We start from the raw sequence: 112,062 nt of genomic DNA on the forward strand, positions 1-112,062 counted from the left end.
TTCTTCGGGCCGCGGCTGGACGACGCGGAGGTCTCCCGGCGGGCGGCCCGGACGCTGCTCGGGCGGATCGGGGAGACCGGCGAGGTGGCGGCGGCGGTCCACTTCCTGGCCTCGCCGGAGGCCGGGTTCATCACCGGCGAGATCCTGCACTGCAACGGCGGCGAGCTGCTCGGCCGCTGAGCCCGCCCGCCTGCCGGGGGGCAGGGAACGCCGCAGGGCCCGTACCGCACGCGCGGTACGGGCCCTGCCGTTCTTCCGGGGCGCCCGGGTCAGGCGGCGGACTCGAAGCGGCGCAGCCGGAGGCTGTTGGTGAGCACGAAGACCGAGGAGAAGGCCATCGTGGCACCGGCGATCATCGGGTTGAGCAGCCCGGCGGCGGCCAGCGGGATCGCCGCCACGTTGTAGCCGAAGGCCCAGAACAGGTTGCCCTTGATGGTGCCGAGGGTCCTGCGGGAGAGCCGGATGGCGTCGGCGGCCGAGCGCAGGTCGCCGCGGACGAGGGTGAGGTCGCTCGCCTCGATCGCGGCGTCGGTGCCGGTGCCCATGGCGAGGCCGAGGTCGGCCTGGGCGAGCGCGGCGGCGTCGTTGACGCCGTCGCCGACCATCGCGACGATCCTGCCCTCCGCCTGGAGGATCTCGACGGCGGCCACCTTGTCCTCGGGCAGCACCTCCGCGTACACGTCCTCGGCCGGGATGCCGACCTCGGCGGCGACGGCCTGGGCGACCAGTCGGTTGTCCCCGGTGAGCAGCACCGGGCGCAGGCCGAGGGCGCGCAGTTCGGCGATGGCCTCGGCGCTGGTGGGCTTGACCGCGTCGGCGACCTCCAGCACGGCCCGCGCCTCGCCGTCCCAGCCGACCGCGACGGTGGTCCGCCCGGCGGCCTCGGCGGCCCGCTTGGCCTCGGCGAGCGCGGCGGGCAGCGGCAGGCCGTGGTCGGCGAGCAGGGACTCCCGGCCGGCGACCACCGTGCGGCCCTCGACCACGCCCCGGACGCCCAGGCCGGGGACGTTCTCGAAGCCCGAGACGGCGGGCAGGGCGCCGAGTCTCTCGGCGGCCGCGGCGGCGACGGCGGCGGCGATCGGGTGCTCGGAGGCGTGTTCGACGGCGCCGGCCAGCCGCAGCGCCTCCTCCTCGCTGACGCCCTCGGCGGTGTGCAGCCCGTGCAGCGCCATCCGGCCGGTGGTGACGGTGCCGGTCTTGTCCAGGACCACGGTGTCGACGCGGCGGGTGTTCTCCAGTACCTCGGGGCCCTTGATGAGGATGCCGAGCTGGGCGCCGCGCCCGGTGCCGACCATCAGGGCGGTCGGGGTGGCCAGGCCCAGGGCGCACGGGCAGGCGATGATCAGTACGGCGACGGCGGCGGTGAACGCCTCGGTGGCGCTGTCGGCGGTCAGCAGCCAGGTGATCAGGGTGCCGAGCGCGATGAGGATCACCACGGGGACGAAGACGGCGGAGATCCGGTCGGCGAGCCGCTGGGCGGCGGCCTTGCCGCTCTGGGCGTCCTCGACGAGCTTGGCCATCCGGGCGAGCCGGGTGTCGGCGCCGACCCGGGTGGCCTCGACCACCAGGCGGCCGCCGGCGTTGACCGTGGCGCCGGTGACGGTGTCGCCGACGGCGACCTCGACGGGCACGGACTCGCCGGTGAGCATCGAGGCGTCGACGGCCGAGGCGCCCTCGACCACCACGCCGTCGGTGGCGATCTTCTCGCCGGGGCGGACCACGAACCGTGTCCCGACGGTGAGGTGTTCGACGGGCAGCCGGACCTCGCGGCCGCCCTGCAGCACGGCGACGTCCTTGGCGCCGAGGTCCAGCAGGGCGTGCAGGGCGGCGCCGGCGCGGCGCTTGGAGCGGGCCTCCAGGTAGCGGCCGAGCAGGATCAGCACGGTGACGGCGGAGGCCGTCTCCAGGTAGAGCATGGACGAGGCGTCGGTGTCGCCGACCGAGAACGAGAACGCGTGCCGCATGCCGGGCATGCCGGCGTCGCCCCAGAAGAGGGCCCAGAAGGACCAGCCGAAGGCGGCCAGGGTGCCGAGCGAGACCAGGGTGTCCATGGTCGCCGCGCCGTGCTTGAGGTTGGTCCAGGCGGCGCGGTGGAAGGGCAGGCCGCCGTAGACCACGACGGGGCCGGTGAGGGCGAAGGCCAGCCACTGCCAGTTGGTGAACTGGAGGGTGGGGACCATCGACCAGAGGACCACCGGGAGGCTGAGCACGGCGCTGATGAGCAGCCGGTCGAGCAGCGGGTCGGCCGCCTGCGGGCGGGCGTCGGCGGCGGGGGCCTCGGCGGGGCCGGCGGGCACCGGCGGCGGGGGGAGTTCGGCGGTGTAGCCGGTGTTCTCCACGGTGGCGATCAGGTCGGCCACGGTGACGTCCGGCGCGAACTCGACCCGGGCCTTCTCGGTGGCGTAGTTGACGGTGGCCTCGACGCCGGCCATCCGGTTCAGCTTCTTCTCGATCCGGGCGGCGCAGGCGGCGCAGGTCATGCCGCCGATCGACAGTTCGACGCGCTCGCGGACCGCGGCGGGGCCCTCCTGGCCGGTTGTGGCGGTCGCCGTGTCCGGGGAGGTGGAGCCCGAGGTGGAGGTGCTCATGTGCTGATCAGCTCCTAGGGGAGGGCACGGCGGGGGCGGGGTTCGCCGGGCCCCCGCCGCGCGGCGGGGGCTCTCAGGCGGCGCGGCCGACCAGCTCGTAGCCGGCCTCGTCGACGGCGGCGCGCACCTGCTCGTCGTCCAGCGGGGCCGCTGCGGAGACGGTCACCGTGCCGGCCTTGGCGTCGGCGGAGACTCCGGTGACTCCGGCGAGGGTGGAGAGCTCCTTGCTGACCGAACTCTCGCAGTGTCCGCAGCTCATGCCGGTGATGGAGTAGGTGATGGTGCTGGACATCGGAGGCCTCCGGAAGGTCGGTACGGCCGCGAGCGCCTGCGCCCGGGCCCGGCTTATAGTCCCACCATACCCCTAAGGGGTATTCCGTAGGGGTACGGATCGTGTGGTGTGGATCGCATTGCGGATCGCGCCCGGGTGTCTCCCGGGCGCCGCCGGTGCGGGTTCCGAGAGCAGAGCGTAGGCGTCCGGACACGCTGCGCCGGAATTCGCCTCGCCACCTGGACGGATTCGGGTGCTCGGCGGGCCCGGGCGGCCGCTGGGCCGGGGGTGCGCGGGTGGGCGTACTGATCGTCCGTTATGTTCGATATGTGTTCCCGATCCGCCGTGCCCAGTCGCCGTCCGTCCCGACCGGCGTCGGGCAGCCGCCGGCCCGGCGGCGCAACGCGCTGCTCGCCGTCGACCTGCTCGACATCCCGTTCTGGCGGCGGGCCGTCCCCGCGCTGATCGCGATCGTGCTGGTCGGGGCCGCCGACCTGTACTCCGGCCAGGACCGCTACCTCGCGCCGCTGATGACCGTCGTCCCGAGCATCGCCGCGCTCACCCTGCGCCCGCTCGAACTGCTCGGCGTCTGCTCGATCGGTCTGCTCACCGTCTTCGGCCTCAGCCACTACGACCAGGTGGACAACCTCAACGAGGTCCGCTTCCTGTGGGGCGCGATGGTCAGCTACCTGCTGCTCTCGGTGTTCTCCGCCTGGGTCGCCAGGATCCGGATGCGCCGGGCCGCCGCCTACGCCGCGGTCAGCTCCGTCGCGGAGGCCGCGCAGCGCGCGCTGCTGCGGCTGCCCGGCCCGGTCGTCGGACCGCTGCACCTCGCCGTGCGGTACGTCTCCGCCGCCGACGCGTCGAGGATCGGCGGGGACCTCTACTCCGTCCTGGAGACCCCGTACGGCACCCGGGTCGCGGTGGGCGACGTGCGCGGCAAGGGGCTCGGCGCGGTGCAGACCGCCGCCGTGGTGCTCGGTGCCTTCCGGGAGGCCGCGTACGACGAGGCCGGGCTGCGCGGGGTGGCCGCCCGGATCGAGGCCAGCGTCGAGCGGCACGTGCCGGACGGCGAGTTCACCACCGCGCTGTTCGCCGAGTTCCGCCGGCCCGGGGTGGTCCAGCTGCTCCAGTACGGGCACGTGCCGCCGATCCGGGTCGACCCGGAGGGCCGGGTGCACGTCCTGGACGCGCCCGACCCGTGGGTGCCGCTCGGCCTCGGCCGGCTGGCCCGCGGCGAGCCGAGCACCTGGGAGCAGCCGTTCGGCACCGACGACGTGCTGGTGCTCTGCACCGACGGCGTGATCGAGGCCAAGCACCGGCACAGCGGCGTGTTCTATCCGCTCGCCGAGCGGGTCGGCCCGCTGGTGCGGGGCGCGGCCCGCTCCGCGGCGGAGCTGGAGGCGGCGGTCGGGCGGGTCTACGCCGACCTGCTGGCGCACACCGGGGGCGAACTGCGGGACGACGCGCTGCTGCTGCTGATCACCCGCACGGACCTGGCCTGAGACCCGCCCCGAGCCGCCCTTCCCGCCGACTGCCGGCGCCGGGTCAGAGCGCCCCGGAGGCGGGCGGGCGGCCGACAGCCTCGGCGAGGGCGCGCAAGAGCAGGGCGGTGGAGGTGGCGCCCGGGTCCTGGTGGCCGATGCTGCGCGGGCCCAGATAGGAGGCGCGCCCCTTGCGGGCCTGCAGCGGCACGGTGTCCAGGGCGCCCCGCTCGGCGCCCTCCGCCGCGGCCGCGGCGGCCTCCGGCAGCCCGCCGCCGGCGGCCACCGCCGCCCGGTAGGCGTCCAGCGCGGGCGTCCACGCGTCGACGATGGTCTTGTCGCCCGGCTCGGCCTTGCCGAGCTCCCGCACCGCCCGCAGGCCGGCCGCCAGTGCCTCGCCGAGCCCGGCCGCGTCGGCGGGCGCCTCGCCGGGCTGCGGCAGCGCGCCGCCGATCGCCCGGAACGCCTTGCCGTAGAGCGGTCCGGAGGCGCCGCCGACCTTGGAGATCAGCGTGCTGCCGGCCTTGGTCAGCACCGCCCCGGGTCCGGCGGGGGCCGGGGCGTCCGGCGCGTCCAGGGCGGCCAGCACGGCGGTGAAGCCGCGCCGCAGGTTGCTGCCGTGGTCGCCGTCGCCGATCGCGGAGTCCAGCTCGGTGAGCCGCCCGTGCTCCTTCTCGACCGCGGCGGCCATCGCGCGGACCCAGGCCTCGGCGAGGCGGGTGTCGACGTCCATCTCGGGTGCTCCTGTTCCGCCGGTCAGGCGCGCTTGAGGGCGGGGGTGTCCACCGGGGCGTCCCACAGCTCCAGCAGCGGGCCGTCGGCCTTGGTGAGGGTGAGCGAGAAGCCGGCCATGTCCAGGCTGGTCACGTAGTTGCCGACCAGGCTGCGGGCCACCGTGATGCCGTGCCCGGCCAGCCGGGCGGCGACCTCGCCGAAGACGATGTACAGCTCCATCAGCGGCGTCCCGCCCAGGCCGTTGACCAGGGCGATCACCTCGTCGCCGGCGGTCAGGCGGTGGTCGGCGAGGATCGTCTCGACCACCTCGGCGGCCAGCTCGCGGGCCGGGCGCAACCGCTCCCGGCGCCGTCCCGGCTCGCCGTGGATGCCGACGCCCACCTCGATCTCGTCCGCGGCCAGCTCGAAGCCGGGCTTGCCCGCCGCCGGGACGGTCGCCGCGGTCAGCGCGATCGCGAACGAGCGGGAGGCCGCGTTCACCCGCTCGCCGAGGGCGGCCACCTCGTCCAGCGGCGCGCCGCGCTCGGCCAGCGCGCCCGCGATCTTCTCCACCAGCACCGTCGCGCCGGTGCCGCGCCGCCCGGCCGTCCAGGTCGAGTCCTCCACCGCGACGTCGTCGTTCACCAGCACCGTGCGGACCTCGAGGCCCTCCTCGGCGGCCAGCTCCGCGGCGAGCTCGAAGTTCATCACGTCGCCGGTGTAGTTCTTCACCACGAACACCACGCCGGCGCCGGAGTCCACGGCCTTGGCGGCCGCCAGCATCTGGTCCGGGACGGGGGAGGTGAACACCTCGCCGGGGCAGGCCGCGTCCAGCATGCCGGGCCCCACGAAGCCGCCGTGCAGCGGCTCGTGCCCGGACCCGCCGCCGGAGACCAGCGCCACCTTGGGCCCCGCCGGCCGCACGGCCCGGGTGATCACCCGGTTGGCGACGTCCACCGCCAGCTCCGGATGGGCGGCGGCCACCCCGGCCAGCGCGTCCTCCAGGACGGTCTCCGGGTCGTTGATGAGCTTCTTCACGGCGTACGCGCTCCCCTCGGCAGACGGTGCTGCCCCGACGCTACGCCAGACGGGGGTGCGGGGCGCGGAATCCGACACGCCGGAGAGGACTCACCCGGGTGGAGCACAGGTTCTAGGGTCGGGGCATGAGTGGACACGTGGGCATTGTTCTGGTCTCGCACAGCGCGGCGCTGGCCGGCGGGTTGAAGGAGCTGCTGGCGGAGCTCGCCTCGGACGAGGTGCGGGTGGTGGTGGCGGGCGGGACCGAGGAGGGCGGGCTCGGGACCAGCTACGAGCTGATCGCGCGGGCCGTGGCCGAGGCGGACACCGGGGCGGGCGTGGCGGTGCTGCCGGACCTCGGGAGTTCGGTGCTGACGGCGGTGACCGTGCTGGAGGACGAGCCGCGGCCCGGCGCGGTGCTGGTCGACGCGCCGTTCGTGGAGGGCGCGGTGGCCGCGGCGGTGACCGCCTCGACCGGGGCGGCGCTGGCCGAGGTGGTGGCCGCCGCCGAGGAGGCGCGCGGCTTCCGCAAGCTGTGAGGGCTCACTTGGCGTCGGCGTAGCACTCCACCACGGCGGTGCTGAGCGGGAACCGCACCGGGGTGTCGCCGAAGACCAGCCGGCGGGCCTCGTCCGCCGCCGCTTCGACCGCCGCCGCCACCGCGTCGGCGAGGTTGGCGGGGGTGTGCACCATCACCTCGTCGTGCTGGAAGAAGACCAGGTGCGGGCGGTCGGCCGCGGTGGCCACCGGGAGTTCGGCGAGCCGGCGGCGCAGCGCGGCCAGCAGGGCGAGGGCCCAGTCGGCCGCGCTGGCCTGGATGACGAAGTTGCGGGTGAACCGGCCGCGGGCGCGGGCCGAGCGGCCGCCGGCGTCGCCCGCCGTCTCGGGCGCCTCGGTGAGGTCGAGGAAGTCCGCCGAGGCCGGCGGGCACGGGCGGCCCAGCCGGGAGGCGACCACGCCGCCGTCCTCGCCGGTGCGGGCGGCCGCCTCGACGTAGCCCATCGCGGCCGGGTAGCGGGTGCGCAGGATGGCCAGCAGCGGGCCGATGTCGCCGCTGGTCTGGCCGTACATGGCGCCGAGCAGGCCCAGCTTGGCCTTGTCGCGGTCGCCCTGGAAGGCGGTGGCGGCCAGTGCCTCGTAGAGGTCGCCGCCGGCGGCGGTGCGGGCCAGCCCGGCGTCCTGCGAGAGCGCGGCGAGCACCCGCGGCTCCAGCTGGGCGGCGTCGGCGACCACCAGCAGCCAGCCCGGGTCGGCGACCACGGCGCGGCGCAGGATGCGCGGGATCTGCAGCGCCCCGCCGCCCCGGCTGGCCCAGCGGCCGGAGACCACGCCGCCGACCACGTACTCGGGGCGGAACCGGCCGCCGCGCGCCCAGGCGTCCTGCCAGGCCCAGCCGTGCGCGACGTGGATCCGGGACAGCTCCTTGTAGCGGACCAGCAGCCGGGCCGCCGGGTGGTCGATCGTCTTCAGCTCCCAGGAGCGGGTGGAGGCGAGCGGGATGCCGGCGTCGGCGAAGGCGCGCAGCACCTGGCTGTGCGAGTCCGGGTTGAACGGGCGCCCGCCGAGTGCCCGCTGGAGCTCGACGGCGAGTTCGGCGAGTAGCCGGGGCTGGGTGCCGGGGACGGTGGGGCGCGGGCCGAGCAGCTCGGTGAGCAGCCGGTCGTGGACGTCGACGCTCCAGGGCAGGCCGTCGTCGGCCATCTCGGCGGCGGCCAGCGCGCCCGCCGACTCGGCGGCGGTCAGCAGCCGGAACCGGGCGCGGGCGGCCGGGTCGGCGATCGCGGCGAGCCGGCGCTGCTGCTCGGCGTGCACGGCGACCACGGCGGCCAGCGGGTCAGTGCCCGGCGGCAGCTGCAGCCGGTCGGGGGCGAACAGGGTGTCCTGGCCGTCGTCGGCCTCGGCGGAGCCGGGCTCGGGCAGGTCGGCGGGGACGGGCAGGCCGTGCAGCCGGGCCCAGCCGGCGCCGAGCGAGCGCGGGGCGCCGAACCGTCCCTCGTGGGCGAGCAGCAGCGCCTCCACCAGCCGCAGGTCGTGGCAGCGGGCGAGCCGGTCCGGCAGCCGGGGGAGCAGCGGGGCGTAGCCGGAGTCGGCGGCGGCCCATACCCACCGGGGGTGTTCGGCGGCCTCCCGGGCGGCGACGGCGGCGGCGAGGTCGGGGACGGGTTCGGGCGGGCCGAGCGGGGTGCCCGCGTCGTCGAGCGGCCGGAGCCGGCCGCCGGGGCCGTGCGGATCGGGGGCGAGGGCGATCCGGGGTGCCATGGGGGGCTCCTCCTCCTGTGCGGACCGCGGTCCTGGCGTGGCCGTTCGTTGGGGGTACGGGGGCGTACGGGCGGCCGGTGTCGACGGTAGCGGGAGGGTACGACAAGCGGAGCCGCGGCGTCCGGCGGCGGGCCCGGACGGTGCCCGGGCGGTGTCCCGGCACGCGTCGGGACGGGTGCGCCGGGCTGCCGGGTGGGGGCCGTAGGCAGCGCCGATGACAGCGCGTAAGGTCGGCGAAATGACCGAGAACCCGTTCTTCAGGCCCAGCACCCTGGCCTACGAACTGCCGCCGTTCGCCGAGATCCGGCCGGAGCACTACCTGCCCGCCTTCGAGCGCGGGATGGCCGAGCAGCTCGCCGAGATCGCCGCGATCACCGCCGACCCGCAGCCGCCGACGGTCGAGAACACCCTGGTCGCGCTGGAGCGCTCGGGGAGGCTGCTGCACCGGGTCAAGGTGGTCTTCGAGAACCACTCCGCCGCCGACACCACCCCCGAGGTCGACCGGATCGACGCCGCGATCAGCCCCCGGCTGGCCGCGCACCGGGACGCGATCCACCTGGACGCCGCGCTGTTCGCCCGGATCGAGGAGCTGCATGCCCGTCGCGCCGACCTGGACCTGGACCCGCAGACGCTGCGGCTGCTGGAGCGCCGGCACACCGCTTTCGTCCGGGCCGGCGCCCGGCTGGGCACCGAGCAGCAGGACCGGCTGCGCGCGATCAACACCGAACTCGCCGCCGCCTCCTCGGAGTTCCGGCAGAACGTGTCGGCCGACTCGCAGGCCCGGGCGCTGGTGCTGGACTCCGCCGAGCAGCTGGCGGGCCTCTCGGCGGACGAGATCGCGGCCGCCGCCGAGAACGGCCGGGCGCTCGGGCGCCCGGACACGTTCGTGCTGAGCCTGAAGAACTTCTCCAACCAGACCGAACTGGCCTCGCTCACCGACCGCTCGGTGCGCGAGCGGCTGCTCGCCGCCTCGCTGGACCGCGCCGTCGACACCAACGGCCCGCTGGCGATCCGGATGGCCGCGCTGCGCGCCGAGCGGGCCCGGCTGCTCGGCCACGACACCCACGCCGCCTACGTGGTGGCCGACGAGACGGCCGGCACCGTCGAGGCGGTGGACGCGCTGCTCGCCCGGCTGGTGCCGCCGGCCGTGGCCAACGCCCGCCGGGAGGCCGCCGAGCTGGCCAAGCTCGCCGCCGCCGACGGCGTCGAGGAGATCGCCGCGTACGACTGGGCGTACTACTCGGAGCAGGTCCGGCGGGCCTCGTACCAGGTGGACGCGGCGGCGCTGCGCCCCTACTTCGAGCTGGAGCGGGTGCTGCGGGACGGCGTGTTCTTCGCCGCCAACCTGGCCTACGGGGTGACCTTCACCGAGCGGCCGGACCTCGTCGGCTACCACCCGGACACCCGGGTCTTCGAGGTGTTCGACGCGGACGGCTCGGCGCTGGGCCTGTTCCTCGGCGACTTCCACGCCCGGGCGTCCAAGCGCGGCGGCGCCTGGATGGACGAACTGGTCAGCCAGTCCGACCTGCTGGGGCAGCGGCCGGTGGTCTACAACAACCTGAACATCGCCAAGCCGGCGCCCGGGGAGCCGGTGCTGCTCTCCTGGGACGAGGTCCGCACGCTGTTCCACGAGTTCGGGCACGCGCTGCACGGGCTGTTCTCGGACGTCCGCCACCCGTACGTCGCGGGCACGGCGGTGCCGCGGGACTTCGTGGAGTTCCCCTCGCAGGTCAACGAGATGTGGATGGTGTGGCCGGAGGTGCTGGCCAACTACGCCCGGCACCACGAGACGGGCGAGCCGCTGCCGGCCGAGCTGGTCGAGCGGATGGCGGCGGCGGAGTCCTTCGGGCAGGGCTTCCGGACCGTCGAGTACCTGGCGGCGGCGCTGCTGGACTGGGCCTGGCACACCCTGCCGGAGGGCCGGGTGGTCGCGGACGCCCGGGAGTTCGAGGCGGCGGCGCTGGCCGAGGCCGGGCTGGCGGTGGCGGCGGTCCCGCCGCGCTACCGAACCACCTACTTCGGGCACATCTTCGCGGGCGGGTACAGCGCGGGCTACTACGCGTACATCTGGTCGGAGGTGCTGGACGCCGACACGGTGGAGTGGTTCAAGGGCAACGGCCGGAGCGTGCGGGAGAGCGGCGAGGTGTTCCGCCGCGAGCTGCTGGCGCGCGGCGACTCCCGGGACGCGCTGGACTCCTTCCGCGCGGTGGTCGGGCGCGCCCCGGAGACCGGGCCGCTGCTGGCCCGCCGCGGGCTAGTCACTCGCCCGCTCGCCTCCGGGGCGCTCTGACCCGGCGCCGACGGTCGGCGGCTTGGCCCTTCTCCCGTTCGGCACCGGCGCGCCCCTTCGGCTCGGGGCGGGGTTGCCCGGCGGCACCGGTCGTGCCGCCGGGCCCGGTGTCAGCGCGGTTCGAGGGTGACCGTGGCCGGGGTGCCCGGGCGGGCGCCCGGAGCCCGGCCGCGGTCAGTCGGCGGGCTCCGGCGCCGGGCCGGCCGGCAGGGCGGCGGTCGGCAGGTCGGCGGCGGCCGCCAGCCGGCCCCAGAGCAGGTCGGCGAGCGCCTGGACCATCCGGGTGCGCGAGCAGGGCCGGGAGTCCAGCCACCAGTCGCCGGCCGCCAGCACCATGCCGGTGATGGCCCGGCCCCAGGCCTCGGCGAGCAGCTCGCGGTCGGCGCCGAGGTCGATCTGGTCGGCGACGGCCCGGGTGATCTCCTCGGCGATCTGCTGGAGCGCCGGGGCGAGCGCGTTGCCCGCGCCGCTCGGGTCGCCCGGCTCGGGGTGGGTGAGCAGCCGGTAGACCTGCGGGCGGGCCTCGATCCCGGCGAGGTAGGTGTCCAACACGTGTTCGACCCGGTCGCGGCGCTCCAGCGGCTCGGCGAGCGCGGCCCGGACGGCGGCCAGCAGCCCTCCGGTGTGGCGCTCGGTCAGGGCCCTGACCAGGCCGTTCCGGTCGCCGAAGTGCCGGTAGAGGATCGGCTTGGTGATGCCGGCCTCGGCGGCGATGGCGTTCATGCTGGCGCCGGGGCCCTCGCGCTGGATGACCCGGTCGGCGGCGTTGAGCAGCTGTTCCCGGCGGGGCTCTGGATCCATGCGCGGTTCCTCGTTCCGTGTGGGTGCGGGCGTTGACACCGGTTACCAAGCAGTAGCAGACTCCGACGATGTTACCGGTGGTAACACCCCGGCCGGTCGCACCCTTCCTCGGAGGCCACCACCCATGAGCACCTTCTCGCTGGACCCGGGTCCGGACCAGCTCGCCGTCCGCGACTGGCTGCACGGCTTCGCCGCCGACGTGATGCGGCCCGCCGCCGCCGAGTGGGACGAGCGCGAGGAGACCCCCTGGCCGATCATCCAGGAGGCCGCCGGGCTCGGCATCTACTCGCTCGACTTCTACGCCCAGCAGTACTTCGACCCCTCCGGCGTGGGCATCCCGATCGCCATGGAGGAGCTGTTCTGGGGCGACGCCGGCATCGGCCTGTCCATCGTCGGCACCACCCTCGCCGCCGTCGCGGTGCTCGCCAACGGCACCGACGAGCAGATCGGCACCTGGGCGCCGCAGATGTTCGGCACCCCGGACGACGTCAAGGTGGCCGCCTTCTGCTCCTCCGAACCGGACGCCGGCTCCGACGTCTCCGCGCTGCGCACCCGGGCCGTGTACGACGAGGCCACCGGCGAGTGGGTGCTGAACGGCACCAAGACCTGGGCCACCAACGGCGGGATCGCCGCCGTCCACGTGGTCGTCGCGACCGTCGACCCGGCGCTCGGCGCGCGCGGGCAGGCGTCCTTCGTGGTGCCGCCGGGCACACCCGGGCTCACCCAGGGCCAGAAGTTCAAGAAGCACGGCATCCGCGCCTCGCACACCGCCGAGGTGGTGCTGGACGCCGTCCGGGTGCCCGGGCACTGCCTGCTCGGCGGCAAGGAGAAGCTGGACGAGCGCCTGGCCCGGGCCCGCGAGGGCGTCCGCAAGGGCGGGCGGAACGCCGCGATGGCCACCTTCGAGGCCTCCCGGCCGGCCGTCGGCGCGCAGGCGATCGGCATCGCCCGGGCTGCGTACGAGGTGGCGCTCGACTACGCGAGGACCCGGGTGCAGTTCGGCCGCCCGATCATCGACAACCAGGGCGTGGCCTTCCAGCTGGCCGACATGAGGACCCGGATCGACGCGGCCCGGCTGCTGGTCTGGCGGGCCTCCTGGATGGCCGCCACCCAGCAGCCGTTCACCTCCGCCGAGGGCTCGATGTCCAAGCTCTACGCGGGCGAGACGGCCAAGTGGGTCACCGCGCAGGCGATGCAGATCCTCGGCGGCAACGGCTTCACCCGGGAGTACCCGGTCGAGCGGATGCACCGGGACAGCGCGATCTACTCGATCTTCGAGGGGACCAGCGAGATCCAGCGGCTGGTCATCGCCCGCGCCGTCTCCGGGCTGCCGATCCGCTGACCGCCCGCCGCCCGGCCGGGGAGCGGCCCCGGACGGGGCTCAGAACCGGGCCGGTCGGCGCTCCAGGAAGGCGGCGAGGCCCTCGCGGACGTCGGGAGCCTCGCGGGAGCGGCGCTCCCAGGGGGCGAGGGCGGCCGCGGCCTGCTCCGGCGGGACGGCCAGGGCGGCCTTGACCGCGCCGATGGTCTGTGGCGAGCGGGTGGTCAGCAGCCGGGCGAACTCCAGGGCCCCCGCGTCCAGTTCGGCGGCCGGCAGGACCCGTTCGGCCAGGCCCAGGGCGGCCGCCCGCGGCCCGGGCAGCAGCTCGCCGGAGAACAGCAGGTACTTGGCGCGCGCCGGGCCGACCAGCCGGGCCAGCCGCAGGGTCGGCACCGCCGGGTAGACCACGCCCAGCTTGGCCGGGGTGATGCCGAGCCGGGAGTCCTCGGCGACGAACCGCAGGTCGCAGGCGAGCGCCAGCTGACAGCCGCCGCCGACGCAGGCGCCGTGCACCACGGCGATCGTCGGGTGCGGGAAGGCCGCCAGCGCCTCCTCGGCGGCGACGTTGACCGCGTGGTAGGCGTCGGCGCGGTCCGGGTCGCCGTAGACGTCGGCGAGTTCGTCGATGTCCGCGCCGGCGCTGAAGGTGCCGCCCGCGCCCGTCACCAGCAGGGCGCGCACGCCCGGCTCCCCGGCGATCCGCTCCAGCACGCCGGGCAGCGCCTGCCAGATCGCCAGCGTGACGGCGTTGCGCCGGTGCGGGCGGTCGAACTCCAGCACCGCGACGCCGTCCTCGCCGAGCCGGGCGTTCAGGCCGTCGGTCTCGGTGGGCAGCGGGGCGCGCTCGCGCGTCAGCAGCGGCCGGGTGGCCATGGGCACCTCCGGGAGGGTTCGGGTGCGGACACTCTCCCAGAGCGCGGCGGCGGCGGTCAGGGCCGGGTGGCGCCGTAGTCGCCGAGGCCCCGTTCGACCAGCGCGAAGGCCCGGTGGGCGGCGGCCAGGGCCTCGGGCAGGACGTCCGCGGCCCGCTCGCCGGCCAGCATCCGGCGCTGGTTCTCCTCCGTCAGCACCAGCCGGGTGCCCAGGAGCTGGGCGGCGGCCACCCGGGCGGTCAGCGGATCGCCCGCCGGGTCCTGGGCGAGCAGTTCGGCGGCGAGCTCCGCGCGGGCCCTGGTGTCGAACCCGACGGACGCCCGCAGCGCCAGCACCGGGGTGCGGTAGACCAGCCGGACCACGTCGAGCACCGGCTGCTGGTCGCTCAGCCCGGTGGCCGGGTCGAAAACGGCGAGCGCGGCGACGTACTGGGCGTGCAGCGCGGCCGCCGCCGGGACCTCGGGGGCCTTCTCGCGCACCACCCGGGCGGGCTCGTCGATGTGCTGCTCCATCGGGCCGAGGACGAGGTCCTCCTTCGTCGCGAAGTAGTTGAAGACGGTCATCTTGGAGACCTCGGCGGCGGCGGCGATCTCGGCGACCGAGACTTCGTCGAAGCCGCGCTCGGCGAACAGCGCGATGGCGGTCTGCCAGATCCGCAGCGCGGTCTGCCGCTTCTTCCGCTCCCGCAGGCCCAGTTCGGCCCCGTCGCCCCCGTTGCGCCCGTTGCCCGTCGTACTCCTCGCCATGGGAAGACTGTACCAGGGACAAAGATGTACCCGGCCGAAGAATTGACCGAGTCAAAAAATGCTGCCATCGTGGTGCCGCGCCGCCGCTCCGGCCCGGCGCCGGGCCGTTCTCGTGCCCGAACTCCACGATCCCCGGGGGGACTTCCGATGGACGCCGACGAGCCGGCCGCGGCTCCGATGACGGAGCCCCAGCGCAAGCTGGGCATGCTGCTCTGCCTGATCACGATCGTCCTGGCCGTGCTCGACATGAACATCGTGTCGGCGGCCACCGTGCCGATCGTCCGCGATCTCGACCCGGTCCACGGCGTCGACCGGATGCCGTGGCTGGTCAGCGCGTTCGCCCTGGCCACCACCTCGCTGCTGCCGCTCTACGGCAAGCTCTGCGACGTGTACGGGGCCAAGCGGGTGCTGATCGGCGCGGTCGGCGCCTTCCTGCTCGGCTCGGCGCTCTGCGGGGCCGCGCAGTCGATGGGGCAGTTGATCGCCTTCCGGGCCGTCCAGGGCGTCGGCGGCGGCGGACTGATGAGCGTGACCATGGTGGTGATGGCCCAGCTCAAGGACCCGGACGAGGAGAAGGGCGGCGGGGGCGGCGCCGCGGGCGGCATCGTCGCCGGCGGCGGCATGGCGCTCGGTCCGCTGATCGGCGCGCTGCTCGCGGACCACTTCAGCTGGCGCTGGATCTTCTACGTCAACCTGCCGATCGGCCTGCTCGTCCTGGTCGGCTCCGCGCTGGTGCTGCGACTGCCCGTCGCGGCCGGCCAGCGGGGGCTGGACTTCCCCGGCGCGGCGCTGGCCGCCGCCTTCGCCACCGGCCTGCTGCTGGTCACCGAGTGGGGCGGCAGGACGTACGGCTGGACGTCCCCGCAACTGCTCGGCCTGGCCGCGGCGACGCTGCTGGCGTTCGGCCTCTTCCTGTGGCGGCAGGCCACCGCCGCCGATCCGGTGCTGCCGCTCTCGCTGTTCCGGATCCCGGAGGTGCGGATCGGCTTCGCGGTGCAGGGCCTGGTCGGCATGGCCCTGGCCGGAGCGATCATGTACGTGATGCTCTACCTGCAGGTCGCCCGGGGGGTCGCCGCGACCTCGGCCAGCCTCTACCTGCTGCCGATGGCGGTCGGGATGACCGCGATCGGCCTGGTGGTCGGCCGGCTGACGGCGCGCGGCCGGTCGGTCCGTACGGTGCTGGCCGCCGGCTGCGGCTGCGCCGCGGTCGCGCTGCTGCTGCTCGGGCTGAACGGGCCGGGGACGTCCCTGTGGCTGGTCCGGGGCGAGCTGGCGCTGCTGGGGGTCGGGCTCGGCCAGCTGATCGGCCACCTCATCACCGTCGTCCAGGACGCCGCCCCGCCGCGGCAGCTGGGCGTGGCGACCGCCGGCATCCGGTTCTTCCAGACGCTGGGCGGTGCGCTGGGGGCGGCGCTGTTCGGCACCGTGCTGGCCCGGGTGTTCGCGCGGTACGAGCCGGGGCTGCCGCTGGGCGCGGTCGGCCGGCTGACCGGCGCGGCGCGGGAGCACGCGGTGGCCGGGTTCGTGGACGCGGTGGACGCCGTCTTCCTCTCGGCGGCCGGGGTGATGGCGCTGGCGCTGCTGATCGTGCTGCGGCTGCGGGGGCGGGCGGCGACGGGGGAGCCGGTGCGCGAGAAGCAGGCGCTGGTGGCCTGACCGGGGGCGGGGCGGGGCGGGGAGGGGAGCGGGGGAACGGGGGGAACGGGGGAGCGGGGCCGGTGGACGACTCCACCGGCCCCGCCGTCGTGCCGTCAGGAGGCGGGAGCGCCCTGCGGCTTCCACTCGTGGGTGAGCAGCGACCAGACCTCGCCGTCGTGGTGGACGCCGCCGTGCAGGTAGCTCTCCCGCATGACGCCCTCCAGCGTGAAGCCCAGACGCTGGGCGATCGCGCGGCTGCGGCTGTTCTCCGGCCGGTTGTGCCACTCGATCCGGTGCATGCCCCGGGTGGTGAAGGCGTAGTCGATCAGGTGCCGGACGGCGGTGGTGACCAGCCCGTGGCCCTGGCCGGCGGGCTCGGTCCAGACGCCGATCTCACAGGTGCCGCTCTTGGCGTCGAACTGCACGAACATCACGCCGCCGACCAGCGTGCCGTCCAGCCAGATGCCGTAGAGGCGGGCGGTGTCGGCGGCCTGCCGGTCGGCGTAGCGCTGCAGGACGGTGCGGGCGGAGTCGAGGTCGGTGGCGAGGCCGGCCCAGCCGATCCAGGCGTCGATGTGGGCGCGACCGCGCTCGATGTGCTCCAGGTACTCGGGCGCCTGCCAGGGCTCCAGCGGGCGGAGCTCGGCGTTCTCGGCGAGGGGGACGGCGAACATGGGCGGGCCTTTCGCGGCGAGGTCGACGGATCGTTCGTAACAAACGTTTGGTACGTAAGATAACCCCATGACACCGGCACGTGGAGATCATGAAGCCCGCCGAACCGAAGTCTCCGAGGCGGTCTGGCGGGTGCTGTCCACCCGGGGTTTCGAGGGGCTCACGCTGCGTGCGGTGGCCGCCGAGATGGGCGCCACCACCGGGCTGCTGACGCACTACTTCCCCAGCAAGAAGGCGCTGGTCGCGCATGCGCTGGACGTGCTGGACCGGCGCTCGCTGGCCCGGCCGAGGCGGCTCGCGCCGGCCGACGGGGGACCGCCGCCGCCCGAGGGGCTGGCGCGGCTGCGGGCGGCGCTGCTGGACGTGCTGCCGCTGGACGCGCCGGGCCGGGCGGGCAACCGGATCTGGGTGGGCTCCTGGGACGTCGCGCTGGCCGATCCGGAGCTGTCCGAGGCGCACGCGGCGCGGTACGCGCGGGCGCGCGGGCTGCTGACGGAGTGCGTCGAGACCGCGCGGCGGCTCGGCGAGCTGCCGGCCGGGCCGCCGGCGGCCGAGGTCGCGGCGGCGGCGCAGGCCTTCGTGCTGGGGCTGGTCGTGCAGGCGCTGTTCGCCCCGGCGGAGTTCCCGGCGCGGCGGCAGACGGAGCTGCTGGACGCCTACCTGGCGCAGCTGACGGCGGGCGCCGGCGCGGGTGGGCGTGCGGGCGGGGTGGCGGGCGAGGGCGCCGGCGCGGGCGCTTCTTCGGCCTAGGGCGCCGCGCCGGCGTTCGGGTGTTTCCGGCACCGGGAATTCCCCGGACGGGTCTTTTCGGAGAGTGCATGACACGGATGGTCACGGGTTATGCGCGCTCGGTGCCGGGCGCGAAATGCGCGAAGTGCGCGGCGCCGGCCGCGGCGCGGTGTTGCGTGGTGCCCCCAGCAGGATTCGAACCTGCGACCTACCGCTTAGAAGGCGGGTGCTCTATCCGCTGAGCTATGGGGGCGGGACGGGCGGCGCCCGGATGGGCGTGACCGTTGCCGGGATCGGGCGGTGGGCGCGCGGCGCCCGCTGTCCGCTCCCGTACCTGAGGGTTGGGTGTGGGGGCCGGCGGGTCCTTGCCCTGTCGGGGACAGGATAAGGGTGTCCCGTTCCTCGGCCGGCTGTTGCGACACCGCCGTTGGTGTGTCGGCCTCGGTGGAGCGGTCCGATAATCGCAGGTGAAGGCCGTGAGTGCAGCGGTCTGGAGGTGTTCCGCGCCGGACGTTGTGCACTCGTTACGGGGCTGTCTGCCCACCCGTTATGGATTCGGCACGGAGAAAGCGCCGCGGCCGAGGCCGGCATCGACGCGGGTGGGGGGCCGTATTCGGGTTCGTTCGGTCGGATGACGTGCGCGGACGGTCCCCGGGGCCACCCCTGGGGGTGTCCCGGGGCGGCGGGGCGGCCCGAGGATTCTTGTCATGGCCCCGCAGAGCATGGGTGTGATGGTCGCACAAAGGCTGAAATTCACCCCTGCGGGCGACATGGGTTTTCCACAGCCCCGAGTTGTCCACAGGATTTCCGATCTCCCGGGTGCGCATTTTCCGGGAAGCGCACTCTCAACGCGCACCGGTCGATTCCGTACGGTGCAACCGAGAGAGCGGAGCGTGCTGTGAACGAGACCCAGGTGACGGTGATCGGGAATGTCGCCACCGAGGTGACCTACACCCAGACCCCCGGCGGGGTGCCGGTCGCGAACTTCCGGCTGGCGTCGACCGAGCGGCGCTACGACCGGGCGCGGGACGGCTGGGTCGACGGTGAGACGCAATGGGTGACGGTGACGGCCTGGCGGGCGCTGGCGGGCCACCTGATCGATTCGCTGTCGAAAGGGGATCCGGTGGTGGTGAGCGGGAGGCTGCGGGTGCGGGAGTGGGCGGAGGGGGAGGTGAAGCGGAGCCGGGTGGAGATCGACGCCCGATCGGTCGGACACGATCTGAGCCGGGGCACGGCGAGGTTCAGCTGGGCGCCGGGGGCGCGGAACGGGTCTCCGGGCGGATTCCCGGGCGGCTCTCCGGGTGGGCCCCCGGGGCGGGCGGCCGACGGGGCGGCCGGGCCGGACGAGGCGGCCGGGGGTCCGGTCGGCGAGCCGGTGCCCGGGTGGATCGTGGACGCCCTGCGTGGCCGGCGGCCGGCCGGGGCGGGCGTCGGCGCGGTGGCCGAGGGGGAAACCGGGGGTGGCGCCTAGCGGGTGACGGGGTGTCCGGCGGGCGGTAGCACTGTCGACAAATATGCGAATCGAGAAGGGTGTTGCGACCCGCACGCGCAATCCCGTTCCGGTTAGCGGAATGATCCCAAAATTCTGGCTGTCCGTCAGCTTGTGGAGACACTGAGGTGGTTGATAACGATCCAGATACGGAATCGTCCTGATTTCGCATGGGGGTTTCTGGGCCTCTGGCGCTCCATAAGATGCGTCTGGTTCACATCGTGAAGCAGCGCCACAGGGGGCGCGGCAAGCAAGGCGGGCTGCCCATCGGCATGGCCCGGCCCGGAGGGATCCCAAGATGTTGCAGAGGCAGGGGCGGACGCTCCCCCGTTTCACTACTGTCATGCTCGCGACCAGCGTTGCGCTGGGCGGGAGTGTGTTCGCGGCCGGTGCGGCGGCTGCGGCCGGCGCCTCCGGTGGCGCCGTCACGGCGGTGATCCAGCCGACCCTGATGAGCGAGGAGATCGCCATCGAGGGCAGCCACTCCATCCAGGGCGGTCTCTTCACCCTCACGACGCCCGACGGCGAGATCAAGACGTACTGCATCGACATCGACCACCCGGTCGACATCACCAAGAAGATCGAGTACCAGGAGTCCGACTGGAAGTCGAGCTCGCTCGGCAGCCCGGCCAAGGCCGAGGACGCCTCCAAGATCCGCTGGATCCTGGAGAACTCCTACCCGCAGGTCACCGACCTCAAGAAGCTGGCCACCGACGCCGGCGTCAAGGGTGACCTGACCAAGGAGGACGCCGCCGCCGGCACCCAGGCCGCGATCTGGAAGTTCTCCGACGGCAAGAACGCCGTCCCGGTCGACGCCGAGGCCAAGCAGCTGCGCGACTACCTCGTCAGCGAGAAGAACAAGGGCATCGCCGCCGAGCCCAAGCCCTCGCTGAGCCTCACCCCGGACTCGGTGTCCGGCAAGCCTGGCGGCAAGCTCGGCCCGTTCACCATCAACTCCAGCGCCAACGAGGTGAAGCTCGCCGTCACCGGCGACTCCGCCGACAAGGTCAAGCTGGTCGACAAGGACGGCAAGCCGGTCACCGACCTGGCCGGCCCGGTCGCCAAGGACACCCAGCTGTTCCTGGACGTCCCCGCGGGCACCCCGGACGGCACCGCCGCCGTCGACGCCTCCGCCGAGACCGTCGTGCCCAGCGGCCGCGTCTTCCTCAGCAAGGGCTACACCCCGGCCGAGCACAGCCAGACCATGATCCTGGCCGGCTCGACCAAGCTCGGCGTCAAGGACTCCGCCAAGGCGACCTGGAAGGCCGGCAAGGGCCCGCTGGTCGACAGCTCCGCGGTCGTCGAGTGCGTCGCCAACGGCGTGAAGGTCTTCGTCTCCAACGGCGGCGACGAGGCGGCCACCGTCTCCGTGAAGCCGGGCAAGGACGTCACCGTCCAGCCGGGCAAGATCGAGACCGTGGTCGTCCAGGTCGCCGAGGACACCGGCTACGACATCACGGTGAGCGGCCCGAACGGCTTCACCAAGAACTTCAAGGGCATCCTGGACTGCAAGACCACCAGCGTGACCACGCCGAGCCCGTCGGCCACCCCGACCACCAAGCCGTCGACCCCGGCCCCGACCAGCGCGGCGCCGACCACCAGCAAGCCGGCCACCCCGAGCGCCACCCCGTCGGCCTCCGCCACCACCGCGCAGCCGGCGCCGACCGGCACGACCCCCGGCACCACCGGTGGCCTGGCCCAGACCGGTGGCAGTGACGCCACCCCGGTCATCGCCGCCGTCGCCGGCGGTCTGGTCGTGGCCGGCGGAGCCGCGGTCTTCCTGCTGCGCCGCCGCCGCGGTGGCAACGCCGCCTGAGGCACCACCCGGGACACGACCCGGTAGGGCGTGATCCGGCAGCACCCGGCCCGGCTCCCCGCACCACGCGTGCGGGGAGCCGGGCCGCGTCGTGCGCGGGATACCCCTGGGGGCACCCGGGGACGGGCACCCGGCGGTTCGGGGCTCCGGGTCGGGTGCGGCACAATGGAAGGCTGCAAGCCGAATTACTCCCGACGACGCCGGAGCGATCTCACGTGGCGGAATACATCTACACGATGCGCAAGGTGCGCAAGGCGCACGGAGACAAGGTCATCCTTGACGACGTGACGCTCAGCTTCCTCCCCGGAGCGAAGATCGGCGTCGTGGGCCCCAACGGTGCCGGTAAGTCCACCGTGCTGAAGATGATGGCCGGTCTGGAGCAGCCCTCCAACGGCGACGCCTTCCTCTCGCCCGGCTTCACCGTGGGCATGCTCCTCCAGGAGCCCCCGCTCGACGAGTCCAAGACGGTCCTGGAGAACGTCCAGGACGGCGTCAAGGAGATCAAGGGCAAGCTCGACCGCTTCAACGAGATCGCCGAGCTGATGGCGACCGACTACTCGGACGCGCTGCTCGACGAGATGGGCAAGCTCCAGGAGGAGCTGGACCACGCCGAGGCCTGGGACCTGGACGCCCAGCTGGAGCAGGCCATGGACGCCCTGGGCTGCCCGCCCGGCGACTGGGCGGTCACCAAGCTCTCCGGTGGCGAGAAGCGCCGCGTGGCGCTCTGCAAGCTGCTGCTGGAGGCCCCCGACCTGCTGCTGCTCGACGAGCCCACCAACCACCTGGACGCCGAGTCGGTGAACTGGCTGGAGCAGCACCTGGAGAAGTACAAGGGCACCGTCGTCGCCGTCACCCACGACCGGTACTTCCTGGACAACGTCGCCCAGTGGATCCTGGAGCTCGACCGCGGCCGCGCCTACCCGTACGAGGGCAACTACTCCACCTACCTGGAGACCAAGCAGTCCCGTCTCAAGGTCGAGGGCCAGAAGGACGCCAAGCGCGCCAAGCGGCTCAAGGAAGAGCTGGAGTGGGTCCGCTCCAACGCCAAGGGCCGCCAGGCCAAGTCCAAGGCGCGTCTGGCCCGCTACGAGGAGATGGCCGCCGAGGCCGACAAGATGCGGAAGCTGGACTTCGAGGAGATCCAGATCCCGCCGGGCCCGCGCCTGGGCAGCGTCGTCATCGAGGTGGAGAACCTCAACAAGGCCTTCGGCGAGAAGGTCCTGATCGACGACCTCAGCTTCACCCTGCCGCGCAACGGCATCGTCGGCATCATCGGCCCGAACGGCGCCGGCAAGACCACCCTGTTCAAGATGCTCCAGGACCTGGAGACCCCGGACAGCGGCTCGGTCAAGGTCGGCGACACCGTCAAGATCAGCTACGTCGACCAGAGCCGCTCCAACATCGACCCGAAGAAGACCCTCTGGGAGGTCGTCTCCGACGGTCTGGACTGGATCAACGTCGGCCAGGTCGAGATGCCGTCCCGCGCCTACGTCTCCGCGTTCGGCTTCAAGGGCCCGGACCAGCAGAAGCCGGCCGGCGTGCTCTCCGGCGGTGAGCGCAACCGCCTCAACCTGGCGCTCACCCTGAAGCAGGGCGGCAACCTGCTGCTCCTCGACGAGCCCACCAACGACCTCGACGTCGAGACCCTCTCCTCGCTGGAGAACGCGCTGCTGGAGTTCCCCGGCTGCGCCGTGGTCATCTCGCACGACCGCTGGTTCCTGGACCGGGTCGCCACCCACATCCTCGCCTACGAGGGCGACAGCAAGTGGTTCTGGTTCGAGGGCAACTTCGAGTCGTACGAGAAGAACAAGATCGAGCGGCTGGGTGCGGACGCGGCCCGTCCGCACCGGGCCACCTACAAGAAGCTGACCCGCGGCTGACACCCAGTCGTGACGACGGCCCGGCAGGCCGCCCGCCCCCGTGGGGGCGGCCTGCCGGGCCGCGGCCCGACCGGCACGCACCGCCGGCGGGCACCGGACGTCGAGGAGAACCCGTGGCACGCCACATCTACGCCTGCCCGCTGCGCTGGTCCGACATGGACGCCTTCGGGCACGTCAACAACGTGGTCTTCCTGCGCTACCTGGAGGAGGCCCGGATCGACTTCATGTTCACCCAGGCCGCCGAGGCCGGCGCGGGCGAGTTCGCGGGCGGTTCGGTGGTGGCCCGCCACGAGATCGACTACAAGCGCCCGCTGGTGCACCGGCCCGAGCCGGTCACCGTCGAGACCTGGGTGACCAGGATCGGCGGCGCCTCGCTGACCGTCTCGTACGAGATCAAGGACACCGCCGCGGACGGCACCGAGACCGTCTACGTCCGGGCGTCCACCGTGGTCGTGCCCTACGACCTCGCCGAGGGCCGGCCGCGTCGGATCAGCCCGGTGGAGCGGGAGTTCCTGACCCGCTTCATGGACGAGGAGCCGGCCGTCGCGGTCTGACCGCGCCCGTCCCCGTCCCGTCCCCGTCCTGTACTCGTACGCCCGATGCCCGGATGTGAGCCGAAGCGTTGAACAGCACCGCCGCCCTTCCTCTCGCCGACACCGGGGAGGCCGCCGACCTGGCCGCCTTCCTGGTCCGCCTGCTGCGCTTCGACAAGGCGGCGGCGGTCCGGCTGCAGGGCGTGCCGCGGCCGGACGGCGGCGGCGTGCTGGCCGTCTTCGGGCGGCTGCCGCTGGGCGGTTCGGGCGCGCTCGCGGTGCGCACCGCGCGCCTGGCCCGCCTCGCCGAGCCGCTCGACCGGACCGTGTCGGCCGGGCAGCTGCTGGACGGCGTGGACACGGAGGCGGACACCGTCGCGCTGCCCTCCCCGGTCACCGGCCCGGCCTGGGCCGGACTGCTGCCGCCGCGCACCGGCTGGCGGCCGGTGGGCACCCCGCCCGCCGCCCGGGTGCGCCTCGAAGTGGCGGCCGCGGTGCGGGAGTTCCGTGAGCGCAGCGAGGCCGTCCCGGCGCACCACCGGACCCGCGCGGTGCTCGACGCGCTGGCCGACGAGATCTGGTCCCGCCCGGTGACCGCGCTGCCCGAGCTGCCGCTGCGGGCCGCCCACGCGGCCCAGGTGATCGGCTTCCTGGCCCCGCAGGCCCCGCTGACCGTGCACCGGGCCGGCGGCTGGCTGCGGCTGTCCGCCCCGGCGGGCTCGGTGGCGGTCCGCACCGCGGCCGCGCCCGGCGCAGGGCTCGGCCTCAGCCCGGTCGGGTAGCCGCGGGGGACGGCGCCCCGGTCAGCCCTCGGTGTTGATCATCGAGGCGGCGGCGTAGGTGAGGTAGTCCCAGAGCTGTCGCTCGGCGTCCTGCGGCAGGGCCAGCTCGTCGAGCGCCACCCGCATGTGCTTCAGCCAGGCGTCGTGCGCCGCCCGGTCCACCTTGAACGGCACGTGCCGCATCCGCAGCCGCGGGTGGCCGCGCTGCTCGCTGTAGGTGCGCGGGCCGCCCCAGTACTGCATCAGGAAGAGCGCGAACCGCTCCTCGGCCGGCCCGAGGTCCTCCTCCGGGTACATCGGCCGGAGCAACTCATCCTCCGCGACGCCCTGGTAGAACCGGTGGACCAGTCGCCGGAAGGTCGGCTCGCCGCCGACCTGCTCGAAGAAGGTCTCCTCGCTGAGCGTGCCACGCCGGATCTCGTTCACCCGACCATGGTCGCAGACGGCGGCGGGGCCGTACACCGGGACCTGGGAACCAGGTCCGTGGGCGTACGACCCCGTGACGACCCCGTGACGACCCCGGGCGGGCGCCGGGTGCTCAGTCCTCCCAGCGGAACAGCTTCCAGGAGATGCCGGTCATCACGGCGGCGAAGAGCAGCAGTCCGCCCATGGTCGGCAGCGCGTCCATCACGCCGCCGCCCCGGGAGAGCACCGACTGCGCCGAGCTGACCAGGTGCTTCAGCGGCAGCACCTCGGAGATCGCCTTGAGCCAGCCGGGCATGTCGTCGGTCGGGAAGAACGAGCCGGACAGGAACGACATCGGCAGCACGATGATCTGCGACAGGCCGTTGGCCGCCTCCTCGGTCTTGGCGATCGAGCCGGCCAGCAGGCCGATCGACATGAAGGCGACGGTCGCGCAGACCACCAGCGGGATCACCAGCCACCAGTTGCCGGTGAGCTTCAGCCCGAAGAACGGCAGGGTGGCCACGGCCAGGAAGACCGCGGTCTGGGCGAGCGCGGTCAGCACCGAGACGGCGACCCGGGAGGAGATGATCGACCCGGCGCTCACCGGGGCGAGCCGCAGCCGCCGCAGCACCTTCTTCTGCCGCCAGCCGACCAGGGTCAGCGAGGCGCTGAACACCGCGCCGGTGGCCACCGCCCAGCCCAGCAGGCCGGGGGTGAGGAACTGGATCGGCTTGAGCGACTCGTCCTCGACCCGGCTGCTCTCCAGGACGAACGCCGCAGGCTTGCCACTGGCGGCCTGGTTGGCCTGCTGGACCACGGAGTTGACGATGCCCTGGACGGAGCCGGAGCGGACCTGGTCGGCGGCGCTGTAGCGCACCACCACCCTGCCGTCCGGGCCCTCCTTGATCATCGCGTCCAGGTCGCCCTTGCGGACCTTCTCCAGCGCGGCGGCCTCGTCGTCGCCCCTGGTGATGCTCAGCACCTGCTCCAGACCGGCCCGGGCCTCGCCCTGGACCGAGTCCAGCACCCGCACGGCGCCGACCTGTTCCACCTTGGCGTGCGGACTGGAGGCGCCCTTGAGCAGGGTGCCGAGCAGCAGCAGGAACATCAGCGGGAAGAGCAGCACGAAGAACAGCGCGCTGCGGTCGCGGACGAAGGCGACCAGCATCACCCGGGAGAGGCTGGCGAAGGCGGAGACCCGCTCGTCCTCGACGGGCGCCGAGGGCGTGCCGCCCGGCGCGGGGGCGGCCGCGGGCGCGGCCGTGGTGGGCTCGGCGCTCATGCGCGGTACTCCCGTCCGGTCAGCTGGAGGAAGACGTCCTCCAGGGTGGCGCCGCGGACCTCCAGGCCGCGCAGCGCGCCCTGCTCGGCGAGCACGGAGAGCACCGGCCCCGGCAGGCGGGTGGACAGCGACAGCGAGACGCCGTTGTCCTCCAGCGAGGTGATCTCCGCCCCGGCGGCGGTGAACAGCTCGCGCGCGGTGTCGAGCGTCAGCAGGCCGGACTCCACGCTGACCCGGACGGTGTCGTCGATCTCGCGGACCAGCGCGGCGGGCGCCCCGGTCCGCAGGATCCGGCCGCGGTCCATCACCGAGACGCGGTCGCAGAGCACCTCGGCCTCGTCCAGGTAGTGGGTGGTGAGCACGACGGTGCGGCCCTCGGAGTTGATGTCGCGCAGCAGGTCCCAGAGGTTGCGGCGGGCCTGCGGGTCGAGGCCGGTGGTGGGCTCGTCCAGGAAGACCAGCTCCGGGCCGTGGACCAGGGCGCAGGCGATCGAGAGGCGCTGGGCCTGGCCGCCGGACATCTTGTCGGTCATCACCCCCGCCGACTCGGTCAGGCCGACCCGTTCCAGCATCGCGTCGGCCCGCTTGGGGCCGACGCCGTAGAAGGAGCCGAAGGTGCGGATGGTCTCCCGCGCCGTGAGCTTGTTGAAGAAGGCGGAGGCCTGGAACTGGACGCCGATGCGCGGCAGCAGCTTGGGATTGCGCGGCCAGGGCGCCAGCCCCAGCAGCTCGATCCGGCCCTCGTCGGGCTTGCGGATCCCCTCCAGGATCTCCAGCGTGGTGGTCTTCCCGGCGCCGTTCGGCCCGAGGATTCCATAGAATTCGCCGGCTTCGACGGTGAGTGACACCCCGTCGACGGCCTGCACGTCCCCGTACCGCTGACGGATTCCGTCGGCGGATATTGCAGCAGTCATAACGACTGAGACTAGGGGCGGCAGGCCGTCATGGGGAGTTGTCCAAGCATCATTTGATGATCAGTTTTACAACGGTGTCGAAGCGCGGGCCGATCCCGGGGGTCAGGCGCGGTGGACGGTGATCGTGGTCCAGGCGCCGATGTGGATCCGGTCGCCGTCGTTCAGCGGGATCGCGGTGTGCGGGGCGACCGGCTCCGCACCGCCGTTGACCGTGGTGCCGTTGGTGGAGTCCTGGTCGACCAGCACCCAGCTGCCGTCCGGCTGTTCCGCCAGCAGGGCGTGCTGGTGCGAGGCGCCCGGGTCCTCCGGCGCGACCGAGAGGTCGATCTCCGGCACCGTGCCGCGGTGCTGGCTGCGCCGGCCGATCCGCAGCTGGCCGCGCCCGGTCAGCGGGATCCGCCGCTCGGGGCAGTACGGCGGGAAGAACAGGCCGGCCGCCTCCGGACCGCTGCGGGTCATCATGGCGGTGAAGTAGTCGCGGTCGGCCGCGATCACCGCGAACCAGGTGGTCCGCACCGGCTCGGCGGGCGGGCCCTGCGGGGGTGTCGGCGGGGCCAGGTGGAACGAGGTGCCGAACTCGTCGCCGCGCCGGGCCGGGCCGGGCTGGGCGTAGACCGGCCCGGAGTCCTCGCGCGGCTGCGGCGCGCCGTACGGCTGCTCGGGGTGCGGGCCCGGGTGTCCGGGGGGCGACGGCTCGACCGGGGCCGGTGCCGGCGCCTGCTGGGCGTGGGGCGGCGGCGGGTAGCCGTAGCCGGCGGGCGCGGTGGGCTGCGGCGGCACCGGCGGGGCCTCGCCCGGGTGCTGGCCGAGGTACCCACCGGGGTGCTGGCCCGGGTGCTGGCCCGGATAGGGGCCCGCGTGCTGGCCCGGGTACGGGCCGGGGTGCTGGGCGGCCGGGGCCTGCGGCGCACCGCCGTACGCCGCCGGGATGTTCAGCGGGGCGGGCGCGGGCGGCGGCGCGGGGGCGGCGGGGAACGCCTGCGGGGCGCGCTGCGGCGCCGAGAGGTCGTAGTCGTACCCGCACTCCTCGCAGAACCGCCCGGTCTGCGGGCTGCGGCAGATCGGGCAGACCGCCAGGCCCTCGGTGAGGTCGGGGAAGCCCTGCGGGGCCGCGTGCGGGGGCGGTGGCACGGCCCCCGGGGGCGGCGGCGGGACCGTCCCGGGCGACGGCAGCGCGCCCGGGGGGAGCGTGGGGTCGTACGACGCGCCGGGAGCGCCGGGTGTGCCGTGCGCCCCAGGGTTCCCCGGCGCGCCGGGGAACCCGCCGGGCTGCGGCTGCGGCTGCGGCGGTGTCATCGGAAATCCGCAGAAGTCGCACCAGTCCTCGGCCTGCGACTCATGGCCCCTCGGGCAGATCGGCATCAGGTCCCCCCTCAATTCCAGCGCGGCCGGGGCCGAGCCCGGCCGGTTCGCGGCCCGGTCGGCGCTTCGGCGGTCACTTCTTCACACGGACGGTCTTGGTCGACCGGGTCTCGACGATCATCGAGTCGGCCTCGCTCACGTTCTTACGGAACCGAACGGTACCCTCCTTCGGGTCCACCACGTCCACCACCTTCTGCAGCAGCCGGAAGGTGCCCTCGTTCCCGGTCGCGTGGGCGATCCGGACGGCGGTCCCGAGCTTGGCGGTGGCCCGGTGGACGTCCCCGGCGCGGTGCGCCTCCATGCCCTCCTGGACGGCCGCGGCGAGCTCCGCCTGGCCCGTGTAGTGGGCGACCTGCGGGCTGATCCGGGTGGACGAGGCGAGGTCGTCCGTCCAGACCGCCTTGACCAGGCCCTGCGACAGCACCTCGGGCGTCCCCCCGGCGACCGACGGCGGCAGGACCAGGCTCACCCGGGCGGCCAGCATCTCGTTGCCGACGGACGCGGCCGGGACCTCCACGCAGACGTGGTAGTCGCGGCTCTCGTCGCCCCACGAGCCGGTCGGGTAGTCGCCGGCCCGCGGCCCGGCCTCGGACCGGCGGTCGGTGAGGTCCTCCAGCGCGGGGGCGACCTGCTTGACGAACCTGACCACCGCGTTGGCGGGCGTCCAGATCCGCAGCGCGACGTCGGCGACCTGCTTGCTCATCGCGCCGGCCATCATCGAGCGGAAGTCCTCGGCCAGGCCGGACGGCTCGGGGACGATGTCGACGGTGCCGAGCAGCGCGGAGGAGATCCGGCGCAGCTCCTCGACCCTCCAGTCGGTGCCCACGCCGCGGCAGTCGGCGGTGAAGTGGCCGGTGACCCGCTCGATCGCGCGCTCCAGCTCGGCGGCCGTCTCGTGCTCGTTGTTGCCGTCGGTCAGCAGGATCGCGTGCCGGATCGGGATGTCGCGGCGGGTGAGGAAGAGCTGGTCGGCCTTGGTCAGCCAGGTGCCCATGGAGGTGCCGCCGGCCGCGGTGAGCCGGCGCAGCGACTCCTTGGCCCGGCCGCGGGTCTCCGCCGAGGCGACCGCGAGGGTGCCGTCCCCGGGGAAGACCTCGCGGGCCTCGTGGGTGCCGGCGACCACGGCGAAGGCGACGCCGTCGCGGATGGTGTCGATGGCGGCGGCGGTGGCCTCGCGGGCGCCGCGCAGCTTGCTCGACGGGTAGTCCATCGAGCCGGAGCAGTCCACCAGGATCACCACGGCGGCGGACTGTCCGGCGCCGCCGCCCGGCGCGGCGTCGGCGACGCCGAGCGGCCGCCCGCCGGAGGTGCCGCCGCCGGTCGCGGTCACGGTGACGATGGCGTTCACCTCGCGGGCGCCGTCCGGGAGGTACTCGTTCTGGAAGATCTCCACGTCGAACCTGGGCAGGTTCGGCTTCGCCAGTGTTGCCATGGGCCGGTGGCTCCCGTCGGGTGGTCGGTTGGTGCGGGGGCTGCTGTGCTCGGAGGTGGGTGGCCGCGCGAGGGGGCGGGGCACGGGGCGGAGCGTGGTGGGGCGTGCTGGGTGGGGCGTGCTGGGGCGGAGTCGTGGTGGGGCCCGCGCCCGGGAGGGCACGGGCCCCGGCGGGGCGGACCGGTCAGCGGGCCGGGGGCACGGTCGGGCGCGGCGGCACGGCGGGCGGCGGCGGGACCGCGGGCAGCGGCGGCAGCGGGGCGGCGGGCGAGCCGATCACCGGGATGTCCGGCAGGGTGGGGTCGTACTCCTCGTCGTCCGCCGCGCCGGCCGCGGCCGCCGGGGGCGGGTCGATCGGCAGCACGGCGACGGTGATGTTGTCGTGGCCGCCGGCCGCGACGGCGAACTTCACCAGGGCCTGCGCGGCGGCCAGCGGCTCGGTCCGGGCGTCCGGCCGGACGTAGTACGCCAGGTCGGTGGCGGCCTCGGCGTAGTTCCACAGCCCGTCGGTGCAGACCAGCAGCACTCCGGGGACGTGCGGGGTGAAGTCGAGGGTGTGCGGCACGACCTCCTCGGCGTCCGCGCCGAGCCAGCCGGTGATGGCGTGGGCGCGCGGGTCCGCGTAGGCCTCGGCCTCGCCCATCAGCCCGGCCTCGACCATCCGGGCGGCCCAGGAGTCGTCCTGGGTGAGCCGGAACGGCTCGGCGGCGACCCGGTCGTCGGGGATCCAGTAGGCGCGGGTGTCGCCGACCCAGCCGATGGTGATCCGGCCGTGGGCCGCGATGGCGCTGACGTAGGTGCAGGCGGGCGCGTTGACGTCGGGCCGGATCGGCCGGGTGCCGTCGGTGGCGAGCGCGGCCACCGCGTCGGCCGCGTCGGCGATGGCCCGGCGCATCGCGGTGGTCGGGGCGGTGCCCGCCTCCAGCGAGCTCAGCAGCGACTCGGAGGCGGCGTCGACGGCGGTCTCGGAGGCCTGGTCGGGCCGGTCGGAGGAGGAGACGCCGTCGCAGACCACGGCCACCACGACCGGCTCGCCGCCGGGCAGCGAGGTGGCGGCGACGGTGAAGGAGTCCTCGTTGCGGTGGTGCCGCAGACCGCGGTCGCTGACCCCGGCGACGCCGGCCAGCGCCTTCTCCATGTGGTCGCGGGGGCGCGGCTGGGCGCCGCCGCAGCCCTCGCAGTAGCCGTCGGCGGTCACCTGGCGCAGGCCGCAGTGCACGCACGCGGCCGCGCTCGGCGTGCCCTGGCCGCCCTGGCCGCCCTGAGCGGGCACGGCGGGCGTGTTGGGCAGGGTCGGCGGGTGGTCCTCGCCGTCGGCGGCCGCCCGGGCGGCGGACCAGCCGGCCGGCATCGCACCGGGGGCGGGCCGGCCGTCCCGGCTCGCCCCGCAGGAGCCGCAGAAGACGTCCTCCGGGTCCATCGGCTCGGCACAGCTCTGGCACACGGTCTGCTGCGGCATCTGTTACACCCACGTCCTGGGACGGGCCCGGTTGGCCCGTTCCACCATCTCGATCCTGGTATCGGCCCGGTCGGCCAACCGGGCGAGTACCCGGTAGGACTGCTCCAGGGCGAACCGCAGTTCCCGTTCCACCGCGGGCCGTCCCAGCACGCTGACCTCGCCGGTCGTCCGGCCGGGGCCGGTCCCGCCGGGGGACCCCGCGGTCACCCAGCCGAGCGCCGCGCCGAGCACCTCGACGGCGAGTTCCTCGCGGCGGCGGTCGTCCAGGCGCAGCGCGGTCAGCTGCTCGGAGCTCGCGCCGAGGTCGGCGCCGAGCGGGTCGGTGGCGGGCCGCTCGCGCAGCCGGGCCCGGACGGCGGCGATCCGGGCGGCGGTGTACTGGCTGGAGGTGGCCGGGACGGACTCCAGGGCGGCGACCGCGCCGGCCCGGTCGTCCCCGGCGAGCCGGACCCGGGCCAGCCCGAAGGCGGCGCTCAGGTAGCTCTGGTCGGTGCTCCACACCAGCCGGTAGAACTCGGCCGCGTCGCCGCCGTCGCCGAGGAGTTCGGCGCAGACGGCCAGGGCCAGCTTGGGGGCGGCCTCGCCGGGGAAGGCGTCGTAGACGGCGTCGAAGGCCTCGGCGGCGGCGCGCAGCGCCTGCGCGCGCGGGTCCGCCCCGCCCTCGGGGCCGGCGCCCTTCGGAGCGGCGGTGTCCGGGTCGGCGGCGGCGGCCAGCGAGGCCAGGCCGCGGTACCAGACGACCCGCCAGTCGTCCGGGTGGTCCTGCTCCAGCGCGGCGAGCGCCTCGGCGGCCTGCCGCCCGTGCCCGAGTTCGAGCAGCGCGCGCAGTGCCCGCAGCCGGCGCTCCACCGAGTCGGTGGGGGCGCCGTCCAGCGCGGCCAGCGCCTCATGCGGGTCGGCGGCCAGCAGGGTGGCGAGGAAGCCGGCGTTCGGGTCGGCCGGGTCGACCCGGGGGACGGGCAGCGCGAGCGCGGCGGCGGCCGGGTCGACGCCGGTCAGCCGCAGTTCGCCGGGCCGCACCGTGGGTGCCACCAACTCGGTGTCGACGACGCGCAGTTCGGGACCGAACAGGGTGGAGGGAGCGGGCCTGGCGCGGCCGTCCTGGAGCGCCAGCACCTCGCGCAGCACACCGGTGAGCTGGTCGGCCATCTCCTCGGCGGAGGCGAACCGGCGGGCCGGGTCGGGGTCGGTGGCGCGCACCAGCAGCCGGTAGTAGGACTCGTAGGCGGCGAAGGCCGGGACGGACTCCGGGCCGGGCAGGGTGTCCCGGTAGGTGGTGGAGTAGCCCTGGAAGTCGAAGCTGAGGACGGCGAGGGTGCGGGCCACCGTGTAGAGGTCGGAGGCGGGGGAGGGGCCGTCGGTGGCGATCTCCGGCGCCTGGTAGCCGATGGTGCCGTAGATCGGGCCGTCGTCGTCGAAGCGGCGGACGGCGCCCATGTCGATGATCTTGAGGGTGTCGCCGCTCTGGATCGCGTTGTCGATCTTGAAGTCGCAGTAGACCAGGCCGCGCTGGTGCAGGTAGCCCAGCGCGGGCAGCGCCTCCAGCGCGTACGCGATCGCCTGCTCGACCGGTAGCGGGTCGCGCCGGCCGTCCGCGGCGCGGCGTTCGTTGGCGATGTCCTTGAGCGACTTGCCGCCGACGTACTCCATCACGATGTAGCCGTCGGTGGCGCCGGTCCGCAGGTCCGGGTGCTCGGCGAAGTTGATGATGCGCACGATGCTCGGGTGGTCCACCTCCGCCAGGAACCGGCGCTCGGCGACGGCCACCGCCAGCGCGTCCTCGTCCCCGGTGTCCAGCAGGCCCTTGAGCACCACCCACTTGTCGTTGACCCGCCGGTCCACCGCCAGGTAGATCCAGCCGAGCCCGCCGTGCGCCAGGCAGCCGACCACCTCGTACTGCCCGCCGACCAGGTCGCCCCGGCGCAGCTTGGGGGTGAAGGAGTACGGGGTGCCGCACTTGGTGCAGAAGCCCTCCGGGCGGCCCGGTGTGCCCTTGCGGTCCCGGCCCACCGGGGCGTCGCACTTGGAGCAGTACCGCTTGCGCTCCGGCACCTCCGGGTTCTCCAGCACCGCCTGCGCCGGGTCGGCGGCCGGGACGGTCGGCACGGTCACCAGACCGGCGCCGAGGCGGTGCCGGTTGGCGGTGCCGCTGCCGCGGCTGCTGCGCACCGAGACCGAGCGGCCGCTGCCGGTGCGGGTCGAGCGGTGCGAGCGGGAGCGGCCGGACAGCGAGCGGGCCGAGGCGCTGCGGGCCGAGGCGCGGGCCGAGCCGGTGTCCGGGTCGAACACGATCTCCAGGGTGGAGGTGTACGCCCGGGAGCCGCTGGTCGGGGAGCCGCTCGTCGCCGAGCGCGGGGCCGGCACCCCGGGCGGGGTGAGGCCGCACTCGTCGCAGTAGCCGTCGGCGTCGACCGTCCCGGCGCAGTCGCGCGGGCAGGGGTCGCCTTCGCCCGCCGGGGCGGACGCCGGTCCGGTGGCGCTCGGCCCGGTAGTGCTCGGTCCGGTGGACCCGGTCCCGGTGGCGGTCCGCACCGAGGAGGTGCCCTCCGGCGCGAGCCCGCACTCGTCGCAGTAGCCGTCCGCGTCGATCGTCCCGGCGCCGCCGCACTCCGGCCGCACGCACGTCTCGCCCATCACCCTCGGCCCCCCTGTACCCGTCCGTCGACAGCCTGTCCGTCGGCCGGCTCCCCGCCGGCCCACGCCCCGCCCTGCTGCGTCCCGTCCGCGGCGTCCACCGCGTCCACCGCGTCCACCAGGTCCGCCGGGCCCGTTGCGGCCCCGTCGTCCGGCCCGCCCGGTGCCGGGCGCAGCGCCTGCTGGAAGCGGGCCACCGCGCCCGCCGCCGCCCGCAGGTCGCACGGCGCGCTCCACAGCAGCCAGCGCGCCTTCTCGTACCGCTCCACCACCTCCGGGTCCTCGGCGACCCGCAGCCGGGCCGCCATCGCCTTGTACGCGTCCAGGCGTCCGCGCAGCTCGGCCCGGACGGCCAGCGGCTGGGTCACCTCGGTCAGCGACTGCCGGGCCCGGGCCAGCTCCTTGGCGGCCGCGTCCTCCAGCGCGTCGAGCAGCGGCGCCAGCCGGTACCACTGCCCGCTCTGCCGCAACTCCAGTGCCACCACGATCCGTTCGCGCAGTGCCGAGGCCGGGCCGGGGACGGCCGGCACCTCGGTGGCGGCGATCTTCGCCAGCACCTCGCCGCGCGCCCGGCGGGCCTCGGCGAGTGTGGCGTCGGCCCGCTGCAGCAGGTCCCCGACGCCCTGCAGCCGCTCCTCGGCGTCGTCGCGCAGCCGCAGCAGGTTCTCCAGCTCCAGCCGGACGCCGTCCAGCGCCCGCCCGGCCAGGTCGAAGCGCTCGGTGTCCACCACCCCCGACGGCGTGGCCAGCGCGCCGCCGTCCGGCACCGTGCCGCGCTGCGCGGGGACGCGGGCGGGCCGCCACAGCGCCAGCGGGTCGCTGCGCACCTCGGTCCGCAGCCCGCCCAGGTCGGCGTCCAGCGCGTCCAGGTCGTCGCCGAGCGGATGGCCGCCGACGCGTACGCCGAGCGAGGCCGCCAGGGTCTGCACCCGGCGCAGTTCGGCGATCAGCAGGTCGATCCGGGCGGGCAGCGCCGTCCAGACCGCGTCGGCCGCCGAGACCACCTCCAGGACGGTCGCGTACCAGGCGTTCATCCGGTCCATCAGCCCGTCCAGGCTGACCCGCTCGACCAGCCGGGCGGGTGCGCCGAGCCGCTGCGGGCCGTCCGGCGCGCCGCCGGGCACGGTGACCGCGTCGCCGGTCAGCAGCTCGCTCAGCTCGGCGAGTTCCGGGCCGCCCGGCCGGGGCTTGCGGGCCCGCACCGCGCGGGCCGAGGCGAGCGCCTCGGAGTAGCGGTCGAACAGCGCCCAGAGCATCGGCAGGCCCTGCCCGACGACGGCCCAGCGCTCCTGGGTCCGCCCGGTCAGGTCGGCGCCGTCGAGCAGGCGCAGGCCCGGGTGGTCCTGGAGCGAGAGCAGCGCCGATTCGACCGCGTCGCGTTCCGCGCCGAGGCGCGCCAGCGCGCGGTCCACCTCCTCCCGGCTCAGGACCGGGCCGGCCGAAGCCGCCATCGCTCTCTCCCCTCCTCCACCTGCTCCGCTCCCGCCATCTGCTCCGTTTCGCGTCCCCGGGGACCGCTTCCGGCCCCGGCGGCCGCCGGACCGACCCTAACGCGTGCCCGCGCCGCCGCCGTCGCCCCCGCCCGTCCGGTCGTCACCGCGGTGCCGGCCAGTGCCGGTCGGCGTCGTCCAGCAGGTACGGCTTGAGCCAGCTGTCGTACGCGCCGCGCCAGGCGCCCCTGGCGTAGTAGTCGTTGATCACCTGGTTCACCCGGGCGGTCAGGTCGGTGCTGTCCTTCAGCATCCCGACGCCCATCACGCCCGGCCGCACCTCGCCGTCCAGCACCTTGACGGTCTGGTCCTGGGCCGCCTGGCCGGCCGCCAGGCCGTCGTCGGTCATCGTCGCGTCGACCTTGCCCAGCTGCATCAGCACCAGGCAGTCCAGGTTGTTCTCGACGGGGACGAGCTGCTTGAGCGGGCGGGTCTTCAGCTCCTCCAGGGCGGAGGAGCCGGTCGCCGCGCACGCGGTGGTGCCGTTCAGCGCCTCGTCGAGGCTCCTGGCCGGCGAGGTCCTGGGCACCAGGACCCGCTGGCTGGTGGTGAAGTAGGGCCGGGAGAAGGCGATCTCCGCCAGTCGCTCGCAGGTGATCGACATGGTGCGGACGATGATGTCGACCCGGCCCTCCTTGATGTACTTGATCCGGTCGGCGGTCGGCACCGCCTTGAACACCACCTTGTCCGGGTCGCCCATGATCGCGGTGCCGATCGCCCGCGCCAGGTCGATGTCGAAGCCCTCCAGCTGACCGGTGTTGGGGTTGCGCGAGCCCCACCGGTAGCTGTTCAGGTCGATGCCGACGACCAGGCTGCGGCGGGCCTTGATGGCCTTGACGGCCGGGCCGTCCTCGGTGCTCGGCGGGACGCTCTTGTAGAGGTCGCAGGGTTCCGCCTGACCGGACTGTCCTATCTGTTCCTGCTGGTCCTGCTGTGCGGCCAGCGGCACCTGCGGCGGTGCGCCGCCGTCCTGCGGCCCGCCCGCGCCGAGCGCCAGCGCGCCGGAGGCCAGCAGCGCCAGCGCGGCCGCCGTCCGGGCCGCCCGCAGCGCGGTGGCGCGGCCCCGTCCCCGGTTCGTGATCGTGCCCATCTCGTCCGTCCCCCCTCTACCGGTACTCGGCCAGTCGCCGGCCGAGGCCGCCCAGCGCCGCGGCGGCGGCCGCCAGGCCCAGGGCCGCGACCCCCGCGGCGGCGGTGCGCAGGTCCTCGTCGACGCCCAGCGCCGCGTCCCGGAACCGGCCCTCCTCCAGCACGGCGGCCTGGGCCAGTTCCCGGTCGGCGGCGCTGAACGCGGCGTCGGCCGTCCTCGGCGCGTCCGCCTCCTTGGCGGTCACGGTGGCGTCCAGCGCGGCCTGGTAGTCCCCCTGGTTCTCCAGCGCGGTCGCCGCGGTGTGCCGCTCGGTCCACTGCTGGTAGTCGCGCAGCGCCTGGTCGACCGTGGCCAGGGCGTCGGCCGGTGCCAGCGCACGGGCCTGCGCCAGGGTGCCGGAGGTGCCGCCGTGCTCGGGGGTGCCGGTGCTGTACAGCCCGCCGGTGGTCGTCGACCAGAGCTTGGAATAGGTGGAGCTGGAGCCGCGCGACACGTAGTGCAGGTTCTCCGCCAGCCGGGCGGTCAGCACGTCCACCCGGGCCGCGTTCAGCGCCCGCAGCGGCGCTCCCCCCTCGCGCTCGCCGCGCGCCAGCGCCGAGCCGGCGCCGGTCGCGCTCACGGTCAGCCAGAGCACCGCCGCCAGGACGGACGCGGAGGCGGCCAGCAGTCCGATGTTGAAGACCCGGCTGGTCCGCCGGAACAGCGTCAGCTGCACCCAGGCCAGCGCCAGCAGTGCCACCAGCCCCAGCGCGTACCCGGCCCACGGGGTGGCCCGGGCGTCCGCGAGGTCGTCGGCCAGCACCTCGTTCTGGGCGGCCGACAGCCGGGCGGCGGCCGGCAGCAGCTCGGTGCGCATCTGCTCGGAGGCGTACCGCTGGTAGGCGCCGCCGAGCGGGAAGCCCTGCCGGTTGTTGGCCCGGGCGCTCTCCACCAGCCCCGCGTACACCGGCACCTTCTGGTTGAGCGTGGAGAGCACTTCCTGGAGGCCCGAGGAGGCGGTGGTGCGGGCGGCCGCCTCGGCGATCAGCTGGGAGGCCGTCCTGAGGTCCTGCTCGTAGCGCTCCCGGACCGCGCGCGGTTCGGCGCCCGCCAGCAGGAAGCCGGTCGCCGCGGTGGCGTCCGCGTCGGCCAGCGAGCGGTTGATGTCGGCGGCGGCCTGGCTGAGCGGCTGGCTGGAGCCGATCACCCGCTCGGCCGCCCCGGCCCGGGAGTTCAGCTGGGCGGCGGTCAGCGCGCCGAACGCGAGGGTCAGCACCGCGAGCAGCGCCCCGGCCAGCCGCAGCCGTCCCGGCGCCGTCCGGGTGGCCTCTCCCAGCCGGGCGACCGGCCCGGTCCGCCGGACCACCGCCTTGGTGCCGCCGGACCGCGGCGCGGGCGGTCCCGGACTCTCGATACGCACCGGTGTCGCCACCAGCCTCCCCCTCCCCAGTGGCCCGCCCTCCGTCTCCGGGGCCCGGCCGTTGCCAGCAGTATGGCCGTCACTTCCGGCGGCCACACCCGAGTTGCGCGGATCTTGAGCTGTGCGTCCCCACCGTGATGCGTGATGTCCGGTCCCCCCGGTCCGGGTCGCTCCCGAGGCGCGGAGCGGGGGCGAACGGGTCGACGCGGCACGCACCCTACGCGGTTCCCGGGCGTTGCGGAGGGTTGGGGTCCGTTTTCGCCGGCGGCACACCCGACCGCACATTTCGGCCCGGGCGGTTCGTACGCCGGTCCGACGGCCGGGCCCTCCGTACGATGGCGGCATGCGTCTTCTGGGAACGATTTCCGCCGACCGACCGCTGCTCGTCGTCGCCGTCCGGGAGGAGGCCGCCCACCTCGGCGGCCACCTGCCGGTGCTGCTCACCGGCATCGGCAAGGTCAACGCCGCCGCCGCGCTGGCCACCGTCCTTGCCGGGGGCCCGCACCCCTCCGAGATCGTCAACCTCGGGACCGCAGGCGCCCTGCGCCCCGGCTGGGAGGGCACCCACACCGTCACCCAGGTGATCCAGCACGACATCGACACCCCGGCCCTCTTCGCCCTGACCGGCCGCACCTACGGCGCCCCGCTGGTCGTCGGCAAGGGCGACGGGCCGGTGCTGGCCACCGGCGACCTCTTCGTCTCCGACCCCGCCGCCCGCGACCGCCTCGCCGAGCACGCCGACCTCGTCGACATGGAGGGCTACGCCGTCGCCACCGTCGCCCACCGCGCCGGCCTGCCGGTGCGCCTGGTCAAGCACGTCAGCGACGAGGCGGGCGACGGCGCCGGCCACACCTGGCGGGAGACCGTCGACGACTGCGCCCGCCACCTCGCCGACTGGCTGCACTCCCAGGGCTGGTGAACCGGGGGCCGACGCCGGACGGGGCCGGTGGCGGGAGGACCGCCACCGGGCCCGGTCCGGGGCGGGACACCCGGGCCTTTGCGTGATTGTTCGTCAATTCGTGGGCGATGCAGGTTCATCGGGGACGGCCGAATTCGGCCGAACCCGCGCGGGCATGACCGGGGGCCGGAGGCGGGTCCTACGCTGGCGGGCGTGACCGATGACACCGCCACCGCCACCGGAGGGCGCGCCGATCTGCGCCCGCCGGGGATCAACGCCGACGAGCACAGCACGCTGCTCGCCTTCCTGGACTACCTGCGCACCTGTGTGATCGCCAAGACCGAGGGGCTCTTGGACGAGGACGCCCGGCGGCCCGGCGTCGCCTCCGGGACCAGCCTGCTCTGGCTGGTGCGCCACCTCACCGCCGTCGAACTCAACTGGTTCCTCTGGGCCTACCGGGGCGAGGACGTCGAGCCCTGGGACGACGACGCGCCCTCGCCGGGCGACGAGACGGTGGCGGAGTCGGTCGCCGCGTACCGGGCGGCGATCGCCCGTGCCAATGAGGTGATCACCTCGGCGGCCGACCGCCTCGACCGTCCCGGAGTGCGCTCGCTGCGCCCCAACGCCGAAGCGCCGTCGATGCGTTGGCTGCTGGTGCACATGATCGAGGAGACCGCCCGGCACGCCGGTCACGCCGACATCCTCCGCGAGCGGCTGGACGGCTCGGTCGGCCGCTGACGGGGGCGGGTGGGCGCACCGCTGACGGGCAGTGGAATACTCCCCCGCGCAGTACCCGGCGCCGCTCCGGCGGCGCCGGGTGTTTTTCACACAGGGGGAACAGAAGTACATGTCATCGTCTGACAGAAATGTTGGCCGCGGCCTCGCCGTGCGCACCGCCAGGACGGCCCTCGGGGCCTCGGCGCTCGCACTGACGCTGCTCACCACCGCCGCCTGCGGGCCCGACAACAGCTCGGCCGACTCCGCGGTGACCGCGGCGGCCGGCGCGGGGCCGAACCTCGGGTTGCCGGCCAATCTCGACGATCTGAAGAAGTGGAAGTTCGAGGACTGGGAGAAGTGGGCGAAGGACTACGCCCTCCCGGCCGCCGCCAAGGGTTTCTGGACGCTGGACAAGCTGCTCAAGGCGAAGCCCGACGAGCCGATCGCGCCGCCGGCGCCGCCCACCCAGCCCACCCAGCCCGCGCAGCCCACCCAGCCGCCGGCCCAGCCCGGTGGGCCGACCCAGCCCGGTGCGCCGTCCGCGCCGACAGCCGCCCCGACCGGCAAGCCGCCGGCGGGCCAGCCGACCCAGCCGGGCCACCCGACGGCGCCGCCGCCCGCGCCGCCGAAGCCGTCCAGCACGCAGCAGCCGGCCTCGCAGGCCCCGGACCCGCCGGCCCAGCCGCCGGCCCAGCCCGCGCAGCCGTCGCAGGCCCCGGTCCAGCCCGCGCAGCCCACCCAGCCGCCGGCCCAGCCCGCCGACAACGGCAACGACCCGCTGCCCAGGACCGTCAACGCCCAGCCCCTGCCGCACCCGTACACCAAGCCCGGTGTGCACGGGAAGCTGTTCGCCGACAAGCCGGGCAGCGCTGCCGACGCCGCCGCCGGGCTCAACCACTACCAGTGCTCCGCCACCGTGGTCGCCGACCCGGCCCACCCCGGCCGGAGCAACCTGGTGTGGACCGCCGGCCACTGCGTCCACCAGGGCAAGGGCGGCGCGTACTACAGCAACATCTCCTTCATCCCGGCGTTCAACAGCACCGGCGCGCTGAGCGGCGGCAAGCAGGCCGATGAGGCCAAGTACGCGCCGTACGGCGTCTGGAACGCCACCCAGGCGGTGACCTCCCCGCAGTGGAAGGCCGAGGGCGGCGAAGGCGGTTCCCCGGCCACCCACTACGACTTCGCGATCATCCGGGTGCAGCCCGCCGACGGCGGCAAGTCGCTGGAGGAGGCGGTCGGCGGCGCGGTGCCGGTCTGGTTCAACGCCCCGCGCGACCAGCTGAGCATCATCGAGTACGGCTATCCGGCGGCCCCGCCGTTCGACGGCATGGAGCTCAACCGCTGCGAGAGCGGCAAGCCGACCCGGCTGTCGTACGACCCGGCCCGCCCGCCGATGCTCGCCATCGGCTGCACCATGACCGGCGGTTCCAGCGGCGGCGGCTGGCTGGCGGTGAAGGACGGCAAGCCGGCGCTGGTCAGCAACGTCTCGGTCGGCAAGCACACCGGCGACCCGAAGTTCCAGGCCGGCCCGTACCTGGACGACGTCGCGGCCGGCGCGTACGACTTCATCGCCAAGAAGGGCTGAGGCCCTCCCGGCCCCGCCGCCCCCGCGCACCCTTCCGGTGCGCGGGGGCGGCGTCCTCGGTGCGTCCCCGGCTCAGTCCCCGAACGCCGCCAGGTCGAGCGCGGCCAGCCGGTCCGGGTCGCTGAGCACGTCGATCGCCACGATCACGCCGTCCACCACGGTGAACGACATCACGGACACCGGCCGGCCGTTGGCGCCGATCACCACCACCCCCGCCGCGCCGTTGACCAGCGCCGGGCGCGCGTACGGCGACAGGCCGCGGAACATGACCGCCTGCCCCGCGACCGTCCGGGCGCCCCGGAGCAGCACCGCACGCCGCTCCCGGCCGACGCCGCCGTCCGCCCGCAGGACCACCTGCGGATCGAGGACGACGAGCAGTGCGTCGAGGTCCCCGGTGCGGGTGGCGGCGAAGAACGCGTCGACGGCCACCCGCTGCCGGGCGAGGTCCCGGTCCGGCGCGGGCGCCCGGCCCTGCACCTTGCGGCGGGCCCGGCTGGCCAGCTGACGGGTCGCGGCCGCCGTCTTCTCGATCAGCGGGGCGATCTCCTCGAAGGGCACGGCGAACAGGTCGTGCAGCACGAAGGAGACCCGCTCGGCGGGGGAGAGCGACTCCAGCACCACCATCAGCGCCAGCCCGACCGAGTCGGCGAGCAGCACCTCCTGCTCCGGGTCCGGCGCGTCCGCCCGCCCGATCAGCGGGTCCGGTATCCGCGACGGCGGCTCGTCGCCGCCCGCCTCGGTCCGCGACTCGAAGGACTCCTCGCGGCGCTGCGCCCGCGAGCGCAGCTGGGTGAGGCAGAGCCGCCCGATCACCGTGGTCAGCCAGCCGCCGAGGTTCTCCACCTCGCTGGTGTCCGTGCGGTCGTAGCGCAGCCAGGTGTCCTGGACGGCGTCCTCGGCCTCGGCGAGCGAGCCGAGCATCCGGTAGGCGACGGCCCGCAGGTGCGGGCGGTGCGCCTCGAACAGTTCCGCGGATCCGGCCGCCGGATTCTTCTCGTCCACCCGTGTCACATTCCTTCGTCGCCGTCGGTCAAAGCTCCGGAACCACGAAACCTAACGGCTCCACCGGAGGCCCGGCTTCCGGCCGGCGAAGGAGAGACGACCATGACGAACCCGATGAACCCGACGAGCCCGGCGGACCCGACCGGCGCCCCCGTCCTGGTGACCGGCGGCACCGGCACCCTCGGCCGTCACGTCGTGCCGCTGCTGCGGCGCGCGTCGGGTCAGGACGTCCGGGTGCTCACCCGCAACCCCCGCCCGGCCGCCGACGGCGTCGCGTACGCGGCCGGCGACCTGCTGACGGGGGAGGGCGTGGACGCGGCCCTGGCCGGCGTCGAGGTGGTCCTGCACCTGGCGGGCGACGCCAAGCACGACGAGGCGACCACCCGCACCCTGGTCGCCGCCGCCCGCCGGGCCGGGGTGCGGCACCTCGTCCAGATCTCGGTGATCGCCGCAGACCTGGTGCCGCTCGGCTACTTCCGGGCCAAGCACGCCGCCGAGCGGGCCGTCGCCGGGTCGGGCATCCCCTTCAGCACGCTGCGCGCCGCCCAGTTCCACGACCTGACGCTCAAGACGGTGGCCGCGATGGCCAAGCTGCCCGTCGTCCCGGCGATCAACGGCATCCGCTGGGAGCCGGTGGACTCCCGGGACGTCGCCGAGCGCCTGGTCGGGCTGGCCCTGGACGCGCCCGCCGGGCCGGTCACGGACCTCGCCGGCCCGGCCGTGCGCTCGCTCGGCGACCTGACCCGCGACTACCTGGCGGCCGCCGGAAAGCGCCGCCCGACGCTGCCGCTGCGCGTCCCCGGCGCGGTGGGCCGCTGCTACCGGGAGGGCGTCAACCTGGCCGCGCCCGGCGCCGACCGGGGCGCCCGCAGCTGGGATGCCTTCCTCGCCGAGACCTTCCCGGCGGGCGCGCCCGCGGTCGGCACCGGCCGGGTCAGGACCGGCTGACGGCGGCCGGCTCGCCGGTCTTCGCCGCCGTGACCACCGCCTCGGTGGTCACCACCTTGGCGAACCGCATCGCGTGCAGCACCGTCCCGGTGGCGCGGGCGAGTTCGGCGGCGGGGACGGTCACACCGTCCGGGCCGGTCAGGTCGAAGGCGTGCATGGCGTCGAGCGGGAAGACCGCGTCGTAGCCGAGGTTGCCCGCCATCCGCGCCGTGGTCTCATTGCACACATTCGTGATGATTCCGACGATGACGACCTGTCGGGCACCCCGCTCCTGGAGCCAGGCGTGCAGGTCCGGGGTGCCGTAGAAGGCGCTGTTCACGGTCTTGGTGATGTGCAGGTCGGGCGTGATCGCCGCGACGAAGTCCTTCAGCTCGTACCCGGGCGTGCCCGTCGCGAGCGGGCCGGCCGGAGAGGCGTGCTGGACGGTCACGACCGGCCGTCCGGTGGCCTGCCACACGTCGATCAGTTCGCCGATCCGCCGCTCGGCCCCGGGGTTGTCGCGCGGGCCCCAGAACGCGGTGTCCTCGAAGCCCTTCTGGACGTCGATGACGACCAGGACGGCGTCGGAGTCGATGGTGAGCGGGGCGTCGAGGGCGCTGGTGTTCGTCATGCGTCCATGCTGCGGCGGGCCCGGGCCGCGCGGTGAGCGGCAGTGGAGCCACCCATCGATACGATCCTGCCACTACGCTCCCGTCCATGCGGACGGTGGGGTGCGTGATCTTCGACGGTGTCCGGCCCTTCGACTACGCCGTGATCGGCGAGGTCTGGGCGAACCGGGAGAGCCGCCCCGGCCTGCCCGCGTTCGAGCTGCGGATCTGCGGGCCGGCCGGCGCCCGGGTCCGGCTCGGCGGCGGGCTGGAGCGCGTCCCGGACTTCGGGCTGGACGCGCTCGCCGACTGCGACCTGGTCGTCGTGCCCGGCATGGAACGGCCCGACGAGCCCGGCGACCCGGCCGTCCTCGCCGCGCTGCGCGCCGCCCACGAGCGCGGCGTCACCCTCGCCTCGCTGTGCGCCGGCGCCTTCCTGCTCGCCGAGGCCGGCCTCCTCGACGGCCGCCCCGCCACCACCCACTGGGCCTTCACCGACCGCCTCGCCCGGCGCTTCCCGGCGGTCGACGTCCATCCCGAGGTGCTGTTCACCGGCGAGGGCGGGCTGTGGACCTCGGCCGGGGTGGCGGCCGGCATCGACCTCTGCCTGCACCTGGTCCGCGCCGCCCACGGCGAACGCGCGGCCGCGGCCATCGCCCGCGCGATGGTCACCGCACCGTTCCGCTCCGGCGGCCAGGCCCAGTTCATCCCCTCCCCGGTCCCGCAGCCCACCGAGGCCGACGACCCCCTCGCCCGCGTCCGCACCGAGGTCCTCGCCGCCCTGGACACCCCCTGGACCGTCCGCCGGATGGCCGCCCTCGCCGTGATGTCCGAACGCACCTTCGCCCGCCGCTTCACCGCCACCACCGGCACCACCCCGCTGCGCTGGCTCCTCGACCAGCGCATCCTCACCGCCCAACGCCTCCTGGAGGACACCGACCTCCCCGTCGACACCGTCGCCACCCGCTGCGGCTTCTCCTCCGCCGTCTCCCTCCGCCCACCCTTCACCACCCGCCTCGGCATCCCGCCCCGCGAGTACCGGCGGACGTTCCGCGGCCGCGACGCGGGGGTGTCCTAGCGGGGCGCGGCGGCCGAGGAGTCCGTCGAGCGCGCGAAGAACGCGATCGCGCTGGACGCCGCGTAGCACGTCGCTCCGGGCGCCGGGGCGGGGGTGCGCGTGCCGGGCACCCCGCCCCGGCCCGATACCCTTGGGTTTCATGACCGAGGTAGCCCGTCCCGTCCGCGTCCGTTTCGCTCCGAGCCCCACCGGCATGTTCCACGTCGGCGGTGCCCGCTCGGCGCTGTACAACTGGGCGACGGCACGACAGCAGGGCGGTGTCTTCGTCCTGCGGATCGAGGACACCGACGCAGCCCGCAACAAGCCCGAGTGGACCGACGGCATCATCAGCGCCCTCGCCGCGATCGGCATCCACGAGGGCGACCCGGGCTTCGAGGGCCCGTACTTCCAGTCCGCCAACGCCGACAGCCACCGCGCCGCCGCCGAGAAGCTGTACGCGGCCGGCCGGGCCTACTACTGCGACTGCACCCGCGAGCAGGCCGCCGAGCGCTCCGGCTCCGCCCAGACCGGCTACGACGGCTTCTGCCGCGAGCGGGGTCTGGAGTACGCCGAGGGCCGCGCGCTGCGCTTCCGCACCCCGGACGAGGGCACCACCGTCGTGGTGGACCTCATCCGCGGCGAGCCGGCCTTCCCGAACTCCGCGATCGAGGACTTCGTGATCGCCCGCGGCGACGGCAGCCCGGTGTTCCTGCTGGCCAACGTGGTCGACGACCTGGAGCAGGGCGTCACGGAGGTCATCCGCGGCGAGGAGCACCTGTCGAACACCCCGAAGCAGCAGCTGCTGTGGGAGGCCCTCGGCGCCACCCCGCCGGTCTGGGCGCACCTGCCGGTGATCGTCAACGAGAAGCGGCAGAAGCTGTCCAAGCGCCGCGACAAGGTGGCGCTGGAGGACTACCTGACCGAGGGCTACCTGCCCGAGGCGATGGTGAACTACCTGATGCTGCTGGGCTGGGGCCCGAAGGACGACGTCGAGATCCGCCCGTACGCCGAGCTGGAGCAGCTGTTCCGGGTGTCGGACGTGAACGCCGCCTCCGCCTTCTTCGACGTGCAGAAGCTGCGCTCCTTCAACGGCGAGTACATCCGCGCCCTGTCGGTGGACGCGTTCATCGCCGCGACCGCGCCGTACCTGGCCGCGGACCGGGCGCCGTGGCCGGCCGAGGCCTTCGACGCCGAGGCCTACGCCGAGCTCGCCCCGCTCGCGCAGTCCCGGATCGCGGTGCTGAGCGAGATCGTCGAGCAGGTCGACTTCCTGTTCCTGGCCGAGCCGGTCCAGGACGAGCAGTCGTGGGCGAAGGCGATGAAGAACAAGGACGTCGCGCTGGCCCTGCTGCGCACCGCCCGCGAGAAGCTCGCCGCGCTGGAGGCCTTCGAGGCCGCCGCGCTGAAGGCCGAGCTGGAGGCCGTGGCCGCCGAGCACGGGCTGAAGCTGGGCAAGGCCCAGGCGCCGATCCGGGTCGCGGTCACCGGCCGCACGGTGGGCCTGCCGCTGTTCGAGTCGCTGGAGGTGCTGGGCCGCGAGCGGACCCTGGCCCGCCTGGACGCGGCGGCGGAGCGCCTGGCCGCCGCCTGACGGCAACGCTTCTGAGAGGGCCGTACCCCGCCGACGCGGGGTGCGGCCCTCGGGCGTTCCCGGAGGGGAATTGACCCATGATTCTGCTCGGAAAATGCCCCTCGTTCCGGGTCGGTGCCTTCCGTAGAGTGATCATCACAAGGTCGCGGCAGGGGAGCCGGGACCGCCCGAGACGGGGGAGAACCACCGTGAACGCCATCCTGCCGAAGCCGCTGCTGACCCGCGCCGCCACCGCCGAGACCACCAGCGACCCGAGCAGCGTGATGACCCTGCTCGCCGACTGCGGCACCGACGGCAGCCCGATCACCAGCTACCGCTCCACGTTCGCCAAGGGCGCGGTCGGCGCCCCGGCCCACTTCCACACCCGGGCCTGCGAGCTGTTCTTCGTGATCGGCGGCTCGCTCCAGGTGCTGCTGGACCAGAAGGTCGAGGTGCTCGGCGCCGGCGACTTCCTGCTCGTCCCGCCGCACACCCCGCACGCCTTCGCCGCCGCGCCCGGCTCCGAGGCCGACGTCCTGTTCGTCTTCACCCCGGGCATGCCGCGCTTCGACTACCTGCGCCTGCTCGGCCGGGTGATGCGCGGCGAGGCGAGCCCGCAGGAGATCAAGGACTCCTCCGAGCTGTACGACAACCACTACGTGGACAGCCCCCTGTGGCGCGCCACCCTGGAGGCGGCCGCCGCCGTGTGAGGCCCCGGCCACCGGTCGCGGAAGCCGTCCGAGGTCCGCCGGCCTGCCACGGAACACCATGGCCTCCTGGGGCAGTCGGGCGACCGCGGGAGTACACCGCGCCGGCGGGTCCGGAGCAGCGGGCACCGCCGCGCCTGACGGACGGCCATGTCCGAATGTGGCAGCAGGCCGTCATTGCCACCACCGAATCCAGCGGGTCAGGATGGGCGCATGCCCAGCATCCGCCGCGTCGTCATCGCGGTCTTCCCCGATGTCGACCTCCTCGACGTCACCGGTCCGGCCGAGGTCTTCGCGCTGACCAACCGGGAGACCGGGGGCGCTGCGGGCTACCGGGTCGAGCTCGCGGCCCGGGAGCGCGGCGAGGTGGTCACGTCGGCGGGGCTGCGGCTGGTCGCGGACCGGTCCTTCGACGAGGTGGACGGGGTGGTGGACACCCTGCTGGTCCCCGGGGCGGTCGATGCCGGCCCCGGCGGCGAGGTCGCCCGGGTGGACGGTGACGTGGTGGCGTGGCTCGCCCGGGTCGCGCCGCCGGCCCGGCGGGTCGTATCGGTGTGCACGGGGGCGCACCTGCTGGCTGCCACCGGGCTGCTCGACGGCAGGACGGTGGCGACGCACTGGTCGGCCACGGCGCAGTTGGCGGCCGCCCATCCCGAGATCACCGTCGACCCCGACCCGATCTTCGTGCGCTGCGGCAACGTGTGGACCGGTGCCGGGATCAGCTCCGGCATGGACCTCGCCCTGGCGCTGGTCGCCGAGGACCTGGGCGAGGAGGTCGCCCTGGCGGTGGCCCGGCAACTGGTCATGTACCTCAAGCGCCAGGGTGGCCAGAGCCAGTTCTCGGTCCCGCTGAGTCGCCCGCCCGCGACCCGCCGGGACATCGACGACCTGCGGATGTTCATCGTCGACCACCTGGGCGACGACCTGTCCACCACCGCTCTGGCGGCACGGATGTGCCTGAGCGAGCGCCACTTCGCGCGGGTCTTCCGCCAGGAGACCGGGACCACTCCGGGCGCCTACGTCGAGGCCGTACGGGTGGAGGCGGCCCGCCGCCTCCTGGAGGGCACCGACCAGTCCTTGGAGCAGGTGGCCGGCGCGTGTGGGCTCGGCTCGGTGGAGACGCTCCACCGGGCACTGCGCAAGCGGGTCGGCACGACGCCCGGAGCCTACCGGCGGCGATTTCGCATGACCGCCTGACGTCCTTCCCACCGCTCCCGTGCCGCACCCGCGGGACGGCGGTGCGCCCTGCCCGGAAACCTGCGTCAGCGCGCCGAAACGGCATGACGGCCGACGGCTTCGGCAGGTCGATTCCCCACGGGCCCCCGGCAGTTCCACGAAACCCGATCACTCGGCAAGGAGGGTTGCCATGCCATGTCCGAAGTCGTTGAGCACCCTGCGGGAGCGGCCCTACCGACTCCTGTGGACCGCGCGCAGCATCTCCGCGGTGGGCAACGCCCTGATGCCGGTGACCGTGGTCTTCGCCATCCTGCGCTCGGGCGGCAGCCCCCTGGACGTCGGTGCGGTGCTGACCTGTCAGGCGGTCGGCCAGGTGGCGATGCTGCCGGTGGGCGGGGTCTGGGCCGACCGGCTGTCACGCAAGCTCGTGCTGATGGCGGCCGACGCTGCCCAGGCGGTCTGTTACGGCCTGCTCGCCGTGATGATCTTCCTGCACCAAGCGGCGGTCTGGCAGTTCGCCGTCACCTACACGGTCGCCGGCATGGCCTTCGCCTTCTTCACCCCGGCGTCCAGGGCCGTCGTGCCCGAGATCGTCGGCGCTGAGCGGCTGCAACCGGCGAACGCCCTGCTCGGCCTCACCGACAGCACCACCAAGGTGCTCGGCCCGGCCCTCGCCGCGCTGCTGCTCGCGGTCACCACCCCGGGGGCCGCGATCCTCGTCAACTCCCTCAGCTTCCTGCTGAGCTTCGCGCTGCTCGCCCGGATGGACCTGCGCAGGCCGGTGCGGCGGTCCGGGCGACAGCGCTTCTTCGCGGACCTGCGCGACGGCTGGACGGCGGTGGCCCGGCGCCGCTGGTACCTGGCCAACCTGCTCTGCTGGGGCGTGTGGAACTTCGCGATCGCGTTCTTCTTCGTCCTGGGCCCGGTCGTGATGGAGCGCGGCCACGGCGGAGCCACCGCCTGGAGCGTGATCGTGATCACCGGCGCGGTGGGCTCCATCGTCGGCGGACTGGCCGCGCTGCACTACCGGCCGCGCCGCCCGTTGGTCACCGCGAACGCGGCCGCGCTGCTCGGCATCGGGCCGTTGGCGCTGCTCGCTCCCCCCGCCCCGCTCTTCGCCGTCGCCCTCGGCGTGGCCGTGGCCTTCGCCATGACCGCGCTCGTCGGCGAGGTCCTGGCGACGACGCAGCAGCAGCTCTTCCCCGAGGAGATGCTGGCCCGCGTCAGCTCGCTGGACTGGACGATCTCGCTGATCGCCATGCCCGCCGGGTACGCCGTCGCCGCTCCGGCCGCCGAGTTCTTCGGGATGCGGACGACCCTGCTGGCCGCCGCGGCCCTCATCGGCACACCCTGCGTGCTGCTGAACCTGCTCCCCGGCGTGCGCTCGGTCCAGCGCCTCCCCGACGGCACCATCGGCATCGCCGACGGCCGGACCCGTCAGCAGGCCGACCATGGCCGGCACCTGATGGAGCGCCTCTAGGATCTGCCGCATGGCAACAAGACTCGTGCAGATCAATATGAAGGCCCATGACGACTCCGCGCTCGGCCGGTTCTGGGCGGAGGCACTCGGCTGGGGTGTCGACAGCGAGGGACCCGGCGTGACAAACCTCGAACCCGTGGGCTTCGCCTACCCCGACCCCGTGGCCGTCTGCATCGACATCGTCGCCCGCCCGGAACCCAAAACGGTGAAGAACCGGGTGCACCTTGATCTGGCCACCACCTCGACCGCCCATCAGGCGGAGTTGGTCGCGCGTCTGAAGGATCTCGGCGCGACGCTCGCCGACGTGGGCCAGGGCGACGTTCCCTGGACGGTCATGGCCGATCCGGAGGGCAACGAGTTCTGCGTCCTGGAGCCCCGCCCGATCTACCAGGGCACCGGGCCGATCGCCGCGGTGGTGGTCGACTGCACCGACCCACGAGCGATGGCCCGGTTCTGGAGCGAGGCGATGGACTGGACGCTGCACGAGGTCACCGACGACCAGGCGACCATGCGCTCCGCCGAAGGCGTCGGCCCCTACCTGGAGTTCCTCCGCACCCCCGACACCAAGAGCGTGTGGAACCGCGTCCACCTCGACGTCCGCCCCTATCCCGGTGACGACCTGGCAGCAGAGGAAGCCCGACTGCGCGCCCTGGGCGCCACCGACCCCGGTATCGACCAGTCCGCGATCTCCTGGACGGTTCTGGCCGACCCGGAGGGCAACGAGTTCTGCCTCCTCGCCCCTCGCTGACCCGAGCTGCCGGAGCAACGGCATTGCGGCTGAGCGGAAGCGTCAGACCGTGATGAGCTTCGGGGTCCGGCCGAAGGCGAGGTCGGTGAATCCGGGGGCGGGGGCGACCAGGGCCCAGACGAACTTGCCGATGCCGCCGGCGCGGGGGCAGCAGCCCCAGCGTTCGGCGAGTTCGTCGACGAGGAGGAGACCCCGGCCGTGTTCATCCTCGGGGGAGCGGGAGGGTCGGAGGTCGGGGTGGCCGGTGCCGGCGTCGTGGACTTCGAGGCGGAGGCGGTCGGTGACGACGGCGAACCGGATCTCGACCAGCCGGTCCGGCGGCGCGTCGCTGTGCTGGACGGCGTTGGCGAAGAGTTCGCCGAGCAGCAACTCGCCGATGTCGGCGTACCGTTCACCGCGTGCCATCCCCGCGAGATAGGCCCGGAGAAAGGCACGGGCGAGGGGGGTGGATTCGATCCGAGAGTCGAGCCGGGTGGCGAACTCGCGCGGCCGGCGCACGGTGCGGAGAACGGGCATGGCGGGGCCTCCGGGGGAGAGGGGGAGTGGAACAGGCGCGCGAATGGGGCGCGAAGTTAACGCTGTGCAAGCGAATAACTGCGTTCCGGTGTCAATGATCGAGGATCCCCGGGTAGCGTGACGACCGATTCATGGTGCAGCGGCCCATTGCACAAGAGGGGTGACGGACGTGTCACATCGGAAGGCAGACGCGGGACCCACGGCGAGCCCGGCGAAGCTGTTCGGGGAGGCGTTGCGGTTCGCCCGGGAGCAGGCGGGCCTCACGCAGGAGGCCCTGGGGAAGCTCCTGCACTGTGACCGCACCGTGGTGACGCGGTACGAGGGCGGTCATCGGCCGATGCCTCTGGACTCCGTCATGGCCTGCGATCGGATCCTTCAGACGGGAGGCATGCTCTTTCTGCTCTGGAAGCGGGTCGACTGGCAGGCCGACGTGGAGCACCCCGACTGGTTCCAGAAGTACGTGGACCTGGAGGACGAGGCGCTGGCGATCCGCGTGTATCAGTACGCGCGAGTCAATGGCCTGTTGCAGTGCGCGGACTACGCGCACGCAATGTTTCGGACCGGCGCCGACAGGGACAATCCGGCGTTGCTGCGGGAACGTGTGACCGCGCGCATGAGTCGGCAGAAGCGACTGCTCGGGCCTGACGGTCCGCTGCACATCGCCGTGCTGGACGAGAGCGCGATCCGCACTGTTGTGGGCGACCCGGGCGTGATGAGGCGCCAGATGGAACATCTGTTGGAGGTCGGCGAGCGCTCCAACATCAGCATCCAGGTGGCCCCCTTCGACTGTGTGCCGACGAGGCGCCCTGGAGCCTCAATGTTCCTGCTGGAGATGCCGGATGGAAGTGAGTGGCTCTACTCGGAGAGCCTCTATCGCGGGCACTTCAGCGATGCTCCGTCGGTCGTCGCAGAGCATCGCGGTGACTATGATCTGCTGCGCGGGGATGCACTCTCGGTGAGCGACTCTCGGGCGCTGATCGCCGATGCGATGGAGGAGTACCGACATGACGAGCGTCGATCTCAGGGCGGCCGCATGGCGCAAGAGCAGCTACAGCGGGAACAACGGGGGCGAGTGCGTCGAGGTGGCCCTCGCGTCGCCTACCCCCGGCGTCGTTCCGGTGCGTGACTCCAAGGACCCCTCCGGACCCGTCCTCCTCTTCCCCGCCGCCTCCTGGCAGGCCTTCCTCGCTTCCCTCCAGGACGGCTCCCTCCCTGTTGTTTAGGACCACCCCTGGGGATGGGCTACTATTTACCCATCACCCAGTTGCGCGGGTGGCGGAATAGGCAGACGCGCTGGATTCAGGTTCCAGTGCCCGAAAGGGCGTGGGGGTTCAACTCCCCCCTCGCGCACAAAGTTCAACCGACGCAATGTGGCCGGTCGATCCGACAGTATGTCGGCTTGACCGGCTGCTTTGCTGTCCGGATACGTCGAGAGCCCCTCACGGTTTCGTGCGGGGCCCTCGACGTTTTTACTGGTCAGGACGAGTGAGTGGAGTGGGGTCAGGGTCCGGTGTTGTGCGGCCTGGCCGTCCAGGTGCCCGGGCTGTTCGGGGTATAGCGGTTGGTGGGGCGGTGGCGGGCACAGGCCCGGCCCCGGTGGGACCGGACCGCCCGGAACCGTCCGCCCCCTCGGCTCCTGCCCCCCGCTGCTCGGGCTCGATCCTGCGATCCTGTCCCTCACTGGGGCCTGGCGTTTGGCGGCGGGCGGCGGGCAGCGGGGCAGACGGGCCCGATCTTCTGGTTGGGGAAGTATCGTGCTTTCTCGTCATCGGTGAAGTCGCGTGAAACAGCCTTGCAGATGGCGTCGGTCGCGGCGTCCAGCGGGAAATGGGGCCACAAGCGGACGGTGCTGTCGTCGCTGGCGGTGGCGATGGTCTTTCCGTCGGGGCTGAACACCACCGACCACACGGCGCCGGTGTGGCCGGTGAGGGTGGTGAGGGGTTTGCCCGAGGCCGTGTCCCACAGACGGGCGGTGCTGTCGTCGCCGGCGGTGGCGATGGTCTTTCCGTCGGGGCTGAACACCACCGACCGCACGATGTCGGTGTGGCCGGTGAGGGTGGTGAGGGGTTTGCCCGAGGCCGTGTCCCACAGACGGGTGGTGGTGTCTGAACTGGCGGTGGCGATGGTCTTTCCGTCGGGGCTGAACACCACCGACCACACGGCGCCGGTGTGGCCGGTGAGGGTGGTGAGGGGTTTGCCCGAGGCCGCGTCCCACAAACGGGTGGTGCTGTCGTCGCCGACGGTGGCGATGGTCTTTCCGTCGGGGCTGAACACCACCGACCGCACGGCGTCGGTGTGGCCGGTGAGGGGTTTGCCCGAGGCCGCGTCCCACAGACGGGTGGTGCTGTCGTCGCTGGAGGTGGTGATGGTCTTTCCGTCGGGGCTGAACACCACCGACCGCACGATGTCGGTGTGGCCGGTGAGGGGGTTGGTGAGGGGTTTGCCCGAGGCCGTGTCCCACAGACGGGCAGTGGTGTCTGAACTGGCGGTGGCGATGGTCTTTCCGTCGGGGCTGAACACCACCGACCACACGGCGCCGGTGTGGCCGGTGAGGGTGGTGAGGGGTTTGCCCGAGGCCGCGTCCCACAGACGGGCGGTCTTGTCGTCGCCGGCGGTGGCGATGGTCTTTCCGTCGGGGCTGAACACCACCGACCACACGGCGCCGGTGTGGCCGGTGAGGGTGGTGAGGGGTTTGCCCGAGGCCGCGTCCCACAGACGGGTGGTGCTGTCGTCGCCGGCGGTGGCGATGGTCTTTCCGTCGGGGCTGAACACCACCGACCACACGGCGCCGGTGTGGCCGGTGAGGGTGGTGAGGGGTTTGCCCGAGGCCGTGTCCCACAGACGGACGGTGGTGTCTGAACTGGCGGTGACGATGGTCTTTCCGTCGCGGCTGAACACCACCGACCACACGGCGCCGGTGTGGCCGGTGAGGGGGTTGGTGAGGGGTTTGCCCGAGGCCGTGTCCCACAGACGGGCGGTCTTGTCGTCGCTGGCGGTGGCGATGGTTTTCCCGTCGGGGCTGAACACCACCGACCGCACGATGTCGGTGTGGCCGGTGAGGGGGTTGGTGAGGGGTTTGCCCGAGGCCGTGTCCCACAGACGGGCGGTCTTGTCGTAGCTGGCGGTGGCGATGGTCTTTCCGTCGGGGCTGAACACCACCGACCGCACGATGTCGGTGTGGCCGGTGAGGGTGGTGAGGGGTTTGCCCGAGGCCGTGTCCCACAGACGGGCAGTGGTGTCTGAACTGGCGGTGGCGATGGTCTTTCCGTCGGGGCTGAACACCACCGACCGCACGATGTCGGTGTGGCCGGTGAGGGTGGTGAGGGGTTTGCCCGAGGCCGTGTCCCACAGACGGGCGGTCTTGTCGTAGCTGGCGGTGGCGATGGTCTTTCCGTCGGGGCTGAACACCACCGATAACACGGCGTCGGTGTGGCCGGTGAGGGTGGTGAGGGGTTTGCCCGAGGCCGTGTCCCACAGACGGGCGGTCTTGTCGTAGCTGGCGGTGGCGATGGTCTTTCCGTCAGGGCTGAACACCACCGACCGCACGGCGCCGATGTGGCCGGTGAGGAGGCGGGCCAGGGGGTGGTTCGCGGCGGAGCTGAGGCTGGCCGCGGCTTCAGCGGTGGGGCTGGTGCGGTAGGCACTGACGGCGAGGAGGCCGGCGAGCTCAGGATTGGCATTGAATAGGGAATCGGACCGGGCTGCGAGCTGCCGGGACTGCGCGACCTGCTGGGCGGCCACGGCTGCCTGCTGCCGCCAGATCGCGATCCCCGTGGCAACCAGCACGAGGCCGAGGGTGATGGCCAAGACGGTGTTGAGGCGTCGGCTGCGGCGGGCGGCGGCCTGTTGGCGTTGGTGTCCGGCTCTCAGGAAGGCATCGAGGTGACTGGGGAGTCGGTGGTGGCTCGCCAGGTCGGTGCCTTCGGCCAGGAGGGTGCCGCTGGGCAGGTCCTGGGGGTCACGCCCCTTCTCCCAGCGGGCGTGCTGTTGGCCGGCGCGCAGGAGCCAGTCGTGGAAGCGGGCGTCCTCCTCGACCCAGTCGCTCAGGGTGACCCAGTCGCGGATGAGTGCGTCGTGGACCAGTTCGGCCACCGCCGTCCCCTCCGCGTCCTCCGGCCGCGCGCCTTCGTGGAGCCGGTCGGTGGTGACGATGCGGTGCCGGGAGAGAACCGCCAGGACCTCGTCCACGGCCCTCAGCGCCTCGGAGGTATCGGCGGCGGCCGACAGTTCGCGCAGGTCACTGAGCGGGCGCTGCTGGCGTGCGGCCGGGATGTTCAGGGACAGGTCGGCGGGGCGGACCAAGGCGGTGAGGATCTTGCGGGCGATCTTCCGCTGGTCCTGGTCGAGTTCGCTCAGTGCGGTCTCGCACCACTCGGTGAGGGCGCCGGTGACGGCGCCGATGCGGCGGTAGGCGTCGCGGGTGAGGCGGCCGTCGTACTTCAGGCGGCGTTCCCACAGCCGGGTGAGGGCGACCTCGAGCAGGGGTAGCACGGTGACGGGCGCGCCGCCGGCGCTGTCGCTGCGGGGGTTCAGCTCCATGACGTGGGTGATGATCTGCTCGGCGAGGCCCGGTTCGAAGGCCGTGTCCAGGTCGCGGGCGGGGCCGGTGACGATCGCGTCCAGGTCCGCGGCGCTCAGGGTGGCGGGGACGTTGAGGACGCCCTTCTCCTTGAGTGCGGTGTCCAGCAGGTCGGGGGCGAGTGCGGACAGGCGGGAGTAGAAGTCGTCGCGCATCACGAGGACCACGCTGAGCGGGGTGTCGGAGCGGATGGCGTCGGTGATCCGGGCGAGTGCCTGCAGGGCCTCGGGGCCGGCGGAGGGGGCGAGGAGTTCCTCGAACTGGTCGACGACCAGCAAGACACGGGATTCAGCGGTCGTACCACCGGTGTCCGCCTGCCTGACGGTGACGTCCGCCCCGGTGTCCCCGTCCTCACGCCCGGGCAGGCCCGCCCCCGCCAGGGCGCCCGGCAGGTCCGGTCCCGGCCGCGTGAGAACCTGGCGCCAGCGGTCACTGCCCGGCAGGCGCCCGTCGGCCAGCGCGGGCAGCACCCCGGCCTGGACCAGCGAGGACTTCCCCGAGCCGGACGGGCCCAGCAGCAGCACCACCCGCCGTCCGCCCGCGAGTCCCGCCACGACCTGGCGCACGGCGTCCTCACGGCCCCGGAACCAGCGGGCGTGCTCGGCCGTGAACGGCTCCAGCGCCCGGTAGGGCGACACATCCAGCTCGTCCGGCCTGTCCGGCCCGGACCATGCCTGGCGCAGGACGGCCGTCGGGGTGACGTAGGCGATTTCCTGGCCGCGGTTGTGGCTGTCGTGGGGTGCGATCGAGGTGAGCATTCCCACCACCAGACCGGTCGTCTCGTCCAGCACCGGTCCGCCGCTGAAGCCCTGGGTGAGGTCGTTGGCGTCGGTGAGCTGCAGCAGCTCACCGACCTTGTCGGTGGCCGGGAGGATTCCGCCCGCCGTGGCGAACCCGAAGTGCCCTCCCGGCGGCGCCTGCTGGGGGAATCCGAAGGAGCGCACCCGGTGCCCGCGCGCGCCCGCCGCCGACCCCAACGGCAACGGCCCAATGCCCACCGGGTGGTCCAGACGCACCAGCGCCACGTCCTGCTCGTCCGAGTCGCGCCACGGGTCCTCCAGCACCCGGCCGGTGACCTCCGGGGCGCCGTCCGCGCGCGGGAACACCAGCGTCACCGCCGAACCAGGGCCGTAGCGGCCGTCCTCCAGGACATGCGCGCACGTCACCAGCAGGTCCTCGGCGACGAGGAAGCCCGCCCCGACCACCAGGTCGTCCCCGTCGCGGACCTGCGCGACGGCCGCCGCGAGGCCGTCCGCCGCCCCAGCCCCAGCCATCCCCCGTCCCGCCGTCATCCCGTCAGGCCTCCGGCTCGTCGCCGGCCGCGCGGACGCTGGCCTCCGGCTCGTCGTCGCCCTCGGGAGCGCCGGCCGCGCGAGCGCCGGCCGAAGCGGCGTCGGCCTCGTCCTTGCGCCACGTCACGCGCACCGTCAGATGGCACTTGGCGGCGGTCTTCGTGATCACCACCCCGGCCGCGGCGGAGAGGTCGACCCCGAACTCCACCTGCACCTCGTCCGGCCCCGCCTCCCGCAACCGCGCCAGCACCGTACGCGCCAGGCCGGTCACCGGCTCCAGCGCCGACCCCAGACTCTCCGGAAGCTCCCGCACCGCGTCACCAACCCGGCCCGCCTTCACCGGCCCCGCCGCGCCGTCCTCCGCCTCGACGAGGACCGAACCCCCGCCCTCCAGCGGCACCCGTGCCAACTGCTGCCCCACGACACGCCTCCCCAAGCGCCGCCCCACGACGGCCAGGGCCACACCGTAGTACTCGCACCCGCACACGGCGAAACCGCGAACTCACCAACACGAAGGAATGATTGGGCCATCTCGACTGGCCGGCCGAACACCGCACACTGCGGAGACACGTGCCCGCACAGGCCCGGGAAACGATCTCCATGCAACAAGGAAGGGAGCCGCTGAACCCCACACGTAGCCCGACGTCACCGGATACTGTCGGTTGGCCACAGATGAACGGCCGGTCGATCCTCGGATCGACCGGCCGTTCTGTTGTTCGGATCCTTGCCGGTCAGGTGGGGGATCAGGCCAGGTAGTAGGCGGGGGCCGCCCGGCCCGCCTCGACGTCGAGGACGTGGGGGTGGGCCTTCAGGTAGTTGTGCATGGACAGGGCGGCCTCGGTGCCCTCTCCTGCGGCGGTGGCGATGCGGCGTTCGGCGCGGAAGCGGATGTCGCCAGCCGCGAAGACGCCGGGTTTGTTGGTGCCCATGTCGGTCAGGTTCTTGAGCTCGTCCGCGTGCTTCTTGCTGTCGAACGTCCCGTTCTTGATGGCGTCGTAGAAGATGTCCAGGCCGGTGGCGACGAGGCCGACCGGGTCGTCCGGCTTCTTGCGGATGATGGTGACGCCCGCGTCCACGACCCACTTGTCCTGAGGGTCGGCACCGATGAGGGCGTAGACGGCGGTGACGTTGTACGACGCCTTGTTGTTGGCGGTCACCGTCAGTTTCGCGTTCGGGTTGTCCGGGGAAGGGGCCTTGATGGCCTCGAACTTGGTGGCCTCGGTCTTCTCCACGACGGTGATGTTCTTGTCGGCTTTGACCAAGGTGGAGACCTCATCGAGCATGTCTTTGGTCAAGGTGTCTTTGATCAGCATGACGACCTTGGCGCCCTTGCCGGAGAACATCAGCGCGGCCCGGCCGGCCGAGTCGCCGCCGCCGATGACCATGATCGTGTCCTTCGCCGTCACGCCCGCCGCGTCCCCGGGCAGGGCGTAGTAGTAGAGGCCCTGGTCCTCGAAGGCGGCGGCGGTCGGCTGCGTCAGCTTGCGCGGGACGAGGCCGGTGGCGATCAGGATCAGCGAGGTGCTCACTGTGACGTCCGGGGAGCCTTCGGCGCTGGTCGCGGTGATCTTGTGCTTCGTCGTCGTCGGATCGTCGCTGAGCTTGAGGGTCGCCGCGCTGTAGCTGGGCAGCCACTCGGCCCCGAACTTCTTCGCCTGGATGACGGCCTTGTGGCACAGCAGTGCGGCGTCGATCCCGTCATCGAACCCGAAATAGTTGTCGATCTCGTTGATCGCCGTGGCGGCCGTTCCGCCGGGGGCGTACTGCTCGATGATGAGCGTGGTGAGGCCGTAGAGGCTCCGGGCGTTGATGGCTGCGGCCAGGCCGGCCGGGCCTCCCCCGACCACGACGAGGTCGTACGTCGAACTCGTTTTGGGGAGCAACACCCCCATCTGCTCGGCGAGCTTGGCGAGCGTGGGGTTCTTGAGGGGCGCCGGGCCGACTCCCGTCACCACGGTGTCCGTGGCATTCGGGTCGACGGTCACCTTGACCTCGTAGTCGTTGAGCTGCAGGTACCGCTTGATCTGCTCAACCGTCTTGTCCTTGGCCTTCGCCGTGATCGTGGCCTTGAACTTCGCCATTGCGCTCCTCCTTGCGGACAGCGGGTTCCCGTCCGGGGCGGCGTCTGCGCTCCACCCGGGCGGTTCGACTGGGCCGAAGCATACGGTGCGTATGCGGATGTTCACCGTGTGCCACGCTTTGGCGCCGGGCGGGCCGCAGGGCTAGCCCGGTCCCCGCAGGCCGTTCAGCACCAGGTCGGCCAGGCGTTCCGGCAGGTCCGGTTCGATCGGGCGGTGGCCGAGCAGGGCGCGGGTCTGGAGCGGGGCGCAGAGCAGTTCCAGGGCCAGGGCCGTGTCGGTGTCAGCCGGGAGTTCCCCGCGTGTGACGGCTCGGCCGAGGATGATGCCGGCCTGGTCGAGGCGGGACTGCCAGAAGGTCTGCCAGGCCTCGGCGAGGTCGGGGTCGTCGGAGCTGAGCGCGGCCGCCCGGGCCACCGAGCGGCCGGTCGGGGTGGCCAGGTAGTCGGCCAGTGCGCGGGCGAAGGCGGCCAGGTCGGTGCGGACGGCTCCGGTGTCGGGGACGGGGATGCCCTCGTTGCTTCCGGTGAGCATGGCGTCCAGCACGAGCTTCTCCCGGCTGCCCCAACGGCGGTACACCGTGGTCTCGTTGACCCCCGCGCGCGCTGCGACCGCGGCGATGCTGAGTCGGTCGATGCCCTCCTCGGCCAGTACCTCCGTGGCGGCCGCCAGAACGGCCTGGCGGACGCGCGCGGCACGGCCGCCCGGGCGGCGGCGGATCGGCTCCGGCTCTTCTTCGGTCATGTGTCGATCACCTCGGCACCACACTAACGCAAGGGCGCTTGCATTAGTCGCCGCCCGAGCGCATAGTCGCTAAGGCAAGAGTTCCGGCTTTAAGCGCAGCAGGAGGCACCACCATGTCCTTCACCTGGCCCCTGGACCCGCGGGACCTGTTCGTCGAGCGCTACCCGCAGATGACCCTCGGCCTCCCCGTCGACGAGGTGGACGCGGTCCGCGCCGCCGTCACCGAGATGTGGCCCGACCGGCCCGGCGGCTGGGTGTACGAGTGGTCCGCCCTCGCCGCCCGGCACGCCGGGGCCGGGCGCCACCGCCTGGCCGCACAGGCGTACGGCTGGGCCAAGTTCCCCTCGCTGGCCGACGACCCGAAGCGCACCGCGCTCGCCCGCCAGGTCGAGCAGTACGTCCTCGCCGCCCCCGACTTCCCGGTGGAGTTCGAGCGCCGCACGCTCACCGTCCCGTACCGCGGCGGCGATGCCACCCTGCCGGTCCACCTGATGGCCGCCCCCGGTCTGCCCACCGCCGCGCCGGTCGTGCTGGCCAGCGGCGGTGTGGACTCCTGGAAGACCGACCTGCACGGCATGTGGGAGCAGCTCGCGTTCACCCTGCCGGCGCGGCTGCTGCTGTTCGACCTCCCCGGCACCGGCGAGACCTCCCACCTGCCGATGACCCCGGACAGCGGGGCCGAGGTGATCGACGGCCTGGTCGCGTACGCCCGCGCGGCCGGCAACGGGAAGGTCGGCCACTTCGGCATCTCGATGGGCGGCTACTACTCCGCCCGGACCGGACTGACGGGGTCGGTGGACGCCTCCGTGGTGCTCGGCGGCCCGGTGGAGCGCGCCTTCGCCCCCGGTCGCGGCTTCGCCTTCGGCATGGACGGCATCGTCGGCAACGCCCTGGGCTTCGACGCCGTGCCGACCAGGGCCGAGCTCGACGGGGCCTTCGCGGCTTTCGACCTGCGCCCGCTGCTGGACCAGGACGCCAACGGGCCGATGCTGGTGGTCAACGGCACCGAGGACGTGCACGTCCCGCTGGAGGACACCACGGTGTTCGAGGGCCGCCGGGACACCCGGGTCGAACTGATCCCGGACACCGGCCACTGCGCCATCTCGCGCTTCGGCGAGGCGATGGCCCTGATCGCCCCCTGGCTGAAGGACACCCTGGCCGGCTGATCCGGCGCTCCTGCCACGGGAAGCCCACCGTGGTGGCCGCCTCGGGGTCCGGGACGTGATCACCGTCCGGCGACCGGATGCGGCCGGTCGGCCCGACAGTTCGTCGGGTCGACCGGCCGCATCGTTCTCAGCGGCAGAGGGCGCTGTCCACGACGCTTTCGAGATGTGCCGTGGCCGCCTCGTCCACCGGGACGCTGGTCACCGCGACATTCGCGGCACGGCCGTCGTCGGTGACTCCGCCGCGGGTCTCGTAGCCCGGGATGTCGCCGCCGTGGCCCCAGTAGACGCCGCCGCAGGACAGGGGCCTGCTGATGAGCCCCAGCCCGTAGCCGGCGCCGCTGTCCCCGATCGGCACGGTGGTGCGCATCTGGGCGAGTTGGGCGGCCGGGAGGAGGCGGCCGGCGAGGAGTGCGGTGAAGAACTGGTTGAGGTCGGCGTTGGTGGAGATCATCTGGCCCGCGGCCCATCCCGCGGAGGGGTCGAGTTCCGTGATGTCGCGCAGGGGCTCGCCCGCCGACTCCCGGTGGTAGCCCTTCGGGTGGGGCTCCCGGATGCTCCGGTCACCGGAGGCGGGGAAGGAGGTGTGCCGCAGCCCGATGGGCTGGAGGACGCGCCGCCCGATCTCCTCGGCGAGGGGGCGGCCGGTGACCTTCTGGATCACCAGGCCGACCACCACGTAGTTCGTGCTGCTGTACGCGAACTTCGCCCCGGGGGCGAAGTCGGCCTTGTGCCGGAAGGCGATGTCCAGGAGGTCGCGCGGCTCGAAGTACCGGTTCCGGATGTCCGATTCACTGATGTCGCCCTCGTACTCGGGCAGTCCGCTGGTGTGCTGGAGGAGCTGGCGGACGGTGATGTGCCGTCCGTCGATCCCGTCCCCGCGCACCAGGCCCGGCAGGTAGGTGTCGACCGGTTCGTCGAGGCCGATCCTCCCCTCGCCGACCAGTTGCAGCGCGACCACCGCGGTGAACGTCTTGGTGTTGCTGCCGATCCGGACCTGGCCGTCCCCGGGCACCTTCGCGCCGGTGGCCAGGTCGCCGACCCCCGCCGTGTAGGTACGGGTGCGGCCGGTACGGTCCTTGACGCTCGCCAGCGCGGCCGGCAGGCCGTCGGCGCGCACCAGCGCGTCCAGGCCCTGCTGGACGGTGTCGGGCCGGGCGGCGGCGGATGCGGCGGGCGGCACGAGGACGCCCGCCGTCATGACGGCGACGGCCACCGCGGCTACGGCCGCCAGGGAACGAAGCCTCGGCCTCGACTGCTCACGCATGGGTCAACTCCTGGGGAATCGCTGGGAGAAGTGGTAGCGACACGATCATGGGAGCCGGGGCCCTCGGGGCACATCGCGGGAAGGCGGGAAAGGCTGATCCCTCGATCGGGGGAGGCCGCCGGTGAGCTGCCCGGACATACTGGCGATCATGATCAGGGGAATCCGGCCGCTGCTGCGCGGCTCCACGTACACGGGTGTGCTGTTCGCCTGCTGCGGCGCGTTGGCGAGCCTTCTGCTGCTGCCGTTCGCCGTGCTGCCGCTGCTGGTGGAGGGATCCGCCCCGTACGCGGTGCGGGCCGTGCTGACCCTGCTGGTCTGGGCGGTACTGATCGGCCTGGTCGGTCTGGCCCGCACCACGCGGCGGGTGCTGATCGCCTCCGCCCGCCGACTGCTGAAGGTGCCGTTGCCGGGTCCCGCGGCCGGCCGGTCGGCGGGTCCGCGCGGTCTCGCGGACCGGCTGCGGACCCCGGTCTGGCTGCTGCTGCAGGTGGCACTGGGGTGGACGGGAGCGTTGGCGGGCGGGCTACTGCTGCTCCTGGGCCTGTCGCTGCCGGGGAACTGGCTCGGCGGCACGGCGCAGGTCAGTCTGTTCGACTGGTCGGTGGACCTGGCGGGCGGCTGGTGGAGCTGGCCGGCGGCGGTCGGCTGTCTGCTGCTGTCGGCGGTGGTGTGCGCGGCGGTGACGGGCGCGCTGCGCTGGTCGGCGCCACGGCTGTTGGGGCTGTCGGCGGCCGAGCGGCTGGCGCTGGCGGCCGAGCGGGAGCTGCTGCTGGCCGAACGCAACCGGCTGGCCCATGAGTTGCACGACTCGATCGGGCACACGCTGACGGCGGCCACGATCCAGGCCGCGGTGGCGGGCGAGGTGCTCTCCGCCGATCCGGCGGCGGCGCGGGCCGCCATGCGCAGCATCGAGGAGTCGACCCGGGCCGCGCTGGAGGACCTGGACTACGTGCTGGGCGTGCTGCGCGAGGAGGGGCCGGGGACGGCGCCGACCCGGACCCTGGCCGACCTGCCCGAACTGCTGGACCGGCTGCGGCACGCGGGCGCGGTGGTGGAGCCGGAGCTGTCGGGCGCGTTGGCGCAGGTGCAGGGGACGCTGTCCCGGGCGGCGTACCGGATCCTTCAGGAGGGGCTGACCAACGCCCTGCGGCACGGGGCGGGCGGTCCGATCGAGGTCGCGGTGGTGGCGGCGCCGGACGCGCTGGAGCTCCGGGTGGTCAACCGGACCGGCCCAGGTGCGGGTGTCGGTCCCTTCCCGACCTCCGGGCACGGCCTGCCCGGGCTGGCCGAGCGGGTGCGGCTGCTGCACGGCGAGTTCGAGGCCGGTCCGGACGGGCCGCGGCACTGGCGGCTGGCGGTCCGGCTGCCGGTACGGGTGTCGGCGTGATTCCCTCCGGGGCGAGCGCGCCCGGGACCCCCGGCGGCGCCGTCGCGCTGCTGATCGCGGACGACGACGAGGTGACCCGCAGCGGTCTGCGCACGCTGCTCGCGGCCCAGCCGGGGATCACGGTGGTCGGGGAGGCCGCCGACGGCGTCGAGGCGGTCGAGCGGGCGCGGCGGCTGCGGCCGGACGTGGTCCTGATGGACGTGCGGATGCCGCGCCTCAACGGGATCGAGGCCACCCGGCAGTTGCTGGCAGCCGGGTCCGCCGAGCCGGCCGAGCCGCCGAAGGTCGTGGTGATCACCACCTTCGAGAACGACGGCTACGTCACCGCCGCGCTCGGCGCGGGGGCCAGCGGCTTCGTGCTCAAGCGGCTTCCGGTCCGGCAGATCGCGGAGGCGGTGCGGGTGGTGGCCGCCGGGGAGGCGATCCTCTTCCCGGCGGCACTGCGCCGGATGGTCGCCGCCCGCCCGCTGGACTCCGCCGAGGCGCTGCCGAGGGCGGCGCTGACGGGGCGGGAGGAGGAGGTGCTGCGGCTGATGGCCACCGGTCTGTCCAACCCGGAGATCGCGCAGTCGCTGGTGGTGAGCCTGGAGACGGTGAAGACGCACGTCGGCAACGTCCTGACCAAGCTCGGCGCGCAGAACCGGACCCACGCGGTGGTGATCGCGTACGAGTCCGGCCTGGTGGTGCCGGGGTTCGCCGGCTGACCCACCCGGGGCGGTGCCGTTCCTCAGACCCGCAGGAGCACCACGCCCGCCACGGCGGTGGCCGCGAGAACGGCGATCACCAGGACGTGGACGGTCACGTCCCACTTCTCCGAGCGCTGTGCGGCCGCACGGTCCACCGTGAAGTGGGCCGGGTCGGCGGCCGTGCAGTGGACGGTGACGTCACGGCCGTACGCGGCGGCGGGGTTCGGGAGGTTCGCCGTGCAGTGGGCCGTGACGGCGGTGCCCGCGCGGGTGGTGAACGAGACGACCGGGGTGATCGTGGTCCTGGTGTGGCCGTCGTCCTGGTCGACGCTGACGTCCTTCAGGACGGCGACGACCCGGCCCGGCACGGCCTCCATCGCGGCCAGCCGGTCGAGACGGCCGTTCCTGGCGCGTACCGCCCCGGGCAGTTGGACGGCGCCGAGGACCGCCAACGGCCCGCCGGAGCCGATCAGCGCCCACGGCCATCCCCGGTCGACCGCGGCCAGGGCCACCAGCCCGGCGTAGACCAGGAAGACGGCGAAGCCGGGCAGGCCCAGCCCGCGCGTGGGCAGCTCGGGGGCGTTGGAGAACCGGTAGGCGTGCGGTCTGCCCCGCGGGTGGCTGACCCCGATCTCCCGGCCCTCCCACGCCGCGGTGATCATCTCGCCGCGCTCGCCGTCGTTCGTCACGATGACCTCCTGCCCGGAGGCCGGGTCGCGGTAGGAGACCACCACCGATATCCCGCCGTTGCGGGACCCGCCATGCCGGGGTGCCCGCACCCGCTCGATCCGCCCGGTGAGCCGGACGGTCCGCTGCGCCTTGGTCACGCCCGCCAGCGACCTGCCGAACCCGATCAGCGCCACCACGCCCCACACCGCACACCACAGCACCAGTGACTCGTGCCACCCCATGCGCCCTCCTCCCGCCGCCGGTCCGGTCAACTGCCGTTGCGCCGGAGCACCTTGCCCTGCCCGTCCGCCTCCAGGATCCCCGTGCCCCGGTCGCCGGTGACGGTGACCCTGAGCGTGAGCGAACCGGTGACGCCGTCGGCGGTCAGCTGCCAGCTTCGCGGGGAGTCGACGCCCAGGGTGGTCCTGGCCTCCTCGACCAGCGCGGCGACGCGGTCGAAGGGCAGCGAACGCGGGTCGAACCCGGCGGCCCCCACGCCGGAGGGGGAGAAGACGACCGTCAGCAGCCGGTCCTGCACGACGAGGGTGAGCGCCTGCCGGTGGTCGCCGTCCTGCGTCAACGACTCGACGGCCTCGCGCAGTTCGTCACGATCGAGCATCGACCGGCCCGGACCGATGGTGACCGTGCCGGTCGCCGACGTGACGGTGGTCGTGGACGACGAGGAGGTGGACGAGGAGATGGACGAGGAGGTGACGGTCGGCTGCGGGGCGGCGTCGCCCGTATCGGGACCGAACAGATCGGCGCGGAACAGCAGGAGTACGGCGCCCGTGCCGAGCAGCAGGCCGAGAACGATGAGGAGCGCGCCGGCGCAGCCCTCCGGGGATTCGTCCTTCATGGCCGGCCCCGGCGCCGAGTCCAGGTGGGCGCGGGCCGCCCGCTCCTCCCACACCGGTGTCGGCCGCTTGACGATCCGCACCTTCCACGGCCGGTCCGGCTCGTACTCGACGACCACGATCCCGCGCGGCCGGTAGTCGGGAAGCTCGACGAGGTTGACGGCCTGCCGGATCTCGACGCGGTACGCGGGCGCGTCCTCGGGCGCGACGGTCAGTTCGAACCGCACCGGTACGTCACTGCTGTCACCCCCGACGGCCTCCAGGCTCTCGATCATCGCGAGCGCGGTGCGCGGCACGACGGCCTTCTCGCGGGCGCGGCGCGGCAGGGTGCCCAGGTAGAGGACCAGGCCGTAGACCGCGGGCAGCACCAGGCCGATGACGATCATCGGCGCCTTCGCGGCGGCGCACCCGCCGAAGAAGGCGGTCAGCGAGGCCCCGATCACGCCACCCGTCAGGAACCCGAGGGCGAGGCCGCCGGGCGTGGTGCGCGTGGGTGGTCCGCCCGCGGTGATCGTCATACGGCTGATTGTGCACGTCGCGGGTGACGGCCGACAGCCCTGCGGACGGCCTTCGCGCCCACGGCGTCGTCGTCGGGGCGGTAGTCGCCGATGGTGACGCAGTCGCCGTGCTGCGGAGCCCGGCGGCATCAGCCGAACGACTGCGGATCGCCGAGGCCACGACGGTCGGCGTGGCGCGCCGGGAAACGGACCAGAAACATGGGATGTCGCCGTACCGGCCGCTGCCGCGAGGATTCGATCCACGGCGTCGGCCACCGAAGGGAGGTGCCGGGCGCCGGCGATTCCGTTCCCCCGAAGGAGAGTTCTTCCCATGAGTCTTCGCCGACCGGTCGCCGCGGCGGCCACCGCGGCCGTGCTGGCCCCACTGCTGGCCCTGGCCGCCGGAACCGCTCACGCCGCGCAGGGGCCCGCCACCCAGCCGGGACCCGTGAACGTCGCGCAGGCGCCCGCCCCCGGGTTCGAGATCCTTCCCCCGAGCCCCTCGCAGCTGCAGCTCACCCGGCGCGACCAGTGCCTGGCCTCGTACAACGTCAACTACTGGGTCGGCGGCATGCCGTTCGCGCTGACCCAGCTGAAGCTCTGCCTCAGCGCGCCGGCCACCCTCGTGCGCGGCGCGCAGATCTTCTTTCCCGGTGACGTGAACTTCGTCCCGACCGAGCCCGTCCTCGTCCCGACCGAGCCTGTGCTCGTTCCGACCGAGCCCGTCCTCGTTCCGACCGTGCCCGCCTTCCCCTGATCCGCCGGTAGCTACGGGACGTGCCGATCACCCTCGAAGGAGAGTCCACAACCATGCGAATCCGTCGACCGGCCGCCGTGGCCGCCGCCGTGGCCGTGCTGACCCCGCTGCTGGCCCTGGCCGCCGCCACCCAGGCGAACGCGGATCAGGGCGGCACGCCGCTGCCTCCGCCGTCCTCCCACGTGGTCTCGCACTCGCAGTACGAGGAGTGCGAGGCGGCGTGGAACGTCAACTACTGGTCGGGCGGCGTGGCCTTCGCCACCACCCAGTGGAACCTCTGCATGCGCGAACGGGTCTGACCGGACTCCCACGGACAGCCCCGGACGGATCGGGGGCGGGGCTGTCCGCGGGAGTCCGGCGGACGTCCGCCCGCCGTCCGTCCGCCCGTCCGTCCGGGCAGAGATTCGGCCCGGACGGACACTGACCTCCCGCCACCCGACCGAACTGTCGAACCGTCAGGCATGATGCGGCCTCGTACCGAATTGGTACAGACCACATGCGGCTCGCTGTGGTAGAACCTCAACCCTGCGTTCCGGGCTTCCCCGTGGCGCGGTGCGCCCCTCCGGTGGGGAGGGTGGCGAGGGGAGCGGTGGATGGCACTGGCGGAGGCGGGGCGCCGGATCGGGCGCCGGGTGGGGCGGCACGGGCTGGTGCTGGCGGCCGTGGCCGTGAGCGTGCTGGTGGCCACGGCGGTGCTCGCCGCGCTGGCCGGACTGGCGCAGTCGGCCGCCACCGCCGGGGTGCGCCAGCGGCTCGCCGCCGACGCCGGACGGTCGGTGGAGGTGACCGCGCGCTGGTCGGCGCAGGGCCTGCCGGCCGCCGACCGGGCGGTGCACGCCGCGCTCGTCAAGGCGATGGGTGGGACGCCGTTCCGCACCGAGAGCGCCCTGCGCGCCACCGGCACCGTGGACCTGCCGCTGCCGCCCGGCGGACGCCGGTGGGCCAGCGACACCGCGCTCACCGTGCTCCCGGTCGCGCTGCCGGACATCGGGCGCTACGCCCGTCTGCGCAGCGGAAGTTGGCCGGACGCGCCGGCTGCGCAGGCCGCCCCCGCCGCGCCGGCCGCCCCCGCCGCCGGCGGTGAACTGCGCGTCGCCCTCCCCGAGGACGCCGCCGACCGGCTCGGCCTGGACGCCGGGGGCAGCGTGGTCATCAGCTCCCCCGGCACCGGCGAGCCGCTCAGGCTCACCGTGACCGGCGTCTACCGGCCCGACCCGGAGGCCGCCGCGCTCTGGACCGGCCTCGGCGGCGGCCTCGGCGCGGGATTCGCCCTGATGCCGGTCGACGGCCGCCAGTTGACCGCGCTCCCCGCCTACAGCAGCCGCACGCTGGCCCTCTGGCTGGCCCTGCCCGACCCCTCCGGGTCGAGCCTGTCCGAACTCGCCGCGCTACGGGACCGGGTGGCCGGCTTCACCCGCTCGAACCCCGCCCGCTCCGTCTACCGCGGCGGCGCACCCGCGCTGGACGACACCCAGGTGAGCAGCCTGCTGCCCGCCGCCGTCGACGGCCAGGTGGTCCCGGCCCTGACGGCCAAGTCCCTGATCGCCGTGCCGATCGCCCTGCTCGCCCTGCTCGCCGCCGTGGTCCTCGTGCTGACGGCCCGCCGGCTGGCCGACTCGGTCGCCGCCGAACAGGCGCTCCAGCGCACCCGCGGCGCCGGCACGCCGTGGCTGCTGGCGACGGCGGCCGGTGAGTGGGCGGTGGCCGCGGTACCGGCGGCGCTCTGCGGGCTGCTGCTGGCCGAGCCGCTGCTCGCCGCCCTGCTGCGCGCCGCCGGGGCGCACGGCCTGGCCGCGGACGACGGCCGGGCCGTCTGGTGGGCCGCCGCGTTCGCGCTCCTGGTGCACGGCGCGGCCCTGCTGCTGCCGCTCGCCCGGCAGGCGCTGGACCCGGGAGCCCTGCGCGCGCTGCGCCGTCGCAGTCCGCGCCGGCTGGGCCTGCAACGGGCCGGCGCGGACCTGGCGCTGCTCACCGTGGCGCTCCTCGCCTTCCTCCAACTGCGCCACTACCGGGGCGTGGTGGTGACGGACACCAGCGCCGGATTCGACTCCTGGGCCGATGTGACGCTGGTCCTCGCGCCGATGGCCATGGCGGTGGCGGGCGCGGTCCTGCTGCTGCGGGTGCTGCCGGCGGCCGGGTGGCTGCTGGAGCGGGCGGCCCGCCGCGCCCGCGGGCTGGTCCTGCCGCTGGGCGCCTGGCGGCTGAGCCGCGACACCGGCCGCCAGGCGGTGCCGGTGCTGGTGACGCTGCTGGCGGTGGCCTGCAGCAGCCTGGCCGCCGGGGTGCTGGGCGCCCTGCCGGACAGCGACCGCGAGCGGGCGCTCTTCGCGGTCGGCGCCGATCTGCGGCTGGCCGGGGCGCCCGGTGCCCAGACGCAGCTGCGCGCCCGGCTGGCCGCGCTGCCGGGCGTGACGGGGCTCACCCCGGTGGCCGACCAGTCCGTGTTCGTGGGCAGCACCCTGGTGTCGACGGTCGGCCTCGACACCGCGAGCGCCTCCGCCGCGAACCTGCCCGCGCTGCGCCGGGACCAGGCCGACCGTCCGCTCCAGGAGCTGCTGGCCCCGCTGGCCGACGTGCCCGCGCAGGGGATCGCGCTGCCGGGGGAGCCGAGCGCCCTGGAGGTGACCTTCCGGGCGGCCACCGACCTGCCCGTCCCGGCACCCGGGCCGAGCCTGCGGCTGTGGATCCACGACGCCGCAGGGCTGTCCGAGCAGGTGGAGGCCCCGCTGCCGGCCGACGGCGGTCCGCACACGGTGAGCGTCCCGCTGGCCGGCCGCGACCGGGGCTCCGGCGGGCTGACGCTCGGCCGGCTGGGCGTCCACTTCCCCGGCACGCTGGACCGGCGCGTCACCCTCGACCTGCGCGTGTCGCGGATCACCGCCGTCGTGGGTGGGCAGCGGACCGACCTCGCGCTCCCGCCGGGACAGGCCTGGGCCCGCTCCAGCGCGCTGCGCGCCGACCCGGCCGCGATCGAGTGCCCCGGCACCGAGCGCCGGCCCGACCATGACATCGAGGACCGGGCCGACGCCTGTGACTGGAAGAGCGAAGGGGACGCCCTGCTGCACACGGTGATGCGGTCCAACCGGCCGCCGAACCCCCTGCGACCGGTCGGCGAGGACGCCGTCCTCGCGGTGCTGCCCGGGTCCGGCGACGGCACCGGCGCGCCCGTGCTTCCCGTCCTGCCCGCGCTCGCCGACCGCGCGCTGCTCGACGCCGTCGACGCCAAGGTCGGCGACACCGTCCGGATCGACTGGGAGCGCGACGGGCACAGCGCCCAGAAGGTCCGGATCACCGGCGAGATCGACGCGCTGCCGGGCTACACCAGGCACAACGGCCACCTGGTGCTGGACCTGCGGGCGCTCACCGACAGCCGCGCGGCGAGCGGCGGGGTCCCACCCCTCGCCAGCCACTGGTGGCTGGCCAGCGACGACCCGGCCGCCACCTGGGCCGCGATCGACGGCCGCGGTGGGTTCGGCCGCCCGGAGAGCGTCCTGAAGGCCGCCGCCGCCCTGGCGGACGACCCGTTCCGGGTCGGCCTGCGCTGCGCCTGGCTGCTCGTCCTGGTCACCGCACCGCTGTTCGCGGTGACCGCCCTGACCCTGCACACGGTGAGCACGGTCCGCGCCCGCCAACGGGAGTTCGCGGTGCTGCGCGCGCTGGGCGTCCGGCGCGGCGAGCTGACCGCGCTGCTGCGCGCCGAACAGATCGCGGTGACCGCGCCGCCGGTGCTGCTGGGCGGGCTGCTGGGACTGCTGCTCGCGGCCCTGCTGCTGGCGTTCACCGTGCTGGACGACACCGCGGATCCGCTCTTCCCGGCCCTGGCCGCCGCCCCCGGACGGCCCGCCGCCCTGCTCACGGCGCTGGCCGGCGGTGTACTGCTCGCCCTCGCCGTGCTGGTCCTCACCCGGCTGCTGGCCCGGGTCGACCTGGTCCGGGCCCTGCGCGCGGGGGAGGACGGATGAGGCCGGCGACCGGGGAGGCGGGCGCACCCGCGCACGGACGCTTCGACGGGGGGAGCCCCACATGCTGACACTGCGCCTGATCCGGCGCGAGGCGCGGATCGCCTGGCCGGTCGCGGCCGTGCTCGCGCTGCTCGCCGTGCTGCTCACGGCGATCCCGCTGAGCTGGCCGCCGCGGTTCGACCGGCAGGCGGCCGGGACCCTGGCCGACCGGGTCGACCGGGCCCAGCTGGACCGGCCGCTGGTCTCCGCGGCGAGCTACACCGTCCCGCGGTCGTGGCTCCCGCCCGCGAAGGAGGGCACGCTGGACCGGGACCTGGACCGGATCGGCGACGGGCTGCGGGCCCTCGCCGGCCCGCAGGCCGCCGCGTTCGACCGGCCGCGGGCCGACGTCACCACCGGCCCCGCGTTCCCGTGGGGGTCCGAGACGCCCAGCAAATCCGGGCTGCCGGAGAAGTGGAGCCTGGTCTACGCGCAGCCCTCCGCCGGGGACGGGCCGGTCGAGTACGTCGAGGGCCGGGCACCGGCGCAGCCCGAGGAACCCCGCGCGAGCGTCGGCGCGGAGCGGTCCCCGGTCGGCGCGGAGCGGTCCCCGATCGAGGTCGCGGTCTCCGAGGCCACCCGGGACCGTTTCGGGGTGGCCGTGGGCCAGCGGTTCGACCTGGCGGGCGGCCTGGTGAGTCCGGTGCTCGTGGTCGGGGTCTTCCGCACCGACCGCGGCGCGGACGGGCTCTGGCGGCGTGCCCCGCTGCTGACCGTTCCCCTGCTCGTGACGACGCGCGAGGGCCAGATGCTCTACGGCGGGATGCTGACCAGTGCCCGGGGGATGGAGCTGGCGGCGGACCGCGGCGCCCCGCTCGCGACGGCCTGGGTGCTGCCGGTGGAGGTCGACCGCTCCGGGCCGGCCGCCACCTCGGCCGGTCTGGCCGGCACCCGTGCCGCCCTCGCCAGGATGCGCTCCGCACCCCTGGAGAAGCTGTGCACGACCGACGCCTGCGCGGTGGCGGGCCAGCCGGTGGACCTGGTCGACGTCACCGAGCGGCTCAGCGGGGAACTCGACGCCTTCGCCGGTCAGCGCGGGCGCACCGAGCAGCTCCAGGGCTTCGCGCTCGCCGGACTGCTCGCCGTGCTGGTGGCCACCGCCTTCACCGCCGCCCGGCTCGGCAACCGCCGCCGGGCCGGCGCCTTCGCGCTCCAGCTCTCCCGCGGCGCCGGCCTGTGGGGGATCGCCGGCCGGCTGCTGGCGGAGGCCGCGGTGGCGGTCGGCGCCGGGGCCGGGGTCGGCTGGGCGATCGGCCGCGCCCTCGCGCCGCCGGGCGCCGCCCTCGGCTCCCCGGTGCCGGTCCTGGTCGCCGCCCTGCTGGTCTGGTGCGCCCCGGCCGCGGTGCTGCTCGCCTCCACCGCGCGGGCCCGGCCCGTGCCGCGCTCGCGCCGGCTCGTCCTGGAGGCCCTGGTGGTGCTGCTGGCCGTCGGCGGACTGGTCGCACTGCGGGCCCGCGGCGCCTACGCGGGCACCGGCATCGACCCCCAACTCGCCCTCGCGCCGGTCCTCCTGGCGCTGGTCGTGGTGGGGGTGCTGGTCCGGCTGCTGCCCCCGCTGCTGCTCGCGGCGACGCGTTGGGCACGCCGCTCGCGCGGCCTGGTCCCGCTGGTGGCGCTCGCCCGGGCCGGCGCCCAGAGCGGCGCCGCCGCGCTCGCCCTGCTGGTCCTGGTGCTCGCCATGGGCTACGGCGTCTACGGCGGCCTCGTCCCGCGCACCCTCGGGGACGGCCAGACGCAGCTCGCCGACTGGCGCACCGGCGGCGCGTCCGCCGCCCTGGTCGGGCCGAAGGCGCGCTTCGCCGGGGAACTGCCGCCGACACCCACCGCGGCGCACCGGGTGACCGTCACCGGCGCGACCGGCGACCTCGTCTCGCAGGACGACGGCACCGGCTACGAGCGTGCCCGGCTCGTCGGACTGGACGCCGCCGCCCTGGGCGCGGCGAACCCGTCCTCCCCGCTGGCCCGCGCCCTGTCGGCCGCTTCCGGGCTCGACGCGCCGGTGCGGCCGGCCGGTGACAACGGCGCGGTCCCCGTGCTCACCGCGCTCGCCGACCCCGCGCTCGCCGCCCGGTTCCCCGACGGCACCTTCGACCTCTCCGTGCTGGGCATGGACCACTCGCTGGTCCATGTGGTCGGAGCCCTGCCCGAGGAGGCGCTGCGCGACCCGGTGCTCGGACCGGTGCTCGGCGACGGGCGGCGCTCCGGGGCGCTGCTGGTGTTCACCGGCCCGTCCGCCGAGCGCCTGCCCGCGCAGAACTGGATGCCGTCCGCCGTCCTGTTCTACCCGGCCGCCGGCGGGCCGCCACTGGACCCGGTCGCCGTGCGCGGCGTCCTCGTCCCGCAGCTCACGCCCGGCGGGAACGCCGGGCCGCCGGCCGAGTTCCGCGACCGGGCCGCGGTGCTCGACGGGCTGCGCACGGACGGGCTGGCCCGCTCGGCGGACCTGGTCTTCCGGGTCACCACCGTGCTCGGCCTGCTGCTCGGGCTCGGCGCGTTCGCCCTGGACCTGCTGCTCAGCGCCGCCGAACGCGCCCGGACCACGTCCTACCTGCGCACCCTGGGGATCGACAGCCGCGCGGTGCTCGGGCTGCAACTGCTCCAGCTGGTGCCGCTGGTGCTGGCGGCGGCGGTCGGCGGCACGGCGCTCGGCCTGCTGCTGCCCGCCGCGCTCGGCCCCGGGCTGCGGCTCGGGGCGATCACCGGCGGGCCGTTCGAGCCCGCCGTCCACATCGACTGGACGATCACGGCGGGGCTCGGCGTCGCGCTCGCCGTGCTGATGACGGCGGCCGCCGTCCTGGAGGCGGCGATCGCCCGCCGCCGCGGCCTCGGCGCCGTGCTACGACTGGGGGAGGCCCTGTGACCGTCCGACCGACCGCACCGACCGCACCGACCGCACCGACCGCACCTGAGACCGAGCAGCTGCCCATGGTGGCGTGCGAGAGCCTGGTACGGATCTTCCGCACCGGCACCCGCGCCCGCGACGGGGTCGAGGTGCAGGCCCTGCAGGGGCTCGACCTGACCGTGCGGGAGGGTGAACTGCTCGCCCTGGTCGGCGCCTCCGGCTCCGGCAAGTCCACCCTGCTCGCCATCCTGGCCGGCCTGGACACCCCCAGCGCCGGCACCGCCCGGGTGGCCGGCACCGACCTCGGCACGCTCAAGGGGCGCGCGCGGACCGCCTACCGGCGCCGTACCGTCGGGACGATCCAGCAGCAGACCGCGGCCAACCTGCTGCCCTATCTGACGGCCCGCGAGAACGTGCAGCTGCCGATGGGCTACGCCGGGGTGCCGCGCCGGCGGCGGGCCGAGCGGGCGATGGAGCTCCTCGGCCTCATGGGCATCGCCGAGGCCGCCGACCGCACCCCCGCGATGCTCTCCGGCGGCGAGCAGCAGCGGGTGGCGATCGCCGTCGCGCTGGCCAACGAACCGCGGCTGCTGCTTGCCGACGAGCCCACCGGCGAGCTGGACACCGCCACCTCGGAGGAGATCTTCGACGCCCTGCGCACCGCCAACACCGAGCTGGGCACCACCGTGCTGATCGTCACCCACGACGCCCTGGTGGCCGACCAGGTCAGCCGCACGGTGCGGATCCGCGACGGCCGCACCTCCGCCGAGGTGCTGCGCCGTCCGGCCGCCGCCGGGGAGGACGGTGTCGCCGCCGCGGGCCAGGAGTACGCCGTGCTGGACCGGGTCGGGCGGCTCCAGCTGCCGCGTGAGTTCACCGAGCCGCTGGGCCTGGCGCACCGGGTGCGGCTGGTCCTGGAGGCCGACCACATCGAGGTGTGGCCGGACCGGGAGCAGCCGCGAGCGGACGGCGCCGGGGACTGAACGGGCCGGTCGAGGGTGTGGTGGACCGTCCGTCCCGCGACACGCGCTGACATGACGGATCATCAAGTCCTGTTCCGGCCAGGCCGTTTTGCAAAACCATTGCCGAACTCCGTTGACACGACCAGGCCGTGGCGTGTTGAGTCGTCGCCGCCCAGTACGGGCGCACCCTGCGGACTCCCTGTGCCGTCCACCGTTCCCACGACCGTGCGGCCCCCACCGCACAAGGGGTGATCTCGTCCATGCGTCACAGATTCCCGACCCGCTTGACCTTCGGCGCCGCGACCGCGGCCGTCCTGGGGCTGCTGGTCCCGCTCGCCCCCGCCGCTGCGGCGGCCGACTTCGACGGGGCGGCCGACTCCTCCCGGCACGGTGCGGCCTCGTACAAGCGGGTCGGCTACTTCATCCAATGGGGCATCTACGGCCGCAACTTCCACGTCAAGGACCTGCAGACCAGCGGCACCGCCGGCAAGCTGAGCCACATCAACTACGCCTTCGGCAACGTCGGTCCGGCCGGCACCTGCCAGATGGGCGGCCCCGGCTCCGACCCGTGGGCCGACTACACCCGCCCGGTCGGCGCGGCGGAGTCGGTGGACGGCGTCGCCGACACCGACGGGCAGGCGCTGGTCGGCAACTTCAACCAGCTGCGCAAGCTCAAGGCCGCGAACCCCGGCCTCAAGGTGATGATCTCGCTGGGTGGTTGGAGCGGCTCGGCGCACTTCTCGGACGCCGTGCGCACCGAGGCCGGCCGCAAGGCGCTGGTCTCCTCCTGCATCGACCTCTATCTCAAGGGCAACCTGCCCGTCGACGGCGCCCGGGGCGGCGCGGGCGCGGCGGCCGGGCTGTTCGACGGCGTCGACCTCGACTGGGAGTGGCCGGGCTCGGACGGCGCCGAGGGCAACGGCGTGCGCCCCGAGGACAAGCAGAACTTCACCAAGCTCGTCCACGAGTTCCGCACCCAGGCCGACGCGTACGGTCGCACGCTCAAGAACCGCAAGCACTTCGAGCTCAGCGCGTTCGTGCCCACCGCCCCCGCGAAGATCGACGCGGGCTTCGAAGTCTCCAAGATCATGCGGGACTTCGACTTCGTGAACCTCCAGGGCTACGACTTCCACGTCTCCGGCGAGAAGACCACCGGCCAGCAGTCCGCGCTGTACGCGCGGAACGACTTCAGCGTCGACCAGACCGTCAACGCCTGGCTGCGGCGCGGCGCCCCGGCGCGCAAGCTGGTCACCGGCATGCCGTTCTACGGCCAGGGCTGGACGGGCGTCACGGGCGGCGGCGACGGTCTCGGGCAGCCCGCCGCCGGTCCCGCCCCGGCGACCTGGGGGGCCGGCAGCGAGGACTACAAGGCGCTGAAGAAGCTCGCCGACTCCGGCACGTACAAGCTGTACCGGGGGCCGCGCAACGGGAACGCCTGGCTGTTCGACGGCACCACGCTGTGGACGTACGACGACGCGACGGTGCTGCGCACCAAGGCGGAGTACGTGCGCCGCGAGGGCCTCGGCGGGGCGATGATCTGGTCGCTGGACGGGGACACGCCGGACGGCGAGCTGATCACGGCGATCGACCGCGGGCTGAGCCGGCGCTGACGCGGCAGTTCGTCTTGTTCAGGCTCTGAACTCGGCGACATGGAGCCGTGGTTCGCGGCACAGATCGTGCTTCCAGCGGTCGGCGAACTGCGCGGTGAAGGCCCGGCGGGTGTGCGGCACCTCGTCCAGCCGGTCGAGGTGGTCCAGCACCCGCGGCGGTTCCCGTCCGGCCTCCACCCGGGCCCGCAGGCCGGCCCGGGCGAGCCGGACCGGCTCTCCGGCGGCGCAGGCCCGGAGCGGCCCGCCGGCCTGCCGGCTCGGCACGCGGACGCGGGCCCGTCCTGCTGGACGGGCCCGCGTCGGTGTGCTGGCCGGGCCGCTCGCGGCCCGGTCGCAGCGGGTGGCCTACTTGTTGATGCAGGTGTTGCCGAACGCCGGGTTGAGCAGCCCGATGATGTTGATCGAGTTGCCGCAGACGTTGACCGGGATGTGGACCGGGATCTGGATCTGGTTGCCGGACAGGACGCCGGGGGAGTTGGCGGCCACGCCCGAGGCGGACGAGTCGGCGACGGCGGTGCCGCCACCGGCCAGCAGAGCGGCGCCGACGAGAACACCGGCGGCGAGTGCGGTGCGAGTGCGCATGTCTCTCCTCAAGGGGTGAGTTGGCAGATCAGAGCACCAATCACACCGGTGAGGAGCACCGATTCCGCCGGATTGGTCGAATCGAGGGCGTGTCCGAGGCGCTCCCCGCGGGATATGTAGACCGGTCTGCATATTCGCGCGCGGAGGGTGGTTGGCGCGTTGGGGCAGGAAGTCGGATGGGCCGACTTCCTGCTCCGGTGGTGTCTTCTGCCTGTCGGTGTGTGGAGCGGTTTGCCTTCTCGCGCGGGGGAGGTGGGCGGGGTGTGGCGTGGAAAGTCGGGCGGGCCGACTTTCCACTCCGGGTGCGCGGTCTTGGCGGGCGCTATGTAGACCGGTCTGCATATTTGCGTGCGGAGGGTGGCCGGCGCGTTGGAGCAGGAAGTCGGGCGGGCCGACTTCCTGCTCCAGATATGTAGACCGGTCGGTATATTCCGCGGCGTGGTGGGTCAGGGGGTGGGTGGGAGGTCCTGTTCGGCCCAGATGGTCTTGCCCTGGCGGGTGTAGCGGCTGCCCCAGCGGGTGGTGAGCTGGGCTACCAGGTAGAGGCCGCGGCCGCCCTCGTCGGTGAGGCGGGCGCGGCGCATGCGGGGCTGGGTGGCGCTGGGGTCGGAGACCTCGCAGGTGAGGCGTTCGGCGCGGATGAGGCGGACGCCGACCGGGCCGCCCGCGTAGCGGATCGCGTTGGTGACCAGCTCGCTGAGCACCAGTTCGGTGGTGAACGTCAACTCCTCCAGCCCCCAGGCCAGCAGCTGCTCGGTGGCCGCCTCCCGGACCTGTGCGACCGCCGCCGGGTCCGCGTCCAGCGTCCAGCCCGCGGTGGCCTCGGGCGGCACCTCCCGGGTGCGGGCCAGCAGCAGGGTGACGTCGTCGGTGAGCCGGTGGGCCGGGAGGTCGGCGACGAGGTCCCGCCCGAGTTCCCGCAGCACCGCGCCGGCCGGCGGGACGGAGCCCTCCGGCGGGGCGGCCGCGGCGGCGAGCCGGTGGGACAGCTCGTCCATCCCCTCCCCCAGGTCGTCCGCGTAGCCGAGGAGCAGCCCGTCGGTGTAGAGCGCGAGCAGGCTGCCGGGCTCCAGTTCGACCTCGGTCACCTCGAACGGCAGCCCGCTCACGCCGAGCGGCGGTCCCGGCCGCAGCGGCACGTACGTCACCCGGCCGTCCGGTGCCGCGACGGCGGGTGGCGGGTGGCCGGCCGACGCCATCGCGCAGCGCCGCGACACCGGGTCGTACACCGCGTACACGCAGGTGGCGCCGAAGGGCACGGTCTGCTGGTCGTCCGGCGCGTCGTGGCCGCCGTCGGTCCACACGCCGTGGCCCACCGGGGGCCGGGAGGCCGCGGTCGCCCCGGCCCCCGCGCCGAGGCCGAGGCCCAGGCCGTCGCCGCCGGAACCGCCACCGCCGGAACCGCCACCGCCACCGCCGTCCTCGTCCTCCTCCGGCCGTTCGGCCTCCACCATCAGCTGGGCGACCAGGTCGTCGAGGTGGACCAGCAGTTCGTCCGGCTCCAGGTCGAGGTCGGCGAGCGTCCGGACGGCCGTCCGCAGCCGCCCCATGGTCGCGCTCGCGGCCAGCCCGTGCCCCACCACGTCCCCCGCGACCAGCGCGACCCGGGCGGAGGACAGCGGGATCACGTCGAACCAGTCGCCGCCGATCCCGCTCGCCGTGTCGGTGGGCAGGTAGACGCTCGCGGTGGAGACCGCGGTGGTCTCGGCCTGCGAGGGCGGCAGCAGGCTGCGCTGGAGTCCGACGGCGGCGCGGTGCTCGCGCGCGTAGCGGCGAGCGTTGTCCAGCGCGAGGGCCGCACGGTCGGCGATCTCGCGCAGCAGCTCCAGGTCGGCCGGCGGGTAGGGCGGCCGGTGCGGGGCGCGGTGGACGGTCACCCGGCCGAGCAGGCTGCCCCCGGCCCGCAGCGGGACGGTCATCGACGGGGGGAAGTCGGTGTGCGCGGTCTGCTCGCCGGGGTCGGCGTGCACGGCCACGCCGGTGGGCGGGGGCTCCGGCGCCGCCGGCCCCGTGGCCGCGACGGCGGTGCGGCGCAGCAGCACCCGGCCGTCCCGCCCCGGGGACGGCTCCCCGCCGGTGAACACGGCCTCGGCGACGTCGATCACCGCCAGATCGGCGAGCCCGGGCACCGCCCCGCCGTCCGCCCCGGCCGCCGCCCCGCCCTCCCGGGCCGGCGGGGCGAGGACGGCGGCCAGCTCCTCCGCCGTCCCGGTGACCGACAGCGAGCCGCCGACGGCCGCCGTGGCCCGGTGCAGCAGGGCGAGCCGTTCGCCGGACCGGTGCAGCTCGGTGACGTCGGTGAACAGCGCGGTCACCCCGATGACCTGCCCGTCCGGCGACTGCAGCCGGAACGCCGAGATCGCCATCACCGCGCCGCCGGCCGGGTCCTCGATGGTGCGGACGATCTCCTCGGCGCCGATCAGCGGCCGGCCGGTGCGCAGCACGTCCCGCAGCCCGCGCTCGACGGCGGCGGCGTCCCGCGCCTGGAGGAAGTCGCCGAGCCGCCGCCCGCGCAGGTCCGGCGGCAGGCCGCTGTAGGGGAGCAGATGGGTGTTGGTGCGCACGAGGCGCAGCCGCTCGTCGAAGACGGCCAGGCCGACCCGGTCCTGGAGGAACAGCTCGCGGGTGAAGGCCTGGTCCTGGCGCGAGCGGGCGATCAGCGAGGTGGGGGCGGCGAGCACGAAGTACCGCGGGGTGCCGGTGGGTTGTGCCCCCGACGGGTCGCCGTCGGCCTCGACGCCGTCGGCCTTGACGGGGTCGGCCCCGACGGGCGCGGTCAGCGGCAGCACCTGGAAGGACAGCGCGAGCCGTTCGCCGCGCCCCGAGCGCAGCACCGCCTCACCGGACCAGCCCTCGGCCCGCTGCTCCGCGCTCAGCTCGGACATCGCCGGCCACCCGGCGGGGTCGGCGAGCAGATCGTGCACGGGCCGGCCGTGGACCTGTGCGGCGTCGAGGGCGAGCAGCCGTTCGGCCTCCGGGGTCCAGCGGACGATGCGGCCGTCCGCGTCGAGCAGGGCGCCCATGGCGTCGACGACGAAGGGGGATCGGCCGCGGTGCAGGGCGTCCGCCGTGTCCATCCGGTCCGCTCCTCTCCGTCGGCGGGTTCGCTGCCGCGACCCCTCCATCATCCCCCGGCCCGCCGAGCCCGCCAGTTCCGCGCGGCACGAAGCGCGGCACCAGCCGCGGCACGAAGCGTGGCACGAAGCGTGGCACCAGCCGCCGCACGCGCCGCCGCACCAGGCGCCGCACGGGGGGGTTCTCGGGCGTTCGCTCTTATTGTAATCTCCGTCAATAAGCGGGCCTGCGGGCTCCCGCACAGGCCACGCACCTGACGGAGGCAGCCATGGCTCACCCGGCGGAACGCATCCCCGCCCGAACCCACACCGCGGCCGACGACGACGTCTCCAAGCGGCTCCTCGACTCCGCCGCGGCCCTCTCCTACGACCCGGCCGTCGAGATCGACTGGGACGCCCCGCTCCCGCCCGGGCAGTACGGGCTCAACCCGGAGTGGAGCACCCTCTACGGCACCGCGCTCTGGACGGAGATGACCGAGGAACAGCGGGTCACCCTCACCCGCCACGAGGTCGGCTCGATCATGACCACCGGCATCTGGTTCGAGATGATCCTGCAGCAGATGGTGCTGCGCGACCAGTACCTCAACAATCCGGCCAGCGCCGAGTTCCGCTTCGCGCTCACCGAGATCGCCGACGAGTGCCGCCACTCGATCATGTTCGCCCGCGCCTGCGAGAGGATGGGCGTCCCCCAGTACAAGCCGAGCCGGGTCATCGCCCAGGCCGGGCGCGCCTACAAGGCCCTCGCCCGCGGCGAACTCGCCTACGGCGGAATCCTGGTGGCCGAGGAGGTGCTGGACGTCATGCAGCGCGACTGGATGCGCGGCGAGAACGTCCTCGACATCGTCCGAGGGACGTCCCGGATCCACGTGGTCGAGGAGTCCCGGCACATGAAGTTCGCCCGCCAGGAGATCCGCGAGCGGCTGCGCGGGGCCGGCACCCTGCGCCGGCGCAACGCCGCCTTCGGCATCGCGGCCGGCGCCTACGTCATCGTCACCAGCATGGTTCACCCGTCCGTGTACAAGGCCGCCGGGCTGGACGTCGGACGGGCGCTCGCCGAGGTCCGGGCCAGTGAGCACCGCCGGGCCATGATGCGCACCAGCAGCCGCCACCTGATGGCGTTCCTCGCCGAGAACGGCCTGCTCACCGGCGCGGCGGCCAAGCTCTACCGGCGCATCCACATGCTCTGAGCAGCCCCGAGACCCCGCCCCCGGACCCCACGCAGCGAGGACCCCACCCCCGCCATGGCCTACGCGATCACCCGCACCTGCTGCAACGACGCCTCGTGCGTGTCCGTCTGCCCCGTCAACTGCATCCACCCCACCCCCGACGAGCCGGACTTCGGCCGCACCGACATGCTGTACATCGACCCGGCCGCCTGCATCGACTGCGGCGCCTGCGCGGACGCCTGCCCGGTCGACGCCGTCTTCCCCGTCGACCGACTGACGGGGCCCGACGCGGTCTACGGCGAGCTCAACCGCGACTGGTTCCGCGACCACCCCGCCGACCACGCCTGGGGCGCGCCCGTCTTCCCCCGCAGCCTGCCCGCCGGCCTCGACCTCGGGGCCGGGCCGCTGCGGGTCGCCATCGTCGGCACCGGGCCGTCCGCGAGCTACACCGCGCAGGCGCTGCTGCGCTCCACCGGCGCCGAGGTCACCATGATCGACCGGCTGCCGGTGGCGGGCGGACTGCTGCGGCACGGGGTCGCCCCGGACCACCAGTCGACCAAGCGGATCGCCGAGAGCTTCGCCTCCGTCTTCCACGACCCGCGGCTGCGGGTCCACCTCAACGTCGAGGTCGGCACCGACCTCGGCCACGCCGAACTCGCCGCCCACCACCACGCGGTGGTGTACGCGGTCGGGGCCGCCGCCGACCGCCGGCTCGGCGTGCCGGGGGAGGACCTGCCCGGCAGCCTGCCCGCCATCACCTTCGTCCGCTGGTACAACGCCGAACCGACGGTGCCGGCCGACGCGGTCGCCCTCGACGGTGCGCCGGGCGGCGGCGCCGAGCGGGCCGTGGTGATCGGCAACGGCAACGTCGCGGTCGACATCGCGCGGATCCTGCTCACCGACCCGGACCGGCTCGCCGCCACCGACATCGCCGACCACGCGCTCGCCGCGCTGCGCCGCAGCCCGGTGCGCGAGGTCGTCCTGCTCGCCCGGCGCGGGCCCGAGCACGCCGCCTGGACCGCGCCCGAGTTCCTCGCCCTCACCCGGCTCCCGGGCGTCGACGTCGTGGTGGACGACCACCCGGAGGTCCGCGCCGCCCTGGCCGCGGCCCCCGAGGGGTCGGGCACGGCGCTGCTCGCCGGCCTCCCGCTGGAGCGCGTGGACGGTGCCGCCCCGCCCCGGCCCGGCCGGCGGATCGTGCTGCGCTTCCACGCCGTGCCCGCCGAACTCCTCGCCGACGAGCACTCCGGCCGGGTCGGGGCGGTCCGCCTGGCCGGCGCAGGCGACCTGCCGCGCACCGACGACCTGCCGCCCGCCGGCGACGTGCTGCGCACCGCGCTGGTCGTCCGCTCCATCGGCCACCGCGGCGTCCCCGTCCCCGGACTGCCCTTCGACGACACCGCCGGCGCCGTCCCGCACACCGGCGGACGCGTCCTCGACCCGGCCACCGGCCGGCCGCTGCCCGGCACCTACCTGGTCGGCTGGGCCAAACGCGGCCCCTCCGGCGGCATCGGCGCCAACCGCGCCTGCGCCGAGGAGACCGTCCACGCCCTCCTGGACGACGCCGTCGCCGGCGCCCTGCCCGTGCCCTCCGGCGACCGCAGGTCCTTCGACCGCCTGGTCCGCACCCGCCGCCCCGACGCCCTCGGCCTGCGCCAGCTGCGCGCCATCGACCGCGCCGAACGCGCCCGCGGCGAGGCCACCGGCCGCCCCCGCGTCAAACTCCCCACCGTCCCCGCCCTCCTCGCCGCCGCCCGCCGCTGAGGCGGGGGCGGGGGCGGGGGCGACGCAGGGCCGCTCAGGGCCCGGCGAGCAGGAGCGCGACCCGGGGCGTCATCCCGGGTGCCGCGTCATCCCCCGGGAGGGCGACGACGCTACCGGAGACGTCGCCCCCGGAGGTGCAGCGACGCCCCGGCTCCGGGTCGCGCCGGATGCTGCGGCGGGCCGAACGGCGTCGTCGAGGAGGACCGGCACGAGGTCAGGCGCCCAGGTCAGGCGATCAACTCCTCCCACTCCGGGAAGAGTTCGCCCACCGGCGTGCCCGGCCGGTCGAAGGCGGTCCGCAACGCGTGCCCGATCTCGGGGACGGTCCGCAGGTGCAGCAGCTGCCGCCAGCCCTTGAGGTAGTCCCGGATCTCGTGCAGGGGCACGTCCTCGATCTCGGCGGTGAAGCGTTCGAGATCGGGGCCGGCGAGGGTCCCGCGGAACTCGCGGATGGTTCGCGGGCCCTCCGACGGCAGGCGGGGCTGGACGGGGTGAGCACTCACGGCGGTGCCTCGCTTCGGCCGCAACGGGATGGTGCTGCGAACCTACCGCCGGGCCACGCGGGGCCACGCCCGAGCCGAGTAAGTCGGATGGTCCGCTCTTCGGCCGAACGGCCCTCAGCTGAAGAGGGCGCCGAGATCGAGGAGGGTGATGAGGTAGGTGTCGGTGGCCGGGTCGTGGGCGTGGAGGAGAGCGGTGCGGCCGGCCGGGACGGCGGGGTCGCCGGTCGGGGTGCGGACGGCGAGGAGGGCGGGGGAGCCGTCGTCGGTGGCGGTCTCGGCCCAGCCGGAGACGGTGGTGGCGCCGCCCGGGAGGACGGTGCAGACGCGGCCGACCAGGGGGAAGGGTTCGGAAGCGAGCAGATCCCCGGGCAGGTCGTCGGGCAGCTCCCCGGAGGCGGCGTCGATGTGGGGATCGGCGCCGCACCCCCCGCTCCGGGTGCCGGTGGGGCGGCCGACGCCGTGCCCCCCGGACACGACGTCGGCTCCGAGCCCGCTGAGCAGGGCCAGTAGCCAGTACTCGGCGGTCACCACCAGGGTCGGAAAGCCCGGTGCGGCCTTGAATTCCCCCCGCATCCGCCCGCGCCCCCTGACTTTCCGTCCGGCGCCGGACCCCCCGGGCGCCGTGGTGATCCTGTCAGGAGGGAAGCGTTCGCACACTGCCAGGATCCGGCAATCTTGACGGTGTTTTGACACCTGAAAATATCCGGAAACCGTAAGCAACGCGGGGCCCGCTGAAACGTTCAATATGGCACGGTCGCGCTATGAAACCGTCAAATCCGGAGCGGCTGGTCCGGCCAGTCGAGCAGCCGCGCGCCCATCACGGCGGTCTCCAGGGTGTAGCGGTGCAGCGCGTCCGCAGGGTCGTACCCGGTCAGGTCGCGGATGCGCTCCAGCCGGTAGCCGAGCGCGCGCACGCTCAGGCCGAGCCTCCGCGCGGTCTCGGCGTTCACGTACCCGGCCTCGGCCTGGACGGTGATGGTCTCCAGCAGCGGGCGGGCGCCGCCGCGCGCCGCGGTGAGCGGGCCGAGCACGGTGCGCACCAGGTCGGCCATGGCGGCCCGGTCCCGCATCAGCACCGGGAAGACCAGCAGCTCCTCCGCGCGCAGCCGCTGCGCGGGCAGCTCCAGCCGCTGCGCGTACTCCAGCGTGCCGAGCGCCTCCTCGTAGCTGCGGACGATGCCGCCGGTGCCGGCGTGCCGGCGGCCGGTCGCCACCCGTTGCGCGGGTAGGTACCCGGCGCCGGGCCGCAGGGCGAGGTCGGTGAAGGCGGTGAGGACGGCCTGCTCGCCGTCGGAGGCGATGCAGACCAGCCGCCCGTCGCGGACGGCCAGCAGCAGGGTGCGGTCGTCGTAACGGCCGGTCAGCTCGCGCAGCACCCGGTGCGCGGCGGGCGCGCCCTCCAGGTAGGGCTCGGTGGCGACGGCGACCGCGACGGTGTACCCGGCGGCCAGCCGCAGGCCGAACCGCTCGGCGCGCTCGGCGAGCCGGCCGAAGTCGGAGCGGCCGTGCAGCAGGTCGTTGACCAGCTCGCGCCGGTTGGCCTCCTCCTGGCGCACGGCCATCCGCTGGGCGCGCTCGTGGCCCTCGCCGAGGGCGCCGAGGGCGGCCTGGATGGCGGCGAGCAGGGCGTCGCCGGTGCGCCGCAGCTCGGCGGCGGTGGCGGAGCCGGGGCCGGGGAGGTGCTGCCAGGCGGCGCGGGTGGCGCCGAGGCAGGAGCCGACGAGTTCGCGCAGGCCGTGGCCGGCCTCGGCGCCGCGTTCGCCGAGCTCGCGCAGCCGCTCCAGCTCGGCGCGGCGCAGCAGGCGGCCGGTGCGGGAGACGTCGGTGAGCAGGTCCAGGCAGTGGTGGGCCAGCTCGCTGGGGATGTCGGGTGCGCCGGTTCCGTTGGCCACCGTCATGTCGTCGTGTCCCGCCCCGGTCCGTCGGTGTGGTCCGGCCGGCCGGCGTGCCCGCCGGTCGGCCGATCGGCTGTTCTGGCTGGTCAGCCGACGTGGTCCGGCGCTGGTCGGGCTGTCGGTTGCTCAGGCCGCGCATGCTACCGGGTCGGCGGAGTCGGCGGACCCACCGTCCCGCCGCGCCGACGGCGGCTACGAGGTCAGCGGCCGGTGGCAGGCGACGGTCCGCCCGGGCGCCACCTCGCGCAGCCGCGGCACCTCGCTCGCGCACCGGTCGTCGGCGAACGGGCAGCGGGTGCGGAACCGGCAGCCGGACGGCGGGTCGAGCGGGGAGGGCGGGTCGGCGGGGACGAGGCCGGTGTCGCCGAGCGGGCGGCCGGGCTCGGGGACGGCGGCCAGCAGGGCGGCGGTGTAGGGGTGGGCGGGCGCGGCGAGCACCTCCTCGGTGGGGCCCTGCTCGCAGAGCCGGCCGAGGTGGAGCACCGCGACGTCGTCGCTGACGGCGCGGACCACACCGAGGTCGTGCGAGATGAACAGGCTCGCCAGGCCGCGTTCCTCGGTGAGCCGGCGCAGCAGGTTGAGCACGGTGGCCTGGGCGGAGACGTCGAGGGCGGAGACGGCCTCGTCGGCGATCAGCACCCGCGGCTCGGCGGCGAGCGCGCGGGCGATGGCGACCCGCTGGGCCTGGCCGCCGGAGAGCTGGGCGGGGCGCCGGTCGCCGAACAGCGCGACCGGCAGGCCGACGGCCTCCAACTGCTGGTCGACCACGGCCGCGCGGTCGACCGACGGGTCCGGGTGGGCGTCCAGCGGTTCGGCGACGAGGTCGCGCACGGTGCGGCGCGGGTTGAGCGAGGAGACCGGGTCCTGGAACACCATCTGCATCCGGGGGCGCAGCGCCCGCAGCGCGCGGGGGGAGAGGCCGGCGAGGTCGGTGCCGTCCAGGGTGACGGTGCCGGTGGTGGGTGGGGGCAGCCGCAGCAGGGCCTTGGCGATGCTGCTCTTGCCGGAGCCGGACTCGCCCACCAGGGCGAGGGTGCGGCGTTCGCGCAGGGTCACGTCGACGCCGCTGACGGCGTGCAGCGGGCCGGAACGGGTGCGGTGGACCACGGACAGTCCGGTGGCCCGCAGCACCACGGGGGTGTCCACGGCGTCCACGGCGGACGCGCCGGACGGGGCGGATGCGGCGTCCACGCCGGACGGGGCGGATGCGGCGTCCACGCCGGACGGGGCGGACGGGGCGTTCGGGGTGCGGGTCATGCGGCGTTCTCCTCGACCGTCGGCACGGACACGGACACGGGCGCGGCCGACGGGGTGAGCGGGAAGTGGCAGGCGGCCGTGTGCCCGGCCCCGGCCCGGTGGAGCGGCGGAGCGTCCGTCGAGCAGACCGCCTCGGCGCGCTCGCAGCGCGGCGCGAACGGGCAGCCGGGCTGCGGCCGGGAGAGGTCCGGCGGCGAGCCGGCCACGGCGGGCAGGGTGCGGCGCAGCGGCCCGGTGACCCGGGGCACCGAGCGCAGCAGCGCGGCGGTGTACGGGTGGGCGGGGGTCCCGGTGACGGCCTCGGTGGGGCCGGTCTCGACGACCCGTCCGCCGTACATCACGGCGATCCGCCGGGCGCGGCCGTAGAGCAGGCCGATGTCATGGGTGATCAGCAGGGTGGCCAGGCCCCGGGTCTCGCGGTGCCGGTCGAGCAGGTCGAGCACGGTGCGCTGGACGGTGACGTCGAGCGCGGTGGTGGGCTCGTCGGCGAGCAGCAGGGCGGGGGAGCCGGCCAGTGCGGCGGCGATGCCGACGCGCTGGCGCAGGCCGCCGGACAGCTCGTGCGGGTAGGCGCGGGCGCGCCGGGCCGGGTCGGGGACGTCGACGGCGGCGAGCAGTTCGGCGGCGGTGCGCAGCCGTTCCCGGCGCGGCATCCGGCGGCGGTTGGTGAGCGCCTCGGTGACCTGGTCGGCGATCCGGACGACCGGGTTGAGCGAGGTCATCGGGTCCTGGTGGACCATCGCGACGCCGGTGCCGAGCAGTTCGGCGCGCCGGGCGGCGGTGGCGGTGAGCAGGTCCTCGCCGTTCAGCAGCACCGAGCCGGTGGCGGTGGCCCGGGTGGTGCGCGGGTGGACGCCGAGCACGGTGCGGGCCAGCACCGACTTGCCGGAGCCGGACTCGCCGACGACGCCGAGGCACTCGCCGGCGCCTATGGCGAGGTCGATGCCGTGCAGCACGTGCAGCGTCCGGCCGTCGGGGGTGTGCAGGGTGGTGTCGAGCGAACGGACCTCCAGAACCGGCGGGGTCATCCTCGCCCTCCCTTCGAACGCAGCTGCTCGCCCAGGTAGTTGAGGGCGAGGACGGTCAGGCAGAGCACCGCCGCCGGGGCGAGCGAGATCCACGGGGCGCTGCCGAGCGTGGTGCGGCCCTCGGCGATGATGCCGCCCCAGGAGGGCTCCGGCGGGCGGAGCCCGAAGCCGAGGAAGCTGAGCGAGCCCTCGGCGACGATGGCGACGGTGGTGGCGGTGAACGCGAAGGTGAGCGCGGCCGGCGCGACGTGCGGGACCACCTCGCGGCGCAGGATGCGCAGCGGCGAGGTGCCGATCATCCGGGCGGCCTGGACGAAGCCGCGCTCGCTGAGCGACAGCACGACGGCGCGCACCACCCGGGTGAAGTGCGGCACGGTGAACAGGCCGATCAGCGCGCCGATCAGGGTCAGGCTGGGCCCGCGCAGCGAGACCGCGATCATCACCAGGATCAGGGTGGGGACGGACATCAGCAGGTCGGCGGCGAATCCGATCACCTTGTCGACCGGGCCGCGGAACCAGCCGGCCGCCACGCCGAGCGCCCCGCCGCCGAGCAGGCCGACGGCGATGGTCAGCCCGGCGACGGTGAAGGAGGCGCGGGCGCCGGCCACGGTCCGCTGCAGGACGTCGCGTCCGGCGGCGTCGGTGCCCAGCCAGTGGCCGGGGCCGGGGGCGGCGGCGGGGTGGGCGAAGTCGCCGTGCAGCGGGTCGAAGCCGGGCAGCAGCGGGAACAGCAGGGCGGCGAGCGCGACGACGGCCAGCCAGCCGCAGGCGGCCAGCACCCCGGCGGACGGGCGGCGGCGCGCCGCCGCCCTGCGCGGTGCGGCGGCGGCGGTAGTGGTGGGGGTGGGTGCGGGGGCGGTGGGGGCGGGGACGGTCTCAGCGGCGCTCATCGGCGATCCTCGGGTCGATCGTGCGGTACAGCAGGTCCACGGCGAAGGTGGCCGCCACCACGGCGACGGCGCTGACCACCACCACCCCCTGCACCACCGGGAAGTCGCGACCGTTGATCGCCCCGGAGACCAGGGTGCCGACGCCGGGCACCGCGAACAGCGACTCGACCAGCACCGAGCCGCCGAGCGAGGTCCCGATGCCGATCCCGACCATGGTGACCAGCGGCAGCGAGGAGGGCCGCAGCGCCCGGCGCAGCAGCAGTCGCGTGGTGCCCATGCCGCGGCTGCGGGCGGCGGCGATGTAGGTCTGGTCGAGGGTGTCGAGCAGCTGGCCGCGCAGGGCGCGGGTGAAGACGGCGGCCTCGGTGAGGCCGAGGGTGAGCGCGGGCAGCACCAGGTGGCGCAGGTTCTCCAGCGGGTCCTCGGTGAACGGGGTCCAGCCGGTGGCCGGCAGGATCCGCAGCTGGACGGCGGTGAGCCAGATCAGCACCAGGCCGAGCACGAAGCCGGGCACGGCGAGCCAGACGAACGCGCCGGCGGTGGCGATCCGGTCGACCGCGCCGCCCGGCCGCCAGGCCGACCACAGCGCGACCGGCAGGGCCAGGCCGAGCGCCACCACCTGGGCGGCGACGAACAGTTCGAGGGTGACCGGGATCCGGTCGGCGAGCTCGGTGGTGACGGCGACGCCGGTGGACAGCGAGTGGCCGAGGTCGCCGTGCAGGGCGTCGCCGAGCCAGCGCCAGGCGGCGGCGAGCACGTTCTCGTCCAGGCCGAGCTTGGCCTCGTACGCGGCGATCTGCTCCGGCGTGGCGGTGGGGCCGAGCGCGGCGAGGGCGGGGGAGCCGGGCATGAGGTGCGGCAGGGAGAGCGCCGCGACGGTGACCAGCAGGAGCACCGCGGCGGCCCGTCCGAGCCGTCCGGCGGTGCGTCCCGCCGTGCGGAGTGCGGTGGGCGTCACTTCTTCACCCACAGCAGGGCCGGGGAGACGTTGATGACGGTCCGCCGGGAGACGTCCGGCAGGCCGCCGATCTTGGTGGAGGCCAGGAAGCCGGTCCGGTTCTCGGTCAGGAAGATCATCGGGGCGTCGTTGACGACCTCCTGCGCGGCCTCCTGGTAGGAGCGGGCGCGCTGGGCCGGGTCGACGGTGGCGCGCCCGGCGGCGATCGCCTGGCCGGCCTTCGGGTTGTTCCAGCCGGTGAAGTTGTAGGGGGCGTCGGGCATGTAGAGGCTGGCCAGCGCGGTGTCGGTGTCGCCGAACATGCTGGTGATGAAGTCCATCACCTGGAACTTGCGCTGGAACATCGCGGTGCCCAGGCCCGCCGCGTCCAGCGGCTTGATGGTCATCTTCACCCCGACCTCGGCGAACATCTGCTGGAGCACGGTGGCCCGCTGCTGGCCCTCGGGGCGGCCGTCGACGAGGTACTCGAAGGAGAGGTCGGGGTGCCCCGCCTCGGCGAGCAGGGCGCGCGCCTTGGCCGGGTCGTGCGCGGGGTAGCCGGAGGTGTCGCCGGCGGCCCGGTAGGGGGAGGCGGAGCCGATCGGGCCGTCCGAGACCTTGCCCTGGTCGAGGTAGACGACCTTCTCGACGGCCGAGCGGTCCACCGCGTACTGCAGCGCCCGGCGGACCCGCGGGTCGTCGAAGGGGGCGGCCTTGGTGTTGAACAGCACGGTGGAGGTGGAGCCGGGGCCGGTGGCCGCGCGCAGGCCGTCGCCGGCGGCCTGCTTGAGCTGGGAGGGGGTCTCGGTCCAGATGAGGTCGGCGTCGCCGGAGCGCAGCGACTGGTAGCGGCTGTCGACGTCCGGCAGCACCTTGTAGACGAGCTTGTCGGCGTGGCCCTTGGCACCCCAGTAGGAGGGGTTGCGGACGAGGGTGGCGGAGACGCCCGGCTGCACGCTCTCCACCGTGTAGGGGCCGGAGCCGACGGCGGGGGTGTCGGCGCCGGCGGGCGCCTCCGAGATGTAGCCGAGGGAGCGGGTGAACAGGCTGGGGAAGGCGGCGTTGGGGGACTTGAGGGTGAAGCCGACGGAGGTCGGGGAGTTCACCGCCATGGCGCCGATGGTGGCGGCGTCGGTGGCGCAGGCGCACTTGGCCTCGGGCTTGGCGAGCCGGTTGATGTGGTCGATCACGGCCTGCGCGTCGAGCGGCTTGCCGTCGCTGAAGGTGACGCCCTCGCGCAGCTCCAGCGTCCAGGCGGTGGCGTCGGCGTTCGGGGTGAAGGCCTTGGCCAGGTAGGGCTGGACGGCGCCGTTGTCGCCGTTGACCATCAGCGGGTCGTAGAGCGCGTTGGCCAGGATCATCATCGGCATCGAGGTGAGGCCGGTCTCGGCCGGGTCGAGCTTGGCGAACGGGCGGTCGAGGCCGATTCTCAGGGTGCCGCCGTCGACGGCGGGGCCGTCGTCCTTGGCCGCGGAGGTGGCCGCGCCACCGCCGCCGGAGACCGTGTCGTCGGACGTCGAGCAGGCGGAGGCGGTGAGGGCGAGGGCCGCCGTGCAGACCGTGGACGCCAGGACGAGCGTGTGCCGCTTCATGATTCCTCGGAGGGTTCGGGGCTATGGGGGGAGGGGGGAAGACCGGCGGCCGCAGCCGGACCGGTGGCCGCCGGATCACAGCCTTTGGAAGTGGCACAACTGCCAACTGGCACTTGTGCAAACTTTGCATGACGAACTGACGACGACTTGGCGCGCGGCTTGAGCGGGCCGCGCCACGCGTGATTCGGTACGACTACGGCCGTGCACGGCAGATCAGTTGACGAGGGGCGAGCAGGTATGCAGGGGCAGGGGACGGACACCGTGGCGGAGCCCGGGCTGCGCGACCGCAAGCGGGCGCGGACCAGGCAGGCCATCCGTACGGCGGGGCTCGACCTCTTCGAGGAGCAGGGCTTCGAGGGCACCACGGTGGACCAGATCTGCCGCCGGGCCGACGTCGCCCACCGCACCTTCTTCCGCTACTACGAGTGCAAGGAGGCGCTGCTCTTCGGCATGGACTTCGGCGCCGCCGTCCTGGACGCCTTCGCCGCGGCGCCCGCCGAGCTCGACCTCTGGGGCGCTTTCGGCCACGCCGTCGCCACCACCGACGGGCAGTTGGAGGAGCCTGCCGAGCATTCCGCGCGGCGCCGGGCGCTGCGGCGCTCGTTCGTCGAGATCCGCAGCGTGCGCGACTTCGCGCTGGTCATGATCGACGCGTTCTCGCAGCGGGCGGGGGCGATCGCGGCCGAGCGGCTGGGCGTGGACCCGGCCGTCGACCTGCGGCCGCAGGCGCTCGCGGCGCTGCTCGCGGGCATGACCAGGCGCCGGGTCCTCGACGGGGACGAGATGCGCTCGCTGCAGGAGTGGGCGGAGGCGTTCCGGGCGCTGCTGAGGCGGTTCGACGCGCCGGCCCCGGCGGGAGCCGTCCGGTGAACGCCTACCGCACCGGCCCCGATCCGCCGCCCGGCTCGCGGTAGTGCAGCACGAACCGCGCGCTGCTGCCGTCGATCCGCCGCCGCACGTACAGCGCGGGCGTGCCGTCCGGCGTGCAGCTGACGCCCTCGCGGACCAGGAGCGCGGTGCCCGGCGGCACCCCGAGCAGCTCCGCGTCGGCGAGGTCCGCGCCGACCGCGCCGAACGCCCGCCAGTCGTACTCCAGCTCCACCCCGGCCGCCCGGGCCAGGTCGAGCACCATGTTGCCGGGGCGGCCCGGCCGCAGCAGCTCGGCCGGCAGCGGCCCGGACGGCACCCAGTAGCTGCTCACCACCCGGGGCCGGCCGCCCAGGCGGATCACCGTGTCCACCCGGGACAGCTCCTCGGGGGCGCGTCCCAGCCGGTGGGCCGCCTCGTCGTCCTCGGTGGAGCCGGCCACCGGCGCCACGGCCACCACGAACTCGCCGTCCTGCGCCGCCTCGGGCGCGTCCGTTCCGAGCGGCAGCCCGGTGTGCACGCTGCCGAGGTCGAACCGCTGGCTGCGCGGGTCGACCGCGATCGACACCCGCACCGCCGGCGGGCGGACGAAGGTCCCCACGCCCCGGCGGATCTCCAGCACCGCGGCCCGTTCCAGCTCGGCCACCGCCTGTCGGACGGTCAGCCGGTTGACGCCGAACTCGGCGCTCAGCTCCGGCTCGCTGGGCAGCCGGGAGCCCGCCGGGTACGTCCCGGCGTCGATGCGCTCCTGGAGCTGCCGGGCCAGCCGGCGGTACAGCGGGGTCTCGGTTCGGTGCGTCGCCACGCGCCAGATCCTACGGAGCCGGGTGGCGGCTTCCGCCCCCGGTTGTCCGGAAGTTCATCTCGCCGTCGCTTGCCCGGCGCCCCACTTGCCAGGTAGACATCTAGACGTCTAGATGTCTCGCCTCCATCGTCGTCCTCCACCGTCATCCCCACCCCCGTTCTCCCGCACCGAAAGGCCCCCGCCGTGACCCTGGTCAACTTCCGCGACCCCGCCGCCCTCGCCGACCCCGAGGGCCGCTGGATCCGCCCCGGCGTGCTCCACCGCTCCGCCCAGCCGTACCCGGCCGACGACGCCTCGATCGTCGAGCAGCTGAACGCCGCCGGCATCCGCACGATCATCGACCTGCGCGGCGAGATCGAGGCGGAGGACACCGACTGGGCGCAGTCCCTGGCCGCCGGCATCGAGGTGGTCGCCGCCCGCGTCCAGCCCACCGACCGGAGGCTGGAGGCGGCCATGAAGGACATGACCACCGACGAGGACCTCGGCGCCTTCTACGTGCTGATGGCGGAGTCCGCCCCCGAGGCGGTCAAGCTCGCCGTCGAGGCCGCCACCCGTCCCGGCGGCGTGCTGGTGCACTGCGCCGCCGGCAAGGACCGCACGGGCTGGCTGACCGCCCTGCTGCTCGACCTGCTCGGCGTCCCCGCCGAGGAGATCGTCGCCGACTACGCCCGCACCACCGCGGCGCTGCCGCAGATCTGGGCGAACCTGGCCGAGCGCAACCGCGCCGCCCTGAACGACCACGCGGCGGGCACCTTCGTCGTCCCCCGCCCGCTGCTGGAGGCCCCGGCCGGCGCGATGGTCGCCTTCCTCGACCTCGTCCAGGCCCGCTACGGCGGCACCGAGGGCCTGCTCGCCCACTGCGGAGTGGACGCCGCGACCGTCGAGGCCTTCCGCGCCAGGGCCGCCGCGACCACCGCCGAGGTGACGGCATGAGGACCCCGCTGCACCACACCGACGGCACGCCGTTCCGCGACCTCAACCACAACGGCACCATGGAGCCCTACGAGGACCCGCGGCTGCCCGTCGAGGAGCGCGTCGAGGACCTCCTCGCCCGGATGACCCTGGAGGAGAAGGCCGCGCAGATGCTGCACGGCCGGATGCTCCCCGGCAACCAGGGCCCCTTCCCGTCCGGCGACCACCTCATCACCGAACGCGGCCTCACCGCCTTCGGCATGATGGCCGTCCCCGACGCCCGCACGATGGCCGAGTGGAACAACCACGTCCAGGACCTCGCCGCCGCGAGCCGCCTCGGCATCCCGGTCACCCTCGCCTCCGACCCCCGGCACGGCTTCACCACCAACCCCGCCACCGCCTTCGCGGGCGGCGGCTTCTCGGTCGGCCCCGAGCCGATCGGCCTCGGCGCCACCGACGACCCGGAGCTGGTCGAGGAGTACACCGCGCTGATCGGCCGCGAGCTGCGCGCCGTCGGCATCCGGGTCGCCATCCACCCGATGGCCGACCTCGCCACCGAGCCGCGCTGGGCGCGGATCAGCGGCACCTTCGGCGAGGACCCCGAGCGCGTCTCCCGGATCATCGCCGCCTACATCCGCGGCCTCCAGGGCGAGCGGATCGGGCCGGACAGCGTCGCCTGCATGACCAAGCACTTCCCCGGCGGCGGCCCGCAGCACCGGGGCGAGGACTCGCACTTCGCGGCCGGCCGGAGCCTGGTCTACCCGGGCGGCGCCCTCGATCAGCACCTGCGCCCCTTCGCGGCCGCGTTCGAGGCCGGCACCGCGCAGATCATGCCCGCCTACGCGATCCCGTCCGGCTCCGGACTCGGCGAGGTCGGCGCCAACTTCAACCACGACGTCATCACCGGCCTGCTGCGCGGCACGTACGGCTTCGACGGCGTGGTGTGCACCGACTTCAACGCCATCACCGGGATGGAGATCCCCGGCCTCGTCAGCCTGCCGCCGCGGCACTGGGGCGTCGAGGAGCTGTCGGTGCCCGAGCAGGTCGCGATGACCCTGCACGCGGGGGCCGACCAGCTCGGCGGCGAGACCGACCCCGAGCTGATCCTCGGCGTGGTCCGCTCCGGCGCCGTCACCGAGGCCCGCCTCGACGAGTCCGTCCGCCGCATCCTGCGCGACAAGTTCCGGCTCGGCCTGTTCGACGACCCGTACGTGGACGTCGAGGCCGCCGCCGCGCTGGTCGGCGCCCCGGCCGGCCGTGAGCTCGGCCGCACGGTCCAGGCCCGCTCGCTGGTCCGCCTCGCCGGGCAGCCGCTGAGCGGCGGGCGGATCTACGTCGAGGGCGTGGACGCCGAGGTCGCGGCCCGCTACGGGACGCTCGTCGAGCGCCCCGAGGACGCCGATGTCGCGGTCGTCCGCCTCGCCACGCCGTACGAGAAGCGCGAGGGGATGCTGGAGCGGCACTTCCACACCGGCACCCTGGAGTTCGAGCCCGCCGAGGCCGCCAGGATCACGGCGCTGGCCGACACCGTCCCCACCGCCGTCGTCGTCCTGCTCGAACGCCCCGCCGTGCTGACCCCGTTCGCGCCCCACGCGGCCCTGCTGGTCGGCGAGTTCGGCGCGGCCGACGAGGTCGTGCTGGACGCGGTGTTCGGCCGCACCCCGATGACCGGCACGCTCCCGTTCGACCTGCCCCGTTCGGACGCCGCGGTCGAGGCCTCCCGCGAGGACGTGCCCTTCGACACGGCGGACCCGCTGTTCCTCTCCGGCCACCCCACCACCCCGCGCGAGGTGATCGCATGACCAGCCACGAGGCGCTGCCCGAGGGCTTCCTGTTCGGAGCCTCGACCGCCGCCCACCAGATCGAGGGCAACAACACCACCAGCGACTGGTGGGCCTTCGAACAGCGCACCGGCTCGTTCCTCCCCGAGCCGAGCGGCGACGCCGCCGACAGCTTCCACCGCTGGCCCGAGGACATGGACCTGCTCGCCGGACTCGGCTTCAACGCCTACCGGTTCAGCATCGAGTGGGCCCGCATCGAGCCGGTGCGCGGGCGCTTCTCGCGGGCCGCGCTGGCCCACTACCGGGCCATGGTGGAGGGCGCGCTGGCCCGCGGCCTCACCCCGGTGGTGACGCTCCAGCACTTCACCCTGCCGCAGTGGTTCGCCGAGGCCGGCGGCTGGCTCGCCCCCGACGCGGCCGAGCTGTTCGCGCGGTACGCCGCCACCGCCGCCGCCGAGGTGCTCGACGGCGTCCGGTACGTGGCCACCGTCAACGAGCCGAACATCCTCGCCCGGATGCACTCCATCAGGCAGCGGGTCACCGAGGGCGGCGCCGCCGAGGGCGACATCGACCGGATCGAGCCCGGCGAGGACATCACGCAGGCGCTGGTGCGGGCCCACCGCGCGGCGAGCGCCGCGCTGCGCGAGGCCGATCCCCGCCTGCTGACCGGTTGGACGGTCGCCAGCCTCTGCTTCTACCCCGTGGAGCCCGGCGCCGAGGCCACCGTCGCGGCCCTCGCCCGCCGACGGGAGGACGTCTTCACCGAGGCCGCCCGCGGTGACGACTGGATCGGCGTACAGGCCTACACCCGCGCGCCGGTCGGCGTCGACGGCCCGGTCCCGGTCGCCGACGGCGTCCGTACCACCATCAAGGGCTGGGAGTACTACCCGCAGGCGCTCGGCGAGGCCGTCCGCCGCACCGCCGCGCTGGTCGGTCCGGACATGCCCCTGCTGGTCACCGAGAACGGCATCGCCACCGCCGACGACACCGAGCGGATCGCCTACACCACGGAGGCCCTGGCCGGCCTCGCCGCCGCCCTGCGCGACGGCGTGGACGTCCGCGGCTACCTGCACTGGAGCCTGCTCGACAACTACGAGTGGGGCTCCTACCGGCCGACCTTCGGCCTGGTCGCGGTCGACCCGGAGACCTTCGAGCGCACCCCGAAGCCCTCCGCCCACTGGCTCGGCGCCCTCGCCCGCGAGGGCCGCCTCGCCTGACCCGCGCGACCCGGAGCGGAGCGGGAAGTCGGCCGGTCCGACGTCCCGCTCCGCCGCGGCGTCACTGCACGGGCGCGTTGGCCGGGCGGTCGCGGCAGGACACGGCGTCGATCTCGATCTCGGTGGGCCTGGCCTCGTTGCGCCGCTCCAGGGGCAGTTGCGGCAGGTTGTTCTTGACGTCGCGGTCCCACTCGTTGCTCACCACGTACTTCTTCAGCGCGTCCCGCAGCCGCTCGCAGTCCTTGCGGTGGCCCTTCGCGAGGGCGACGCCGTAGTCGTTGGTCGCGCCGAACGCGATCCCCGGCACGACCGCCAGCGTCGGTTCCGCCTCCATGAAGCCGTAGAGGATCAGCTGGTCGGTGGAGACCGCGTCGACCTCCCCGGCCTTGAGCGCGTTGACGCAGAAGCCCGCGTCGTCCTCCTCCCTCAGCCGGATCGCCGAGTAGGAGGGCTTCCTCAGCTCGTCGGCCGAGGTGGTGCCCTTCCAGACGCACACGAGCCGGCCGTTGAGGTCGTCCAGGGTGCGGTAGCGCGCCAGGTCGGCCGCCCGCACCAGCATGCCCTGCGACGTGGACGCGTACGGGCCGACGAAGTCGAGACCCTCCCCGCCGTCCTTGACCGGCAGCATCCGCTGTTCGGTGATCGAGAAGGTCGCGACCACGAGGTCGACGTCCCCGTCCCGCAGGGCGGGGGCGCGGTTCTTGGAGATGATGCCGTTGAAGATCGGGGGTTCCGCCCCGACCCGGTCCAGCAACTCCCTGGCCACCGCGATGTCCAGCCCGTCGAAGTCGCCGGCGTGCCGCTCGCGGCTGGTGCCGGGCTGGTCGCTCTTCGCCCCGACCCGGACCTTCTTCTTGTCGGCGAAGATCGACGACTCCGGTTCCGCCCCGCACCCCCCGGCGGTGAGGGCGAGGAGAACCGCCGCGGTGGCGGCCCGGAGTTCCGGTCTCCGTCGTCGCGTGTCCGTCATGTACGTCCCCCCATGGTCCTGGTCAGTCGTTGAAGAGCGTCCCGCCGGCCCTCGCCACCCGCAGCACGCAGTTCTGCCGGGTCTGCACCGAGATCTCGATGGTCACCTCGCCGCGCTGCCCGCCGAGGTCGAACTCCACCACGGACTCCGCGGGCACCCGCTGCACGCCCGGGGTGACCCCCGGCGTGAGCGCCGTGAGCGTCGCGGTCGTCTTGTGGACGCAGGTGGGCGACGCCGGATCGTCGTCCGTGAGGGTCAGCGCGAGCCGGAGCCGGTCGCGGGCCTTCCCGGTGGCCGGCGCGGGCATCACGAGGGTCTGCGTCCCGGAGCCGGTCAGCGCCTGGGTGCCCCGGACGGAGATCTCCACCGGGATCTCGCCGTTGCGCCGGACGTTCTCCAGGCCGGCCAGGCCGAGCACGGAGAGGACCAGCGAGGACGCCAGCAGGAGCAGGCCCGCCGTCGACCGCTTCCCCGACACCCCCGCCGATCCGGCGATCGCGCACCGGACGGACAGGGCGAAGCCGGCCGCCAGGGCGGCGTAGAACCAGACGTACTGGTTCTGCGGGCCGCCCGGCCAGGACAGCGCGGCGTACCCGGCGGTGCCGACGGCCACCAGCAGCGGCAGCAGCGCCGCGAGCGATCGCGGGTCGACGTTCCGGAGGAAGGTGAACGTGGAGCGGTCGGCGTGGCCGACGGTGACCGCCTGCCTGCCGGACGAGTTGATGTGGGTCCGCTGATCCGCACCCGGGTGCTCGGGGCCCATCGCTAGTTGCCGAAGTTGAAGGTGGAGTTCTCGATGTGGCCGGCGTTGAACGCCCGCTCGCCGTAGGAGTTGATGACGACCTGCTTGTGGACGGCCTCCACCAGCCGCTCCGCGGAGAGCCGGTCCGCCGCCGGGTCGTGCAGCCAGGCCTGCAGCGCCGCGGCCAGCCGCGCGCGGCCGGTCTCGTCGAGGCCGTTCAGCAGGCCGTCGACCCGCTCCTCGGGCAGGTCGTGCCGGTCCAGCACCTCGGCCACCTCGCCGGAGCGCCGGCCGAAGAGCCGGCGGAAGAATCCCTCGCCCGCGTCCGTCGTCCCCGTGGCGACGCGCTGCGCGGCCTCCTGCGCCAACTGGGTTCCGAAGGCGGTCGCGGCGACCGTGAAGTACGGAGCGATCGCGGTGATGTCGGTGAGCAGCTCGGACATGGGCCCCCCAGAATGTCCAGGCCACCCGCTGACAGGTGGCCGCGGCGAATGCGATGGTAGCGATCGAGGGGCGCCCGCGCACCGCTCCGTGCCGAACCGATACCGGGAGGACGCGCCCCGCGGCCGTGCGGGCCGGAGAACCGCAGGTCGCGGTGGTACCGGCGAAAACCGCTCGCTCCGGGCGGCGGTGCGCTGGCAGAGTCCGCTGTCATGTCGCACCTGTACGGGATCCGGGCCGACCACGACGCCGCCACCGTCGTCGTCTACCAGGCGTACGCCCCCGCGGTGGCCGACGCGGCCCTCGCCGCCGGGCGGTTCGTCCCGCCGTTCTCCTTCGGCCGGATGACGTGGATCAAGCCCTCGTTCCGCTGGCTGATGCACCGCAGCAACTGGGCCCGCAAGCCCGGCCAGGAGCGCGTGCTCGCCGTCCGGATCACCCGGGCGGGCTGGGAGGAGGCGCTGGGGCGGGCCGTCCTGACCACCGCCGACCCCGCCTCGGTCGCCCGCGCCGAGGTGCACGTCCAGTGGGACCCGGAGCGCTCGCTGCGCGGCGCCGCGCTCAACCACTACAGCATCCAGGTCGGGGTGGGCCGGACCCTGATCCGCACCTTCGCCGAGGAGTGGATCACCGGGATCACCGACCTCACCCCGCAGGTGCGGCGGATCGCCGGCCTGCTCCAGCAGGGCCGCGCCGCCCAGGCGCAGCGGCTGCTGCCGCCGGAGCGCCCGTACCCGCTGCCGCCCGCCCTCGCCGCCCGCCTGGGTGCCAATGGGTGATGTTCCGTCACGAACCGGATGATCGCGGACCCGGTCGGCGTTGTCCCGGCCGGACAGCGGACACCGCACCGGAAGGGAACCACCCCGTGACCGACAACCGCACCATCACCAATCCCGCCGATCTGCACGACCCCACGCCGTTCGGCTACAGCCACGCCGTCTCCGCCCCCGGCGAGACGGTCTACCTCGCCGGGCAGTACGCCTCCGACGCGTCCGGCCAGGTGGCGGTGGCGGACTTCGCCGCCCAGGTCCAGCTCTCCCTGGAGAACCTCCGCCGGGCGCTGGCCGGGGTCGGCCTCGGCTTCGAGAACGTCGTGCGGCTCGGCTCGTTCGTCAAGGACCACGACCTGGCGAAGCTGGAGATCCTCAACGGCGCCGTGCGCGCCGCCTTCGGCGACCGGCTGCCGGCGCAGACGCTCAGCGGGGTGGCCACGCTGGCGCTGCCCGGGATGCTCGTCGAGATCGACGCCATCGCCGTCCGCCCCGTCTCCTGACGACGAAGGAGGCCGCCTCCCCGGCACGATCACGGGATCGGGAGGCGGCCCCCGTCCGGGACCGGTCAGGACCTACGCTGCGGACTGGGCATCGACCGCGTTGTTCTGACCGGCCACGATCTTCCATCCGTCGGCCTGGCGGGCGACCACGTAGAGCGCCCGGCCGTGCGGGCCCTCCACCGGCCTGCCCTCGGCGTCGGTGGGCGTCTGGGCCACGTTGACCGCGACCACGCCGTCCGCGACCGCCAGCAGCTTCACCACCTCGTAGCGGGCGTACGCGTCCTTGAGGAACTTCCGCATCGCCGGCCCGCTGAACTCGGTGATCTCCGCCCGCCCGTCCAGCCGCGTGCCGGCCGCGTTGGTCCACGACGCCCGCTCGCCGAACTGCGCGCCGAGCGCCTGCGCGTCCTTGCGGTTGAACGCGTCCTCCAGCGCCGCGACCACCCCGGCCACCGCCTCCCGCACCTCCACCGGCACGTCCCCCGCCACCAGCAGCCCGTCCGTCATGACCAGTACCTCTTCCCGACGTCGGCATTCCTCGGCGGTGATCACCGCCGGACCCCATCCGACAACCTCAACCGCGGTTGAGGTCAAGCCCGGTCTGCCGACGCCTCCGCCGGGAGCCCGGTCACGGGTGCTGCAGCTCCCGGATCCGGGTGATCCGGCCGCGGGCGTCCAGGACCACGTCGTAGGTGTTGCCCCAGCAGGCGTACGGGGGCTCGGGGTCGCCGCCGGTGAGGCAGGTGTCCAAGTGGTCGAGGAGAATCGGGAGTTGGACCTCCTTGGCGGGCTCGCCGTGGGGGAGGTCGACCAGGGTGGCGGTGGCGTGGGGTGCCAGGGAGTGGGCGGCGGGGGCGACGTCGGGGGTGCAGGCGGGGCGGACGGTCAGGCGGCCGTCGGTGACGTCGAGGACCTGGACGATCCGGTGGCCCGGCGGGGTGGCGCAGGGGGCGGGGGAGAAGGAGTCGGAGGAGAAGGAGTCGGGGGCGTCCCAGGACTCCTCGTCCGCGAAGTCCGAGGGGTCCTCGGCGTCATCGAACTCCCCGGTGTCCTCGATGTCGTCCGAGGCCATCGCCAGCGTCGGGTCCTCGTCGATCGGGGTGCAGGCGGCGAGCCCGGTGGTGGCGGCGCAACAGAGCAGCACGGCGAGGAGGAGGCGGCGGGGCGCGGTCATGGGGCGAGTCTCCCAGGAACAGGGCCGGACGAGACATCCTCCTGGACGCGCAATCCGCGGACCCGGTTCCGGACGACCGCCCCCGCCGGGTGTGCGGGCCGGGCGGGGGCGGGGACGGGGAGGCGTCAGGCCGCGACCGGGCGCGCCGGGTCGTAGGCCTTGCGGACCCGCTCCTGGGCGTCCGGCCCGGCCCGCAGGTGGTCCAGCCCGAGCAGCGCCGCGCCGAGGACCGGCGGGGCGACCACGATCCGCGGCTCGGCGAGCGGCGCCGCCGCCGTCAGCCGGGCCGTCAGGTTGTCGAGCAGCAGCGGCTGCCGGGAGGCGAGCACCCCGCCGCCGAGCACCAGCGGGGTGGGCGTGTCCAGCAGCTCCAGGCGCCGCAGGGCGACGACGGCGAGCCGGGTGATCTCGTCGGCCTGCCGGTCGATCAGCGACAGGGCCGTGGCGTCCCCGGTCCCGGCGACGGCGAAGAGCACCCGGACGATCTCGTGCAGCCGGGCGGACGGCAGGTGCCCGAGGTGGACGGCCTCGGCGACGGCGCCGGTGCTGGGCAGGCCGAAGTGCTCGGCGATGGCGGCGGCCAGGCCGGTCGGCCCGCCGCGCCCGTCCTCCGCCCGGACGGCGTGCCACATGCTGGCGCCGGCCAGGCCCCAGCCGCCGCCCCAGTCGCCGGTGAGCTTGCCGAGGGCCGGGAAGCGGGCGGTGCGGCCGTCGGGCAGCAGGCCGACGCAGTTGATGCCGGCGCCGCAGACGACGGCGACGCCGCGCGGGCTGTCGGTGCCGGCCCGCAGCAGACCGAAGGTGTCGTTGACGACGGTGTTGCCGGCGCCCCAGGGGTGGGTCTCCAGGGCGACGCGCAGCGCCTCCTCCTCGACCGGCAGATCGGCGTTGGCGAGGCAGGCGCTGACGTGGCCGGTCAGCGGGCCGGTCCAGCCGGTGATCCCGGCGGCCGCGGCGGCCTCCTCGACCAGCGGGGCGAGACCGGCGACGGCGGCGTCGGCACCGGTGGTCGCCGGGTGGAAGCCACCGCCCCGGGCGGAGCCGAGGACGGAGCCGTCGGTGCCGATGAGGGCGACGTCGGTCTTGGAGTTGCCGGCGTCGATGGCGAGGATGCCGGGCAGGTGCGGTTCGGGCTGGTGGGTCATTGGGGTTCCCGCGGCTCGTCGTACATGGCCCGGCCGGGGGTCTTTCCCGGCCGGGGGTGGCGTGTCTGCGCCCGGTGCCCGCACCCGGGGGTGCGCGGTCCGCCCGCGACCCGGCCCGCACTCCCCCACGGAGTGCGGGCCGGAGACCGGGGGCCGGCCGCGGCCGGGACGGGGACGGGGGCGGAGGCCGGGCCGGTCAGGCCCAGGCGAGGTGCTCGCGGTTGTGGGCGAGCAGCCGGTCCGTCAGCCGGTCGGCGAGTTCGATCTGGCCGACCAGCGGGTGGGCGAGCAGGGCGTCGAAGACCCGGTCGCGGCCGCCGTGCAGGGCGGCGTCCAGGGCGAGGTGCTCGTACGCGGTGACGGCGGCGACGAGGCCGGCGTACAGCGGTTCCAGCGGGCGCTGCGGCAGCGGGCGCACGCCCGCCGCGTCGACCTCGGCCGGCACCTCGATCACGGCGTCGTCCGGCAGGAACGGCAGCACGCCGTCGTTGCGGGTGTTGACCACCTGCACGGAGGTGCCGCCGCCGGTGCCGAGCAGCGCCGCGATGAGCTGCACCGCGGCCTCGGAGTAGAACGCGCCGCCGCGCTTGGCGAGCAGCTCCGGCTTGGTGTCGAGGGCCGGGTCGGCGTACATCTCCAGCAGCTGCCGCTCGATCTCGGCGACCTCGGCGGCCCGCGAGCCCTTGGACTTCAGCTCCTCCACGACCAGGTCGTGCTGGTAGAAGTAGCGCAGGTAGTAGGAGGGCACGACGCCGAGCCGCTCGATCACCCGCTGCGGCAGGTGCAGGTCCTCGGCGATCTCCTTGCCGAAGCCGGAGAGCAGTTCGGGCAGCACCTCGCGGCCGCCGGCCGCGCCGGGGGCGTCGAGCAGGGTGACCCCGCGCTCCCAGGTGAGGTGGTTGAGGCCGACGTGGTCGAGGCGGACCAGCTCCGGGTCGACGCCCAGGTGCTTGGCGAAGCGCCGCTGGAAGCCGATGGCGACGTTGCACAGGCCGACGGCCTTGTGGCCGGCGTCCTGAAGGGCGCGGGTGACGATGCCGACCGGGTTGGTGAAGTCGACGATCCAGGCGTCGGGGTTGGCGCGCCGGACCGTCTCGGCGATGTCGAGCACCACCGGGACGGTGCGCAGCGCCTTGGCGAGGCCGCCGGCGCCGGTGGTCTCCTGGCCGACGCAGCCGCACTCCAGCGGCCAGGTCTCGTCCCGGTTGCGGGCCGCCTGCCCGCCGACCCGCAGCTGCAGCAGCACCGCGTCGGCGTCGGCGACGCCCGCGGCGACGTCGGTGGTGGTGGTGACGACGGCGCCGTGGCCCTGCTTGGCGAAGATCCGCCGGGCCAGCCCGCCGATCAGCTCCAGCCGGTCGGCGGCCGGGTCGACCAGGACGAGTTCGCCGATCGGCAGGGTGTCGCGCAGCCGGGCGAAGCCGTCGATCAGCTCCGGGGTGTACGTCGAACCGCCGCCAACGATGGCCAGCTTGAGTGCGGACATCAGCCCTTGACCCCTGTCAGTGTCACGCCTTCGATGAAGGCCTTCTGTGCGAAGAAGAAGAGGACGATCACCGGGGCCATCACGAGGAGGGTGGCGGCCATGGTGAGGTTCCAGTTGGTGTGGTGGGCGCTCTTGAAGGACTCCAGGCCGTAGGAGAGGGTCCAGGCGTCGTGGTTGCTGCTGGCGTAGATCTGCGGGCCGAAGTAGTCGTTCCAGCAGTAGAAGAACTGGAACAGCGCGACGGCGGCGATGGCCGGCTTGGCCATCGGCAGCACCACCCGCAGCAGGGTGCGCAGGTCGCCGCAGCCGTCGATCCGGGCCGCCTCGATGTACTCCTTGGGGATGGTCATCAGGAACTGCCGCAGCAGGAAGATCGAGAAGGCGTCGCCGAAGGCCATCGGGATGATCAGCGGCCAGAGCGAGCCGCTCAGGCCCATCTGCTTGGCCCAGAACAGGTACATCGGGATGACGGTGACCTGCGGCGGCAGCATCATCATCGCGATGACCGCCATCAGCGCCAGGTTGCGGCCGCGGAAGCGGAACTTGGCGAGCGCGTAGGCGACCGGCAGGCTGGAGACGATGGTCAGCACGGTGCCGAGGCCCGCGTACAGCAGGGTGTTGCGCCACCAGGTGAGGAAGCCGGGCGTGTTCCAGACCTTGCCGTAGTTGCCCCAGTTCCAGGACGTGGGCCAGTAGTCGGTGGTGAGCGCCTGGTTGTCGGACATCACCGAGGTCAGGAAGGCGAAGACGAACGGCAGCAGGAAGAACAGGCCGGCGGCGACGGCCAGCGAGTGGACGGCCACCCAGTTGAGCAGCGCGCGGCGGCGGGCGGTGCGGGCGGCGGCGGTGGCGGGGCCGCGGGCGGCGCCCCGGCCGGGCCGGCGGCCGGGCGCCTCGGCGGGGAGGGTCGGGCTGAGAGTCATGATCGTGTCCTCACTGCCGCTAGTCGTCGCTGGCCAGGAAGCCGGACCGGCGGCGCAGCAGCACCGAGGTGACGGCCATCGAGATGACGAACAGCACCAGGGCGACGACGCACGCCGCTCCGTAGTTGAAGCGCTGGAAACCGAGGTTGTAGACCATCTGCGGCAAGGTCCAGGTGGAGCCGGACGGGTAGCCGGGCTCGAACTGCTGGCCGGAGTTGCCGGCGATGCCGCCGGCGACCTTCCCGGCGACGATCGCCTGCGTGTAGTACTGCATGGTCTGGATGACGCCGGTGACCACCGCGAACATGATGATCGGCGAGATGTTCGGCAGGGTGACGTATCGGAACCGCTGGAACGGCCCGGCCCCGTCGAGTTCGGCGGCCTCGTACTGCTCCCTCGGGACGTCCAGCAGGGACGCCATGAAGATGACCATCAGGTCGCCGACGCCCCACATGGCGAGCAGGGTGAGCGCGGGCTTGGACCAGTCCGGGTCGGCGAACCAGCCGGGCTGCGGCAGCCCGATCTCGCCGAGGAAGTGGTTGACCGGGCCGGTGCCGGGGTTGAGCAGGAAGGCGAAGGCGACGGTGGCGGCCACCGGCGGGGCGAGGTAGGGCAGGTAGAAGGCGGTGCGGAAGAAGCCCACGCCGCTCTTGATCTTGGTGATCAGCAGCCCGATGCCGAGGCCGAACGCCACCCGCAGGCTCACCATGATGACGACCAGCCACAGGGTGTTGCGCAGGCCCTGCCAGAACGCCGGGAGGTCGTTGAAGACGTAGTCCCAGTTCTTCAGGCCGTTGAGGACGGGCGAGCCGAAGCCGTTGTACTTGGTGAACGAGAAGTAGATCGTCGAGATCAGCGGGTACAGGAAGAAGACGCTGAAGCCGATCAGCCAGGGGGAGAGGAAGGCCAGGTTGCGGGCCGCCGCCCGGCGGCGCTTCCGGCGCAGCTGCTGCTGCACGGGAGGCGCCGCCGGGGCGGTCGCTCCGGCCCCCTTGCGGGTGGCGGACGCGAGTGACATGGGAGCTCCGTGGACGGGGCGGACGCGCGGGGCGCCGATTCCTACTTGGTCTGGGCGATGGCGGCGTCGATCTCCTTGGCGGTGGCGGCGAGGCCGGCGGCGAGATCGGTCTGCTTGCCGGACTCGTAGTCGTAGCCGAGGTTCTGCAGGGAGACGATGTAGCCGCCGCCGTTGACGACCGACGGCGTGGTGCCGGAGTGCGCGTTCTTCGCGATGTTCACGAAGGTCTTGAAGTTCTCGTCGGCGATCAGCTTCGGCGACTCCAGCGCGGCGAGGGTGCTCGGCACGTTGTGGATCGCGTTGGCGAAGGAGACGACCGCGTCGGTGTCGGTGGCCAGGAACTTGACGAACTCCCAGGCGGCGGCCTGCTTCTTGCTGGTGCTGGCGATGCCGACGATGGTGCCGGTCTGGTAGCCGCGGCCGTAGGTGTCGGCCTGGTCGTCCGGCACCGGGAACGGCGCGGTGGCCCAGTCGAAGTCCGGCTTGTCGGTGGCGAGCGAGGCGGTGCGCCACTCGCCGTCGATGGCCATCGCGACCTGGCCGGTGTGGAACGGGTTCTTGGCGCTGAACTCCTCGCCGAAGGTGGCGCGGTACTTGTCGAGCTTGTCGTAGCCGCCGAGCTGGTCGACCAGGCCCTTCTGCCAGTTCAGCATCGCGGTGACCTTGGGGTCGGTGGCGAGGGTGGACTTGCCGGAGCCGTCGAAGTACGTCGGGCCGTACTGGCCGAGGAGGTGCTCGGTGGTCGACTCGTAGCCGTGGTAGAGCGGCATGAAGCCGAGCTGCTTGTAGCTGTCGCCCTCGGCGACGGTGAGCGCCTTGGCGGCCGCGGCGAACTCGCTGAAGGTCTTCGGCGGGTTGGTGATGCCGGCGGCGGCGAAGGCCTTCTTGTTGTAGTACAGGCCGAAGGCGTCGCCGAGCAGCGGCAGCGAGCACTGGTTGCCCTGGAACTGCGTGTAGTCGAGCATCGCGGCCGGGAAGGTCTTGGCGGCGTCGATCTGGTCCTTGGCCAGCAGCGGCTTGAGGTCGATGAAGGCCTTGGTGGAGCAGAACATGCCGACGTTGTTGGTGGTGAACGAGGAGACCACGTCGGGGGCGTCGTCGCCGCCGGCCCGCAGCGACTGGTTGACCTTGTCGTCGGCGACGTTGCCCACGGCCTTCACCTTGATGTGCGGGTGGGCCTTCTCGAAGGCGGCGATGTTGTCGTTGATCGCCTTCACCTCGGACTCCTGGCTCCAGCCGTGCCAGAAGGTGATGGTGACGTCCTTGCCGCCGGCCGAGTCGTCGCTGCCGGAGCCTTCGCTGCTGCCGGTGCAGGCGGTGGCGAGCAGGGCGAGGACGGCGGTGCCGGTCACGGCGGCGATGGTCCGGCGGCTTCTGCGGGAGTGGGAGGTGGTGGAGTGCACTTCGAGGTCCTCCTGGGGCTGCGCGGGCAGGCGTCATTGCCTCGGGTCCCGCGTTCGGGGGTAGGGGAGAGGTGGGTGCAGGGCGTGCGGTGGAGCGTCGGGCTGCGGGGGAGCGCGGTGCGGTGGGTCGGTGCGCGGTCGGTGCGTCAGTGGGTGGAGAAGACCGCCTCACGGGCGGCCGTCAGCGCGCGTTGCAGCGCGCCGAGCAGGACGGGCGAGCCGGTCAGCGCGCTGCCGCGCACCTCGGGCCGGGCGGCGGCGATCCGGGCCAGTTCCTCGGCGATCAGGGCCCGCAGCCGTTCGCCGCCCGCGTTCGGCACCCCGCCGGAGACCACCACGAGCCGGGGGTCGACGACGGCGACGATCACGGCCAGGCCGACGGCCAGCCGGGCGGCCAGCTCGGCGAGGAACGCGTCGCCCGCGCCCGGGGTGGCCAGTGCCTTGGCGACCGACTCCTCGGCGGTCGGGGCGCCGAGCCCGTGCTCCTTGGCCAGGGCCCGGACGGCGGGGGCACCGACCAGCTCCTGGAACCCGCCGGAGTTGCGGCGGCGGACGTCCTTGACCACCGGCGCGCCGGGCACCGGCATGTAGCCGACCTCCCCGGCGCCGCCGGTGAAGCCGCGGTGCAGCCGGCCGGCGATCACGATCGCCGCGCCGATGCCCTCACCGGCCCAGAGCAGCACGAAGTCCTCGAACCCGCGGGCCGCGCCGGAGGACTGCTCGGCGACGGCGGCGAGGTTCACGTCGTTCTCGATCGTCACCGGCGCGCCGATCGCGGCGGCCAGGCCCTCGGCCAGCCGCGGCGCGTGCCAGCCGGGCAGGTGGGAGGCGTACCGCAGCTTGCCGGTGACCGGGTCCGGCGCGCCGCCGACGCCGATCACCACGGTGTGCAGGCCGTCCTCGGCGAGGCCGGCGGCGCGGACCGCCCCGGCGACCGCCGCGGCGACCCGGGGCACCGTCTCGGCGGCGGCCCAGCCCTTGGTGGGGACGACGTGCTCGGCGAGCGTGGAGCCGGTGATGTCGGCGACCGCGACCCGGACGTGGCTGTTGGTGACGTCCAGTCCGGCGACGTAGCCGGCGGCCGGGTTCACCTGGTACAGCTGCGCGTTGGGGCCCGGGCCACCGGCCGTGGTGCCCACCGGCAGCACCAGTCCGGCCGCCTCCAGGCGGGCCAGCAGCTGGGAGGCGGTGGGCTTGGAGAGCCCGGTCAGGGTGCCGATCTGGGTGCGGGAGAGCGGTCCGTTCTCCAGCAGGAGTTCGAGGGCGGCGCGGTCGTTGATGGCGCGCAGCAGGCTGGGGGTGCCGGCGAGGGGGGCCTTGGCGGTGCTTCTGGTCACGTGAAGATCCTCCTCCTCGGGACGGCCTGCGGCTCGTGGCGAACTGTTAGGAAACTTTCCAGTCGCTTCGGGACAGGACCGTACGGGCCCCGTCAGCGGGGTGTCAATGGCCCTTCCACCGGAGGATGCCGACTCGTTACCGGGCCGCCCGCGGCCCCGATCTCACCGCCGAAGCGGGACCGGGACTCACACTCGCCCGGCTGGTTCCGCCCGCCTCACCCGGACGGTGAGGCGGGCGGAACCAGCCGGGCGGATCGGCTACTGCTGAATGCAGGTGCGGCGGCCTCCTCGGATGAGGAGGCCGCCGCTCTGAAGAAGAGTCAGCCCGTACCACAGGATCTGTCGCCCGTCGCCGCTCCGGCTGGGCCGAAGCGGCGACGGAATTTCTCGCCTGCACAGGAAGTCGGCTGGCCCGACTTCCTGTGCAGGCGAGAAGGCCGAAGGTCGGGGTGTATCCGTCCGGAGGCGGGTCCCTCGGCGGTCTCCGTGATCGAAGCACGAAGCCCCGCCGCCCGAGTTGCTCGGGCGGCGGGGCTCAAGTTCACCCGCGACGAGGTCAGGCGGCCGGGAAGTTCGGGTCGCCGTTCTTGATGGACTTCACGAACGCGGCCCACTCGTCCGGACGGAATGCGAGGTGGGGCCGGTCGAGGTGCTTGTCGTCGCCGAGCCAGACATCGCCGTTGTCGAAGTGGGCCACGCGGACGCAGGATCCGCTGTTGTCTGCGGAGTACTGCGAGATCGCCCAGAAGGCGGTCTCGGGGGCGTGGGCGTACGGGGCGTGCGGAGTGGTCACGAGATCTCTTCCAGCTTCTTCTGCAACGCGGCGATGGTGGCCTGGGATGAGAGGGCGAGCCGGTCCAGGCGCTCGAACGCGCGCTCCGCCCGGCGCACTTCCCGCCCCGAACCGCGGTTGAGCATACCGCCGACGGCTTCGAGGAATACGTGCTGTGCCGCAGGCTCCGTGAACCGCATGAGCACAAGCCCAGAGGCCAGGACGCCCCGCCGTCCCGCCTCCAGCGGCACCATCCGCAGGGTGACGTGATCGGACTCCGCCACCTTGATCGCGTTGCGGATCTGGCCGGCGAGGATGTCGAGGTCGCCCTTCAGTAGAAGGGCAACCTCGCTGAAATAGGCCGTGTGCTTCAGCGGCGGTTCGTCGGTGAGGCGCCGTTGACGCAGGGTCCGGACCTTCGCGCCGGACTCGATCTGGTCGTCACCCGGGCCATCGATCCCTGCACCGATCGCTTCGGCCGCGTAACGGCCGGTCTGCACCAGGAGTTCCTCCTTGACCTTGATCCCGGCTTCGTCCAGCGCCGCCTCGACCCGCTGGCGCAGCGCCCGTGCCACGCTCGGCTATCGGAGCCGCGGAAGTGCTCCCATCTAGCCCGACCTTCCATCGCGGCGATGGGTGGGCGGCCCGGCCGACAACGGCCGGGCGCCCTGTACCAGGGGCAGCAAATGATTGACGCGCATCGGGCGGACCCGCGTCCAAGATCCGGGCCTGCCGTACAGGAAGGCGAGTTCGACCATCTGACAGGTCAGTTCAAGCAAGTTCAAGCAAGTTCATGGTGCGAGTGGCGACTTGCACGGCAAGATCGTTCGAGGCGATCGGCTCCGACCTGCTAGGAGGCTCACCGTGGCACTGCACAAGCTCGGACAAGATCCTGACAGCCCCGAAGGCAAGTCCCCGACGGTCTACTTCGACGATGCGACGGGCAACTACATCCTCCAGGGCTGGAAGGTGCTCGACCCGGAACGTCTGGCGCAGATGGACATTCCCGGGCACGAGACCGTGATCGAATTCCCCAGGCGGATGATGAGGTTCTTTCCGGAGGTGAACGGTGGCAGCAGTTCCATCGCTTGAGGATCTGCTGCGGACCTGTACCCGCTCAGCTCTCCATCTGGAGATGCGCGACGGCTACATGCGGGACGACCCGCTGTTCCTCCGGTGGCTCGGCGGACAGCGCGACGACCCTGCCGACCGCTCCTCGTGGTGGAGCCCCTGGTTGCAGCTCATCGAGGAGACCACGAGCCGCGGCGTTGAGGTGCGGCGCGCGCGGGTCGTCTCGGAGCCGGTGAGCGAGTACATCCGGTTCGAGCACGAGGTCACGTTCCGGAACGTCGCCTCCGGTGAGCAGGTCAGGTGGCTTCCCCGGCGGCAGGCGACCGGCCTGGCGCTCCCGGGCAACGACTTCTGGCTGATCGACGGTCAGGTTCTCCTGGTCCATCACTTCAGCGGTGACGGCGACTTCGTGGACGACGAGCTCGCCACCGATCACCGGACGGTGAAGCTCTGCGCCACCGCATTCGAGGCCGTCTGGGCACGGGCGGTCCCGCACGAGGACTTCCGGCTGCGCTGACCGTGTCCGCGTCGTCCAGCGTTCAGCAAGCCAAGCAGTCCCTGGGCCGGCGTTTGCGCGATATCCGGCGAGACTCCGGACTCAGTGCGCGGGCGCTGGCCGAAGCTGCTGGGTGGCATGAATCGAAATGCTCCAAGATCCAGAGCGGCCGGGTGATGCCCTCGGAGGCGGACCTACGCGCCTGGACGGCCATCTGCGGCGTCCCGGATCAGGCGGCGGACCTCATCGCGACGGTCCGGAACATCGAGGGAATGTACGTTGAGTGGCGGCGCCTTGAGCACGCCGGCCTCAAGCGGGCTCAGGAGTCCGTACGCCCCCTCTTCGAGCGCACGCGGCGATTCCGGATGTACCAGTCGTGGGTCATCCCCGGCCTGCTCCAGACAGCGGCCTACACGCGCGCAGTGCTGAGCACGATCGTTTCGTTGCGAAGCACTCCCGGCGATGTCGACGACGCGGTCGCCGTGCGAATGGAGCGGCAGAAGGTGCTGTACACGGGAGACCATCGGTTCGCCATCCTGATCGAGGAGTGGGTGCTGCGGACCGTCATCGGTACTCCGGACATCCTGGTCGGTCAGCTCGGCCATCTCATCACCGTCGGCTCCCTCCCGTCGGTGAGTCTTGGGGTGATTCCCCTCGGGTCGGCCAGAGGCGCCGGCTGGCCGGTTGAGTCCTTTACCGTCTACGACGATGCGCAGGTGAACGTCGAGCTCGTCTCCGCCCACCTCACCATCACTCAGCCGGCCGAGATTTCCGAATACGGCCAGGCATTCTCCGAGCTGGCCGGCATCGCTGTCTACGGTGCTGAGGCGAGATCGCTCATCACTGGAGCCATCAACGCACTCGGGTGAATGCGAGCAAGCTCAAGCAAGTTCGTCGACCGTGCCCCTCGTCGTTTCCTACCGTCTCCAAACGACCCGAGCTGCCGCCCGGGTGCAGGCCGCCCATGAACTCCCGGCCCGACGGAAGGGCCTTCCGCCGGGCCGGGCCGCACCACCCGGCACCACAGCTCGCCCACTCCCGGGCGAGCAGAGCCAGCCCGATTGGAGAGGCACGTGAGCGACACCACCACCCAGTCCGGTGACCCGCAGGTCACCAACCTGACCCGCCGCCTGGACCACTCGGTCCCGGACGGCGACTTCGCCCCGGCGACGTCCGTCGAGTCCCTGACCCGCCGGCTGGACCACTGGGTCCCGGACGGCGACTTCGCCCCGGTGGAGACCGAGGTCTGACCGCAGTTCCGAATTGAAGCCGGTTGGTTGCCGGCATGGCGGGTCGGCTCCGTGATCATCCGAGCCGACCCGCCGCTCGGCGGCGCACACACACCGATCAAGGAGAGTCCGCATTGAAGACCACCATCGCCACCCGCGTCCCCGCCGGCTCCTTCTTCGATCTCGGTCGGAAGGGCCAGGATCTGATCCGTCTGCGTGAGGAAGGTGCGGACAGTGCTCTGCCGTTCGCCCTGATGGAGCGCATCGTCAAGTCCGGAACCCCCTACGCGGAGCACGCCCGGTCCCTGCGCAGCGACAAGGTGTCCGTGGCCGGGGTGAGCTTCGACTGGTTCGACGCCGAGCTTCCCGGCGAGATCGCCGACGAGATCAACCTGGCGGACTACGAGATCATCGAGCACACCGACGAGCGCCGCGAGGCGCTGACCCGGGCACTGGACCGCCTGTCGCTGGTCCACCCCGAGGGGTTCGCCCGCATGCGCGAATTCGTCCGTGGGCTCCTGTGGGTGGGCCTCAAGCCCGGCGTCCGCACCTCCTCGCTGACC

Annotated in this window: 100 protein-coding genes and 2 tRNA genes (2 of these 102 running past the window's edge); 47 read left to right on the forward strand and 55 right to left on the reverse strand. The window is 73.9% G+C overall.

The window, feature by feature from the left end:
* Positions 1-180, forward strand: partial view of an SDR family NAD(P)-dependent oxidoreductase gene (locus ACFCLZ_RS26105; protein WP_380279784.1) — the end only. The gene continues 540 nt to the left of window position 1, outside the view; the window shows 180 of its 720 coding nt (coding positions 541-720); its start codon lies off the left edge, out of view; the stop codon is at positions 178-180.
* 89 nt (positions 181-269) lie between these two features.
* On the opposite strand, the gene ACFCLZ_RS26110 is transcribed toward ACFCLZ_RS26105, so the two are convergent.
* Both ACFCLZ_RS26110 and ACFCLZ_RS26115 read right to left on the reverse strand, forming a co-directional pair.
* Positions 270-2,588 carry a heavy metal translocating P-type ATPase gene (locus ACFCLZ_RS26110; protein WP_380279786.1) on the reverse strand — a complete coding sequence of 773 codons (2,319 nt, stop codon included), beginning with the start codon at positions 2,586-2,588 and terminating at the stop codon, positions 270-272.
* A 73-nt stretch (positions 2,589-2,661) separates the two neighbouring features.
* Complete coding sequence (locus ACFCLZ_RS26115) at positions 2,662-2,880, reverse strand: heavy-metal-associated domain-containing protein (protein WP_380279788.1); 219 nt, start codon at positions 2,878-2,880, stop codon at positions 2,662-2,664.
* A gap of 308 nt (positions 2,881-3,188) precedes the next feature.
* Here ACFCLZ_RS26115 and ACFCLZ_RS26120 point away from each other — a divergent pair, with 308 nt between their 5' ends.
* The gene (locus ACFCLZ_RS26120) at positions 3,189-4,364 is read left to right on the forward strand and encodes a PP2C family protein-serine/threonine phosphatase (RefSeq protein WP_380279790.1); all 1,176 of its coding nucleotides are present in this window, start codon (positions 3,189-3,191) and stop codon (positions 4,362-4,364) included.
* Between the two features lie 43 nt (positions 4,365-4,407).
* On the opposite strand, the gene dhaL is transcribed toward ACFCLZ_RS26120, so the two are convergent.
* Together dhaL and dhaK are read right to left on the reverse strand one after the other, a co-directional pair.
* The gene (gene dhaL / locus ACFCLZ_RS26125) at positions 4,408-5,076 is read right to left on the reverse strand and encodes a dihydroxyacetone kinase subunit DhaL (RefSeq protein WP_380279792.1); all 669 of its coding nucleotides are present in this window, start codon (positions 5,074-5,076) and stop codon (positions 4,408-4,410) included.
* 23 nt (positions 5,077-5,099) lie between these two features.
* Positions 5,100-6,095, reverse strand: coding sequence for a dihydroxyacetone kinase subunit DhaK (dhaK, locus tag ACFCLZ_RS26130; RefSeq protein WP_380279793.1), 996 nt, complete (start codon positions 6,093-6,095; stop codon positions 5,100-5,102).
* A gap of 125 nt (positions 6,096-6,220) precedes the next feature.
* On the opposite strand from dhaK, the gene dhaM reads away from it, so the two are divergent.
* Positions 6,221-6,613, forward strand: a complete 393-nt coding sequence (dhaM, locus tag ACFCLZ_RS26135; RefSeq protein ID WP_380279795.1) for a dihydroxyacetone kinase phosphoryl donor subunit DhaM — start codon at positions 6,221-6,223, stop codon at positions 6,611-6,613.
* Positions 6,614-6,617: 4 nt separating this feature from the next.
* On the opposite strand, the gene ACFCLZ_RS26140 is transcribed toward dhaM, so the two are convergent.
* Positions 6,618-8,333: a bifunctional 3'-5' exonuclease/DNA polymerase gene (locus ACFCLZ_RS26140; protein ID WP_380279797.1), complete on the reverse strand. Its 1,716-nt coding sequence runs from the start codon at positions 8,331-8,333 to the stop codon at positions 6,618-6,620.
* A 238-nt stretch (positions 8,334-8,571) separates the two neighbouring features.
* Here ACFCLZ_RS26140 and ACFCLZ_RS26145 point away from each other — a divergent pair, with 238 nt between their 5' ends.
* The gene (locus ACFCLZ_RS26145) at positions 8,572-10,623 is read left to right on the forward strand and encodes a M3 family metallopeptidase (protein ID WP_380279799.1); all 2,052 of its coding nucleotides are present in this window, start codon (positions 8,572-8,574) and stop codon (positions 10,621-10,623) included.
* Positions 10,624-10,797: 174 nt separating this feature from the next.
* Here the strand turns inward: ACFCLZ_RS26145 and ACFCLZ_RS26150 are convergent, their stop codons facing one another.
* Positions 10,798-11,424 (reverse strand): TetR family transcriptional regulator, encoded by a 627-nt coding sequence (locus ACFCLZ_RS26150; RefSeq protein WP_380279801.1) that lies wholly within the window; start codon positions 11,422-11,424, stop codon positions 10,798-10,800.
* Positions 11,425-11,548: 124 nt separating this feature from the next.
* Here ACFCLZ_RS26150 and ACFCLZ_RS26155 point away from each other — a divergent pair, with 124 nt between their 5' ends.
* Positions 11,549-12,766 (forward strand): acyl-CoA dehydrogenase family protein, encoded by a 1,218-nt coding sequence (locus ACFCLZ_RS26155; protein WP_380279803.1) that lies wholly within the window; start codon positions 11,549-11,551, stop codon positions 12,764-12,766.
* Between the two features lie 39 nt (positions 12,767-12,805).
* Here ACFCLZ_RS26155 and ACFCLZ_RS26160 read toward each other — a convergent pair whose 3' ends face one another.
* Positions 12,806-13,618 (reverse strand): enoyl-CoA hydratase/isomerase family protein, encoded by an 813-nt coding sequence (locus tag ACFCLZ_RS26160; protein ID WP_380279805.1) that lies wholly within the window; start codon positions 13,616-13,618, stop codon positions 12,806-12,808.
* Between the two features lie 56 nt (positions 13,619-13,674).
* Entirely contained in the window at positions 13,675-14,364 is a 690-nt protein-coding gene (locus tag ACFCLZ_RS26165) for a TetR/AcrR family transcriptional regulator (protein ID WP_380279806.1), read from the reverse strand.
* A 147-nt stretch (positions 14,365-14,511) separates the two neighbouring features.
* On the opposite strand from ACFCLZ_RS26165, the gene ACFCLZ_RS26170 reads away from it, so the two are divergent.
* On the forward strand, positions 14,512-16,020 hold the full coding sequence (locus ACFCLZ_RS26170; protein ID WP_380279808.1) for an MFS transporter: 1,509 nt from the start codon (positions 14,512-14,514) through the stop codon (positions 16,018-16,020).
* Positions 16,021-16,115: 95 nt separating this feature from the next.
* On the opposite strand, the gene ACFCLZ_RS26175 is transcribed toward ACFCLZ_RS26170, so the two are convergent.
* Positions 16,116-16,676: a GNAT family N-acetyltransferase gene (locus ACFCLZ_RS26175; protein ID WP_380279810.1), complete on the reverse strand. Its 561-nt coding sequence runs from the start codon at positions 16,674-16,676 to the stop codon at positions 16,116-16,118.
* A gap of 67 nt (positions 16,677-16,743) precedes the next feature.
* Between ACFCLZ_RS26175 and ACFCLZ_RS26180 the strand changes: the two genes are divergently transcribed.
* Complete coding sequence (locus tag ACFCLZ_RS26180) at positions 16,744-17,424, forward strand: TetR/AcrR family transcriptional regulator (RefSeq protein WP_380279811.1); 681 nt, start codon at positions 16,744-16,746, stop codon at positions 17,422-17,424.
* Positions 17,425-17,580: 156 nt separating this feature from the next.
* Here the strand turns inward: ACFCLZ_RS26180 and ACFCLZ_RS26185 are convergent.
* Positions 17,581-17,656, reverse strand: a tRNA-Arg gene (locus ACFCLZ_RS26185).
* Positions 17,657-18,301: 645 nt separating this feature from the next.
* Between ACFCLZ_RS26185 and ACFCLZ_RS26190 the strand changes: the two genes are divergently transcribed.
* The 5 genes from ACFCLZ_RS26190 to ACFCLZ_RS26210 all read left to right on the forward strand — a co-directional run bounded on the left by ACFCLZ_RS26190 (position 18,302) and on the right by ACFCLZ_RS26210 (position 23,903).
* Positions 18,302-18,874, forward strand: a complete 573-nt coding sequence (locus ACFCLZ_RS26190; RefSeq protein ID WP_380279813.1) for a single-stranded DNA-binding protein — start codon at positions 18,302-18,304, stop codon at positions 18,872-18,874.
* 361 nt (positions 18,875-19,235) lie between these two features.
* Entirely contained in the window at positions 19,236-20,708 is a 1,473-nt protein-coding gene (locus ACFCLZ_RS26195; RefSeq protein ID WP_380279815.1) for a Cys-Gln thioester bond-forming surface protein, read from the forward strand.
* Positions 20,709-20,923: 215 nt separating this feature from the next.
* A complete protein-coding gene (ettA, locus tag ACFCLZ_RS26200) occupies positions 20,924-22,588 on the forward strand; it encodes an energy-dependent translational throttle protein EttA (protein ID WP_380279817.1) in 1,665 nt (554 codons plus the stop codon).
* A 113-nt stretch (positions 22,589-22,701) separates the two neighbouring features.
* Positions 22,702-23,142: an acyl-CoA thioesterase gene (locus tag ACFCLZ_RS26205; RefSeq protein WP_376096674.1), complete on the forward strand. Its 441-nt coding sequence runs from the start codon at positions 22,702-22,704 to the stop codon at positions 23,140-23,142.
* Positions 23,143-23,210: 68 nt separating this feature from the next.
* Positions 23,211-23,903, forward strand: coding sequence for a hypothetical protein (locus tag ACFCLZ_RS26210; protein WP_380279819.1), 693 nt, complete (start codon positions 23,211-23,213; stop codon positions 23,901-23,903).
* 21 nt (positions 23,904-23,924) lie between these two features.
* On the opposite strand, the gene ACFCLZ_RS26215 is transcribed toward ACFCLZ_RS26210, so the two are convergent.
* From ACFCLZ_RS26215 to ACFCLZ_RS26260, 10 genes are all read right to left on the reverse strand, one after another.
* Positions 23,925-24,329 (reverse strand): globin, encoded by a 405-nt coding sequence (locus tag ACFCLZ_RS26215; protein ID WP_380279821.1) that lies wholly within the window; start codon positions 24,327-24,329, stop codon positions 23,925-23,927.
* Positions 24,330-24,441: 112 nt separating this feature from the next.
* On the reverse strand, positions 24,442-25,590 hold the full coding sequence (locus ACFCLZ_RS26220) for an ABC transporter permease (RefSeq protein WP_380279823.1): 1,149 nt from the start codon (positions 25,588-25,590) through the stop codon (positions 24,442-24,444).
* Positions 25,587-26,504, reverse strand: a complete 918-nt coding sequence (locus ACFCLZ_RS26225; RefSeq protein ID WP_380279825.1) for an ATP-binding cassette domain-containing protein — start codon at positions 26,502-26,504, stop codon at positions 25,587-25,589. The genes ACFCLZ_RS26220 and ACFCLZ_RS26225 overlap by 4 nt, the downstream gene beginning before the upstream one ends.
* A gap of 102 nt (positions 26,505-26,606) precedes the next feature.
* Positions 26,607-27,800, reverse strand: a complete 1,194-nt coding sequence (locus ACFCLZ_RS26230; protein ID WP_380279827.1) for an FHA domain-containing protein — start codon at positions 27,798-27,800, stop codon at positions 26,607-26,609.
* Positions 27,801-27,939: 139 nt separating this feature from the next.
* The gene (locus ACFCLZ_RS26235) at positions 27,940-29,298 is read right to left on the reverse strand and encodes a VWA domain-containing protein (RefSeq protein ID WP_380279829.1); all 1,359 of its coding nucleotides are present in this window, start codon (positions 29,296-29,298) and stop codon (positions 27,940-27,942) included.
* 184 nt (positions 29,299-29,482) lie between these two features.
* On the reverse strand, positions 29,483-30,757 hold the full coding sequence (locus tag ACFCLZ_RS26240) for a PP2C family protein-serine/threonine phosphatase (protein ID WP_380279830.1): 1,275 nt from the start codon (positions 30,755-30,757) through the stop codon (positions 29,483-29,485).
* A 3-nt stretch (positions 30,758-30,760) separates the two neighbouring features.
* On the reverse strand, positions 30,761-33,391 hold the full coding sequence (locus ACFCLZ_RS26245) for a tetratricopeptide repeat protein (RefSeq protein WP_380279832.1): 2,631 nt from the start codon (positions 33,389-33,391) through the stop codon (positions 30,761-30,763).
* The gene (locus ACFCLZ_RS26250) at positions 33,391-34,842 is read right to left on the reverse strand and encodes a hypothetical protein (protein ID WP_380279834.1); all 1,452 of its coding nucleotides are present in this window, start codon (positions 34,840-34,842) and stop codon (positions 33,391-33,393) included. Before ACFCLZ_RS26250 ends, ACFCLZ_RS26245 begins: the two co-directional genes overlap by 1 nt.
* A gap of 142 nt (positions 34,843-34,984) precedes the next feature.
* Complete coding sequence (locus ACFCLZ_RS26255) at positions 34,985-35,971, reverse strand: glutamate ABC transporter substrate-binding protein (protein WP_380279835.1); 987 nt, start codon at positions 35,969-35,971, stop codon at positions 34,985-34,987.
* 16 nt (positions 35,972-35,987) lie between these two features.
* On the reverse strand, positions 35,988-37,370 hold the full coding sequence (locus tag ACFCLZ_RS26260; RefSeq protein WP_380279837.1) for a hypothetical protein: 1,383 nt from the start codon (positions 37,368-37,370) through the stop codon (positions 35,988-35,990).
* 343 nt (positions 37,371-37,713) lie between these two features.
* Here ACFCLZ_RS26260 and ACFCLZ_RS26265 point away from each other — a divergent pair, with 343 nt between their 5' ends.
* The 3 genes from ACFCLZ_RS26265 (at position 37,714) to ACFCLZ_RS26275 (ending at position 40,570) form a co-directional block, all read left to right on the forward strand.
* Positions 37,714-38,289 carry a nucleosidase gene (locus tag ACFCLZ_RS26265; RefSeq protein WP_380279839.1) on the forward strand — a complete coding sequence of 192 codons (576 nt, stop codon included), beginning with the start codon at positions 37,714-37,716 and terminating at the stop codon, positions 38,287-38,289.
* A gap of 192 nt (positions 38,290-38,481) precedes the next feature.
* A complete protein-coding gene (locus ACFCLZ_RS26270) occupies positions 38,482-39,006 on the forward strand; it encodes a DinB family protein (protein WP_380279841.1) in 525 nt (174 codons plus the stop codon).
* 109 nt (positions 39,007-39,115) lie between these two features.
* Positions 39,116-40,570, forward strand: a complete 1,455-nt coding sequence (locus ACFCLZ_RS26275) for a trypsin-like serine peptidase (RefSeq protein WP_380279843.1) — start codon at positions 39,116-39,118, stop codon at positions 40,568-40,570.
* Positions 40,571-40,642: 72 nt separating this feature from the next.
* Here ACFCLZ_RS26275 and ACFCLZ_RS26280 read toward each other — a convergent pair whose 3' ends face one another.
* On the reverse strand, positions 40,643-41,572 hold the full coding sequence (locus ACFCLZ_RS26280; RefSeq protein ID WP_380279845.1) for a sigma-70 family RNA polymerase sigma factor: 930 nt from the start codon (positions 41,570-41,572) through the stop codon (positions 40,643-40,645).
* A gap of 102 nt (positions 41,573-41,674) precedes the next feature.
* On the opposite strand from ACFCLZ_RS26280, the gene ACFCLZ_RS26285 reads away from it, so the two are divergent.
* Entirely contained in the window at positions 41,675-42,520 is an 846-nt protein-coding gene (locus tag ACFCLZ_RS26285) for an SDR family oxidoreductase (protein WP_380279846.1), read from the forward strand.
* Here ACFCLZ_RS26285 and ACFCLZ_RS26290 read toward each other — a convergent pair.
* Positions 42,507-43,130 carry a cysteine hydrolase family protein gene (locus ACFCLZ_RS26290; protein WP_380279848.1) on the reverse strand — a complete coding sequence of 208 codons (624 nt, stop codon included), beginning with the start codon at positions 43,128-43,130 and terminating at the stop codon, positions 42,507-42,509. The two genes, ACFCLZ_RS26285 and ACFCLZ_RS26290, sit on opposite strands and share 14 nt — an antisense overlap.
* Positions 43,131-43,216: 86 nt before the next feature.
* Between ACFCLZ_RS26290 and ACFCLZ_RS26295 the strand changes: the two genes are divergently transcribed.
* The 6 genes from ACFCLZ_RS26295 (at position 43,217) to ACFCLZ_RS26320 (ending at position 49,845) form a co-directional block, all read left to right on the forward strand.
* Entirely contained in the window at positions 43,217-44,185 is a 969-nt protein-coding gene (locus ACFCLZ_RS26295) for a GlxA family transcriptional regulator (RefSeq protein ID WP_380279850.1), read from the forward strand.
* A 193-nt stretch (positions 44,186-44,378) separates the two neighbouring features.
* On the forward strand, positions 44,379-45,755 hold the full coding sequence (gltX, locus tag ACFCLZ_RS26300; RefSeq protein ID WP_380286289.1) for a glutamate--tRNA ligase: 1,377 nt from the start codon (positions 44,379-44,381) through the stop codon (positions 45,753-45,755).
* A gap of 188 nt (positions 45,756-45,943) precedes the next feature.
* Positions 45,944-46,444: a cupin domain-containing protein gene (locus ACFCLZ_RS26305; RefSeq protein ID WP_380279852.1), complete on the forward strand. Its 501-nt coding sequence runs from the start codon at positions 45,944-45,946 to the stop codon at positions 46,442-46,444.
* A 210-nt stretch (positions 46,445-46,654) separates the two neighbouring features.
* Positions 46,655-47,638: a GlxA family transcriptional regulator gene (locus ACFCLZ_RS26310; RefSeq protein WP_380279854.1), complete on the forward strand. Its 984-nt coding sequence runs from the start codon at positions 46,655-46,657 to the stop codon at positions 47,636-47,638.
* Between the two features lie 169 nt (positions 47,639-47,807).
* Positions 47,808-49,097, forward strand: coding sequence for an MFS transporter (locus tag ACFCLZ_RS26315; RefSeq protein WP_380279856.1), 1,290 nt, complete (start codon positions 47,808-47,810; stop codon positions 49,095-49,097).
* Positions 49,098-49,107: 10 nt separating this feature from the next.
* Positions 49,108-49,845 carry a VOC family protein gene (locus tag ACFCLZ_RS26320; protein WP_380279858.1) on the forward strand — a complete coding sequence of 246 codons (738 nt, stop codon included), beginning with the start codon at positions 49,108-49,110 and terminating at the stop codon, positions 49,843-49,845.
* 42 nt (positions 49,846-49,887) lie between these two features.
* Here the strand turns inward: ACFCLZ_RS26320 and ACFCLZ_RS26325 are convergent, their stop codons facing one another.
* Positions 49,888-50,361, reverse strand: a complete 474-nt coding sequence (locus tag ACFCLZ_RS26325) for an ATP-binding protein (RefSeq protein ID WP_380279860.1) — start codon at positions 50,359-50,361, stop codon at positions 49,888-49,890.
* 169 nt (positions 50,362-50,530) lie between these two features.
* On the opposite strand from ACFCLZ_RS26325, the gene ACFCLZ_RS26330 reads away from it, so the two are divergent.
* From ACFCLZ_RS26330 to ACFCLZ_RS26340, 3 genes are all read left to right on the forward strand, one after another.
* Complete coding sequence (locus ACFCLZ_RS26330) at positions 50,531-51,487, forward strand: helix-turn-helix domain-containing protein (protein WP_380279862.1); 957 nt, start codon at positions 50,531-50,533, stop codon at positions 51,485-51,487.
* Entirely contained in the window at positions 51,444-51,584 is a 141-nt protein-coding gene (locus tag ACFCLZ_RS26335) for a DUF397 domain-containing protein (RefSeq protein WP_380279864.1), read from the forward strand. The genes ACFCLZ_RS26330 and ACFCLZ_RS26335 overlap by 44 nt, the downstream gene beginning before the upstream one ends.
* A gap of 43 nt (positions 51,585-51,627) precedes the next feature.
* Positions 51,628-51,711 (forward strand) — tRNA-Leu (locus ACFCLZ_RS26340).
* Between the two features lie 327 nt (positions 51,712-52,038).
* Here ACFCLZ_RS26340 and ACFCLZ_RS26345 read toward each other — a convergent pair.
* The 4 genes from ACFCLZ_RS26345 to ACFCLZ_RS26360 form a co-directional block, all read right to left on the reverse strand.
* A complete protein-coding gene (locus ACFCLZ_RS26345) occupies positions 52,039-56,214 on the reverse strand; it encodes a trypsin-like peptidase domain-containing protein (protein ID WP_380279866.1) in 4,176 nt (1,391 codons plus the stop codon).
* Between the two features lie 22 nt (positions 56,215-56,236).
* Complete coding sequence (locus ACFCLZ_RS26350; protein ID WP_380279868.1) at positions 56,237-56,653, reverse strand: CU044_2847 family protein; 417 nt, start codon at positions 56,651-56,653, stop codon at positions 56,237-56,239.
* A gap of 322 nt (positions 56,654-56,975) precedes the next feature.
* Positions 56,976-58,313 carry an NAD(P)/FAD-dependent oxidoreductase gene (locus ACFCLZ_RS26355; RefSeq protein WP_380279870.1) on the reverse strand — a complete coding sequence of 446 codons (1,338 nt, stop codon included), beginning with the start codon at positions 58,311-58,313 and terminating at the stop codon, positions 56,976-56,978.
* A 141-nt stretch (positions 58,314-58,454) separates the two neighbouring features.
* Positions 58,455-59,054 carry a TetR/AcrR family transcriptional regulator gene (locus tag ACFCLZ_RS26360; protein WP_380279872.1) on the reverse strand — a complete coding sequence of 200 codons (600 nt, stop codon included), beginning with the start codon at positions 59,052-59,054 and terminating at the stop codon, positions 58,455-58,457.
* 113 nt (positions 59,055-59,167) lie between these two features.
* Between ACFCLZ_RS26360 and ACFCLZ_RS26365 the strand changes: the two genes are divergently transcribed.
* A complete protein-coding gene (locus ACFCLZ_RS26365; RefSeq protein ID WP_380279874.1) occupies positions 59,168-60,220 on the forward strand; it encodes an alpha/beta hydrolase in 1,053 nt (350 codons plus the stop codon).
* Between the two features lie 127 nt (positions 60,221-60,347).
* Here ACFCLZ_RS26365 and ACFCLZ_RS26370 read toward each other — a convergent pair whose 3' ends face one another.
* A complete protein-coding gene (locus ACFCLZ_RS26370; protein ID WP_380279876.1) occupies positions 60,348-61,484 on the reverse strand; it encodes a serine hydrolase domain-containing protein in 1,137 nt (378 codons plus the stop codon).
* Between the two features lie 148 nt (positions 61,485-61,632).
* Here ACFCLZ_RS26370 and ACFCLZ_RS26375 point away from each other — a divergent pair, with 148 nt between their 5' ends.
* Together ACFCLZ_RS26375 and ACFCLZ_RS26380 are read left to right on the forward strand one after the other, a co-directional pair.
* Positions 61,633-62,871, forward strand: a complete 1,239-nt coding sequence (locus ACFCLZ_RS26375; RefSeq protein WP_380279878.1) for a sensor histidine kinase — start codon at positions 61,633-61,635, stop codon at positions 62,869-62,871.
* Positions 62,868-63,575 (forward strand): response regulator, encoded by a 708-nt coding sequence (locus tag ACFCLZ_RS26380; protein ID WP_380279880.1) that lies wholly within the window; start codon positions 62,868-62,870, stop codon positions 63,573-63,575. The genes ACFCLZ_RS26375 and ACFCLZ_RS26380 overlap by 4 nt, the downstream gene beginning before the upstream one ends.
* A gap of 23 nt (positions 63,576-63,598) precedes the next feature.
* Here the strand turns inward: ACFCLZ_RS26380 and ACFCLZ_RS26385 are convergent, their stop codons facing one another.
* Together ACFCLZ_RS26385 and ACFCLZ_RS26390 are read right to left on the reverse strand one after the other, a co-directional pair.
* Positions 63,599-64,468 (reverse strand): DUF3592 domain-containing protein, encoded by an 870-nt coding sequence (locus ACFCLZ_RS26385; protein WP_380279881.1) that lies wholly within the window; start codon positions 64,466-64,468, stop codon positions 63,599-63,601.
* 26 nt (positions 64,469-64,494) lie between these two features.
* Positions 64,495-65,598, reverse strand: a complete 1,104-nt coding sequence (locus ACFCLZ_RS26390; RefSeq protein ID WP_380279882.1) for a hypothetical protein — start codon at positions 65,596-65,598, stop codon at positions 64,495-64,497.
* Between the two features lie 310 nt (positions 65,599-65,908).
* Here ACFCLZ_RS26390 and ACFCLZ_RS26395 point away from each other — a divergent pair, with 310 nt between their 5' ends.
* The 6 genes from ACFCLZ_RS26395 (at position 65,909) to ACFCLZ_RS26420 (ending at position 75,749) form a co-directional block, all read left to right on the forward strand.
* Positions 65,909-66,334, forward strand: a complete 426-nt coding sequence (locus ACFCLZ_RS26395; protein WP_380279883.1) for a hypothetical protein — start codon at positions 65,909-65,911, stop codon at positions 66,332-66,334.
* 53 nt (positions 66,335-66,387) lie between these two features.
* Entirely contained in the window at positions 66,388-66,633 is a 246-nt protein-coding gene (locus ACFCLZ_RS26400) for a hypothetical protein (RefSeq protein WP_380279885.1), read from the forward strand.
* A 294-nt stretch (positions 66,634-66,927) separates the two neighbouring features.
* The gene (locus ACFCLZ_RS26405; RefSeq protein ID WP_380279887.1) at positions 66,928-70,296 is read left to right on the forward strand and encodes an FtsX-like permease family protein; all 3,369 of its coding nucleotides are present in this window, start codon (positions 66,928-66,930) and stop codon (positions 70,294-70,296) included.
* A gap of 61 nt (positions 70,297-70,357) precedes the next feature.
* Positions 70,358-73,195 carry a hypothetical protein gene (locus tag ACFCLZ_RS26410; protein WP_380279888.1) on the forward strand — a complete coding sequence of 946 codons (2,838 nt, stop codon included), beginning with the start codon at positions 70,358-70,360 and terminating at the stop codon, positions 73,193-73,195.
* Positions 73,196-73,260: 65 nt separating this feature from the next.
* A complete protein-coding gene (locus ACFCLZ_RS26415) occupies positions 73,261-74,160 on the forward strand; it encodes an ABC transporter ATP-binding protein (RefSeq protein WP_380286290.1) in 900 nt (299 codons plus the stop codon).
* 239 nt (positions 74,161-74,399) lie between these two features.
* Positions 74,400-75,749, forward strand: coding sequence for a glycoside hydrolase family 18 protein (locus ACFCLZ_RS26420; protein ID WP_380279890.1), 1,350 nt, complete (start codon positions 74,400-74,402; stop codon positions 75,747-75,749).
* A gap of 18 nt (positions 75,750-75,767) precedes the next feature.
* Here the strand turns inward: ACFCLZ_RS26420 and ACFCLZ_RS26425 are convergent, their stop codons facing one another.
* The 3 genes from ACFCLZ_RS26425 to ACFCLZ_RS26435 form a co-directional block, all read right to left on the reverse strand.
* Positions 75,768-76,013, reverse strand: a complete 246-nt coding sequence (locus tag ACFCLZ_RS26425; RefSeq protein ID WP_380279892.1) for a hypothetical protein — start codon at positions 76,011-76,013, stop codon at positions 75,768-75,770.
* Positions 76,014-76,094: 81 nt separating this feature from the next.
* Complete coding sequence (locus tag ACFCLZ_RS26430) at positions 76,095-76,331, reverse strand: chaplin (RefSeq protein WP_380279894.1); 237 nt, start codon at positions 76,329-76,331, stop codon at positions 76,095-76,097.
* A 446-nt stretch (positions 76,332-76,777) separates the two neighbouring features.
* Positions 76,778-79,408: a SpoIIE family protein phosphatase gene (locus ACFCLZ_RS26435; protein ID WP_380279896.1), complete on the reverse strand. Its 2,631-nt coding sequence runs from the start codon at positions 79,406-79,408 to the stop codon at positions 76,778-76,780.
* 266 nt (positions 79,409-79,674) lie between these two features.
* Here ACFCLZ_RS26435 and ACFCLZ_RS26440 point away from each other — a divergent pair, with 266 nt between their 5' ends.
* Both ACFCLZ_RS26440 and ACFCLZ_RS26445 read left to right on the forward strand, forming a co-directional pair.
* On the forward strand, positions 79,675-80,592 hold the full coding sequence (locus ACFCLZ_RS26440) for a diiron oxygenase (protein ID WP_380279898.1): 918 nt from the start codon (positions 79,675-79,677) through the stop codon (positions 80,590-80,592).
* A gap of 54 nt (positions 80,593-80,646) precedes the next feature.
* Positions 80,647-82,335 carry a 4Fe-4S binding protein gene (locus ACFCLZ_RS26445; protein ID WP_380279900.1) on the forward strand — a complete coding sequence of 563 codons (1,689 nt, stop codon included), beginning with the start codon at positions 80,647-80,649 and terminating at the stop codon, positions 82,333-82,335.
* 227 nt (positions 82,336-82,562) lie between these two features.
* Here ACFCLZ_RS26445 and ACFCLZ_RS26450 read toward each other — a convergent pair whose 3' ends face one another.
* The 8 genes from ACFCLZ_RS26450 to ACFCLZ_RS26485 all read right to left on the reverse strand — a co-directional run bounded on the left by ACFCLZ_RS26450 (position 82,563) and on the right by ACFCLZ_RS26485 (position 90,437).
* Positions 82,563-82,838 carry a hypothetical protein gene (locus ACFCLZ_RS26450; RefSeq protein WP_380279902.1) on the reverse strand — a complete coding sequence of 92 codons (276 nt, stop codon included), beginning with the start codon at positions 82,836-82,838 and terminating at the stop codon, positions 82,563-82,565.
* Between the two features lie 114 nt (positions 82,839-82,952).
* A complete protein-coding gene (locus ACFCLZ_RS26455; RefSeq protein WP_380279904.1) occupies positions 82,953-83,411 on the reverse strand; it encodes a hypothetical protein in 459 nt (152 codons plus the stop codon).
* A 197-nt stretch (positions 83,412-83,608) separates the two neighbouring features.
* On the reverse strand, positions 83,609-84,736 hold the full coding sequence (locus tag ACFCLZ_RS26460) for a PucR family transcriptional regulator (RefSeq protein WP_380279906.1): 1,128 nt from the start codon (positions 84,734-84,736) through the stop codon (positions 83,609-83,611).
* Between the two features lie 189 nt (positions 84,737-84,925).
* Positions 84,926-85,990: an ABC transporter ATP-binding protein gene (locus ACFCLZ_RS26465; RefSeq protein WP_380279908.1), complete on the reverse strand. Its 1,065-nt coding sequence runs from the start codon at positions 85,988-85,990 to the stop codon at positions 84,926-84,928.
* Positions 85,987-87,018: an ABC transporter ATP-binding protein gene (locus ACFCLZ_RS26470; RefSeq protein ID WP_380279910.1), complete on the reverse strand. Its 1,032-nt coding sequence runs from the start codon at positions 87,016-87,018 to the stop codon at positions 85,987-85,989. Before ACFCLZ_RS26470 ends, ACFCLZ_RS26465 begins: the two co-directional genes overlap by 4 nt.
* Positions 87,015-87,908, reverse strand: a complete 894-nt coding sequence (locus ACFCLZ_RS26475; protein WP_380279912.1) for an ABC transporter permease — start codon at positions 87,906-87,908, stop codon at positions 87,015-87,017. The genes ACFCLZ_RS26470 and ACFCLZ_RS26475 overlap by 4 nt, the downstream gene beginning before the upstream one ends.
* Positions 87,895-88,866 carry an ABC transporter permease gene (locus ACFCLZ_RS26480; protein ID WP_380279914.1) on the reverse strand — a complete coding sequence of 324 codons (972 nt, stop codon included), beginning with the start codon at positions 88,864-88,866 and terminating at the stop codon, positions 87,895-87,897. Before ACFCLZ_RS26480 ends, ACFCLZ_RS26475 begins: the two co-directional genes overlap by 14 nt.
* Entirely contained in the window at positions 88,863-90,437 is a 1,575-nt protein-coding gene (locus tag ACFCLZ_RS26485) for an ABC transporter substrate-binding protein (RefSeq protein WP_380279916.1), read from the reverse strand. Before ACFCLZ_RS26485 ends, ACFCLZ_RS26480 begins: the two co-directional genes overlap by 4 nt.
* A gap of 237 nt (positions 90,438-90,674) precedes the next feature.
* Here ACFCLZ_RS26485 and ACFCLZ_RS26490 point away from each other — a divergent pair, with 237 nt between their 5' ends.
* A complete protein-coding gene (locus tag ACFCLZ_RS26490; protein WP_380279917.1) occupies positions 90,675-91,307 on the forward strand; it encodes a TetR family transcriptional regulator in 633 nt (210 codons plus the stop codon).
* A 4-nt stretch (positions 91,308-91,311) separates the two neighbouring features.
* Here ACFCLZ_RS26490 and ACFCLZ_RS26495 read toward each other — a convergent pair whose 3' ends face one another.
* Positions 91,312-92,109: a GntR family transcriptional regulator gene (locus ACFCLZ_RS26495; protein WP_380279919.1), complete on the reverse strand. Its 798-nt coding sequence runs from the start codon at positions 92,107-92,109 to the stop codon at positions 91,312-91,314.
* Between the two features lie 183 nt (positions 92,110-92,292).
* Between ACFCLZ_RS26495 and ACFCLZ_RS26500 the strand changes: the two genes are divergently transcribed.
* Genes ACFCLZ_RS26500 through ACFCLZ_RS26510 form a run of 3 tightly spaced genes read left to right on the forward strand, consistent with a single transcriptional unit; the run spans position 92,293 to position 96,019 of the window.
* The gene (locus tag ACFCLZ_RS26500; protein ID WP_380279921.1) at positions 92,293-93,042 is read left to right on the forward strand and encodes a tyrosine-protein phosphatase; all 750 of its coding nucleotides are present in this window, start codon (positions 92,293-92,295) and stop codon (positions 93,040-93,042) included.
* On the forward strand, positions 93,039-94,823 hold the full coding sequence (locus tag ACFCLZ_RS26505) for a glycoside hydrolase family 3 protein (RefSeq protein WP_380279923.1): 1,785 nt from the start codon (positions 93,039-93,041) through the stop codon (positions 94,821-94,823). Before ACFCLZ_RS26500 ends, ACFCLZ_RS26505 begins: the two co-directional genes overlap by 4 nt.
* Positions 94,820-96,019: a glycoside hydrolase family 1 protein gene (locus ACFCLZ_RS26510; protein ID WP_380279925.1), complete on the forward strand. Its 1,200-nt coding sequence runs from the start codon at positions 94,820-94,822 to the stop codon at positions 96,017-96,019. The genes ACFCLZ_RS26505 and ACFCLZ_RS26510 overlap by 4 nt, the downstream gene beginning before the upstream one ends.
* A 61-nt stretch (positions 96,020-96,080) precedes the next feature.
* On the opposite strand, the gene ACFCLZ_RS26515 is transcribed toward ACFCLZ_RS26510, so the two are convergent.
* Genes ACFCLZ_RS26515 through ACFCLZ_RS26525 form a run of 3 tightly spaced genes read right to left on the reverse strand, consistent with a single transcriptional unit; the run spans position 96,081 to position 98,174 of the window.
* Positions 96,081-96,989 (reverse strand): transporter substrate-binding domain-containing protein, encoded by a 909-nt coding sequence (locus ACFCLZ_RS26515; protein ID WP_380279926.1) that lies wholly within the window; start codon positions 96,987-96,989, stop codon positions 96,081-96,083.
* A gap of 22 nt (positions 96,990-97,011) precedes the next feature.
* Positions 97,012-97,752 (reverse strand): hypothetical protein, encoded by a 741-nt coding sequence (locus tag ACFCLZ_RS26520; RefSeq protein WP_380279928.1) that lies wholly within the window; start codon positions 97,750-97,752, stop codon positions 97,012-97,014.
* Between the two features lie 2 nt (positions 97,753-97,754).
* On the reverse strand, positions 97,755-98,174 hold the full coding sequence (locus ACFCLZ_RS26525) for a hypothetical protein (protein WP_380279929.1): 420 nt from the start codon (positions 98,172-98,174) through the stop codon (positions 97,755-97,757).
* A gap of 210 nt (positions 98,175-98,384) precedes the next feature.
* Between ACFCLZ_RS26525 and ACFCLZ_RS26530 the strand changes: the two genes are divergently transcribed.
* Together ACFCLZ_RS26530 and ACFCLZ_RS26535 are read left to right on the forward strand one after the other, a co-directional pair.
* On the forward strand, positions 98,385-98,951 hold the full coding sequence (locus tag ACFCLZ_RS26530; protein ID WP_380279931.1) for a DUF4291 domain-containing protein: 567 nt from the start codon (positions 98,385-98,387) through the stop codon (positions 98,949-98,951).
* Positions 98,952-99,037: 86 nt separating this feature from the next.
* A complete protein-coding gene (locus ACFCLZ_RS26535) occupies positions 99,038-99,445 on the forward strand; it encodes a RidA family protein (RefSeq protein ID WP_380279933.1) in 408 nt (135 codons plus the stop codon).
* Between the two features lie 72 nt (positions 99,446-99,517).
* On the opposite strand, the gene ACFCLZ_RS26540 is transcribed toward ACFCLZ_RS26535, so the two are convergent.
* The 10 genes from ACFCLZ_RS26540 to ACFCLZ_RS26585 all read right to left on the reverse strand — a co-directional run bounded on the left by ACFCLZ_RS26540 (position 99,518) and on the right by ACFCLZ_RS26585 (position 109,278).
* Positions 99,518-99,952, reverse strand: coding sequence for a YybH family protein (locus ACFCLZ_RS26540; protein WP_380279934.1), 435 nt, complete (start codon positions 99,950-99,952; stop codon positions 99,518-99,520).
* Positions 99,953-100,073: 121 nt separating this feature from the next.
* Positions 100,074-100,619, reverse strand: a complete 546-nt coding sequence (locus ACFCLZ_RS26545) for a hypothetical protein (protein WP_380279936.1) — start codon at positions 100,617-100,619, stop codon at positions 100,074-100,076.
* A gap of 125 nt (positions 100,620-100,744) precedes the next feature.
* A complete protein-coding gene (locus tag ACFCLZ_RS26550; RefSeq protein ID WP_380279937.1) occupies positions 100,745-101,764 on the reverse strand; it encodes an N-acetylglucosamine kinase in 1,020 nt (339 codons plus the stop codon).
* A 196-nt stretch (positions 101,765-101,960) separates the two neighbouring features.
* Positions 101,961-103,250 carry a 6-phospho-beta-glucosidase gene (locus tag ACFCLZ_RS26555; RefSeq protein ID WP_380279939.1) on the reverse strand — a complete coding sequence of 430 codons (1,290 nt, stop codon included), beginning with the start codon at positions 103,248-103,250 and terminating at the stop codon, positions 101,961-101,963.
* Entirely contained in the window at positions 103,250-104,173 is a 924-nt protein-coding gene (locus tag ACFCLZ_RS26560; protein ID WP_380279941.1) for a carbohydrate ABC transporter permease, read from the reverse strand. Before ACFCLZ_RS26560 ends, ACFCLZ_RS26555 begins: the two co-directional genes overlap by 1 nt.
* 19 nt (positions 104,174-104,192) lie before the next feature.
* Positions 104,193-105,191: a carbohydrate ABC transporter permease gene (locus ACFCLZ_RS26565; protein ID WP_380279943.1), complete on the reverse strand. Its 999-nt coding sequence runs from the start codon at positions 105,189-105,191 to the stop codon at positions 104,193-104,195.
* A gap of 41 nt (positions 105,192-105,232) precedes the next feature.
* Complete coding sequence (locus ACFCLZ_RS26570; protein ID WP_380279945.1) at positions 105,233-106,543, reverse strand: ABC transporter substrate-binding protein; 1,311 nt, start codon at positions 106,541-106,543, stop codon at positions 105,233-105,235.
* Between the two features lie 197 nt (positions 106,544-106,740).
* Positions 106,741-107,931, reverse strand: a complete 1,191-nt coding sequence (locus ACFCLZ_RS26575; protein WP_380279947.1) for an ROK family protein — start codon at positions 107,929-107,931, stop codon at positions 106,741-106,743.
* Positions 107,932-108,487: 556 nt separating this feature from the next.
* Complete coding sequence (locus ACFCLZ_RS26580) at positions 108,488-108,724, reverse strand: DUF397 domain-containing protein (RefSeq protein ID WP_380279949.1); 237 nt, start codon at positions 108,722-108,724, stop codon at positions 108,488-108,490.
* Positions 108,721-109,278 carry a Scr1 family TA system antitoxin-like transcriptional regulator gene (locus ACFCLZ_RS26585; protein ID WP_380279951.1) on the reverse strand — a complete coding sequence of 186 codons (558 nt, stop codon included), beginning with the start codon at positions 109,276-109,278 and terminating at the stop codon, positions 108,721-108,723. The genes ACFCLZ_RS26580 and ACFCLZ_RS26585 overlap by 4 nt, the downstream gene beginning before the upstream one ends.
* A gap of 289 nt (positions 109,279-109,567) precedes the next feature.
* On the opposite strand from ACFCLZ_RS26585, the gene ACFCLZ_RS26590 reads away from it, so the two are divergent.
* The 5 genes from ACFCLZ_RS26590 to ACFCLZ_RS26610 form a co-directional block, all read left to right on the forward strand.
* Positions 109,568-109,795, forward strand: coding sequence for a hypothetical protein (locus ACFCLZ_RS26590; protein ID WP_380279953.1), 228 nt, complete (start codon positions 109,568-109,570; stop codon positions 109,793-109,795).
* 43 nt (positions 109,796-109,838) lie between these two features.
* Positions 109,839-110,291: a DUF6879 family protein gene (locus tag ACFCLZ_RS26595; RefSeq protein WP_380279954.1), complete on the forward strand. Its 453-nt coding sequence runs from the start codon at positions 109,839-109,841 to the stop codon at positions 110,289-110,291.
* Positions 110,288-111,139 carry a helix-turn-helix domain-containing protein gene (locus tag ACFCLZ_RS26600; RefSeq protein WP_380286291.1) on the forward strand — a complete coding sequence of 284 codons (852 nt, stop codon included), beginning with the start codon at positions 110,288-110,290 and terminating at the stop codon, positions 111,137-111,139. Before ACFCLZ_RS26595 ends, ACFCLZ_RS26600 begins: the two co-directional genes overlap by 4 nt.
* A 204-nt stretch (positions 111,140-111,343) precedes the next feature.
* Positions 111,344-111,520 carry a hypothetical protein gene (locus ACFCLZ_RS26605; RefSeq protein WP_380279956.1) on the forward strand — a complete coding sequence of 59 codons (177 nt, stop codon included), beginning with the start codon at positions 111,344-111,346 and terminating at the stop codon, positions 111,518-111,520.
* Between the two features lie 113 nt (positions 111,521-111,633).
* Positions 111,634-112,062: the 5' end (the start) of a hypothetical protein gene (locus ACFCLZ_RS26610; protein ID WP_380279958.1), read on the forward strand. 498 nt of this gene lie beyond the right edge of the window; the window shows 429 of its 927 coding nt (coding positions 1-429); the start codon lies at positions 111,634-111,636; its stop codon lies off the right edge, out of view.

Source organism: Kitasatospora purpeofusca (assembly GCF_042691725.1).
GTDB lineage: Bacteria > Actinomycetota > Actinomycetes > Streptomycetales > Streptomycetaceae > Kitasatospora > Kitasatospora purpeofusca_B.

Bases quoted from the DNA above. Each gene is read 5' to 3' on its own strand.
- ACFCLZ_RS26110 (WP_380279786.1), bottom strand. From the start codon at position 2,588: ATGAGCACCTCCACCTCGGGCTCCACCTCCCCGGACACGGCGACCGCC.
- ACFCLZ_RS26115 (WP_380279788.1), bottom strand. From the start codon at position 2,880: ATGTCCAGCACCATCACCTACTCCATCACCGGCATGAGCTGCGGACAC.
- dhaL (WP_380279792.1), bottom strand. From the start codon at position 5,076: ATGGACGTCGACACCCGCCTCGCCGAGGCCTGGGTCCGCGCGATGGCC.
- dhaM (WP_380279795.1), top strand. From the start codon at position 6,221: ATGAGTGGACACGTGGGCATTGTTCTGGTCTCGCACAGCGCGGCGCTG.
- ACFCLZ_RS26140 (WP_380279797.1), bottom strand. From the start codon at position 8,333: ATGGCACCCCGGATCGCCCTCGCCCCCGATCCGCACGGCCCCGGCGGC.
- ACFCLZ_RS26145 (WP_380279799.1), top strand. From the start codon at position 8,572: ATGACCGAGAACCCGTTCTTCAGGCCCAGCACCCTGGCCTACGAACTG.
- ACFCLZ_RS26150 (WP_380279801.1), bottom strand. From the start codon at position 11,424: ATGGATCCAGAGCCCCGCCGGGAACAGCTGCTCAACGCCGCCGACCGG.
- ACFCLZ_RS26155 (WP_380279803.1), top strand. From the start codon at position 11,549: ATGAGCACCTTCTCGCTGGACCCGGGTCCGGACCAGCTCGCCGTCCGC.
- ACFCLZ_RS26160 (WP_380279805.1), bottom strand. From the start codon at position 13,618: ATGGCCACCCGGCCGCTGCTGACGCGCGAGCGCGCCCCGCTGCCCACC.
- ACFCLZ_RS26165 (WP_380279806.1), bottom strand. From the start codon at position 14,364: ATGGCGAGGAGTACGACGGGCAACGGGCGCAACGGGGGCGACGGGGCC.
- ACFCLZ_RS26170 (WP_380279808.1), top strand. From the start codon at position 14,512: ATGGACGCCGACGAGCCGGCCGCGGCTCCGATGACGGAGCCCCAGCGC.
- ACFCLZ_RS26175 (WP_380279810.1), bottom strand. From the start codon at position 16,676: ATGTTCGCCGTCCCCCTCGCCGAGAACGCCGAGCTCCGCCCGCTGGAG.
- ACFCLZ_RS26180 (WP_380279811.1), top strand. From the start codon at position 16,744: ATGACACCGGCACGTGGAGATCATGAAGCCCGCCGAACCGAAGTCTCC.
- ACFCLZ_RS26195 (WP_380279815.1), top strand. From the start codon at position 19,236: ATGCTCGCGACCAGCGTTGCGCTGGGCGGGAGTGTGTTCGCGGCCGGT.
- ACFCLZ_RS26220 (WP_380279823.1), bottom strand. From the start codon at position 25,590: ATGAGCGCCGAGCCCACCACGGCCGCGCCCGCGGCCGCCCCCGCGCCG.
- ACFCLZ_RS26225 (WP_380279825.1), bottom strand. From the start codon at position 26,504: ATGACTGCTGCAATATCCGCCGACGGAATCCGTCAGCGGTACGGGGAC.
- ACFCLZ_RS26230 (WP_380279827.1), bottom strand. From the start codon at position 27,800: ATGACACCGCCGCAGCCGCAGCCGCAGCCCGGCGGGTTCCCCGGCGCG.
- ACFCLZ_RS26235 (WP_380279829.1), bottom strand. From the start codon at position 29,298: ATGGCAACACTGGCGAAGCCGAACCTGCCCAGGTTCGACGTGGAGATC.
- ACFCLZ_RS26240 (WP_380279830.1), bottom strand. From the start codon at position 30,757: ATGCCGCAGCAGACCGTGTGCCAGAGCTGTGCCGAGCCGATGGACCCG.
- ACFCLZ_RS26245 (WP_380279832.1), bottom strand. From the start codon at position 33,391: ATGGGCGAGACGTGCGTGCGGCCGGAGTGCGGCGGCGCCGGGACGATC.
- ACFCLZ_RS26250 (WP_380279834.1), bottom strand. From the start codon at position 34,842: ATGGCGGCTTCGGCCGGCCCGGTCCTGAGCCGGGAGGAGGTGGACCGC.
- ACFCLZ_RS26255 (WP_380279835.1), bottom strand. From the start codon at position 35,971: ATGGGCACGATCACGAACCGGGGACGGGGCCGCGCCACCGCGCTGCGG.
- ACFCLZ_RS26265 (WP_380279839.1), top strand. From the start codon at position 37,714: ATGCGTCTTCTGGGAACGATTTCCGCCGACCGACCGCTGCTCGTCGTC.
- ACFCLZ_RS26275 (WP_380279843.1), top strand. From the start codon at position 39,116: ATGTCATCGTCTGACAGAAATGTTGGCCGCGGCCTCGCCGTGCGCACC.
- ACFCLZ_RS26285 (WP_380279846.1), top strand. From the start codon at position 41,675: ATGACGAACCCGATGAACCCGACGAGCCCGGCGGACCCGACCGGCGCC.
- ACFCLZ_RS26290 (WP_380279848.1), bottom strand. From the start codon at position 43,130: ATGACGAACACCAGCGCCCTCGACGCCCCGCTCACCATCGACTCCGAC.
- ACFCLZ_RS26295 (WP_380279850.1), top strand. From the start codon at position 43,217: ATGCGGACGGTGGGGTGCGTGATCTTCGACGGTGTCCGGCCCTTCGAC.
- gltX (WP_380286289.1), top strand. From the start codon at position 44,379: ATGTTCCACGTCGGCGGTGCCCGCTCGGCGCTGTACAACTGGGCGACG.
- ACFCLZ_RS26310 (WP_380279854.1), top strand. From the start codon at position 46,655: ATGCCCAGCATCCGCCGCGTCGTCATCGCGGTCTTCCCCGATGTCGAC.
- ACFCLZ_RS26315 (WP_380279856.1), top strand. From the start codon at position 47,808: ATGCCATGTCCGAAGTCGTTGAGCACCCTGCGGGAGCGGCCCTACCGA.
- ACFCLZ_RS26320 (WP_380279858.1), top strand. From the start codon at position 49,108: ATGGCAACAAGACTCGTGCAGATCAATATGAAGGCCCATGACGACTCC.
- ACFCLZ_RS26325 (WP_380279860.1), bottom strand. From the start codon at position 50,361: ATGCCCGTTCTCCGCACCGTGCGCCGGCCGCGCGAGTTCGCCACCCGG.
- ACFCLZ_RS26345 (WP_380279866.1), bottom strand. From the start codon at position 56,214: ATGGCTGGGGCTGGGGCGGCGGACGGCCTCGCGGCGGCCGTCGCGCAG.
- ACFCLZ_RS26355 (WP_380279870.1), bottom strand. From the start codon at position 58,313: ATGGCGAAGTTCAAGGCCACGATCACGGCGAAGGCCAAGGACAAGACG.
- ACFCLZ_RS26360 (WP_380279872.1), bottom strand. From the start codon at position 59,054: ATGACCGAAGAAGAGCCGGAGCCGATCCGCCGCCGCCCGGGCGGCCGT.
- ACFCLZ_RS26365 (WP_380279874.1), top strand. From the start codon at position 59,168: ATGTCCTTCACCTGGCCCCTGGACCCGCGGGACCTGTTCGTCGAGCGC.
- ACFCLZ_RS26370 (WP_380279876.1), bottom strand. From the start codon at position 61,484: ATGCGTGAGCAGTCGAGGCCGAGGCTTCGTTCCCTGGCGGCCGTAGCC.
- ACFCLZ_RS26375 (WP_380279878.1), top strand. From the start codon at position 61,633: ATGATCAGGGGAATCCGGCCGCTGCTGCGCGGCTCCACGTACACGGGT.
- ACFCLZ_RS26385 (WP_380279881.1), bottom strand. From the start codon at position 64,468: ATGGGGTGGCACGAGTCACTGGTGCTGTGGTGTGCGGTGTGGGGCGTG.
- ACFCLZ_RS26390 (WP_380279882.1), bottom strand. From the start codon at position 65,598: ATGACGATCACCGCGGGCGGACCACCCACGCGCACCACGCCCGGCGGC.
- ACFCLZ_RS26395 (WP_380279883.1), top strand. From the start codon at position 65,909: ATGAGTCTTCGCCGACCGGTCGCCGCGGCGGCCACCGCGGCCGTGCTG.
- ACFCLZ_RS26400 (WP_380279885.1), top strand. From the start codon at position 66,388: ATGCGAATCCGTCGACCGGCCGCCGTGGCCGCCGCCGTGGCCGTGCTG.
- ACFCLZ_RS26405 (WP_380279887.1), top strand. From the start codon at position 66,928: ATGGCACTGGCGGAGGCGGGGCGCCGGATCGGGCGCCGGGTGGGGCGG.
- ACFCLZ_RS26410 (WP_380279888.1), top strand. From the start codon at position 70,358: ATGCTGACACTGCGCCTGATCCGGCGCGAGGCGCGGATCGCCTGGCCG.
- ACFCLZ_RS26415 (WP_380286290.1), top strand. From the start codon at position 73,261: ATGGTGGCGTGCGAGAGCCTGGTACGGATCTTCCGCACCGGCACCCGC.
- ACFCLZ_RS26420 (WP_380279890.1), top strand. From the start codon at position 74,400: ATGCGTCACAGATTCCCGACCCGCTTGACCTTCGGCGCCGCGACCGCG.
- ACFCLZ_RS26430 (WP_380279894.1), bottom strand. From the start codon at position 76,331: ATGCGCACTCGCACCGCACTCGCCGCCGGTGTTCTCGTCGGCGCCGCT.
- ACFCLZ_RS26435 (WP_380279896.1), bottom strand. From the start codon at position 79,408: ATGGACACGGCGGACGCCCTGCACCGCGGCCGATCCCCCTTCGTCGTC.
- ACFCLZ_RS26440 (WP_380279898.1), top strand. From the start codon at position 79,675: ATGGCTCACCCGGCGGAACGCATCCCCGCCCGAACCCACACCGCGGCC.
- ACFCLZ_RS26445 (WP_380279900.1), top strand. From the start codon at position 80,647: ATGGCCTACGCGATCACCCGCACCTGCTGCAACGACGCCTCGTGCGTG.
- ACFCLZ_RS26455 (WP_380279904.1), bottom strand. From the start codon at position 83,411: ATGCGGGGGGAATTCAAGGCCGCACCGGGCTTTCCGACCCTGGTGGTG.
- ACFCLZ_RS26460 (WP_380279906.1), bottom strand. From the start codon at position 84,736: ATGACGGTGGCCAACGGAACCGGCGCACCCGACATCCCCAGCGAGCTG.
- ACFCLZ_RS26465 (WP_380279908.1), bottom strand. From the start codon at position 85,990: ATGACCCGCACCCCGAACGCCCCGTCCGCCCCGTCCGGCGTGGACGCC.
- ACFCLZ_RS26470 (WP_380279910.1), bottom strand. From the start codon at position 87,018: ATGACCCCGCCGGTTCTGGAGGTCCGTTCGCTCGACACCACCCTGCAC.
- ACFCLZ_RS26475 (WP_380279912.1), bottom strand. From the start codon at position 87,908: ATGAGCGCCGCTGAGACCGTCCCCGCCCCCACCGCCCCCGCACCCACC.
- ACFCLZ_RS26485 (WP_380279916.1), bottom strand. From the start codon at position 90,437: ATGAAGCGGCACACGCTCGTCCTGGCGTCCACGGTCTGCACGGCGGCC.
- ACFCLZ_RS26490 (WP_380279917.1), top strand. From the start codon at position 90,675: ATGCAGGGGCAGGGGACGGACACCGTGGCGGAGCCCGGGCTGCGCGAC.
- ACFCLZ_RS26505 (WP_380279923.1), top strand. From the start codon at position 93,039: ATGAGGACCCCGCTGCACCACACCGACGGCACGCCGTTCCGCGACCTC.
- ACFCLZ_RS26510 (WP_380279925.1), top strand. From the start codon at position 94,820: ATGACCAGCCACGAGGCGCTGCCCGAGGGCTTCCTGTTCGGAGCCTCG.
- ACFCLZ_RS26515 (WP_380279926.1), bottom strand. From the start codon at position 96,989: ATGACGGACACGCGACGACGGAGACCGGAACTCCGGGCCGCCACCGCG.
- ACFCLZ_RS26520 (WP_380279928.1), bottom strand. From the start codon at position 97,752: ATGGGCCCCGAGCACCCGGGTGCGGATCAGCGGACCCACATCAACTCG.
- ACFCLZ_RS26525 (WP_380279929.1), bottom strand. From the start codon at position 98,174: ATGTCCGAGCTGCTCACCGACATCACCGCGATCGCTCCGTACTTCACG.
- ACFCLZ_RS26530 (WP_380279931.1), top strand. From the start codon at position 98,385: ATGTCGCACCTGTACGGGATCCGGGCCGACCACGACGCCGCCACCGTC.
- ACFCLZ_RS26540 (WP_380279934.1), bottom strand. From the start codon at position 99,952: ATGACGGACGGGCTGCTGGTGGCGGGGGACGTGCCGGTGGAGGTGCGG.
- ACFCLZ_RS26545 (WP_380279936.1), bottom strand. From the start codon at position 100,619: ATGACCGCGCCCCGCCGCCTCCTCCTCGCCGTGCTGCTCTGTTGCGCC.
- ACFCLZ_RS26550 (WP_380279937.1), bottom strand. From the start codon at position 101,764: ATGACCCACCAGCCCGAACCGCACCTGCCCGGCATCCTCGCCATCGAC.
- ACFCLZ_RS26555 (WP_380279939.1), bottom strand. From the start codon at position 103,250: ATGTCCGCACTCAAGCTGGCCATCGTTGGCGGCGGTTCGACGTACACC.
- ACFCLZ_RS26560 (WP_380279941.1), bottom strand. From the start codon at position 104,173: ATGACTCTCAGCCCGACCCTCCCCGCCGAGGCGCCCGGCCGCCGGCCC.
- ACFCLZ_RS26565 (WP_380279943.1), bottom strand. From the start codon at position 105,191: ATGTCACTCGCGTCCGCCACCCGCAAGGGGGCCGGAGCGACCGCCCCG.
- ACFCLZ_RS26595 (WP_380279954.1), top strand. From the start codon at position 109,839: ATGCGCGACGGCTACATGCGGGACGACCCGCTGTTCCTCCGGTGGCTC.